At 65.6% G+C, this 113,209-nt stretch carries 107 protein-coding genes (2 of these 107 running past the window's edge); 57 read left to right on the forward strand and 50 right to left on the reverse strand.

Annotated features, from left to right (window positions below; all coding sequences use genetic code 11):
• From ACP150_RS00590 to ACP150_RS00600, 3 genes are all read left to right on the forward strand, one after another.
• Positions 1-169: the 3' portion of a TAXI family TRAP transporter solute-binding subunit gene (locus ACP150_RS00590; RefSeq protein WP_424964589.1), read on the forward strand. It extends 815 nt beyond the left edge of the window; the window shows 169 of its 984 coding nt (coding positions 816-984); its start codon lies off the left edge, out of view; it ends in the stop codon at positions 167-169.
• 97 nt (positions 170-266) lie between these two features.
• A complete protein-coding gene (locus ACP150_RS00595; RefSeq protein ID WP_424964590.1) occupies positions 267-2,501 on the forward strand; it encodes a TRAP transporter permease in 2,235 nt (744 codons plus the stop codon).
• 2 nt (positions 2,502-2,503) lie between these two features.
• Positions 2,504-3,664: a cytochrome P450 gene (locus tag ACP150_RS00600; protein ID WP_424964591.1), complete on the forward strand. Its 1,161-nt coding sequence runs from the start codon at positions 2,504-2,506 to the stop codon at positions 3,662-3,664.
• A gap of 4 nt (positions 3,665-3,668) precedes the next feature.
• Here ACP150_RS00600 and ACP150_RS00605 read toward each other — a convergent pair whose 3' ends face one another.
• Together ACP150_RS00605 and ACP150_RS00610 are read right to left on the reverse strand one after the other, a co-directional pair.
• A complete protein-coding gene (locus ACP150_RS00605; RefSeq protein ID WP_424964592.1) occupies positions 3,669-4,124 on the reverse strand; it encodes a DNA polymerase III subunit chi in 456 nt (151 codons plus the stop codon).
• Between the two features lie 13 nt (positions 4,125-4,137).
• A complete protein-coding gene (locus ACP150_RS00610; protein ID WP_424964593.1) occupies positions 4,138-5,607 on the reverse strand; it encodes a leucyl aminopeptidase in 1,470 nt (489 codons plus the stop codon).
• 122 nt (positions 5,608-5,729) lie between these two features.
• Here ACP150_RS00610 and ACP150_RS00615 point away from each other — a divergent pair, with 122 nt between their 5' ends.
• From ACP150_RS00615 to ACP150_RS00650, 8 genes are all read left to right on the forward strand, one after another.
• Complete coding sequence (locus tag ACP150_RS00615) at positions 5,730-6,896, forward strand: LptF/LptG family permease (protein ID WP_424964594.1); 1,167 nt, start codon at positions 5,730-5,732, stop codon at positions 6,894-6,896.
• Positions 6,893-7,990: an LPS export ABC transporter permease LptG gene (gene lptG / locus ACP150_RS00620; protein ID WP_424964595.1), complete on the forward strand. Its 1,098-nt coding sequence runs from the start codon at positions 6,893-6,895 to the stop codon at positions 7,988-7,990. Before ACP150_RS00615 ends, lptG begins: the two co-directional genes overlap by 4 nt.
• Complete coding sequence (locus ACP150_RS00625) at positions 7,990-10,137, forward strand: LPS-assembly protein LptD (protein WP_424964597.1); 2,148 nt, start codon at positions 7,990-7,992, stop codon at positions 10,135-10,137. Before lptG ends, ACP150_RS00625 begins: the two co-directional genes overlap by 1 nt.
• A gap of 14 nt (positions 10,138-10,151) precedes the next feature.
• The gene (locus ACP150_RS00630) at positions 10,152-11,354 is read left to right on the forward strand and encodes a peptidylprolyl isomerase (RefSeq protein ID WP_424964598.1); all 1,203 of its coding nucleotides are present in this window, start codon (positions 10,152-10,154) and stop codon (positions 11,352-11,354) included.
• Positions 11,351-12,331 (forward strand): 4-hydroxythreonine-4-phosphate dehydrogenase PdxA, encoded by a 981-nt coding sequence (pdxA, locus tag ACP150_RS00635; protein WP_424964599.1) that lies wholly within the window; start codon positions 11,351-11,353, stop codon positions 12,329-12,331. Before ACP150_RS00630 ends, pdxA begins: the two co-directional genes overlap by 4 nt.
• A gap of 3 nt (positions 12,332-12,334) precedes the next feature.
• On the forward strand, positions 12,335-13,171 hold the full coding sequence (gene rsmA, locus ACP150_RS00640; RefSeq protein ID WP_424964600.1) for a 16S rRNA (adenine(1518)-N(6)/adenine(1519)-N(6))-dimethyltransferase RsmA: 837 nt from the start codon (positions 12,335-12,337) through the stop codon (positions 13,169-13,171).
• Between the two features lie 92 nt (positions 13,172-13,263).
• Positions 13,264-14,025 carry a hypothetical protein gene (locus ACP150_RS00645; RefSeq protein WP_424964601.1) on the forward strand — a complete coding sequence of 254 codons (762 nt, stop codon included), beginning with the start codon at positions 13,264-13,266 and terminating at the stop codon, positions 14,023-14,025.
• 8 nt (positions 14,026-14,033) lie between these two features.
• Positions 14,034-15,149 (forward strand): BamA/TamA family outer membrane protein, encoded by a 1,116-nt coding sequence (locus ACP150_RS00650; RefSeq protein WP_424964602.1) that lies wholly within the window; start codon positions 14,034-14,036, stop codon positions 15,147-15,149.
• Positions 15,150-15,152: 3 nt separating this feature from the next.
• Here ACP150_RS00650 and ispG read toward each other — a convergent pair whose 3' ends face one another.
• The 3 genes from ispG to hemA all read right to left on the reverse strand — a co-directional run bounded on the left by ispG (position 15,153) and on the right by hemA (position 19,047).
• A complete protein-coding gene (gene ispG, locus ACP150_RS00655; protein ID WP_424964603.1) occupies positions 15,153-16,295 on the reverse strand; it encodes a flavodoxin-dependent (E)-4-hydroxy-3-methylbut-2-enyl-diphosphate synthase in 1,143 nt (380 codons plus the stop codon).
• A gap of 73 nt (positions 16,296-16,368) precedes the next feature.
• Positions 16,369-17,607, reverse strand: a complete 1,239-nt coding sequence (locus tag ACP150_RS00660) for a helix-turn-helix domain-containing protein (protein ID WP_424964604.1) — start codon at positions 17,605-17,607, stop codon at positions 16,369-16,371.
• Positions 17,608-17,823: 216 nt separating this feature from the next.
• Positions 17,824-19,047: a 5-aminolevulinate synthase gene (gene hemA / locus ACP150_RS00665; protein WP_424964605.1), complete on the reverse strand. Its 1,224-nt coding sequence runs from the start codon at positions 19,045-19,047 to the stop codon at positions 17,824-17,826.
• A gap of 187 nt (positions 19,048-19,234) precedes the next feature.
• On the opposite strand from hemA, the gene ACP150_RS00670 reads away from it, so the two are divergent.
• Positions 19,235-20,620 (forward strand): dipeptidase, encoded by a 1,386-nt coding sequence (locus ACP150_RS00670; RefSeq protein WP_424964606.1) that lies wholly within the window; start codon positions 19,235-19,237, stop codon positions 20,618-20,620.
• Positions 20,621-20,751: 131 nt separating this feature from the next.
• On the forward strand, positions 20,752-21,432 hold the full coding sequence (locus tag ACP150_RS00675) for a VPLPA-CTERM sorting domain-containing protein (RefSeq protein ID WP_424964607.1): 681 nt from the start codon (positions 20,752-20,754) through the stop codon (positions 21,430-21,432).
• 66 nt (positions 21,433-21,498) lie between these two features.
• Here ACP150_RS00675 and queA read toward each other — a convergent pair whose 3' ends face one another.
• Complete coding sequence (gene queA / locus ACP150_RS00680) at positions 21,499-22,554, reverse strand: tRNA preQ1(34) S-adenosylmethionine ribosyltransferase-isomerase QueA (protein WP_424964608.1); 1,056 nt, start codon at positions 22,552-22,554, stop codon at positions 21,499-21,501.
• 29 nt (positions 22,555-22,583) lie between these two features.
• On the reverse strand, positions 22,584-25,907 hold the full coding sequence (locus tag ACP150_RS00685; RefSeq protein ID WP_424964609.1) for an AsmA-like C-terminal region-containing protein: 3,324 nt from the start codon (positions 25,905-25,907) through the stop codon (positions 22,584-22,586).
• A 92-nt stretch (positions 25,908-25,999) separates the two neighbouring features.
• Between ACP150_RS00685 and bcp the strand changes: the two genes are divergently transcribed.
• The 4 genes from bcp (at position 26,000) to ACP150_RS00705 (ending at position 29,354) form a co-directional block, all read left to right on the forward strand.
• On the forward strand, positions 26,000-26,461 hold the full coding sequence (gene bcp / locus ACP150_RS00690; protein ID WP_424964610.1) for a thioredoxin-dependent thiol peroxidase: 462 nt from the start codon (positions 26,000-26,002) through the stop codon (positions 26,459-26,461).
• 38 nt (positions 26,462-26,499) lie between these two features.
• Positions 26,500-27,357, forward strand: coding sequence for a ferritin-like domain-containing protein (locus ACP150_RS00695; protein ID WP_424964611.1), 858 nt, complete (start codon positions 26,500-26,502; stop codon positions 27,355-27,357).
• A 166-nt stretch (positions 27,358-27,523) separates the two neighbouring features.
• The gene (locus ACP150_RS00700) at positions 27,524-28,858 is read left to right on the forward strand and encodes a DUF5930 domain-containing protein (RefSeq protein WP_424964612.1); all 1,335 of its coding nucleotides are present in this window, start codon (positions 27,524-27,526) and stop codon (positions 28,856-28,858) included.
• Complete coding sequence (locus tag ACP150_RS00705) at positions 28,848-29,354, forward strand: bactofilin family protein (RefSeq protein ID WP_424964613.1); 507 nt, start codon at positions 28,848-28,850, stop codon at positions 29,352-29,354. Before ACP150_RS00700 ends, ACP150_RS00705 begins: the two co-directional genes overlap by 11 nt.
• Before the next feature lie 121 nt (positions 29,355-29,475).
• Here ACP150_RS00705 and ACP150_RS00710 read toward each other — a convergent pair whose 3' ends face one another.
• The 7 genes from ACP150_RS00710 to ACP150_RS00740 form a co-directional block, all read right to left on the reverse strand.
• Complete coding sequence (locus ACP150_RS00710; RefSeq protein ID WP_424964614.1) at positions 29,476-29,598, reverse strand: SEC-C metal-binding domain-containing protein; 123 nt, start codon at positions 29,596-29,598, stop codon at positions 29,476-29,478.
• Between the two features lie 198 nt (positions 29,599-29,796).
• Positions 29,797-30,402: a TetR/AcrR family transcriptional regulator gene (locus ACP150_RS00715; protein ID WP_424964615.1), complete on the reverse strand. Its 606-nt coding sequence runs from the start codon at positions 30,400-30,402 to the stop codon at positions 29,797-29,799.
• A gap of 39 nt (positions 30,403-30,441) precedes the next feature.
• A complete protein-coding gene (locus tag ACP150_RS00720) occupies positions 30,442-31,242 on the reverse strand; it encodes a DUF2145 domain-containing protein (protein WP_424964616.1) in 801 nt (266 codons plus the stop codon).
• Positions 31,243-31,265: 23 nt separating this feature from the next.
• Positions 31,266-31,592 (reverse strand): hypothetical protein, encoded by a 327-nt coding sequence (locus ACP150_RS00725; protein ID WP_424964617.1) that lies wholly within the window; start codon positions 31,590-31,592, stop codon positions 31,266-31,268.
• A gap of 191 nt (positions 31,593-31,783) precedes the next feature.
• Positions 31,784-32,569: a DUF2189 domain-containing protein gene (locus tag ACP150_RS00730; RefSeq protein WP_424964618.1), complete on the reverse strand. Its 786-nt coding sequence runs from the start codon at positions 32,567-32,569 to the stop codon at positions 31,784-31,786.
• 101 nt (positions 32,570-32,670) lie between these two features.
• A complete protein-coding gene (gene prfB, locus ACP150_RS00735; RefSeq protein WP_424964619.1) occupies positions 32,671-33,795 on the reverse strand; it encodes a peptide chain release factor 2 in 1,125 nt (374 codons plus the stop codon).
• Positions 33,796-33,912: 117 nt separating this feature from the next.
• Complete coding sequence (locus tag ACP150_RS00740) at positions 33,913-36,438, reverse strand: penicillin-binding protein 1A (protein ID WP_424964620.1); 2,526 nt, start codon at positions 36,436-36,438, stop codon at positions 33,913-33,915.
• A gap of 176 nt (positions 36,439-36,614) precedes the next feature.
• Between ACP150_RS00740 and ACP150_RS00745 the strand changes: the two genes are divergently transcribed.
• Positions 36,615-37,229, forward strand: coding sequence for a class I SAM-dependent methyltransferase (locus ACP150_RS00745; protein ID WP_424964621.1), 615 nt, complete (start codon positions 36,615-36,617; stop codon positions 37,227-37,229).
• A 2-nt stretch (positions 37,230-37,231) separates the two neighbouring features.
• Here ACP150_RS00745 and ACP150_RS00750 read toward each other — a convergent pair whose 3' ends face one another.
• Together ACP150_RS00750 and ACP150_RS00755 are read right to left on the reverse strand one after the other, a co-directional pair.
• The gene (locus tag ACP150_RS00750) at positions 37,232-38,374 is read right to left on the reverse strand and encodes an N-acetylmuramoyl-L-alanine amidase (protein ID WP_424965408.1); all 1,143 of its coding nucleotides are present in this window, start codon (positions 38,372-38,374) and stop codon (positions 37,232-37,234) included.
• A 181-nt stretch (positions 38,375-38,555) separates the two neighbouring features.
• Positions 38,556-39,731: a pyridoxal phosphate-dependent aminotransferase gene (locus ACP150_RS00755; protein ID WP_424964622.1), complete on the reverse strand. Its 1,176-nt coding sequence runs from the start codon at positions 39,729-39,731 to the stop codon at positions 38,556-38,558.
• 52 nt (positions 39,732-39,783) lie between these two features.
• Here ACP150_RS00755 and ACP150_RS00760 point away from each other — a divergent pair, with 52 nt between their 5' ends.
• On the forward strand, positions 39,784-41,127 hold the full coding sequence (locus ACP150_RS00760) for a M48 family metalloprotease (RefSeq protein WP_424964623.1): 1,344 nt from the start codon (positions 39,784-39,786) through the stop codon (positions 41,125-41,127).
• Between the two features lie 3 nt (positions 41,128-41,130).
• On the opposite strand, the gene der is transcribed toward ACP150_RS00760, so the two are convergent.
• From der to ACP150_RS00775, 3 genes are all read right to left on the reverse strand, one after another.
• Entirely contained in the window at positions 41,131-42,609 is a 1,479-nt protein-coding gene (gene der / locus ACP150_RS00765) for a ribosome biogenesis GTPase Der (protein WP_424964624.1), read from the reverse strand.
• Positions 42,610-42,733: 124 nt separating this feature from the next.
• A complete protein-coding gene (locus ACP150_RS00770; protein ID WP_424964625.1) occupies positions 42,734-44,056 on the reverse strand; it encodes a PQQ-binding-like beta-propeller repeat protein in 1,323 nt (440 codons plus the stop codon).
• A 4-nt stretch (positions 44,057-44,060) separates the two neighbouring features.
• Positions 44,061-44,723, reverse strand: coding sequence for a tetratricopeptide repeat protein (locus tag ACP150_RS00775; RefSeq protein WP_424964627.1), 663 nt, complete (start codon positions 44,721-44,723; stop codon positions 44,061-44,063).
• A 228-nt stretch (positions 44,724-44,951) separates the two neighbouring features.
• Between ACP150_RS00775 and ACP150_RS00780 the strand changes: the two genes are divergently transcribed.
• Together ACP150_RS00780 and ACP150_RS00785 are read left to right on the forward strand one after the other, a co-directional pair.
• Positions 44,952-46,103, forward strand: a complete 1,152-nt coding sequence (locus ACP150_RS00780) for an efflux RND transporter periplasmic adaptor subunit (RefSeq protein WP_424964628.1) — start codon at positions 44,952-44,954, stop codon at positions 46,101-46,103.
• Positions 46,100-49,759, forward strand: coding sequence for an efflux RND transporter permease subunit (locus tag ACP150_RS00785; protein ID WP_424964629.1), 3,660 nt, complete (start codon positions 46,100-46,102; stop codon positions 49,757-49,759). The genes ACP150_RS00780 and ACP150_RS00785 overlap by 4 nt, the downstream gene beginning before the upstream one ends.
• An 11-nt stretch (positions 49,760-49,770) precedes the next feature.
• Here ACP150_RS00785 and ACP150_RS00790 read toward each other — a convergent pair whose 3' ends face one another.
• Positions 49,771-50,931, reverse strand: coding sequence for a M20 aminoacylase family protein (locus ACP150_RS00790; protein ID WP_424964630.1), 1,161 nt, complete (start codon positions 50,929-50,931; stop codon positions 49,771-49,773).
• 64 nt (positions 50,932-50,995) lie between these two features.
• On the opposite strand from ACP150_RS00790, the gene mazG reads away from it, so the two are divergent.
• Positions 50,996-51,847 (forward strand): nucleoside triphosphate pyrophosphohydrolase, encoded by an 852-nt coding sequence (gene mazG / locus ACP150_RS00795; protein ID WP_424964631.1) that lies wholly within the window; start codon positions 50,996-50,998, stop codon positions 51,845-51,847.
• A gap of 1 nt (position 51,848) precedes the next feature.
• Here mazG and ACP150_RS00800 read toward each other — a convergent pair whose 3' ends face one another.
• Positions 51,849-52,343, reverse strand: coding sequence for a Hint domain-containing protein (locus ACP150_RS00800; RefSeq protein ID WP_424964632.1), 495 nt, complete (start codon positions 52,341-52,343; stop codon positions 51,849-51,851).
• Between the two features lie 502 nt (positions 52,344-52,845).
• Here ACP150_RS00800 and ACP150_RS00805 point away from each other — a divergent pair.
• Both ACP150_RS00805 and ACP150_RS00810 read left to right on the forward strand, forming a co-directional pair.
• On the forward strand, positions 52,846-53,802 hold the full coding sequence (locus tag ACP150_RS00805) for a nucleoside hydrolase (protein ID WP_424964633.1): 957 nt from the start codon (positions 52,846-52,848) through the stop codon (positions 53,800-53,802).
• Positions 53,803-53,834: 32 nt separating this feature from the next.
• On the forward strand, positions 53,835-55,280 hold the full coding sequence (locus ACP150_RS00810; protein ID WP_424964634.1) for a protein adenylyltransferase SelO: 1,446 nt from the start codon (positions 53,835-53,837) through the stop codon (positions 55,278-55,280).
• A 6-nt stretch (positions 55,281-55,286) separates the two neighbouring features.
• On the opposite strand, the gene ACP150_RS00815 is transcribed toward ACP150_RS00810, so the two are convergent.
• Complete coding sequence (locus ACP150_RS00815; protein WP_424964635.1) at positions 55,287-55,754, reverse strand: Lrp/AsnC family transcriptional regulator; 468 nt, start codon at positions 55,752-55,754, stop codon at positions 55,287-55,289.
• Between the two features lie 137 nt (positions 55,755-55,891).
• Between ACP150_RS00815 and cysG the strand changes: the two genes are divergently transcribed.
• From cysG to infC, 8 genes are all read left to right on the forward strand, one after another.
• On the forward strand, positions 55,892-57,277 hold the full coding sequence (gene cysG / locus ACP150_RS00820) for a siroheme synthase CysG (RefSeq protein ID WP_424964636.1): 1,386 nt from the start codon (positions 55,892-55,894) through the stop codon (positions 57,275-57,277).
• A complete protein-coding gene (locus tag ACP150_RS00825) occupies positions 57,277-57,582 on the forward strand; it encodes a DUF2849 domain-containing protein (RefSeq protein WP_424964637.1) in 306 nt (101 codons plus the stop codon). Before cysG ends, ACP150_RS00825 begins: the two co-directional genes overlap by 1 nt.
• A 55-nt stretch (positions 57,583-57,637) precedes the next feature.
• Complete coding sequence (locus ACP150_RS00830) at positions 57,638-59,305, forward strand: nitrite/sulfite reductase (protein WP_424964638.1); 1,668 nt, start codon at positions 57,638-57,640, stop codon at positions 59,303-59,305.
• Complete coding sequence (locus tag ACP150_RS00835; protein WP_424964639.1) at positions 59,295-60,050, forward strand: phosphoadenylyl-sulfate reductase; 756 nt, start codon at positions 59,295-59,297, stop codon at positions 60,048-60,050. The genes ACP150_RS00830 and ACP150_RS00835 overlap by 11 nt, the downstream gene beginning before the upstream one ends.
• Positions 60,047-60,469, forward strand: a complete 423-nt coding sequence (locus ACP150_RS00840) for a DUF934 domain-containing protein (protein ID WP_424964640.1) — start codon at positions 60,047-60,049, stop codon at positions 60,467-60,469. Before ACP150_RS00835 ends, ACP150_RS00840 begins: the two co-directional genes overlap by 4 nt.
• Before the next feature lie 68 nt (positions 60,470-60,537).
• Positions 60,538-61,398 carry a ferredoxin--NADP reductase gene (locus tag ACP150_RS00845; RefSeq protein ID WP_424964641.1) on the forward strand — a complete coding sequence of 287 codons (861 nt, stop codon included), beginning with the start codon at positions 60,538-60,540 and terminating at the stop codon, positions 61,396-61,398.
• A 287-nt stretch (positions 61,399-61,685) separates the two neighbouring features.
• Entirely contained in the window at positions 61,686-62,279 is a 594-nt protein-coding gene (locus ACP150_RS00850) for a class IV adenylate cyclase (RefSeq protein WP_424964642.1), read from the forward strand.
• A gap of 167 nt (positions 62,280-62,446) precedes the next feature.
• On the forward strand, positions 62,447-62,992 hold the full coding sequence (gene infC / locus ACP150_RS00855; RefSeq protein ID WP_424965409.1) for a translation initiation factor IF-3: 546 nt from the start codon (positions 62,447-62,449) through the stop codon (positions 62,990-62,992).
• A gap of 70 nt (positions 62,993-63,062) precedes the next feature.
• On the opposite strand, the gene ACP150_RS00860 is transcribed toward infC, so the two are convergent.
• From ACP150_RS00860 to coxB, 9 genes are all read right to left on the reverse strand, one after another.
• Positions 63,063-63,647, reverse strand: coding sequence for a GNAT family N-acetyltransferase (locus tag ACP150_RS00860; protein WP_424964643.1), 585 nt, complete (start codon positions 63,645-63,647; stop codon positions 63,063-63,065).
• Complete coding sequence (locus ACP150_RS00865) at positions 63,647-64,927, reverse strand: M16 family metallopeptidase (protein ID WP_424964644.1); 1,281 nt, start codon at positions 64,925-64,927, stop codon at positions 63,647-63,649. Before ACP150_RS00865 ends, ACP150_RS00860 begins: the two co-directional genes overlap by 1 nt.
• The gene (gene thrC / locus ACP150_RS00870) at positions 64,924-66,315 is read right to left on the reverse strand and encodes a threonine synthase (protein ID WP_424964645.1); all 1,392 of its coding nucleotides are present in this window, start codon (positions 66,313-66,315) and stop codon (positions 64,924-64,926) included. The genes ACP150_RS00865 and thrC overlap by 4 nt, the downstream gene beginning before the upstream one ends.
• 9 nt (positions 66,316-66,324) lie before the next feature.
• Positions 66,325-67,023 (reverse strand): SURF1 family protein, encoded by a 699-nt coding sequence (locus tag ACP150_RS00875; protein ID WP_424964646.1) that lies wholly within the window; start codon positions 67,021-67,023, stop codon positions 66,325-66,327.
• Between the two features lie 100 nt (positions 67,024-67,123).
• A complete protein-coding gene (locus ACP150_RS00880; protein WP_424964647.1) occupies positions 67,124-67,930 on the reverse strand; it encodes a cytochrome c oxidase subunit 3 in 807 nt (268 codons plus the stop codon).
• Positions 67,931-67,951: 21 nt separating this feature from the next.
• A complete protein-coding gene (locus ACP150_RS00885) occupies positions 67,952-68,566 on the reverse strand; it encodes a cytochrome c oxidase assembly protein (RefSeq protein WP_424964648.1) in 615 nt (204 codons plus the stop codon).
• Positions 68,563-68,748 carry a hypothetical protein gene (locus ACP150_RS00890; protein WP_424964649.1) on the reverse strand — a complete coding sequence of 62 codons (186 nt, stop codon included), beginning with the start codon at positions 68,746-68,748 and terminating at the stop codon, positions 68,563-68,565. The genes ACP150_RS00885 and ACP150_RS00890 overlap by 4 nt, the downstream gene beginning before the upstream one ends.
• Before the next feature lie 3 nt (positions 68,749-68,751).
• Positions 68,752-69,699 carry a heme o synthase gene (cyoE, locus tag ACP150_RS00895; RefSeq protein ID WP_424964650.1) on the reverse strand — a complete coding sequence of 316 codons (948 nt, stop codon included), beginning with the start codon at positions 69,697-69,699 and terminating at the stop codon, positions 68,752-68,754.
• Positions 69,700-69,780: 81 nt separating this feature from the next.
• Positions 69,781-70,635, reverse strand: coding sequence for a cytochrome c oxidase subunit II (coxB, locus tag ACP150_RS00900; protein WP_424964651.1), 855 nt, complete (start codon positions 70,633-70,635; stop codon positions 69,781-69,783).
• A 198-nt stretch (positions 70,636-70,833) separates the two neighbouring features.
• Here coxB and tldD point away from each other — a divergent pair, with 198 nt between their 5' ends.
• From tldD to ACP150_RS00935, 7 genes are all read left to right on the forward strand, one after another.
• Complete coding sequence (gene tldD, locus ACP150_RS00905) at positions 70,834-72,255, forward strand: metalloprotease TldD (protein WP_424964652.1); 1,422 nt, start codon at positions 70,834-70,836, stop codon at positions 72,253-72,255.
• A gap of 266 nt (positions 72,256-72,521) precedes the next feature.
• Positions 72,522-73,670 (forward strand): DNA-processing protein DprA, encoded by a 1,149-nt coding sequence (dprA, locus tag ACP150_RS00910; protein WP_424964653.1) that lies wholly within the window; start codon positions 72,522-72,524, stop codon positions 73,668-73,670.
• A gap of 132 nt (positions 73,671-73,802) precedes the next feature.
• Complete coding sequence (gene topA / locus ACP150_RS00915; protein ID WP_424964654.1) at positions 73,803-76,520, forward strand: type I DNA topoisomerase; 2,718 nt, start codon at positions 73,803-73,805, stop codon at positions 76,518-76,520.
• Between the two features lie 124 nt (positions 76,521-76,644).
• Positions 76,645-77,340, forward strand: a complete 696-nt coding sequence (locus tag ACP150_RS00920) for a CoA transferase subunit A (protein WP_424965410.1) — start codon at positions 76,645-76,647, stop codon at positions 77,338-77,340.
• An 11-nt stretch (positions 77,341-77,351) separates the two neighbouring features.
• The gene (locus ACP150_RS00925; RefSeq protein ID WP_424964655.1) at positions 77,352-78,368 is read left to right on the forward strand and encodes a PAS domain-containing protein; all 1,017 of its coding nucleotides are present in this window, start codon (positions 77,352-77,354) and stop codon (positions 78,366-78,368) included.
• 24 nt (positions 78,369-78,392) lie between these two features.
• Positions 78,393-79,019 carry a 3-oxoacid CoA-transferase subunit B gene (locus ACP150_RS00930; RefSeq protein ID WP_424964656.1) on the forward strand — a complete coding sequence of 209 codons (627 nt, stop codon included), beginning with the start codon at positions 78,393-78,395 and terminating at the stop codon, positions 79,017-79,019.
• A gap of 6 nt (positions 79,020-79,025) precedes the next feature.
• Positions 79,026-79,316 carry a GNAT family N-acetyltransferase gene (locus ACP150_RS00935; RefSeq protein WP_424964658.1) on the forward strand — a complete coding sequence of 97 codons (291 nt, stop codon included), beginning with the start codon at positions 79,026-79,028 and terminating at the stop codon, positions 79,314-79,316.
• Between the two features lie 6 nt (positions 79,317-79,322).
• Here the strand turns inward: ACP150_RS00935 and ACP150_RS00940 are convergent, their stop codons facing one another.
• Positions 79,323-80,165, reverse strand: coding sequence for a transglycosylase SLT domain-containing protein (locus ACP150_RS00940; RefSeq protein WP_424964659.1), 843 nt, complete (start codon positions 80,163-80,165; stop codon positions 79,323-79,325).
• Positions 80,166-80,499: 334 nt separating this feature from the next.
• Here ACP150_RS00940 and ACP150_RS00945 point away from each other — a divergent pair, with 334 nt between their 5' ends.
• From ACP150_RS00945 to ACP150_RS01020, 16 genes are all read left to right on the forward strand, one after another.
• Positions 80,500-80,715, forward strand: coding sequence for a Flp family type IVb pilin (locus ACP150_RS00945; RefSeq protein WP_424964660.1), 216 nt, complete (start codon positions 80,500-80,502; stop codon positions 80,713-80,715).
• Between the two features lie 247 nt (positions 80,716-80,962).
• Positions 80,963-81,178, forward strand: coding sequence for a pilus assembly protein (locus ACP150_RS00950; protein WP_424964662.1), 216 nt, complete (start codon positions 80,963-80,965; stop codon positions 81,176-81,178).
• 194 nt (positions 81,179-81,372) lie between these two features.
• Positions 81,373-82,215, forward strand: coding sequence for a Flp pilus assembly protein CpaB (gene cpaB, locus ACP150_RS00955; protein WP_424964663.1), 843 nt, complete (start codon positions 81,373-81,375; stop codon positions 82,213-82,215).
• A 180-nt stretch (positions 82,216-82,395) separates the two neighbouring features.
• On the forward strand, positions 82,396-83,820 hold the full coding sequence (locus tag ACP150_RS00960) for a type II and III secretion system protein family protein (RefSeq protein ID WP_424964664.1): 1,425 nt from the start codon (positions 82,396-82,398) through the stop codon (positions 83,818-83,820).
• Between the two features lie 4 nt (positions 83,821-83,824).
• Positions 83,825-84,469, forward strand: coding sequence for an OmpA family protein (locus ACP150_RS00965; RefSeq protein WP_424964665.1), 645 nt, complete (start codon positions 83,825-83,827; stop codon positions 84,467-84,469).
• A gap of 258 nt (positions 84,470-84,727) precedes the next feature.
• Positions 84,728-85,972: an AAA family ATPase gene (locus ACP150_RS00970; protein ID WP_424965411.1), complete on the forward strand. Its 1,245-nt coding sequence runs from the start codon at positions 84,728-84,730 to the stop codon at positions 85,970-85,972.
• Positions 85,973-85,991: 19 nt separating this feature from the next.
• Positions 85,992-87,440 carry a CpaF family protein gene (locus ACP150_RS00975; protein WP_424964666.1) on the forward strand — a complete coding sequence of 483 codons (1,449 nt, stop codon included), beginning with the start codon at positions 85,992-85,994 and terminating at the stop codon, positions 87,438-87,440.
• Between the two features lie 2 nt (positions 87,441-87,442).
• Entirely contained in the window at positions 87,443-88,411 is a 969-nt protein-coding gene (locus ACP150_RS00980; RefSeq protein WP_424964667.1) for a type II secretion system F family protein, read from the forward strand.
• A 10-nt stretch (positions 88,412-88,421) separates the two neighbouring features.
• On the forward strand, positions 88,422-89,411 hold the full coding sequence (locus ACP150_RS00985; protein ID WP_424964669.1) for a type II secretion system F family protein: 990 nt from the start codon (positions 88,422-88,424) through the stop codon (positions 89,409-89,411).
• Positions 89,380-89,982 (forward strand): tetratricopeptide repeat protein, encoded by a 603-nt coding sequence (locus tag ACP150_RS00990; protein WP_424964670.1) that lies wholly within the window; start codon positions 89,380-89,382, stop codon positions 89,980-89,982. Before ACP150_RS00985 ends, ACP150_RS00990 begins: the two co-directional genes overlap by 32 nt.
• Positions 89,983-90,027: 45 nt before the next feature.
• A complete protein-coding gene (locus tag ACP150_RS00995) occupies positions 90,028-90,879 on the forward strand; it encodes a tetratricopeptide repeat protein (protein WP_424964671.1) in 852 nt (283 codons plus the stop codon).
• 7 nt (positions 90,880-90,886) lie between these two features.
• Positions 90,887-91,396 carry an A24 family peptidase gene (locus ACP150_RS01000; RefSeq protein WP_424964672.1) on the forward strand — a complete coding sequence of 170 codons (510 nt, stop codon included), beginning with the start codon at positions 90,887-90,889 and terminating at the stop codon, positions 91,394-91,396.
• A 36-nt stretch (positions 91,397-91,432) separates the two neighbouring features.
• Positions 91,433-92,740 (forward strand): ATPase, encoded by a 1,308-nt coding sequence (locus ACP150_RS01005; protein ID WP_424964673.1) that lies wholly within the window; start codon positions 91,433-91,435, stop codon positions 92,738-92,740.
• 45 nt (positions 92,741-92,785) lie between these two features.
• Complete coding sequence (locus ACP150_RS01010; RefSeq protein WP_424964674.1) at positions 92,786-95,194, forward strand: ligase-associated DNA damage response DEXH box helicase; 2,409 nt, start codon at positions 92,786-92,788, stop codon at positions 95,192-95,194.
• Positions 95,195-95,237: 43 nt separating this feature from the next.
• Positions 95,238-95,912, forward strand: coding sequence for a ligase-associated DNA damage response endonuclease PdeM (gene pdeM, locus ACP150_RS01015; protein ID WP_424964675.1), 675 nt, complete (start codon positions 95,238-95,240; stop codon positions 95,910-95,912).
• 60 nt (positions 95,913-95,972) lie between these two features.
• Positions 95,973-96,392 (forward strand): PaaI family thioesterase, encoded by a 420-nt coding sequence (locus ACP150_RS01020; protein ID WP_424964676.1) that lies wholly within the window; start codon positions 95,973-95,975, stop codon positions 96,390-96,392.
• A 10-nt stretch (positions 96,393-96,402) separates the two neighbouring features.
• Here ACP150_RS01020 and ACP150_RS01025 read toward each other — a convergent pair whose 3' ends face one another.
• From ACP150_RS01025 to ruvC, 14 genes are all read right to left on the reverse strand, one after another.
• Positions 96,403-97,065 (reverse strand): hypothetical protein, encoded by a 663-nt coding sequence (locus ACP150_RS01025; protein WP_424964677.1) that lies wholly within the window; start codon positions 97,063-97,065, stop codon positions 96,403-96,405.
• Positions 97,066-97,186: 121 nt separating this feature from the next.
• Complete coding sequence (ftsH, locus tag ACP150_RS01030) at positions 97,187-99,103, reverse strand: ATP-dependent zinc metalloprotease FtsH (protein WP_424964678.1); 1,917 nt, start codon at positions 99,101-99,103, stop codon at positions 97,187-97,189.
• Positions 99,104-99,183: 80 nt separating this feature from the next.
• The gene (gene tilS, locus ACP150_RS01035) at positions 99,184-100,440 is read right to left on the reverse strand and encodes a tRNA lysidine(34) synthetase TilS (protein ID WP_424964679.1); all 1,257 of its coding nucleotides are present in this window, start codon (positions 100,438-100,440) and stop codon (positions 99,184-99,186) included.
• Positions 100,437-101,264, reverse strand: a complete 828-nt coding sequence (gene ybgF / locus ACP150_RS01040; protein WP_424964680.1) for a tol-pal system protein YbgF — start codon at positions 101,262-101,264, stop codon at positions 100,437-100,439. Before ybgF ends, tilS begins: the two co-directional genes overlap by 4 nt.
• Before the next feature lie 15 nt (positions 101,265-101,279).
• Positions 101,280-101,807 (reverse strand): peptidoglycan-associated lipoprotein Pal, encoded by a 528-nt coding sequence (pal, locus tag ACP150_RS01045; RefSeq protein ID WP_424964681.1) that lies wholly within the window; start codon positions 101,805-101,807, stop codon positions 101,280-101,282.
• Positions 101,808-101,881: 74 nt separating this feature from the next.
• Entirely contained in the window at positions 101,882-103,222 is a 1,341-nt protein-coding gene (gene tolB / locus ACP150_RS01050; RefSeq protein ID WP_424964682.1) for a Tol-Pal system beta propeller repeat protein TolB, read from the reverse strand.
• Positions 103,219-104,295: a hypothetical protein gene (locus ACP150_RS01055; protein WP_424964683.1), complete on the reverse strand. Its 1,077-nt coding sequence runs from the start codon at positions 104,293-104,295 to the stop codon at positions 103,219-103,221. Before ACP150_RS01055 ends, tolB begins: the two co-directional genes overlap by 4 nt.
• Before the next feature lie 6 nt (positions 104,296-104,301).
• Positions 104,302-104,715: a protein TolR gene (tolR, locus tag ACP150_RS01060; RefSeq protein WP_424964684.1), complete on the reverse strand. Its 414-nt coding sequence runs from the start codon at positions 104,713-104,715 to the stop codon at positions 104,302-104,304.
• Between the two features lie 84 nt (positions 104,716-104,799).
• A complete protein-coding gene (gene tolQ, locus ACP150_RS01065) occupies positions 104,800-105,474 on the reverse strand; it encodes a protein TolQ (protein WP_424964685.1) in 675 nt (224 codons plus the stop codon).
• A gap of 95 nt (positions 105,475-105,569) precedes the next feature.
• Positions 105,570-105,980 (reverse strand): tol-pal system-associated acyl-CoA thioesterase, encoded by a 411-nt coding sequence (gene ybgC, locus ACP150_RS01070; protein WP_424964686.1) that lies wholly within the window; start codon positions 105,978-105,980, stop codon positions 105,570-105,572.
• Entirely contained in the window at positions 105,977-106,603 is a 627-nt protein-coding gene (locus tag ACP150_RS01075; protein ID WP_424964687.1) for a hypothetical protein, read from the reverse strand. Before ACP150_RS01075 ends, ybgC begins: the two co-directional genes overlap by 4 nt.
• 57 nt (positions 106,604-106,660) lie before the next feature.
• Positions 106,661-107,728: a Holliday junction branch migration DNA helicase RuvB gene (ruvB, locus tag ACP150_RS01080; protein WP_424964688.1), complete on the reverse strand. Its 1,068-nt coding sequence runs from the start codon at positions 107,726-107,728 to the stop codon at positions 106,661-106,663.
• A gap of 3 nt (positions 107,729-107,731) precedes the next feature.
• The gene (gene ruvA / locus ACP150_RS01085; RefSeq protein ID WP_424964689.1) at positions 107,732-108,397 is read right to left on the reverse strand and encodes a Holliday junction branch migration protein RuvA; all 666 of its coding nucleotides are present in this window, start codon (positions 108,395-108,397) and stop codon (positions 107,732-107,734) included.
• Entirely contained in the window at positions 108,394-108,900 is a 507-nt protein-coding gene (gene ruvC / locus ACP150_RS01090; RefSeq protein ID WP_424965412.1) for a crossover junction endodeoxyribonuclease RuvC, read from the reverse strand. Before ruvC ends, ruvA begins: the two co-directional genes overlap by 4 nt.
• A gap of 267 nt (positions 108,901-109,167) precedes the next feature.
• Between ruvC and ACP150_RS01095 the strand changes: the two genes are divergently transcribed.
• The gene (locus ACP150_RS01095) at positions 109,168-109,434 is read left to right on the forward strand and encodes a DUF1127 domain-containing protein (RefSeq protein ID WP_424964690.1); all 267 of its coding nucleotides are present in this window, start codon (positions 109,168-109,170) and stop codon (positions 109,432-109,434) included.
• Between the two features lie 170 nt (positions 109,435-109,604).
• Here ACP150_RS01095 and ACP150_RS01100 read toward each other — a convergent pair whose 3' ends face one another.
• The 3 genes from ACP150_RS01100 to msrA form a co-directional block, all read right to left on the reverse strand.
• Positions 109,605-109,928, reverse strand: a complete 324-nt coding sequence (locus ACP150_RS01100; protein WP_424964691.1) for a hypothetical protein — start codon at positions 109,926-109,928, stop codon at positions 109,605-109,607.
• A 168-nt stretch (positions 109,929-110,096) separates the two neighbouring features.
• Positions 110,097-110,969: a 50S ribosomal protein L11 methyltransferase gene (locus ACP150_RS01105; RefSeq protein ID WP_424964692.1), complete on the reverse strand. Its 873-nt coding sequence runs from the start codon at positions 110,967-110,969 to the stop codon at positions 110,097-110,099.
• Positions 110,970-111,136: 167 nt separating this feature from the next.
• Positions 111,137-111,799: a peptide-methionine (S)-S-oxide reductase MsrA gene (gene msrA, locus ACP150_RS01110; protein WP_424964693.1), complete on the reverse strand. Its 663-nt coding sequence runs from the start codon at positions 111,797-111,799 to the stop codon at positions 111,137-111,139.
• Positions 111,800-111,977: 178 nt separating this feature from the next.
• Here msrA and ACP150_RS01115 point away from each other — a divergent pair, with 178 nt between their 5' ends.
• Positions 111,978-112,415, forward strand: coding sequence for an ABZJ_00895 family protein (locus ACP150_RS01115; RefSeq protein WP_424964694.1), 438 nt, complete (start codon positions 111,978-111,980; stop codon positions 112,413-112,415).
• Between the two features lie 5 nt (positions 112,416-112,420).
• Here the strand turns inward: ACP150_RS01115 and ACP150_RS01120 are convergent, their stop codons facing one another.
• Positions 112,421-113,209, reverse strand: partial view of an MFS transporter gene (locus ACP150_RS01120; protein WP_424964695.1) — the 3' portion only. Its footprint extends 441 nt past the window's final position; the window shows 789 of its 1,230 coding nt (coding positions 442-1,230); the start codon falls outside the window, past its right edge; its stop codon occupies positions 112,421-112,423.

Raw genomic sequence — 113,209 nt, forward strand, 5'->3', positions numbered from 1 at the left:
GGTCATGTCCGACAATGCCCGCATGGTCGGCATCCACAAGGCGGCTCGCTCCACCCTGCCCGAGAACTGGGACAAGAACGGCGTGCTGCAATGGCACCCGGGTGCTGCGGCCTGGTTCAAGGAAAATGCCGGGGCCGATATCCCCGACAGCATGATCCACGGCATGTAAGCCGACAGAGTTGGAAGGGCCGCGCCACAGCGGCCCTTCTTTTACGCGCGGAGGGAGCCGTGCTTGGGCGCAACGACGTCCAAACCGGAGTGAGGGAATGACAGATCAAACCAAGACCGAAGACGACCATCTGATTGCTGATGGCGTCGACGAGGAACCCACGGAGGCGAACCGTCGCCTGTTCGAGGGGCGCAATTTTATCCTGATCAGCGCGTTTGCAGCGCTGTATGCGGCTTTTCACATGGCTGCCCTGAACGGGTTGTCGATCTCGGAATGGACCGGGGTGACGATCCCCTTCCTGCCGACCTTCCCGCTGGAGACCTGGAATTTCCGGATCGTCCATATCGCGGGCGCGCTGGCGCTTGGCTTCCTGCTGTTTTCGGCGCGCACGGATTTCCCCGGCCCGGGCAAGGAAACCCCGATGCTGGGCTATGTGGCCTATGCGCTGATGATCCCGGCGCTGTTTTCGCTCGGCATGGCGGCGAGCTTCGCGATGGAGATCGCGAATGGCACCATGTGGAACGGCATCGATGAGGGCATCAAGTTCAACGAGACCTACCTCTTTGGTCTGCCCCTGATCATCGCAACCGCGGGCGCGATCGTGCTGAGCTGGTTTCACCGGCGCACGCGCGGCGGCTTTGCAGCCCCGGATCTGGTGCTGGCGGTCTGCGGCCTGGCCGTGGCGACCTATCTGATCACCATCTATGGCACGCTCATGCGGAACTCGACGGGCACGCCCTTTGCCCCGATCGGGATCTCGATTGCCGCCGTGGCGGGCACGGCCCTGATCATGGAGCTGACCCGCCGGGTGGCGGGCATGGCGCTGATCGTGATCGCGGCGATCTTCCTGACCTATGTCTTTATCGGTCAGTACATGCCGGGCTTCCTGAATGCCCCGGCCATCAGCTGGCAACGCTTCTTCAGCCAGGTCTACACGGATGCAGGCATCCTCGGGCCGACCACGGCTGTGAGCTCCACCTATATCATTCTCTTCATCATCTTCGCGGCCTTCCTGCAGGCCTCCAAGGTGGGCGATTACTTCGTGAACTTCGCCTTCGCCGCAGCTGGCCAGTCGCGCGGGGGTCCGGCCAAGGTGGCGATCTTTGCCTCCGGCCTGATGGGGATGATCAACGGCACCTCGGCGGGCAATGTGGTCGCCACGGGGTCGCTGACGATCCCGCTGATGAAGAAGGTGGGCTATCACAAGAAAACCGCCGGCGCGGTCGAGGCTGCTGCCTCCACCGGGGGCCAGATCATGCCGCCGATCATGGGGGCCGGTGCCTTCATCATGGCCGAGATCACGGGCATTCCCTATACCGACATCGCCCTCGCAGCGGTGATCCCGGCGATCCTCTACTTCGTGTCGGTCTATTTCATGGTGGACATGGAAGCGGCCAAGCTCGGCATGCGCGGCATGTCCAAGGACGAGCTGCCGAAGTTCAACAAGATGGTGCGCCAGATCTATCTGTTCCTGCCGATCATCATCCTGATCTACGCGCTCTTCATGGGATACTCGGTGATCCGGGCAGGCACGCTCGCGACCATCGCGGCCGCCGTGGTGTCGTGGTTCACCCCGTTCCGCATGGGGCCCCGCTCCATCGTGAAGGCCTTTGAGATTGCGGGCACCATGTCCGTGCAGATCATCGCGGTCTGCGCCTGTGCGGGCATCATCGTGGGCGTGATCAGCCTGACCGGTGTCGGCGCACGCTTCTCGGCGGTCCTGCTGGGCATTGCGGATACGAGCCAGCTTCTGGCGCTGTTCTTTGCCATGTGCATCGCGATCCTGCTGGGGATGGGGATGCCGACCACGGCCGCCTATGCGGTGGCCGCCAGTGTGGTTGCCCCGGGCCTTGTGCAACTGGGCATCCCGCAGCTGACGGCGCATTTCTTCGTCTTCTACTTCGCGGTGCTCTCGGCCATCACGCCCCCTGTGGCGCTGGCGAGTTACGCGGCGGCGGGGATATCCGGGGCCAACCCGATGGAGACCTCCGTGGCCTCCTTCAAGATCGGGATCGCCGCCTTCGTGGTGCCCTTCATGTTCTTCTACAATGGCGCGCTCCTGATGGATGGCACCTGGCTGGAAGTGCTGCGGGCCGGTGGCACCGCCGTGGTCGGGGTCTTCCTGCTCAGCTCTGGCGTGCAGGGTTGGTTCATGGGCGGTCGCGCGGTCTGGTTCCTGCGGATCGGTCTGGTGGTCGCAGCGCTCCTGCTGATCGAAGGCGGGATCGTCACCGACCTTGCCGGGATCGGCCTGATCGCCGCGGTCTATTTCGTCCAGAAAGTGATCCGCCCGGCCCCGGGCGCAACCATCCCCGTACGCGGCGCGGACTGACCATGGAGAAGGTCACGCAGGACCCCGGTGATCCGACCTTCGTCCAGAACCCGTATCCGGTCTATGATCGGATGCGGGACCTCGGAGACCTGATCTGGTGGGAAGCCTACGGCATGGTCGTCTCTCCCAGCTACAAGGCCACGGCGGCGATCCTCAAGGATCGCCGTTTTGGTCGTGAACCGGTGGATCCGATCCCGGTACCCCCGCATCTGACCGATTTCTACGGGGTCGAGGCCCATTCCATGCTCGAGCTTGAGCCGCCGCGCCACACGCGGCTGCGCGGGCTGGTGACGCGCGCATTTACCTCGCGCCGCGTGGCGGCCCTTGCCCCCGAAATCGAGGCGCTCTGTCATGAGCTCATCGATGCCTTTCCCGAAGGGCCCTTCGACCTGTTGCCGCGCTATTGCACGCCCGTTCCGGTGCGGATCATCGCCCGGATGCTGGGCGTCCCCGAGGCCGAGGCGCCGCAGCTTCTGGCCTGGTCCCACGCCATGGTGGGCATGTATCAGGCCAGCCGCACCCACGCGATGGAGGTTGCCGCCAATGACGCCGCGCGGGCCTTCACGGATTGGGTCAGTGACCTGATCACCGCCCGCCGCCGAAGCCCGGGCGAGGACCTTATGAGCGCGCTGATCGCCGCTGAGGAGGATGGCGCCCGGCTCAACCGCGAGGAGCTGATCACGACCGTGATCCTGCTGCTCAATGCCGGGCATGAGGCGACGGTCCACACGCTGGGCAACGGGGTGAAGACCTTGCTGGAAACCGGGCATCGCGACATCACCCCGGGGCTCGTCGAGGAGGTGTTGCGCTTTGACCCGCCGCTCCATGTTTTCACCCGGATCGCACGCGAGGAGGTCGAGGTCTTCGGCCACCGGTTCGCCCCCGGCGAGACCATCGGCTGCCTGCTGGCAGCGGCGAACCGGGATCCGGCCTTTGCCACCGATCCCCACCGGTTCGACCCGGCGCGTCAGATCAAGGGACAGAACATGGCCTTTGGCGCGGGGCTGCATTTCTGCGTGGGCGCGCCGCTGGCCCGGCTGGAGGTCGAGATTGCGCTCAGGGCCTTGTTTAACCGATGCCCGGCGCTGCGGCTGACGACCCCGCCGCGCTACGCGCCGATCTATCATTTCCACGGGCTCGAGACCTTGGAGGTCGCGCGCTAGGGGGTCAGGCTTCGGCCTTCTTCTCCCAGCGGCCGCTTTCCTGGCTCCAGTATTGCGCCGAGAGCCCGGCCCCGGTGACCTCGCGCCATTGGTCGCGGGCGGCCTGTACCGCGTCAGGATCGCCCCCGTCAAAGAGGATCGAGGCCCGTTCGAGCCCGCCAACCTCGCCCGGGTCAAGTTTTGCGCCCTCGACGCAGATCAGGGCGGTCCGATCCGCCACCGGCAGATCGACCCCCATCAATACGGGCTGATCCGCATCATGGGGTCCCCCGGCGAGGCCATGGGGCAGGAACCCCTCCTCGGGCTTGAGCCAGAGCAGCTCGTCGAGCCGCTCCAGCCCCGCCTGATTGCTGCCGCGCAGGGCGACGCGCCAACCGGCGGCCAGGGATTTCTCCAACAGCACCGGCAGGGTCGCGTCGAGCGGCGTCCGGGTCATGTGGTAGAAATAGACCGCGCCCATGGTGCCGGACCGATCAGGACTGCTCGTAGTCGTCGCGGATCAACCGGTCGAGCGCGCGCACGCCCCAGCCGGTCGCCCCCGCGGGCGCGTAGTCGGTCGCCGATTTGACCGAGGCCGTGCCCGCGATATCCAGATGGCACCAAGGGGTCTCGTCCTTGACGAACCGGCCCAGGAACTGCGCCGCCGTGATCGAGCCTGCCGGACGCCCGCCGGTATTCTTGATATCCGCGACGCGGGACTTGATCAGCTTGGCATAAGCCGGGCCCATGGGCATCCGCCACGCGCCCTCCCCCTCGGCGCCGGCGGCCTTGATGAAGGCCCCGCTCAGCGCGTCGGAATTCGAGAAGACCCCGGCGTTTTCATGGCCGAGCCCGATGATGATCGCCCCTGTCAGGGTCGCGAGGTTGATCATGCCCGTGGGGTTGAAGGTCTCTTGCGTGTACCAGAGCACATCGGCCAGAACGAGCCGCCCCTCGGCATCGGTGTTGATCACCTCGATCGTGTCGCCCTTCATCGAGGTCACCACATCGCCGGGCCGCTGGGCCTTGCCGTCGGGCATGTTCTCGACGAGGCCCACCAGCCCCACGACATTGGCCTTGGCCTTGCGCAGGGCCAGCGTGCGCATGACGCCCGCCACGACTCCCGCGCCGCCCATATCCATGGTCATGTCTTCCATGCCGCCCGCCGGTTTCAGCGAGATGCCCCCGGTGTCAAAGACCACGCCCTTGCCGACCAGTGCAAACGGGGCCTCGTCCCCACCGCCCATCCATTTCATGATGACGATCTTCGAGGGGCTTTCCGAGCCCTGCCCGACCCCGAGCAGCGCGTCCATGCCGAGCTCGGCCATCTCGGCCTCTTCGAGCACGGAAACCTCGAGCCCGAGGTCTTGCATCGCAATGAGCCGGTCGGCGAACTCGGTGGTGGTCAGCACATTGGCGGGCTCGTTCACCAGATCGCGGGTGAAGAATACGCCTTCGGCCACGGCCCGGTGATCCGCATAGGCGGCCTCGACCTCGGCCGGTTTCGCGGCCATGACCGTTATGCCACCTGTCTCGCCCTCTTGCTTGGATTTGCGCGCATCGAAGGTATAGACCCGCAAAGTGGCCCCGAAGGCGATTTCCTCCGCCGCCACTTGCGTGCCCGCCCAGATCGCCAGACCGCCCTTGCCGACCTTCGGGCCCAGCGCCGCGCCCGCCTTGCGCGCCTCCAGCCCCTTGGCCGTGCGCGCGAGCTTCACGATGATGACCTGATCCGTCGCCATGCCGGCAGGATACCCGAGCGTCAGGCTGTCACCGGATTTCAGCTTCTCGAAAGCCTCGCTCTCGACCGCGCGAGCCAAGGCGCCCTTGGTAAGCTTGTTGATCCGTTTGGCGCCCGGGTTGAGCGTGCCTTCGGCGGGCACAAACACCGCGATGCGGGCCGTTTCGGCGGCCAGGGCATCGAGATCGGTTTCGACGAAGGAGACGGGGACAAGCTCGGTCATGGGCTCTCTCTTGATATGATGTCCCGCCATACGTAGACCGGGTGCGGCGCGATGACCAGCCGATGGGCGCGTCAGAGCGGCTTGTGCGCTTTTCCCGGCGGTCCGAATGATCTAGGCTGCCGGTGAACCTGTTGGAAGGCCTCGCGCGACCGCCGATCATGCTCGCCCGCTATGACCGATATATCCTCGGCCGCCTGATGGTCACCTTCGGGTTTTTCACCCTGATCATCGTATTGATCTATTGGATCAACCGGTCGATCCGGCTGTTCGACCGGCTGATCGGCGATGGCCAGAGCCTTGCGCTCTTTGCGCAGCTGTCGCTGCTGAGCCTGCCTTACCTGATCTACCTGATGCTGCCGCTTTCGGCCTTTGCGGCCTCCGTGAGCACGGGCAACCGCATGGGATCGGACAGCGAGACCGTCGCGCTGCAGGCCGCGGGGATCAGTGCCTTCCGGATCGTGCGCCCGGCCTTCTACCTCGGCCTGATGGCCGCCGCGCTGATGCTGGTGCTGGCGCATTTGCTGGTCCCGCTCGCCCGGGTGACCATTGTCGATCTCGAGGACCGGCTGGCCGATGCGGTGGGCGCGCGCCTGCTGGAGCCGGGCAAGTTCCAGTCGCCGGTGGACGGCGTGACCGTGTTTGTTGGCGAGATCACCGATGAGGGCGTGCTGTCCAAGGTTCTGTTGTCGGATCAACGCGATGAGGCGACCGAGGTTCTCTATACCGCGAACCAGGCGCTGCTGCTGCAGGCCGAGACGGGTCCGCAGCTCGTGATGATTTCGGGGCTCGCGCAATCCCTGCGCGCAGATGGAACGCTGAGCATTCTGCATTTTGAGGATTTCGCACTCAGCCTCGGCACGGCCAGAATGCCCGAAGAGCGCGTGCTGCGCGACCTGCGGGGCTGGGACACGCTCAGCCTGCTGCGCGCCGAGCCCGAAACGCTGGAGTTGGTGCGCAAATCCAAGGCCGAGTTCCTGCACGAGGCCCATCGCCGCTTTGCCACCCCGGCCCTGGCGGTCTGCACCGCCGTGCTGGGCTTTGCCGCATTGCTGGTCGGCGGGTTCAGCCGCTTTGGCTTCTGGCAACAGGTGGCAGGGGCGATCGTACTGATCGTCGCGATCCAGCTCTTTGCCAATTTCGCCGAGGATCTCGCCCTGCAAAGCGACGAGGCCTGGCCGATCCTCTATGCGCCGGTGGTCTTTGCGGCCACGGCGGTGGGGATGTTGCTTTACCTCGCGGATCACCCGCTCAAGCGACGACGGCGCGATCCGGCGGAGGGGGCCACATGACCCTGCAATGGTATTTCGCCCGCCGCTTCGCCGTGAGTTTTCTGTCCATGCTGTCGATCTTTGCCGGTCTGATCTGGATGACCGACATGGTGGAAACCCTGCGCAGCCTTGCAAGCGATGAGTTCGGCATTCAGGAGGCCGCCGGGCTCGCCCTGTTGCAGCTGCCCGGCACGATCTATGAGGTCATCCCCCTGATCATGGTGCTGGCCACGATCACGCTGTTTCTCAAGATGGCGCGGACCTCGGAGCTGATCGTGACCCGCGCCGCCGGACGCTCAGCGATCCGCAGCCTGATCGCGCCCGTGCTGGTGGCGGCCCTGATCGGGGGGATCGGGATCAGCGCAATCAACCCCATAGTTGCCGCCACCTCGCGCATTGCCGACGAGACCCGGGACACGGTGCGCGGGCGGGTGACCAGCGTCCTCTCCCTGAGCCGTAACGGGCTCTGGCTGCGTCAGGCCGCACCGGACGGGCAGATCGTGATCCATGCCGCCGGGGTCAGCCCGGGGGGCACGGCGCTCTATGATGTGACCTTCCTGCGGTTTGACCGCGATGCCCTGCCCAAACAGCGGATCGCGGCCGCCCGGGCCGAGCTGGTCCCCGGGGCCTGGGACATGACCGGCGTCAAGACCTGGGATCTTTCGGGGCGGACCAATCCCGAGGCCTCTGCCGTGGAGCAGGCCTGGATGCGGCTGCCCTCGGACCTGACCCTGAACCAGATCCGCGACAGCTTTGGCGAGCCCTCGGCCATCCCGATCTGGCAATTGCCCGCCTTCATCACCCAGCTTGAGGCGGCGGGCTTCGCCGCGCTCAGCCACCGGGTCTGGCTCCATTCCGAGCTGGCCTCGCCGGTGTTCCTGATCTCGATGGTGCTGATCGGCGCGGCCTTCACCATGCGGCATACCCGGTTCGGACGGACCGGGCTGATGGTGCTCTTTGCCGTGCTTCTGGGCTTTTCCATGTATTTCCTCAAAAGCTTCGCATTGGTGCTCGGTGAAACTGGCAAGATCCCGGTGCTGATCGCTGCGTGGTTTCCGCCCCTGGCCGGGATCTGCCTCGCGCTGGCGCTTCTGTTGCATCAGGAGGACGGTTGATGCCCGGAGGCCTGCCCCGCGCCGGGACATTTGCGCGGCTGTGTCTGGGGGTGGCCGGTCTCGCGTTGCTGAGCACGGGCGCGCCCGCGCAAGAGACGCCTGCCCCCGCGACCCTGCTGGCCGATCAGATCACCGCGGATCCGAACGGGGTGCTCACCGCCAGCGGCTCGGTCGAGGTGATTTATGATGGGCGGCGGCTGCGCGCCGATACGATCATCTATGACACGCGCGACGAAAGCCTCCGGGTGGTTGGCCCGATCCAGCTCAGCTCCGGTCCGGGCTTCGTACTGCTTGCCTCGGAGGCCGAAATCGACGGTGCCTTGCGCGACGGCATCCTGCGCAGCGCGCGCCTTGTGCTGGACCAGAAGGTGCAGATCGCCGCCTCCGAGATCCAGCGGGTGAACGGGCGCTACACGCAGCTCTATCGCTCGGTCGCCTCCAGCTGCGAGGTCTGCGCCGACCGCCCCGTCCCCCTGTGGCAGATCCGGGCCAAGCGCATCGTCCATGACGAACTCGAGCGTCAGCTCTATTTCGAGAACGCCGTCTTCGAGGTCGCCGGTGTGCCGATCTTTTACCTGCCGCAGATGCGCGTGCCGGATCCGACGCTGGAACGGGCCACGGGCTTTCTCTTTCCCTCGGCGCGCACCACGAGCGCGCTCGGTGTCGGGATCGAGGTGCCGTACTTCATCGAGCTCGGGCCGGACAAGGATCTCACCCTCAGCCCGCAGCTCACCACGCGGAACTCGCGCACCCTCGGGGTGCGTTACCGTCAGGCCTTCGCGCGGGGCGAGCTGACCTTTGCAGGGGCGCTGACCCGCGACGAGCTGGAAGAGGGCGATCGCGGCTATGCCACGCTGGTCGGCACCTTTGATCTGGGGCGGGACTTTGTGCTGGATTTCGATCTCGAGACCGTGTCGGACGACCAGTATTACCGCGATTACGGCTTTGATGATGAAGACCGGATCGACAGCACGATCGAGGTCTCGCGCGTGCGCCGCGACAGCCTGCAACGGGGGACGGCGTCCTATTTCACCACGTTCCGCGCGGATGAGGATAACGAGACCATCCCCCGCTTCGTTCTCGATGGCGAATACACGCGGCGCTATGATGTGCCCGTGATCGGCGGCTATTCCGAAACCACGCTCAGCTTTCTCGGGCTGCAACGGGAATCCGACGAGGACGAAATCGGGCGCGATACGCGGCGGTTGAGCCTTGTGACCGACTGGCGGCGGAGCTGGACCAACGACCTCGGCATGGTGGGCACGGCGATAGGCGAGCTTGCCTTTGACGTGTTCGACACCCGGCATGACGAGGCCTTCCCCGACACGGTGACCCGTGTGACCCCGACCGTGGCGGCCGAGCTGCGCTGGCCCTTCTCGCGCACGGATGCGACCTCGCATAGCGTGCTCGAACCTGTGGTGCAGCTGGTCTGGTCCGAAGTGAACGGCGATGACGTGCCCAACGAGGACAGCACCGTGGCCGAGTTCGACGAGGCGAGCCTGTTCGACCTGAACCGCTTTGCCGGGCGCGACCAGCTCGAAAGCGGCTGGCGCGCCAATGTCGGTGTCACCTGGACCCGGTTCGACAATAGCGGCTGGATCAGCGGCGTGACCGTGGGGCGCGTGTTCCGCGAGAATCAGAACACGGCGCTCGCGCCGGGGGCCTCGGATACCGAGCGCGCCTCCGACTGGCTCGCCACCGTGCAGCTCGACAGTCCCGGTGGGCTGCAACTGATCAACCGGGCGCAATTCGCCTCGGATTTCTCGATCAACAAGAACGCCCTGCGCCTGGCATGGAGCGACCCGCGCAGCCGGCTCGGGCTGACCTATACGTGGCTGCGCGCATCGGAGGCGGAATCCCGCCCGTCGGACACCAATGAGGTCGTCCTCACCGCGGGACGGCAATTCAACGACACCTGGGCAGGAGGGCTCGAATACAGCTATGACTTCGATGCCTCCAGCTCGCGCGAAGCCGAATTGACCCTGCAATACCAGAACGAGTGTATTCGCGTGGATTTGTCCCTGTCGCAGGATTTCGACACGGTTGAGGATTTGCGCTCCACCACGGATTTTGGCATCAAGGTCTCGCTGATCGGCTTCGGCGCCGGACAGTCCGGCGCACAACGCAGCCGGGGATGCCGGGGATAGGATACCTTCCAGATATGCGACTTCCACACCTGCGACCGCTTCTCGCCTGTGCCGTGCTCTGCACCTTCCTGACCGGAGGGGGCATGGCCCAGACCTTTGGGCCCGTGATCACCGTCAATGGTACCGCGATCACCGGGTTCGAGCTTGACCAACGCGAGAAATTCATCCGGGCGCTGCGTCTGCCCGGGGACCCGGCGAGCCTTGCCCGCAATGCCCTGATCGAGGATCGCCTCAAGAACCAGGCGGCCGCCGCGGCGGGCCTGACCGCAGGCCCCGACGAGATCGAGCAAGGCCTGGCCGAGTTCGCCGGGCGCGCGAACCTGACCACCGAAGAGTTCATCCGCGCACTGGACGACGAAGGGGTGGCGCCCGAAACCTTCCGCGACTTCGTGCGCAGCGGCCTGCTCTGGCGGGCCCTCGTGCAGCAACGCTTCGGCCCCCGGGCGCGGGTCTCGCCCGCCGAGGTCGAACGCGCCCTTGCCCTGGCCGGAACGCAATCCGGCGCCCGGGTGCGTCTGGCCGAGATCATCATCCCTGCCCCGCCCGAGCAGCGCATCGAGGCCGAGGGCTTCATCGAGGACCTGCGGGAGCGCATTCGCACGGAGGCCGATTTCACCTCTGCGGTCCAAAGGTTCTCGGCAGCCCCGTCGCGCAACACCAACGGTTTGCGCGATTGGATCGCCCTCGCAGAGCTGCCCGGGCCGCTGGCACAGACGATCCTGACCCTGGCCCCGGGCGAAGTCTCGCCCGTCATTCCGCTGGGCGGTCAGGCGCTGGCCCTGTTTCAGGTTCGCGGATTTCAGGAAACCGCCCTGCAGACCCAGCCCACGATTGCAGCGGATATCGCGACCTTGCCGCTTTCGACGGATCCCGAAGCCGCCGCCCGGTTGCGCGCGCAGCTGGCGCGCGAGATCGACGTCTGTGACGACCTCTATGGTCTGGCGCGCAACCTGCCCGAAGGCGTTCTGCAGCGCGAGGTCTATGCCGCAGAGGATATTCCCCGCGACCTGGCCGTGGCCATCGCCGATCTGGACAATCAGGAAACGACCGAGATCCTCGGGGCGACCGGACCGATCCATGTCATGCTCTGCGCGCGCACCACGGCGCTGACCGAGGATGCCGAAGGCACCATCGAGCGGCAGCTCGTGAACCGCCGCCTTGCGTCCTACGCGGAGAACTACCTCGAAGAACTGCGCGCCGACGCCACCATCAAATGAGCCTTGCCCCCATCGCGCTGAGCTGTGGCGAACCCGCAGGCGTAGGCCCCGAAATTGCTGCCAAGGCCTGGGCTGAGCTGGGCGCGGAGCTGCCCTTTTGCCTACTGGGCGCGCCAGAGCATGTCGCAGCCCACGCCCCGGACACCCCCTTGGTCGCGATCACCGACCCTGCGGAAACGGTCTCGGCCGCGCGGCGCGGCCTCCCGGTTCTGGCGCAGCCCTTCGAGGGTCCGCTGACCCTCGGCAAACCGAACCCCGCCCATGCCAAGGGTGTGATCGACGCGATCGCCACGGGCGTTGCCCTGACCCGTAGCGGCACGGCCCGGGCGCTATGCACGGCGCCGATCCACAAGAAAGCCCTGCAGGACGGGGCCGGGTTCGCCTTTCCCGGCCATACGGAATTTCTCGCCCATCTCGGCGGTGACGTGCCCGTGGTCATGATGCTCGCCTGTCCCGAACTGCGCGTCGTGCCCGCGACGATCCATATCGCGATCGCTCAGGTGCCCGAGGCCCTGACACCCGCGCTGCTGGAGGAGGTCATCCGCGTCACCCGCGACGGGTTGCGCCGGGATTTCGGCATCGCCGCCCCCAGGATTGCCATTGCCGGGCTCAACCCCCATGCGGGCGAAGGCGGCGCGATGGGCTCCGAAGAGCTCGACTGGATCATTCCCCTGCTCGCGCGGATGCGCGAGGCGGGCTACGATCTGCGCGGACCGCTCTCGGCGGACACGATGTTCCATGCGGGCGCGCGGGCGGGCTATGATGCGGCCATCGCCATGTATCACGATCAGGCCCTGATCCCGATCAAGACCATCGATTTTGCGGGCGGGGTCAATGTCACCCTCGGCCTGCCTTTCATCCGCACCTCACCCGACCATGGCACGGCGCTCGACATCGCGGGACAGGGGCGCGCCGATGCAACCAGCCTGATCGCAGCCCTGCGCATGGCCGATGACATGGCCCGGCGGCGAGGCTGAGCCATGGCCCGGATCGACGACCTGCCCCCCCTGCGCGAGGTGATCGCGGCGCATCAGCTCTCGGCAAAGAAATCCCTCGGCCAGAACTTCCTGCTAGATCTCAACCTCACGGCGCGGATCGCCCGGGTGCCGGGTGATCTGAGCGGCGCAGACGTGCTCGAGGTCGGGCCCGGACCGGGCGGTCTGACCCGCGGGCTTCTGGCCGAGGGCGCGCGCAAGGTGCTGGCCATCGAAAAGGATGCCCGGTGCCTTCCGGCGCTGGCCGAGATCGCCGACGCCTATCCCGGACGGCTCGAGGTGGTGAATGGCGATGCGCTGGAGGTGGATCCGACCAGCCATCTGCGCCCGCCGATCCATATCGCGGCGAACCTGCCCTATAATGTCGGGACCGAATTGCTGGTGCGCTGGCTCACGCCCCCGGACTGGCCGCCCTTCTGGGACAGCCTGACCCTGATGTTCCAGCGCGAGGTGGCCGAACGGATCGTCGCGCAGCCGGGCAGCAAGGCCTATGGCCGCCTCGCGATCCTGGCCCAGTGGCGGACCGAGGCGCGCATTGCGCTGACCCTGCCGCCGCAGGCCTTCATCCCCGCGCCCAAGGTGCATTCCGCCGTCGTCCACCTCAAGGCCTTGCCCGCACCGCGCTTTCCGGCGGATCCGGCTGTCCTGAGCCGGGTCGTCGCCGCGGCGTTCAACCAACGGCGCAAGATGCTGCGCGCCAGCCTCAAGGGTCTCGCTCCGGATATCGAGGCCCGGTTGACACAGATTGGCATCGACCCCACGCGGCGGGCCGAAACCCTCAGCCTCGAGGAATTCTGCGCGCTTGCCCGACACCTGGCCTGAGCGGTCAAAACCGGCCAGGGCCTTTTTGCGTGCGTCCTTGGCACGGACATCTTACGGTTGAACGGCAATCCCGTAATACCCGGAGCCCCAAGATGCCCTTCCCAGCCCCGATCCTGACCCGCGCGACCCTCGTTGCATTGCTGCCGCTGAGCGCTGCGGCGCAAGACGCCGAGCCGGATACGTGGCGCTATCAGATCTCCCCCTATCTCTGGGGCGCGAGCCTTGAGGGGGATGCGGGCGTGATCCCGGGCCTGCCCCCGGCCGAGGTGGACCTGTCCTTCAGCGATATCCTCGACGATCTTGAAGTCGCGGCCATGGTGGTTGGTCAGGCCCGCAGGGGCGATTGGGCCCTGCAACTGGATCTGCAACATGTGCGCACGCGGTCCGAAGGGGCGGTCGGCGGGGCGGGCGTCGTGGCCGCCAAGGTCGACGCCACGATCCAGAGCGCAACCGCGCAGCTCGACTATCTCGCCTATGAGGGCCATGGCGCCGAGCTCTGGGTGACCGGGGGCCTGCGCTACTGGAATGTCGAGACGACACTGACCCTGGGCGCAGGCGATCCCGGGCAGGTCCGCGCGCGCGGCAGTGACAGCTGGTGGGACCCGGTGGTCGGACTGCGCGGGCGGATGCCGCTGGGCGCCTCGAGCTACGTGACGGGCTGGGCCTATCTCGGCGGCTTTGGCACGGGCTCGGATTTCATGACCGACCTCTTTCTCGGCGCCGGATACGACATCACCGAGACGGTCGCGCTGGTGGGGGGGATCCGCTATCAATCCGTGGACCGGACCAACCGGGACTTCATCTGGGATGTGGAACAAGCAGGCCCCGTGGTCGGGCTGACCGCCCGGTTCTGAGACCCGACATGACGACGCGAGCTATGGCACTGCGCGCGGGTCTTTGCGCCCTGTTTCTGGCCCTGAGCCCCTGCCTGGGGGCGGCGCAGCCTGTGGCGCTCGAAGAGCCAGCCGAGGCTGCCAATGCCACCCCGACCGAGAAGATCGGGTTCTCGCGCGGGTCCTTCATCGTCGCGCCGGTGCCGTTTCGGAACCCTGTCCTCGGATCCGGCGTGGCGGTCGGCGGCGCCTACCTGTTCAAGGATACGCTCGGGGCGGATACCTCGACCCTTGGTCTTGCCTATTTCCGCACCGAAGAGGGCAGCGAAGGCTATGGGCTGGGCGTGGATCTGAACTTCGGGCTGACCGGATGGAAGAGCACATTGCTGCTCGGGGATCTGAGCCTGAACTACGATCTTTTCGTCAATGGCACCCCCCTGCCTGTGCGCCAGACCGGCACGGGCGCGAAACTGAAATTCGCGCGCAGCCTGAGCGATACCGTGTCGCTCGGGGCCGGGCTGAGCTATCTGCGCTCGGATCTGGCCGCGGGGAACGGCGCGATCCTGCCACCCAGCCTGCAGCCGGATGCCAAGCTTGAATTGGCCAAGATCAGCTTCTCGACCGACTGGGACACGCGCGACAATACCGATTACCCGACCGCGGGCCGGTTGGCCCGTGCCGAGCTGAGCTACGGGCATCTGCTCAACGCGCGGGGGCGCGACTATTGGAAGGGCGTGGGCAGCCTGTCGGGCTACCACCCGGTCTTTGACCGGGGCGTTCTGGCCTGGACCGTGACCGGCTGCAGCGCCACGGAGGACGCGCCGTTCTTCGATGCCTGCTCGCTCGGGGGGACCGACGCGTTCCGGGGCTATGGCGCGACGGAATTCATCGACAGCGCCCTGATGTCGGGACAGATCGAGTATCGGGGCCGGCTTGTCGGGCGCTTGGGCTATGTGGCCTTCGCCGGGCTCGGCGGCAGCGGATCAAGGCTGGGCTCCGTCTTCGACGCGGGGCTGCGCGGTGCAGCCGGGTTGGGCGCACGCATCCGCCTGTCGAAATCCTTCCCTGTCGACTATGCCATCGACCTGTCGCGCAACAGCGACGGGGAGGGGCTGCTCTATGTCTATGTCGGGCAGCGCTTCTGAGCGTTATTCGGCAGGCTCCGTCGCCGGCGCCTCCTCGGCGGCCTGTGCCTCTAGCTCGGCGGCCTTCTTTTCGACCTGCTCCACGATGTGGTCGATCATATGCTCGTTCGACATCTTGTGGCTGGTCTTGCCCGCGAGATAGACCATGCCCGAGCCCGCACCGCCGCCGGTAAAGCCCACATCCGTCATCAACGCCTCACCCGGGCCGTTCACGACGCAGCCGATGATCGAGAGGCTCATGGGCGTCTTGATATGCTCCAGCCGATGCTCCAGCGCCTCGACGGTCTTGATGACGTCAAAGCCCTGCCGTGCACAGGACGGGCAAGAGATGATGTTCACGCCGCGGTGGCGCAAACCGAGGGATTTCAGGATCTCGTAGCCGACCTTGACCTCTTCGACCGGATCTGCCGAGAGGCTGACGCGGATCGTATCGCCAATCCCCATCCAAAGGAGGTTGCCGAGCCCGATGGCCGATTTGATCGTGCCCGAAACCAGCCCGCCGGCCTCGGTGATGCCGAGATGGATGGGCGCGTCCGTCACATCCGCCAGCGCCTGATAGGCGGCGGCCGAAAGGAAGACGTCCGACGCCTTGCAGGAGATCTTGAACTCGTGAAAATCGTTGTCCTGCAGGATCTTGATGTGATCGAGACCGCTTTCGACCATCGCTTCCGGACAGGGCTCGGCGTATTTGTCCAGCAGGTGCTTTTCCAGGCTGCCCGCATTCACCCCGATCCGGATCGAACAATTATGGTCGCGCGCGGCCTTGATGACTTCCTTGACCCGGCTTTCGTCGCCGATATTGCCCGGGTTGATCCGTAGGCAGGCCGCGCCTGCCTCGGCTGCCTCGATGCCGCGCTTATAATGGAAATGGATATCCGCGACGATGGGCACCGGGCTTTCGCGCACGATCTCTTTGAGCGCGCGGGAGCTGTCCTGGTCGGGCACCGAGATGCGCACGATATCCGCACCTGCCTCGGCAGCGGCCTGCACCTGAGCGATCGTGCCGGGAATATCCGTGGTCAGCGTGTTCGTCATGGTCTGCACCGCGATCGGTGCATCCCCGCCCACCGGCACATTGCCCACATGGATCTGACGGGACTTGCGCCGATAGATGTTGCGCCAGGGACGAACGGCATTGAGCGACATGGGAGTGCTTCCGGTAGACAGTGTTCAGTGTCAACTTAAGGACGCAGTCGCCCGCTGGCAACGGGCGCGCGTCCTATTCGGCCCCTTCGGGATCCGGGGGCAGGTCGAGGATGCGGGCTTCGGCCGTGGCGATCACCTCGCGCAGGGCGGCATCACCGTCGAGATCGGCGAGGGCGAAATCCGTGCTCAGGGTCTCGCGGGACAGGACCACGTTGGAGGCCACGGCCCCCGGTGCCCCGGCGGGACCGAACGTGTCGCCGTCCACGAGGAAATAGACGTCGCCGGAATTGCCCGCGCGCAAGGTCGCGGGTTCCTCGGAATTCGGGAGCACGAAGCTCTCCCCGGCATCGAGGATCTTTTCCAGCAGGATCGTGTTGTCGGCTGCGCGCACGCGTACCCAGGCCGGACGCTGGGCAACGATGGCAACGACGGGCGGCGGCGGGGCGACGACCTGCACCGGTGGCACGGGGTCTGTAGTTTTGGCGGTCGCCTCGGCAATGGCGATATCCATGGAGCTCGGCGCCGCTGGCGCGCGCCAGACCCCCACGGTCTCGGGATCGATGATCCCGATCGGCCCGTCGCGAGCCACGAGGATCGGCGCATCCAGCGCCTTGGGACGATAGAGCCGGCCCAGTGCCTCTTGCGAGGGGGTCACCACATCGGTGGTCACGGTCGCTTGCTGGGCGATGTTGCGGGTGGACAGGGGATCCAGCTCCGGCTCCAGTACGGGGGCCGTATCCACCGGGGCGACGGTCACGCGCTGCACCTCCTGCAGGATCGAGTAGCCGCCATAGCCGAGCATCCCGATCAGCCCGGCGAGCACCACGAAAGAGCCAAGCGCGCCTGCATTCATCCCCTCAAAGGGCGAGGGCCGCTGGGGCATCAGGGCGGTGGCCGAGGCCAGAAGCGGGTCCTCTTCGACCTTCGCGCGGCGACGTCCACGCTTGGCAGGCTCCGCGCTCGCCCCCGGTCGCGGGCTGCTCGCCTCCGGCTGCATGCCGTGGACGCCGGAAAACCCGCTCTCTTCGCAGAATTTCTGGAAGGCCCAGTCTGGGTCGAGCCCGAGATAGCGGGAATAGGAGCGGACATAGCCCGCGATGAAACCCGGCGTGTCGAACACCGCCGGATCCGCGTTCTCGATCGCGACAATATACGGGGCCTTGATGCGCAATTCGCGCTGCACATCGAGCAGAGATTTGTTGAGGGTCGCGCGTTCGCCGCGCATCACATCGCCAAGCGACAGGGCGTAGTCGTCGAACCCCTTCAGGTTAGACGTCTCTTCTTCCGTGCGCGGTGTCTTGCGCCCGATCATGCCACCTGCCCTTGATGTCGCACCTGTTCACCGGGTTTGACCGATTCGAGTGCTGTCTGCCTGATTGAGACGGTACCATATCCCCTTTCAAGGGGCAGTTAAAATTGGGACCGGGGCGATTCCTGCCGAAACCGCACGTCACATAAGCAAAAAGCCGCGGGATTTCCGCGGCTTGATCCTGTTTTTTAGGCGACCCGCTGCGGGGCCAGAACGCTGTCAGGCGCTCATCTCCTGCCGCGACAGGGCACAATGGCTCCACAGCTCGTCCATCGCATGCACCAGTTTCGAGATCATCTCGGGCGTATGGACGGGCGACGGGGTGAAGCGCAGTCGCTCGGTCCCTCGCGGTACGGTGGGGAAGTTGATCGGCTGTACATAGATGCCGTGATCCGCCAGCAGACGGTCCGAGATCATCTTGCATTTCACCGGATCGCCCACATGCACGGGCACGATATGGCTGCCATGATCGATGATCGGCAGGCCCAGCGCTTTGAGCCGCATCTTGAGGATCTTGGCGCCCATCTGATGGGCCTCGCGACGGGCCGTGTCGCCCTTGAGATGTCGCACGGAGGCCGCAGCGCCGGCGGCAATGGTCGGCGGGATCGACGTTGTGAAGATGAAGCCCGGCGCATAGGAGCGCACCGCGTCCACCATCTTGGCCGAGGCGGCGATATAGCCCCCCATCACGCCAAAGGCCTTGCCCAGCGTGCCGTTGATGATGTCGATCCGGTCCATCAGGCCCAGCTCTTCGCAGACCCCTGCTCCACGCGCACCATACATGCCGACCGCGTGAACCTCGTCGATATAGGTTAGCGCGCCGAACTCGTCCGCGAGATCGCAGATCGCCGCGATCGGGCCGAAATCGCCATCCATGGAATAGACCGATTCAAAGGCGATCACCTTGGGCGCGTCCTTGGGCAGCCCCTCAAGGATCTCGCGCAGATGCGCCAGATCGTTGTGGCGGAAGATATGCTTGGGGCAGTTGCCGTGGCGAATGCCCTGGATCATCGAGGCATGGTTCAGCTCATCCGAGATGATGTGCAGCCCCTGAAACAGGATCGGCAGGGTCGAAAGCGTCGCGTCATTGGCGATATAGGCCGAGGTAAAGAGCAGCGCCGCTTCTTTCTGGTGCAGGTCGGCGAGCTCGTCCTCCAGCGCATTGTGGAAGACCGTGGTGCCGGAAATGTTGCGCGTCCCGCCCGAGCCCGCGCCGGTGGCGTCAAGGGCTTCGTGCATGGCGTCGAGCACGACCGGGTGCTGACCCATGCCCAGATAGTCGTTCCCGCACCACACGGTGATGTCCTGCTCGGTCCCGTCGGGCCGGGTCCAGACCGCATGGGGGAAGGCGTCTTTCTTGCGGGCGATATCGATGAAGGTGCGATAACGGCCTTCGTCATGCAGGCGTTGCAGGGCGGTGTCGAGATGGCCGGTATAGTCCAAGGGGCTCTCCTAGGGCTTTGAGTATCGCTGACACCGCATAGCTAGGCGGCGTTGACGATGTTTAACAAGGCGCAAAATGACGCTGCATTGACCAAGATCAACCTCTGGGCGTGGCAGATCGACTGGACACCCGGTTCGGTTGGGATACCCTGCGCCGCGAATACACCTTTGAATATGCTGAGGCCAGATGTCCCCGACCCCCGATTTGAGCGCCGTTCTCCACCATATCGATGCCGAATTGCCGCAGGAACTGGATCGGTTGATGGCCCTGCTGCGCATCCCCTCGATCTCCACCGATCCGGCCCATGCCCGGGATTGCGACACTGCGGCCGACTGGCTGGTGGCGGAGCTTACCTCGCTGGGGGCCACGGCCGCCAAGCACCCGACCCCGGGCCATCCGATGGTGGTCGGGCACCTGCCGGGCGACGGGCCCCGCATGCTGTTTTACGGCCATTACGACGTGCAGCCGGTCGACCCGCTCGACCTGTGGGACAGACCGCCCTTCGAGCCCGAGCTGCAGGAGACGCCCAAGGGGCAGGTCATCCGCGGTCGCGGCGCTTGCGACGACAAGGGGCAGCTGATGACCTTCATCGCCGCCTGCCGCGCCTGGTTGGCCCATCACGAGACCCTGCCCATGGAGGTGGTCTTTTTCTTCGAGGGCGAGGAAGAGAGCGGCTCGCCCTCCCTCATCCCCTTCCTCGAAAGCAACAAGGACCTGCTCAAGGCCGATCTCGCCCTGATCTGCGACACCGGGCTCTTTGACGACCGGGCGCCGTCGATCATCACCTCCCTGCGCGGGTTGGCGGGGATCGAGATCACCCTGACCGGCGCGGATCGCGACCTGCATTCCGGTGGCTTCGGCGGCCCGGCGGCCAACCCGATCCGCATCCTGAGCCGGATCCTCGCCGGGCTCCATGACGAGACCGGGCGCGTGACCCTGCCCGGTTTCTACGAAGGCGTGCCCGAGGTTCCGGCAGAGCAGCTCGCCTCCTGGGAGGCGCTCGGGTTCGATGCGGCGGGCTTTCTCGGCGAGGTCGACCTGTCGGAGCTGGCGGGCGAGGACGGGTTTTCGGCGCTCGAGATGCTGTGGTCCCGCCCGACCTGCGAGATCAACGGGATCACCGGCGGCTACACCGGCGCGGGGTTCAAGACCGTGCTGCCGAGCCAGGCCAGCGCCAAGATCAGCTTCCGCCTCGTGGGGCAGCAGGACCCGCAGGCGATCCTCGACGCGCTGCGCGCCTACGTAGAAGCCGCCCTGCCCGCCGATGTCAGCGTGGCATTCACCCATCACGGCGCGGGCCCGGCCTCTCACATGAACACGACGCATCCGGCCTTTGAGCTGGCCCGCGAAGCCCTGACCGAGGAATGGGAAACCCCCGCTGCCTTTACCGGGGCTGGCGGGTCGATCCCCGTGGCGGGTTATTTCCAGACGATCCTCGGGATCGATTCGCTGCTGGCCGGGTTCGGGAAATCCGATGACGGTCTGCACTCGCCCAATGAGAAATACGACGTGGAAAGCTTCCGCAAAGGGACGCGGAGTTGGGCACGTTTCCTTGGGAAAGTCGCGGGATGAACGGCCTATACATCCAGAAAGGGTTGATTGTGCTCCATTTCAAAACGATTGCCTTTTAGGCGCTTTTGAGATTAAAATACACGCAGTTTAACATTTTGCATTTGCATGTATGTGTGAAGAGGGAACGAGTAATGGACTACAAGACAACTCTGGTGGCCATCGCCACCGCGCTTGGATTAAGCGCAGGGATTGCACAGGCCACGACGGTCGAGTTTGCATCCCCGGGATGGACCTACAACAACCCAGGCGCGAATGAACAAGTCGATTGGCGCGTCTCGGTCAATGATGACACCGCCGGCATCCTGTCCTTCGATGTGAGCATCGATGCAGGGTCGTCGGCAACCGGTGACATTCTGGGCTTTGCCTTCGATCTCGCCGATGCCGGCCTGACCCAGTCCGATATCAGCAACTTCACCTCGTCCACGGGTGAGGGCATTACCGGGTTCTTTACCGACAGCACCAGCTGCGGCAATGGCGGGTGCAACTGGAATGGCGCGACCAGCGACGATTTCGACTACATCCTGCGCGTCGGTGCCCAGGGCAGCGCGAATGGCTCGATCACGAGCCTGAGCTTCGACCTCGATGTGTCGGACACCTTCATGCTGTCCACGTCGACCCTGACGCGAGTGGGCATCCGGTCCCAAAGCCTCGGCGCCGCGCCCAATGGCGGTGGCGGCAGCTCCAAGGACATCAACACGGTTCCGAATGAACTCGTTGCAACGACGCCCATTCCGTTGCCCGCAGGGGCGTGGCTGCTGCTGACGGCGATGGGCGGATTGGGTGTCGCACGCTTGCGCAAGCGCAGCGCCTGACCCGAACAGATATCTGGCCTCGGCCTGCAGAGCCGTCCGGTGACCCGGGCGGCTTTTTTGCGCGCCTCAGCGGGCGGGCAAGAGCAGCGAACTGTCACCGTAGGAAAAGAACCTGTAGCGCTCGGCAATGGCGTGGGCATAGATCTCGCGGATCCGCTCGGCCCCCATCAGGGCGCTGACCAGCATCATCAGGGTCGATTTCGGCAGGTGGAAATTGGTCATCAGCCCATCGGTGATTTTGAACCGGTAGCCGGGATAGATGAAGATATCCGTGTCCCCTTCCCAAGCGCTTAGGCTGCCATCCTCCGCCGCGGCGGTCTCGATCAGGCGCAGGGCCGTGGTGCCCACGGGGATCACCCGCCCGCCAGCGGCGCGTGTGGCCGAAATCTCGGCAGCGGCCTCGGCGCTGATCTCGCCCCATTCCGCGTGCATCTTGTGGGTGGTCACGTCCTCGACCTTCACCGGCAGAAAAGTCCCGGCCCCCACATGCAGCGTAACATGGGAGAATTGCACCCCGCGCGCGCGCAGGGCTTCCAGGAGCGGCGCGTCGAAATGGAGCGAGGCCGTGGGCGCGGCCACCGCCCCCGAGCGCTCGGCAAAGACCGTCTGGTAATCCTCGTGATCGCGGGCATCCGCCGGGCGCTTGGCGGCGATATAGGGCGGCAGAGGCATCGCCCCGGCCTCGGCCAGAGCGGCGTCGAAATCCTCCCCTGTCAGGCCAAAGATCAGGCGGACATGGCCGTCGATCTTTTCGGCGACCGTGGCGCGCAGGGCGTCGGAGAACACGACCTCTTCCCCCTCGGCCAGCTTGCGCAGGGGTTTGGCGAGCGCCATCCAGCCCTCGGCGGCCGGCTCCAGCAGGGTGATCTCGACCTTCGCGGTCACCCTCCCCTGGGCCGAGTTGCGGGTCCGGGTCCCGAAAAGCCGTGCCGGGATCACCTTGGTGTTGTTCAGCACCAGCCGGTCCCCCGGCCCCAGCTCAGAGACCAGGTCGGTCACGTGGCGATCGCGCAGGGCTGCCGCCCCCTCGGCCACCAGAAGCCGCGCAGAAGAGCGCGGGCGCACCGGGCGGGTGGCGATCAGCGTGTCAGGCAGATCGAAATCGAAATCACTCAGATGCACGGGCAGATCCGGTCCGTTTGGAAGAGACGCTATTGCGTCAGGTCAGGGGGCGCGCGGCGGAAAAGGTCGCGAAACACGCCCGGTGTCAAGAGCGACAGCGGATTGACCTGCAGCTCGGGCTGCTGGGGCGAGCCGCTCACACGGTAGCTCACGCCCAAGAGCCCCTCGCCGCGCCGCGCCATGAGCGCGCCTCCCAGCCCGTTGAGCATGTAGATCGGCGAGACCACCCCCTGCAAGTCCAGCGCGTTCTGGGCGGGCATCACCGCCCCCTCGAAGGTGATCCCGATGGCCGGGCCATTGGCCCGCCCCTCGCGCAGGGTGATCCCCTCCGGCGAGAAGCTCAGCCCGGTCGCGATGGTGCTGAAGGCGATCCCGCCATTGGCCATCTGGTCCAGCAGGCCGACGACGCTGATCGCCGAGAGGAATTGCATCGCGCCGGGGGTTTCGATCAATCGGCCATCTGCAATCTCAAGCGTGCCGTCATAGATCGGCGTGCCGGGACGGGCCTCGAGCCGCAGGTCGAGCGCGCCGCCCTGCAGGGTGCGCAGCACGCCCGCATCGCGCAGCACCGCGCCCGCATCGGCGCTGGTCACCCGCACCAGCTGGGTGTTGCGCGCGCCACGGGTCAGGGTGATCTCCAACGGTGCGCCCCCGTTGGCCCTTGCGGTCAGCCGCCCGCCGATCACATCCTCGGTCAGGATCGCGCCCTGCACCGATTGCAGGCTGAGCGTGTCCGAGACGATGACCCGATCAAGCCGGAGCGGGATCTCGCTCGGCCGCCCCGCAGCGGCGCTGCCCGGTCGGGTACTCCCCTTGGGCAGCGCGCGCAGGTCGAGCACCCCGCCCGTCAGGGCCACAGCGGGCGGCACATTCGCCCCACGCCCGTTCAGCACGCCCTGCGCATCCAGCCACCCCCCGATCCGCACCCGGTCCAGGGTCATCCGGTCCACCCCTGCCCCTTCGGGTCGCAGGCTGATCGCGCCTTCGGCAAGAAAACCGGGGGCCGCGAGGCGAAACGCCTCGACCGCCCGGTCGGGCCCAAGCTCCAGCGTCATGGAGAGCGCGCCCTCGATGCCCTCGGCCTTTTGCCAGCCAAGCGCTGGGATCCGCACCCCAAGCCCGCGCATATCGGTCTCCAGCGTCAGACGCGGGGCGCGCCCGGGCATCAGGGTCAGGCGGTAGGCCGCCTCGGTCCGCCCGCTGAGCGTGCCCGGCGGCAGACGGACGCCCAGAGCCTGCAACCCGGCATCGCTGACCATGGCAGTGCCGGTCACCTCGGTTCCCTCGGCGCCGGGGGTGGCCAGCTGCCGGACCAGGCCGATATCGAGCGGTACGTCCTCAAGCGCACCGGCCCCGTTCAGGGTCACCGCCCCGTCGGAGATGCGGATCGTCACTTCGCCCTCGGCAAGGTCGCGATCCGGCGCAACCTCGTCGAAAACCACATCCGATAGCTGCGCCGTCAGCGCCAGCGTGTTGAGGTCCATCTTCGCCCCCTTGCGCAGAGGCACGCGCAGATCCCCCTCGGCCCGGGCTGTCCCGCTGAGCCGATCCGCCGGCAGACGCAGTTTCTCGGACAGCAGAACCGGGTGCCGGTCGAGCACATCGAAGGCCGCGGGAATGCTGCCAGAGGCTCGCAGATGCAGGTCCGCCGGGCCGCCGCGGACCCGCGTATCGGGGATCTGGAAGGTCGTGCCCGTCAGGTCCACCGGCCCGTTCGCGTCGCTGTCCATCTGTCCGGCGCTGGCGGTGATCGTGAGCGTATGGTCGAAAATCACCCCATGCCCGCGCCCACCGCGCACGGGCGGAAAGGCAGGCAGCACCCGCACCTCCGCCTGATCGAAATCAAAGCTCGCGGCGAGCTTGGGCCGCTCCCCCTGGGTCAGGCGCAGATGGGCGGTGATATTCTCGAGCTGCCCGGCCGAGAGGTTCTGGCGCAGCCATGTGCCCGGGCGCACGGCCCGTCCCGTCGCGGGCCAGAATTCCAGGATACGCTCCGCCGGGAGCGCGGCACTGGCAAAGGCGAACTCTGCGGTGAAGGGCGCCTCCGCCGGGATCCGCGCCGCGCCATGGCCGGTGATGCTGGCCGCGCCATCGACATCCGACACAAGGATCTGACCGAAATCCACCTCGCGCGTCGCGCCTTGCCACCAGCCGGAGGTCAGCACCCGCGCAACCGCGACCGGGCCTGCGAGAAACGGATCCGCATCGGCCCAGATCTCGGTCAGATCCAGCTGAAAGACCGCATTGGCCGGGGACGGCCCCGGGTTTGGGCGCGCCTCGACATAGGCCGCCCCTCTGGCGCGGAGCCGGTCCGACTTGAGGATCAGGTCATCCACATGCACCCGCCGCTGGGCCGGATCGTATATCCAGGTCGCCGCCCCATGCTCCACCACCGCGCGGCCCAGACGTGTGCCCAGATCCACCCGTCCGGGCCCAATCGAAAACTGACCCGACAGCGTGGCGAGCTGCCCTTCGGCGCTCAGTGCGCCCTCGACCCGGCCCGAGAGGCTCCCGCCATAGCGGGCCAGCGGCGCGAGGGCGGGCACTTGCTCGGCCAGAAGCGGCACGGGCAAGGTGGCAACCGCAAGCTCGAAGGCGATCCCGGGTGCGGATGCAGGGCTACGCAGGGCGAACTGCGCCGTCGCCCCGGCCTCGGGCAGCTCGAACGCGGCCGAAAGCTCGAGCCCCCCGCGCCCGACATCGAGCCGCGCCACCCCGTCGCTCAACGTCACCGGCGCGCCGACCCCCGCCGCCGTGACATCCAGCGTTAGGCCCGACAGCTCGACATCCCGCAGCGAGCTCAGGACCGGCGCCTGAAACGCATCCGTCACCTGCGCCACCAGATCCGGCAGTGCGAGCGCAGGCGTCTGGGCCCCCTGCGACGGCAGGGCAAGGCTCAGAAGGCCAGTCTCGTCCCGGCTCAGCCAAAGGCGCGCCCCCTCCAGCCGGATACGCTCGGGCTGGATCTCGGCCCGCATCAGCGCGCGCCGGGCGAAGGACACCTCAAGCTCGGGCAAGGTCACAGTCTCGCCGCTGCGCGTGGCGCGCAGGGTCACATCGCGCAGCTGGAGACGCGGGCGCCCGGCCGCGCTGAGCGACAGCTCCATCGCGCCGAGATCTGCGGCGGCCACCCCGTCAAGCAGGGTGTCGAGCCGGGCTTCGATCCGGTCCACAACGACGGCGGGCACCGCAACGCTGCCGCGCAGGGCCAGTGCCGCCAATCCCCCGAACGCCACCAGAAGCACCGCCGCTGCCAGCAGAACCACGAGCCCCGATCGCGCACGCCTGCGGCGCGGCCCGGACCGCTCCGCCGGGCGCGCGGGCGCGGCTCTGTCGCTGGGATCGATGCTCACCTGCGTGGGTTCCTCAACGGTGTTCTTGGATCGGGGCCTTTCTTTCCGGTCTTTGGCGGCTACCCTTGGGCGGAGTGTACAGCGAGGATACCATGATCGAAACAGGCCAAACCGCCCCTGACTTCACCCTGCCCCGAGACGGCGGCGACACGCTGACCCTGTCGGCCCAGAAACCGCAGAAGGTCGTGCTCTATTTCTACCCCAAGGATGACACGCCCGGCTGCACGAAAGAGGCGATCGGCTTTTCCGAGCATCTGGACGCCTTCACCGCGGCCGGGGCCACGGTGATCGGTGTGTCCAAAGATAGCGTGAAGAAGCACGACAAGTTCCGCGACAAGCACGGGCTGAGCGTGGCACTGGTCAGCGACGAGGAAGGCTCGGTCTGCGAGGATTGGGGCACCTGGGTCGAAAAGAAGATGTATGGCAAGACCTATATGGGCATCGAGCGGGCCACGTTTCTGGTCGATGGCGAGGGCGTCGTGCGCAATATCTGGCGCAAGGTGAAGGTCCCCGGCCATGTCGAAGAGGTGCTTGAGGCCGTCAAGGCCCTGTGATCCAAGGGGCGGGTCCCCCCGTAACGGAGCGCTGCCCGATGACCCGCCCTGACCCTTTGCCGCAAACTCTGGCTGCCTGCGCCGATGCTGTTCTGCGCACGGCCGATGGGCGGGCGAAAACGGCCCTGAGCCGGGCCTGTGCCGAGGCTTGGTTCACCGCACGCAGCAGCGACACCCCCATGGCGGTCGGCGCGGCGCAACCTCCACTTCGGCCCGCAAGACCAGAGAAACCCGAGCTTTTATCCCCTCGGGATGTGCCGCGCCGCAAGCCCGGCACCCTGGAGGGGCGGCAGGCGATCCTCCACGCGGTGGCGCATATCGAGCTGAATGCGGTGGACCTGCACTGGGATATCATCGCGCGGTTCACGGACACGCCCATGCCGATCGGGTTCTACGATGACTGGGTCAAGGCCGCGGACGAAGAATCCAAACATTTCAACCTCGTGTCCGACTGCCTTGAAGCCACCGGCAGCCATTATGGCGCGCTTGCGGCCCATGCGGGCATGTGGCGGGCGGCCGAGGATACCATCGACGACTTCATGGGACGCCTCGCGGTGGTGCCCATGGTGCTCGAGGCGCGCGGGCTCGACGTCACACCGGGGATGATCGAGATCTTTCGCCGCGCCAAGGATGACCGCGCGGTCGAGGCGCTCGAGGTGATCTATGGCGAAGAGGTCGGGCATGTGGCTTACGGCGCGAAGTGGTTCCACTTCCTCTGCGGCCGCCACGACCTTGACCCCAAGGACGCCTTCCACCGGCTGGTGCGCACCTATTTCCACGGCCCGCTCAAACCGCCGTTCAACGAGGAAAAGCGCGCCGAGGCGGGTTTGCCGCCGGATTTCTACTGGCCCCTGACCGAGCCAGCCGATCAGGTTTCACGGAAAGCTGAAAAATAGAGCAGGAAAATCGGCGGAAATTTGCCCATATCCAGCAAAACAAGGCGCTTGCGCGCCGAACTGCCCGTGTAACTTGCATCTGCGACACCAGATGGCCTACCAACACGTAAGCGCTGTTGCCCTATAGGGCGCGTACAAGGCGCACAAAGGTTGGGGAACTGGGGCATTGGCAGTACACACGCGTTTCTCGAAGCGTCTGGAGGGGATCTTCCCCGAAAAACGTCTTTTTCTGAAATCCGACGATGCGACGCGCTTCGTGCGCTTGTCGAGCGGCACGCAGGCGGCCATGGCCGTGGGCGGGGCGGCTCTGCTGACATGGACGGCCTTCGCCTCGGCGATGGTGCTGATCACCAGTCTGGGTGCGGGTGAGGCCCGGGATCAGGCCGCGCGCGACCAGCAGATGTATGCCGAGCGGCTCAATGCCCTGTCCGTAGAGCGGGACGCCCGCGCCGAGGAGGCCCGCGCCGCGCAGGAGCGGTTCACGCTGGCGCTGGAGCAGGTCAGCCGCATGCAGTCGCAGCTGCTGGCCTCGGAAGAACAGCGCAGCGAGCTTGAGACCGGCGTGGCCGTGGTTCAGTCGACCCTGCGCACGGCCATGGCCGAACGGGATGCCGCCCGCGCCGCACAGGAAGAGGCCGCCCGCGAGCTGGCCGCCCTGACCGGCACAGGCACGACCGAGGCCGCGCAGATGCGCGATCTCGAAATGACCCTCGCCTTCCTCACAGATGCCCTGACCGGCACCGCCGCCGAGCGGGACGGTCTGGAAGGCGCCCATAGCGCCGCGACCGCCGAGATCGAAGAACTGCTGCTGACCCAGCAATTGACGGCCGAGCGCAACAACCGCGTCTTCGAGATCCTCGAGGATGCCGTGACCGTTTCGGTCGCTCCGCTGGAGCGGATGTTCGAAGAGGCCGGTGTCCCCGCCGACCGGATCCTCGAAGAGATCCGCCGCTCCACCTCCGGTCAGGGCGGCCCGCTCGTGCCCATGAGCTTCTCGACCCGCAGCCTGCCCCAGGATGAGCTGAGCTACCGCACCGAACAGATCCTTGCCGGGCTCGACCGGCTGAACCTGCACCGCATGGCCGTGGACCAGCTGCCCTTCGCGATGCCGGTCAAATCCTCGTTCCGCTTCACCAGCCCGTTCGGCTATCGCCGGGATCCCAAGGGCGGTGGCACGCGGATGCACAAGGGTACGGATTTCGCCGCCTCTCTGGGCACGCCGATCTATTCGACCGCCGAGGGCGTCGTGGTCAAGGCGGGCTGGAATCGCGGCTTCGGGCGGATGGTCAAGATCCGCCACGCCTTCGGGTATGAAACAGTCTACGCGCACATGTCGAAACTGCGTGTAAAAGAAGGTCAACGGGTCTCGCGTGGTGAGCGGATCGGTGATATGGGAAGCACGGGCCGGTCTACCGGTGTGCACCTCCACTACGAGGTGCATCAGTCTGGCAAACCCGTTAATCCGATGAGCTTTATCAAGGCAGGCAAGAATGTTCTCTAAATCCCGAATCAACGAGCCCGGACCAAAGGCTGGCGACGCCGAAGGCGCAGACGGCGCCCCCGCTCCGGCCGTGCCGCGCGCCTCCATGTCCGACAGCAAGCCCGTTGCTTCGGCAAAGCCGAAGCCGGCCCCGTCGATCCTGTCTTCGGACCTCAAAGTCGTGGGCAATCTGCGCACCTCCGGTGACATTCAGATCGAAGGTCAGGTCGAGGGGGATATCCATGCCCATCTGCTGACCGTGGGCGAAGGCGCCACCGTGAATGGCGAGGTTGTGGCGGACGACGTGATCGTGAATGGCCGCGTCATCGGTCGCGTGCGGGGCCTGAAGGTCCGCCTGACCTCCACTGCGCGGGTCGAGGGTGACATCATCCACAAGACCATCGCCATCGAGAGCGGCGCGCATTTCGAAGGCTCCGTGCAGCGGCAGGACGATCCGCTCGGCGGTGGCGGCGGCAAGCAGAAAGCGCCCAAGCAGCCCCCCGCACAGAACGGCTGAGCGCCAAGCCTGGGCCGCAGGGCCGTCAGTTCAGAATTCGGAGCCGCCGAGAGCATCGCTTTCGGCGGTTTCCTTTTGCCCCCTGCCCGCACGGGCCGAGGGGCGGTGTCATCCACGCTCTCTAAAAGTAGTGGTCCCGGAGACTGCCATCGAACCGGCCGCCCTTGAGGCAGCAACGCTTGAAGCGCTTGCCCGAGCCGCAGGGACAGGGATCATTGCGCCCGAGCTTCTCCAGCAGTTCCACATCGCCCGCGCACCATTTGCACGCCGGTTTTGACGCGCGTTTCGGACGGGAATGATTTACGCCGCTTGGACATGACCTCGAAAGGAGGGGCGATCGTCGGGGGTCATGCGTTTAGCCATGGGATCCTCCATCATCTGTGGTTTGCGAGAGAGCGCGTATACGCTGTTTCCCCCAGACTGCAAGGCAACGCCGGGGGCGTCAGCTTTCCGCCACCACATGCAGGCCGGTATCTACCAGCTCGCCGATATAGGTGCGCGCCTCGACCGGATCGACGGTGACAATCGTAGGGCGGCAGGCGAGGGTCACGAGCCCATGCACGGACGCCCAAAGCTGCAGGAAAACCTGCCGGTGGCGGCCCGAACTCACGTCCCCCTCCCCCGCGCGGATCAGCATCTCAAGCAGCCGTGCCTGAAAATCCTGCATCTTCTGATCGGGGACGGCATGGGCGCGGTATTCGAACAGCAGCCACCAGCGCTGCGGCTCTGTCAGGGCGAAGTCGAAATAGGCCTCCCCCAGCGCCACAAGCCGGGCCCGCTTGTCCTGCGGTGCCGAGGCGACGGCGGTTTCGAGGGCCCGCGACAGGATCCCCGCGGATTTCGCGATCACCGTGCGCAGCAGCGTTTCCAGGTCCCCGACCGCATTATAAAGCGAGCCGACAGAGACCCCGATCTCGGCGGCCAGCCCCCGCGCGCTGAGCGCATCGCGACCCTTTTCGAGGACGATGCGCTCGGCAATCTCGGTCGCTTTCTCGCGGATCTGGGCGAGGTTCTGATCCCGTTTCGACATGGTGCGCCGCTCAGCCATGTCCGCGTAGTTGGGACAATCCCCCGCCCATGTCAAATCCTAGAACCGGGCCACATGATCGGGCGTCATGCGGTAGACGGTCATGGCGAGGTCATGCCCCTCCATGAACCGGGCCAGCGCGCCAAAGGTGGTCGTCGCCACGTGGCGGCCATGGTCCTGCGTGGTCAGCGCCCCCGAAGCCACCGGGGCCAGGGTCCGCTTGATCCCCCCCAGCGCGATCGGCTGCGGCTCAAAATAGGCCGCGATATTGGCCTTGATCTGCCCCACGTCGCTGGTGCCATAGAGGCTCGCCATCAGCACATCGAGCGTATGCTCGGTGCAGTTCTGGAACCGGGTCGTGCGCGGGTTGGCCAGCACGGCGTAGTGCGGGTTGTGCAACTGCGCATAGCTCGGGCTGTTGATCGTGCCCAGCAGTTTGCGCTGCAACTGCGGCTCGGGGATGATCACACCGGCATCGAGCCGATGCGCCCCGGCAAAGAAATCCGCCGGGCTGTCCTGAATCAGCCGGCTGCGGGTCGGGTCATCGCTCTGCTGGTAGAGGTTGTAGACCCGGTAGCCGAGGCCCGTCGTGCCATCCGACTGGGTGATCCGGGAATAGACCCAGAACCCCACATGGGTGTAGCGCACCCCGGCTGGCAAGGCGGACGGATCCCGCCCCATCCGCGCCACGATGGCCACATTGGCCCCGCGCGCCGCCAGATCCTGTTGCAGCTTGTTGGAAAACGCCGCGACCTCGGCCGCAGGGAGACGGGGCGTGCCCGCCTCACTGCTGCCCGCCGGGGCGAGGGTCGGAAAGGCAACCGCGAGGGCCAGCCAGAACATCATGAAGAAACGTCGCATCAGAACTCTCCCCTCTCTTGCGCTCAGTCCAGGCTCGGCGGGCCGTTCGGCGCCGGGATCATCACGGGCTCGGCATAGGTGTCGAGCGTGCTGAGCTCGCTGCCCAGTTCGAGCGTGCTGTCCCCCACTTCCGCGAGGGCGGAGCCGGTGACCGCGATGGCGCTGCCCACGGCGATGATCGGAACGGCGGTGACGCTGGCCGCGCCGCTTGCCACCGCGGCGGAGCCGTGGCTGGCCGCCTGCCCGCTATGGGTCGAGGCCTCGGCAGAATGGCGTTCGCTGGCACCGGCATAGGCCGGCGCAACCGCGAGGGTGGTCAGGGTGGCAAGGATCATGGCTTTGGTCAGCATGGTGTTACTCCTCTTTCGTGAACACTGTTCACAACAGATGGAAACGCGCCATGCCGTCTTCAAGGCTTTTCATGAACGTCGTTCACGTTTTTCTGCACAAATAGGCGAGCAGCGACCTAAGCCGCTGTTCTTGCGAGAAAGATGGTCTTGATTGACCTAACGGCAGCGCAACCCGGGCCGGTCTGCGCCGCTCAGGCCTCGGTGATCAGGCGTTGATAGAGATGCCACGTCGCATGGCCCAGCAGAGGCAGAACGACAAGCAGCCCGAAGAAGGCCGGGATCATCCCGATCACCAGAAGGGCGGCCACGAGCACGCCCCAGACCAGCATCACCTGCAGGTTTTCGGTCACCGCCGAAAAGGAGGTGATCATCGCGGTCACGAAATCCACCTCCTTGTCCAGAAGCAGCGGCAGGCTCACCACCGTGATCGCGTAGAGGATGAAGGCCAGCACGCCCCCCACCGCTGAGCCCACCAGCAGCATCAAGAGGCCATTGGGCGTCAGGAACACCGCGAAGGAGGAGGTGATGTTGGTCATCACCGCCAGGCCGAGAAACAGCGCAAAGATCATATGGGCAAGGAAGTTCCAGAACAAAAAGAAGATCAGGATGACCGCCGCGATCGAGGGCATCTGCCGGTTCTTTTCGGCCACCACCACGCCCAGAACCGCGCCCCAGTCCAGCGGCTCGCCGGTCTGCAAGCGTCGGCTCACCTCATAGAGCCCCACCGCCGCGAAAGGCCCGATCAGTGGAAAGCCCACGATAATCGGCAGGGTCGCCCAGCTCTTGCCAGTGGCGAGCAGGATATACACCATCGCCAGACCGCCCAGCACGTAGACCGCGCTGAAGAACAGACCAAAGGCCGGCGCTTTCCTGAAATCCGCCCAGCCGAGCGACAGGCTCGCGCGCAGGTCTTCGCGCGTGATCGAACGCACTTGGGGACGAAAGGCCGCCGGGGCCTCGGCGCTTGTGTCTGACATCTCGGGTCCTCCTTGCCGAAAACCTAGCAAGGGCCTCCCCATGGGAAAAGGTGGGTTCGGCGGACCGCTCAGTTATGCCGCGCATGGGCGGCATAAGGGTGTCAGCCCTCCTGCGCCTCGGCGCGGCTCTTACCGGACACCTGCAGCGCCAAGGTCGCCGCCATGAGCCCGTCGAGATCCCCGTCGAGCACGCCTTGGGTGTCCGAAGTCTCGAACCCGGTGCGCAGGTCCTTCACCATCTGGTAGGGCTGCAACACGTAGGAGCGGATCTGGTTGCCCCAGCCCGCGTCGCCCTTGCTCTCATGGGCTTCGTTGATCGCGGCGTTCCGACGGTCCAGCTCAAGCTGGTAGAGCCGGGATTTCAGGGCCTTCATGGCGATATCGCGGTTCTGGTGCTGCGACTTCTCGGAGCTGGTCACGACGATGCCCGTGGGGTTGTGGGTGATCCGCACCGCGGAATCGGTCGTGTTCACATGCTGCCCCCCGGCCCCGGAGGAACGATAGGTGTCGATCCGGATATCCGCCGGGTTCACCTCGATCTCGATATTGTCGTCCACCACCGGATAGACCCAGACCGAGCTGAAGGAGGTATGCCGCCGCGCCGCACTGTCATAGGGGCTGATCCGGACGAGCCGATGAACCCCGGATTCCGATTTCAGCCAGCCATAGGCGTTATGGCCGCTGATCTTGTAAGCCGCGGACTTGATGCCCGCCTCTTCGCCCGCGCTCTCGGATTGCAGCTCGACCGAATAGCCCTTGGCCTCGGCCCAGCGCACATACATCCGCGCCAGCATCGAGGCCCAGTCACAGCTCTCGGTGCCGCCCGCACCGGAATTGATCTCGAGGAAGGTGTCATTGCTGTCGGCCTCGCCGTCGAGCAGGGCTTCGATCTCTTTCTTGGCGGCGGTCTCGGTCAGCGCCTTGAGCGCCTCCTCGGCCTCTGCCACGACCTCGGCATCGTCCTCCATCTCGCCGAGCTCGATGAGTTCGATATTGTCGTCGAGCTCCTGCCGGATCCCCTCATAGGTGCCGATGGCATCGACCAGCATCTGGCGGTCGCGCATGAGCTTCTGCGCGCGGGCCTGGTCGTTCCACAGGTCCGGATCCTCGATCATCGCGTTGAATTCCTCGAGCCGATGGGGCGCAGTCTCGTAATCGAGCCGCTGCGCCAGAAGCTCCAGCGATTTGCGGATGGCCTCGACGGTGTTCTGTATCTCTGCGCGCATCGGTTCGGTCTTTCCCTTGGCGAGGGATGCCCCCTCGGATCCCGGGTGTAGAATAAGGGCCGCGGGCGGGCAAGGGCTGCACCGCCCTGCCCGGTCGCGCCCGGCTTGCAGGGGGTGTCAGTAAAGCCCGCCTGCGGTCACGGTGCTGACATTGGCGGTATTGGGCACGACCGCCGTGCGCCCGGTGGAGGTGACCACCTCGCGCGCATTGTCGTCCTCGCCCGGGGCATACATCGGCAGGTTGGTGCCCATGGCAAAGCCGCCATCGAGGATCGCGCCCACGCCGTAGAACGGCTCTTCGCCCTCGCGGAAATACTCGGCCACCACATTGGCGCCGCTCGCGCTGTCTTCGAGCCGCCCGCCGGAGAACCGGTCGATTTTCACGAAGCGGCCGCCCTCGGGCACCGTGAAACGCCCGCCGCCATAGGAGGCGATGGCCGTCTCCATGAACTGATTGAAGACCGGGCCGCACATGCCGCCCCCGGAGGCGCCGCGTCCCAGCGTGCGGGGACGGTCATAGCCGATATAGCACCCTGCCACGATGTTCGACGAAAAGCCCACGAACCAGACATCCTTGGCGTCATTGGTGGTGCCCGTCTTGCCCGCGATCGGCACCGGCAGGTTGACCGTGCGCGCCGCCGTGCCCCGGTCCACCACGCCGCGCATCATCGAGGTCAGCTGATAGGCCGTGATCGGGTCGATCACCCGAGTCCGGTTCGCCATGATCCGCGGGGCTGCACCCTCGGCAAGGCTGTCGGCATCGCAATCGAGGCAGGACCGCTGGTCGTGGCGATACACGGTCTTACCCCACCGATCCTGCACCCGGTCTACGAGGGTCGGCTCGACCCGCTCGCCGCCATTGGCAAACATCGCGTAGGCCGCAACCATGTTGAACAGGGTCGTCTCCTGGCTGCCGAGCGCGTTGGCGAGATAAGGCTCCAGCGTGTCATAGACCCCGAAGCTCTCGGCATACTGGGCCACCGTGTCCATGCCCACTTCCTGGGCGAGACGCACGGTCATGAGGTTCCGCGACCGTTCGATCCCCGTCCGCAGAGGGGTAGGCCCGTAGAACTTGTTGGAGGCATTCTTCGGACGCCAGATCGAGCCGCCCGTGTCGATCTCGATCGGCGCGTCAATCACGATGGTGGCCGGCGAATAGCCGGTGTCCAGCGCGGCGGCATAGACCAGCGGCTTGAAGCTGGAGCCCGGCTGGCGCGTGGCCTGCGTGGCGCGGTTGAACACCGAGGACTGGTAAGAGAACCCGCCCTGCATGGCCAGCACCCGGCCCGTGTTCACATCCATGGCCATGAAGCCGCCCTGCACCTCGGGGATCTGGCGCAGGGACCATGTGTTTGCCGCATCGCCCGCGCGCACATGGATCACATCGCCGATTTCCAGCAGATCGCTGGCGCGGCTGGCAGTGCCGCCGACGCTGCCATCGGCGCGGCGCGGACGGGCCCAGCGCACATCCGTGTTGGGCAGGATCTGGTCGCGCTCACCCGAGACATCCTCGACGCCCAGCAACGCCCCGCTGTCGCGGAAGCCGCGCACCACGGCCGGGCGCCAACCCTCGATATCGCGCGGCACGCGCAGATCGCCCAGAGCCGCCGCCCAGTCGCCCTCGGCGGCCACCGCCGGATCGATCTGATCGGTCGCGCCGCGATAGACACCTCGGCTGCGGTCGTATTTCTCAAGACCTGCCTGCAGCGCGCTGGCCGCTTCCGATTGCAGGGTGGGATCCACGGTTGCGCGGATCGACAAGCCGCCGGTGAAGAACTCTTCCTCGCCGAACCGACCCGAGAGCTGTCGGCGGATCTCATCCGTGAAATAGTCCCGCTTCGGCAGGGCCCGGCGGAACGACGCGATATCGCCGGTCTGCACGGTTTCAAGCGGGGCATTGCGCGCGGTCTCGTAGGCCGCGTCGTCGAGATAGCCGTTCTCGTTCATCTCGCGCAGCACGAAGTTGCGCCGCTGGACCGCGCGGTCATAGGCCCGGACCGGATGGTAGGTCGAGGGGGCCTTGGGCAGGGCCGCAAGATACGCCGCCTCATGGGCCTCCAGCTCGGCCAGGGGCTTGTTGAAATAGGTCTGGGCCGCAGCCGCCACGCCAAAGCTGTTCTGTCCGAGAAAGATCTCGTTCATGTAAAGCTCGAGAATGTCTTCCTTGGTCAGGGTCTCCTCGATGCGGGAGGACAGGATCAGCTCCTTGATCTTGCGCTCCGCCGAGCGTTCGCCGCCCAGAAGGAAGTTCTTCATCACCTGCTGGGTGATGGTCGAGGCCCCGCGCAGGGGTCCGCCCGTGGCCGCATCCACCGCCGCCGCGGCCATGCCGCGCGGGTCATAACCCCGGTGGGAGTAGAAATTCTTGTCCTCTGCCGAGATGAATGCCTGTTTCACCAGATCGGGGATCTCGTCGGCGGGCGCGAAGATCCGGCGCTCGCGCGCGAACTCGTCCATCAGTGCCCCTTCGCCGGAATAGATTCGGCTGATCGTCGGCGGGGCATATTGGGCCAGCGCCTCGGTATCCGGCAGATCCCGCCCATACATCCACAAAACCGCACCAATGCTGAGCGCCACGGCAAACAGCCCAAGGGTGAAGGTCGAGAACAGGGCCCCAAAGAAGCCAGCAACAAAACGGATCACACGCGATCTCCTGCGGAGGGTTACGCGCCCGGTATACGCGCCAAGCCGGCCCCGGTCAAAAGCCCTCGGCGCGCGTTCGTGGCGCAGCACACAAAACGTCGTGACGTCAGGGGGCGATTTAAACCCCGGACCATGCCAATCTGCGCGGATCAGCGAGACTTTGCCCGAGAAGAGCCATGCTGTCCAAGCCGCCCCGTCCCCTGCCCGGCGACATCCTGCCGACCTATCGCCTGAAGGCCGCGCGCTATGCGGTCATTCGCAACACGTCGCTGTTCGAACGCCCGATGCTCGACGCGCTCGACCGCGCGGCTCCCGGGCGGGACCTGCTGGATCTGGGATGCGGCACCGGGCGCCCCCTGGCGCAGGACCTGCGGCGACGCGGGTTCCGGATCACCGGCGTGGATGGCGCCGCCGAGATGCTCGCCCATTACCGGCGCAACGTGCCCGGCGCGGTCCGGGTCCACCGGGACATGCGCGGGCTGGCCCTCGGGCGGTGCTTTGACGCGGTGCTGGCCTGGGACAGCTTCTTTCACCTCGACCCCGTGGCGCAGAGCCGGATGTTCGCGGTCTTTGCCGCCCATACGCGCCCCGGTGGCGTGCTGGTCTTTTCCAGCGGGCCTGCGCGGGACGAAGCCTATGGCGCCGTGGATGGCGCGCCGGTCTATCATGCGAGCCATGACCCGCTCTGCTACCGGACCATGCTGACACGGGCCGGGTTCCGGGTGCTGCGCTTTCGGCCCAATGATCCGGCGCTGACCCGCCATAGCTGGTGGCTCTGCCGCCGGGTCTGATCCTATTGCCGGACCAGATTGGCCTCTGCCGCGTCGGACACGGCCCAGGCATCGATGCCGAGGCGGATCCCCTCGGCGGCCTGCGTCCGCCAGTCCGAGGACAGAAGGCGCGCAAGATCATTGTCATTGCTCAGAAAGCCCAGCTCGACCAGAACCGAAGGGATATCCGGCGCCCGCAGCACCGAGAAATCCGCCGATTGCCGGGGGCGTTTGTGCAGATCGCCGACGGTCTCGGTCAGGGTCGCGACCAGGTTATCCGCAAGGCTGTTGGCCCGCGGCATCACTTCGAGCCGGGCGATATCCATCAGCGCGCCCGCCAGCGTGTCATCCTGCGCGGTCAGGTCCATCCCCGCCAGCAGCGACGCCCGGTCCATCCGTTCGGCGAGCTTGGCCGAGGCTTCGGTCGAGGCGACCTCGGAGAGGGTGTAGACCGTCGCGCCCGAGGCGCGCCCGGAGATCAGCGCATCCGCATGGAGCGAAATGAACAGATCCGCCGATGCCTCGCGGGCGATACGCACTCGGTCGGGCAGCGGGATGAACTCATCCTCGGTCCGGGTGAGCAGCACCGTATGCCCGCTCTCGCGGATGATCGCCTCCTGCAGCTCGCGGGCAAAGATCAGCATCAGCTCCGCTTCCGAGACCCCGTCCCGCTCGGCCCCGGGGTCAAAGCCGCCATGGCCGGGATCGAGCACGATCACCAGCGGGCGGTCGCCGCGCTGTCGCTGCGGGGTCTGCGCCTCATCGGGCAGGTCCCTCGGCTCGGGCCGCACGACGCCCAGATCGCCCTTGACCGCTGTCGCGGCGAAGGCCTCGGGCGAGACCGCGCCGAGGGTGATGTCCAGCAGGGCGGTCCCGATCGCGTCATCGACGGTCATCGCCGCGGTCTCGAGCCCCATGGGCGCGCTCAGCAGAAACTCCAGCCGCGACCAGCCCGGCTGGGCCGGTCCCGCGATCACCCCGCGCAACGCGTCCGATGTCAGGTAGCTGCCCGGTTCTGCGCCACTGAAATCCACCTCGCGAAACTCCACCACGATGCGATCCGGCTCGGCCCGCGCCTCGATCCGATAGGGCACAGCCTGAGACAGGCCCAGCGTGATCTCAAGTTGCTCAGACCCGCCGGAGATCGCCGAGGTCGCGGGATCCACCCGCGCCAAAGCCCGAAGCTCTTGCGCGATCAGAGGAGATGCAAAGAGAAGGCAGATCAGCCCGACGAGAAGACACTCTGTCCACGTCGCAAGGATCGATCTGCCGCCGTGATGGGGGCTCTGCCCACGCATATTGTGCCTGCCAGTCTTTTTCGGCGCAGTATAGGCAAGTCTGCCGGTGTCAGGAACCATTCATCGGGGCCGAGACCGCCCGTGAAGCAAAAAACCGGGCCAAACGGGCCATTCCCTCGGCAATATCCCCGGTCGCCCGGGCATAGGACAGACGAATCGTGCGATGCCCGCGATGGGGATCGAAATCGAGCCCCGGGGTCAGGGCCACCCCTGCCTCTGCAAGGATTTCCGCGGCCAGCGCACGGCTGTCGGTACTCAGATGCGCCACATCCGCATAGACATAGAAGGCTCCGTCGGGCGGCGCGAAGGCGGTCAGCCCCGCCGCCGTGAGCCCGTCGATCACAAGCTTGCGATTGGCGGCATAGACCGCGCGATTGGCCTCCAGCTCGGCCTCGGCCTCGGGCTGGAGCGCGCCGAGGGCCGCGACCTGCGCTGCATGGGGCGCGCAGATGAACATGTTCTGGGCCAGCCGCTCGATCACGCGGACCTGCGGTTCGGGCATGACCATCCAGCCGATCCGCCAGCCGGTCATGGAGAAGTATTTCGAAAAGGAGTTGATGACACAGACATCCTCCGAAATCTCCAGCGCCGAGACCGCCCGCGCCCCGTAATGGAGCCCGTGATAGATCTCGTCCGAGATGAAGGAGCGGCCCCGGGACTGGCAGGCCTCGATCAGCCCGCCGAGCTCCGCATGATCCAGCATGGTGCCCGTGGGGTTGTTCGGTGAGGCCACGATGGCGCCCCGGATATCCGCCTCGGCCAGGGCTGCGGACGGCAGGCGGTGTCCCTGCTCCGCATGGGTCGGCAGGCCCACCGGCGTCAGCGACAGCGCCTTGAGGCTCTGGCGATAGGACGGATAGCCCGGCTCGGCCACGCCCACCCGGTCGCCCGCATCAAAGAGCGCGGTGAAGGCCAGCAGAAACGCCGCCGAGGATCCCGCCGTGACGATGACCCGGTCCGGAGCAAGATCCACATCGTACCAGCGCCCGTAAAGCTGTGCGATCGCCGCGCGCAATTCCGGCAGGCCCAGCGCCACCGTATAGCCCAGCGCATCCTGTTCGAGCGCGGCGGCCACGGCCTGCCTTGCGGGGGCGGGTGCGGCGGTGCCGGGCTGACCCACCTCCATATGGATGATGTCCCGGCCCGCCGCCTCGGCGCGGCGCGCGGCCTCCATGACATCCATCACGATAAACGGATCCACGTCGGCACGGGTTGAGTTTTGCATCATAGCCTCCCTAGGGTGCAGGCGTATGTCGCAACCCGGTGGAGTAAGGTCAATGACAAGCCTCTGGCACAGCCGTCTCGCAGGTCTCCTTCTCGCCCTGACCCTGGCGATCACCGCCCTGCCCGCCAGCGCGGTGACGATCATTCGCGATGCAGAGATCGAACGCTCCCTGCGCGAACTGGCCCGGCCATTGATGGCGGCGGCGGGGATCAACCCGTCTCAGGTGGATATCTGGGTGATCGATGACAGCAAACTGAATGCTTTTGCTGCCGATAACCGAACAATGGTCCTTCATTCTGGGTTATTGATGACATTGGAGACCCCGGAGCAGGTTCAGGCGGTCATCGCCCATGAAATCGCGCATATCTCGAACGGGCATATCGCGCGGCGCATGGCGAATTTCAAAGCGTCGAACCGGCTGGCACAGCTTGGCCTCGTTCTGGCCGCAGCGGCCGGCGCGGCAGCGGGGGATCCGGGCGTCGGTGCGGTGGTCGGCTTTGGCGCGGCGGAATTCGCCCGCCGGGGCTTTTTCAGCCATACCCGCGCCGAAGAGGCCGCCGCAGACCAGTCCTCTGCGCGGTTTCTCGCCAATGCCGGGATCTCCCCCGTGGCGATGGTCGAAGTGCTCGAGATCTTTCGCGGGCAGGAAGCGCTGACCACCAACCGGCAGGATCCCTATGTCCGCACCCACCCCCTCACGCGGGACCGGCTGCGCGCGGCCCAGGGCTATGCGGCGGCCTACAAGGTCAACGAGCTCTCGCGGCAATCGGAGGCCTATTGGTTCGCCCGGATGCAGGGCAAGCTGACGGCCTTTCTGCGCAACCCGAACTGGACCCTGCGCCGGGTCAAGGCGTCCGATGGGTCCGAGATCGCGACCATGCGCCGGGCGATTGCATATCACGAGAAACCGGACCCGGCCCGGGCCGCGCGCGAAGTGGCCAAACTGGTGCAGATGCGCCCGAACGACCCCTATTACCAAGAGTTACAGGGGCAGATCGCCTTCGAGACCCGGCGCTACGCGGACGCCGTGCGCGCCTATGAACGGGCCGTGGCGCTGGCCCCGCGCGAACCATTGATCCAGGCCCATCTCGGGCGCGCCCTGCTGGCTCAGAAATCCAGCGCGAGTGACCGCAAGGCGCTGCAGATCCTGCAATCGGCCTATAGCAAGGATCCGGGCAACCCGTCGATGCTGCGGGATCTGGCCCAGGCCTATGCCCGCGCGGGGCAGAACGGGATGGCCTCGGTCACCACCGCCGAGCGCTACGCGCTGTCGGGGCGGCTGCGGGATGCAGGGCTGCATGCGCGCCGGGCGCTGGGGCTGCTGCCTCAGGGCTCGCCAGGCTTTGCGCGGGCACAGGACATCGCCCGCACCGCCGAGCGCGCCGCCAAACGCTGAGCCTCAGCCCTTGAGCGACGGCTTACCCAGATGCTTGCGCAGGCGCGAGGGCGTGGACTTCTTCTTGTCCTTGTAAGGGTTCGCGTCGGACTGGCTGCGCAGGGTCAGCCGGATCGGCGTGCCCGGCATGTCAAAATCCTCGCGCAAGCCATTGACGAGATAGCGGGTATAGCTCTCGGGCATCTTGTCGGGATAGGAGCACATGACTACGAAGCCCGGGGGCCGGGTCTTCACCTGGGTCATGTAGCGCATGCGGATCCGACGCCCGCCCGGCGCGGGGGGCGGATGGGCCTCGACCATGGCCGAGAGCCAGCGGTTAAGTGCGGCCGTGGGCACCCGCCGGTTCCAGACCGCATGGGCCCGCAGGATCGCCTCGCGCAGCCTGTCCATACCCCGCCCGGTCTTGGCCGAGACGGTGATCAGCGGCGCGCCCTTGAGCTGCGGCAAAAGGCGGTTGAACGCCTCCTTCAGGTCGCGCAGCTTGGCCTGCTTGTCATCCTCGAGATCCCATTTGTTCACCGCGATGACCACGGCGCGGCCTTCGCGCTCGGCCAGATCGGCGATGCGCAGATCCTGTTGCTCGAACGGGATCCCCGCATCGAGCAGGACCACGACCACCTCGGCGAATTTCACCGCGCGCAACCCGTCCGAGACGCTGAGCTTCTCGAGCTTCTCCTGCACCTTGGCCTTCTTGCGCATTCCGGCGGTGTCAAAGATCCGCACCGGGAGGCCGTCCCAGTCCAGCGCCAGCGAGATCGCGTCGCGGGTGATCCCGGCCTCTGGCCCGGTGAGCAGGCGTTCCTCGCCCAGAAGCTGGTTGATCAGCGTCGATTTCCCGGCATTCGGACGACCCACCACGGCCACCTGCAGCGGTTTCGACGTGGTGGGGACGCGCGGCGCATCTGCGCCCAGCTCGGCCTCTTCGGTGCTCAGGCTCACATCGGTTTCCGGATCCTCGTCCCGGGCCGCCTCGGCCTCTTCCTCATAGGCGTCGATCAGGGGCATCAGGGCCGCGGTCAGGTCGGCCATGCCCTCGCCATGCTCGGCACTGATCGCCAGAGGCTCGCCCAGACCCAGCGCATAGGCCTCGATCAGACCGGCCTCGGCGGCGCGGCCCTCGGCCTTGTTCGCGCCGAGCAGGACATGGGCGTTGGCCTTGCGCAGGATATCGGCAAAGACCTCATCCGTGGGCGTCACCCCCACCCGCGCATCGATCAGGAACAGGCAGGCATCGGCCATGCTCACGGCGCGTTCGGTCAGCCGGCGCATCCGCCCCTGCAGGCTGTCATCCGTGGCCTCTTCGAGCCCTGCCGTATCGATCACTGTGAAGCGCAGATCGCCGAGCCGGGCCGCGCCCTCGCGCAGGTCGCGCGTCACGCCGGGCTGGTCATCGACCAGAGCCAGACGCTTGCCCACCAGCCGGTTGAACAGCGTGGACTTGCCCACATTGGGGCGACCAACAATGGCCAGAGTGAAAGACATGGGCGCTCTCCACGAGACAGGGCGGGCGATGAGAAGCCCGGGCTTTATCGCGCGACCGCCGCCTCGGCAATGGAGATTTTGCGGAAACTCCGCATCCCGGGCCCGGCGCGGGCCCCGGATCCGCTCAGCGATAGGCGCGCAGCTCGCCCGCCTCGGTCACGATATACATGGTCCGGTTCGCCACGACAGGTGCCGCAGCCGCGCCGTCGGGCATTGTGATCTGGCTGATCTGCTGACCTGATGCCGGATCGAACGCCCGCAACTGGCCATCGCCCGACGCGATATAGAGCCGCCCACCGGCCAGCACCGGGCCGTAATGGGCGAAGATCGCCTTGCGCCGCCGCTCCCGGTCGTCGGTGTAGTAAGGCAGTTGCACGGCCCAGGTCACGGCCCCCGTGGCCGCATCCAGCCGGATGAGCTCATTGCGGTCAGACACAAAGAAGAGCGCATTGCCCACGGGCCAGATCACATCGAACGCGCCCTCGCGGGCGGTCCAGTTCCGCTCGCCCGTGATCGCGTCCAGTGCTGCCACACGGCCCGCGGCGTTGCCCGCAAAGATCGTGCGGCCCACCACGACCGGGTCGCTGTTGATGTCGGAAAAGCCAGTATAGGCGCTGCCAATGCGGGAGCCGGAGACCGCGCCGCCCCAGACCCGCACCCCGGATTGGCGCAGTGCGCCGCTGATTTCGGAGGACGGGAAGGGCAGGATCACGAGCCGGTCGCTGATCGCGGGGGCCCCGCCGCCGACGATGCCGGTCCCGGACGGTGCGCCCGGCAGGGTCCAGAGCACGCGGCCATTCCGCGTATCGATGGCCCAGGCAACGCTGTCACGGGTGACGATATAGGCAATATTTCCATCGACCGTGGCACTGCCGCTGACCGGCGCATCGAGGCGCTGCACCCAGCGCGTCTCGCCCGTGGCGACATCCATGGCCGTGAGCGTGCCAAAGCCCGAGGATGCATAGAGCGTGTCCCCCGCAACCGAGACACCCCCGCCCGCACCCTCGTCCGGGCGGTCCGTGGGCGGGGTCAGGTCACGCTGCCACAAGAGCGCGCCCCCAATGGAAAACGCCGAGACGGTCGCCAGGCTGTCGATGGTGAAGATCCGGCCATCGGCCACGACCGGCGGGTTGGCGATGCGGTTGCCGCGGCTGTTGCCTTCGCCGATTTCGGCGGACCAGGCCAGCTGCAGCCCATCGCCCAGCGCCGGATGGGTGATCGTATGGCGCACCGAGCCGTTGCGATGGGTCCAATCCGTATTGGCCACCTGCCCCGGCAAGGACACAGCAACCTCGCGCGGCGTGCGATCCACCGCCTCGGGCGCTTCGACCTCCGGATCGACAGAGGCGCGAATATCCAGCCGCTCACCGGGCAGGATCAGTTCCTCTTGCGCGCAAGAGGCCAGGACCAGGGTGGCCGCGAAACACAGCGCCGCGTTGCGGATCATGGGCTTACCCCTGTTCCGGCAGAAGCGACGCCACATCCCCGCCCAGCGCCACGATCAGCTGAGCCGCGCGCTGTTGCTGCGCGGCGCTGGCCCCGGCGGAGCGGATCACATCCTGCAAGGTGCTGATGGCCGCGTCGGACGCGCCCTCTTCGATCTCGAGCAGCGCGCGCTGTTCCAGCGCCAGCAGGCGGAACGGCCCGGCGCCAAGGGTCAGCATGTCGATCATGGCGCGGCGTTCACTGCGCGCGGGGCCGGAATCGCCCATAAGTACCAGCCGCAGACGGGCGAGATCCTTGTAGAGATCCGGCGTCTCGGCTCCTGCGATCACCGCCTCGAGGGCCGCGATGGCCGTCTCGGTTCCGGTCACCGATTCCGCCGCCGTAAGCAGGCCGAGCACCGCGGCACTGGCCGGATCCGGCGTGATTTCCTCGAGCGCGAGCACACGGGTCTGTTCGCTCGTCCCCTCCAGCGCCTGATAGATCGCATCCCCCAGCGCCTGCGCCTCGGCAGCGGCCTGGGCCTTGCGATACTCGTTGAAGGCCGCGCCCCCGACGATCACGATCACGGCCACGACACCGATCCAGCCATACTTGCGCAGCAGGCGGTTCATCCGGTCGCGCCGGACCTCTTCGGAGACTTCTTCGATAAAACTGTCGGGATTGCTCACGCGCTTGCCTCTTCCACCACGTCGCGTCCTCATACACCGTCCGACCGCGCAAAGCCAAGCCCTGCAAGCCCTTGCCGATGGCCAATTCTGCGACCGTTTGGGTCTTGAGCAAAAACCAGCGAAGGCCTATTTCTGAACTGGATGGTTTAGTTCGACCAGATCGAGCCTTTTGGACAGCGCGCCCAAGCCCGGGAGCGCGGCTCCGCGTCGAACATTCCGGAGGCTAGAATGAAACTGTTTTCGATCCTCACGGCACTTGTGGTCGTGGGTGCACTTTACGCATTGGTGTTTGAACGGGACCGTGTTCTGACCTTTGCAGGGGTCGGCAGCGCGCCCGAAATGGAGGATGTGGCCCCTGACACATCGACGGCGGCCCCGCCACCCGAGACCGACGCTCCGGCGGACGGGCTGCGCCGCGTCTCCGTGGTGGCCCTGCCCTCTTCGGCGCAAACCATTGACAGCGCGGTGATCCTGCGCGGCCGGACCGAGGCGTCCCGGCAGGTCGCGGTCTCGGCCGAAGTGTCGGGCAAGGTGATCTCGACCCCGCTGCGTCGCGGCGCGCAGGTGACAGAGGGCATGGCCCTGTGCGAGCTGGATCGCGGCACGATGGAGATTTCGCTGGTCGAGGCCCGGGCCCGGCTGGTGGAGGCCGAGATCAATGCCCGCGCTGCGTCGGAACTGGCCGATGGCGGATTTGGCTCCGTGACCCGGCGGGTGGCCGCCGAGGCCGCTCTGGAGGCAGCGCGCGCCGGGGTGGAACGGGCCGAGGAATCGCTGGCTGATACGATGATTAGCGCCCCGTTCAACGGCGTGCTGGAAGAAGACACCGCCGAGCTTGGCGCCTATCTCGGGCCGAACAGCGCGTCAGGATCCCATTGCGCGACCATCCTCCAACTCGATCCGATCAAGATCGTGGGCTTTGTGCCCGAGTTGCAGGTCTCCAAGATTACCACCGGCGCGCTGGCCCGGGCCGAGCTGTCGGATGGGCGGGAATTTACCGGGACGGTGACTTTCCTGTCGCGCTCCGCCGAGGAGACCACCCGCACCTTCCGCGTCGAGATCGAGATCGCCAATCCGGACCTGAGCATCCGCGCGGGCCAGACCGCCGGTGTCGGCGTGGCCGCCGAGGGCGCGGTCGCCCATCTCTTGCCGGCATCCGCCCTGACCCTCGATGACGAGGGCCGCCTGGGCGTGCGCCACGTGGTCGAGACCGATCAGGGCGCAGAGGCCGCCTTTGCCGAAGTCAGCGTCGTGCGCGACACCATCGACGGTGTCTGGCTGAGCGGGCTGCCCAGCGAGGTCAAGGTGATCGTCGTGGGACAGGATTTCGTGACCGCGGGCACCCCGCTTGAGGTCACCCTGCGGGAGCCCGAAGCGTGACAGGTCTCGTCGATTGGGCCGCCTCCCGCGCGCGGATGGTGATTGCCTTTGTGGCCTTGTCCCTGCTGGCGGGGACCATGGCCTATATCGGTCTGCCCAAGGAGGGTGAGCCGGATATCGAAATCCCCGCGCTCTTTGTGTCGGTGCCCTTCCCGGGCATCTCGGCAGAGGATTCCGAGAAGCTCGTCGTGCAGGTCATGGAGACCGAGCTCAGCGATCTCGACGGGCTCGACCGGATGTCCTCGACCGCCTCGGACAATTACGCGGGCGTGGTGCTGGAGTTCGAGTTCGGCTGGGACAAGACCAAGATCATCGCCGATGTGCGCGACCGGATGAACACGGCGGAGGCCAAGTTCCCCTCCGGCTATGAGAAATACTCGATCAACGAGATCAATTTCAGCCAGTTCCCGATCATCGTCGTGAACCTGTCGGGCGCATTGCCCGAGCGCACATTGTTGCGTGTGGCCAATGACTTGCAGGACACGCTTGAAGGGCTTGAACCCGTTCTGGAGGCCGGTCTTGCAGGGCACCGAGACGAGATGCTCGAGGTGGTGATCGATCCCCTGCGTCTCGAAAGCTACAACGTCACCGCGGGTGAGTTGCTCTCTGTGGTGCAGAACAACAACCAGCTGATCGCCGCGGGCGAGGTGGAAACCGCCCAGGGCGCCTTTGCGGTCAAGATCCCCTCGGCCTTTGACGAGCAGACGGATGTTCTGTCCCTGCCCGTGAAGGTCAGCGGCGACCGGGTCGTGACCCTGGGCGATATCGCCGATATCCGCCTGACCTTCGAGGATCGCACGGGCACCGCGCGCTATAACGGCGACGACACGGTCGCCCTGCAGGTGGTCAAGCGTAAGGGTTTCAACCTGATCGACACCGCAACCCTTGTGCGCGAAACCGTCGAGGCCGAGCGGCAAAGCTGGCCCCGAGAGTTGCGGGAATCTATCGAGATCAACGTGTCTATGGACCAGTCTCGGATCGTGGATTCCATGGTGCGGCAGCTCGAAGGCTCGGTCCTGACGGCGATCGCGCTGGTGATGATCGTCGTGCTGGCCGCGCTCGGCACGCGCTCGGCGCTGCTGGTGGGATTTGCGATCCCGACCTCCTTCCTCTTGTGTTTCGCCCTGCTCGCCGTGATGGGGATCACCGTGTCGAATATCGTGATGTTCGGCCTGATCCTCGCCGTGGGAATGCTGGTGGATGGGGCCATCGTGGTCGTGGAATACGCCGACCGGCGTATCAGCGAGGGCTCGGGCCCCATGGCCGCCTATACGGAAGCTGCCAAGCGGATGTTTTGGCCCATCGTCAGTTCCACCGCGACGACGCTCTGCGCGTTTCTGCCCATGCTCTTCTGGCCCGGGGTGGCCGGGCAGTTCATGGGGATGCTGCCGGTCACGCTGATCTTCGTGCTAACCGCGAGCCTTGTGGTGGCGCTGATCTACCTGCCCGTGGTGGGCGGGGTGGCCGGACGCATCAGCCGCACCCTGGACAACATGGCCAAGGGGCTGATGGGGCTGCCCTGGCTCGTGCGCGCGGTGCTCGCGCTGGCCTCGGCCGGGTTCATGTACACGGCCGTGCTGCAATTCCTGAACCCGACCTATCTGCTGGGACCGGCCTCGGCGGATCAGGGCTGGCAAGCCTATCTGCCCGGGGCGGGGATGATGCTGCTGGCGGCGCTGTCGCTGTCGGTGACGCTGACCTCGATCCGGTTCCGCCGCAGCCGCCGCAGGGTGCGCGCCGGCTTCCGCCGCTCACCCTTTGGCTGGTTTATCCGCTTCCTGACCGGCAATCCGATCATGCCGCTGGTGGCTATCGGCACGGTCATCTTTCTGGTGATCACCACCTTCGGGGTGTTCCAGGAGAACAATCGCGGGGTCGAGTTCTTTGTCGCCTCCGAACCCGAGCAGGCCATCGTCTATGTCCGGGCGCGGGGCAACCACTCGCTCGAAGAGAAGGACGCCCTGCTGCGTCAAGCCGAAGAGATCACCATGGCCAGGCCGGGGATCGAATCGGTCTTTGCCTTCGCCGGTGAAGGCGGGCTGAACCAGAACACGGGCGGGGCCGCAGCGCCGCTCGACACTGTGGGCACGATCCAGATCGAGCTCGCCCCGTGGGAGGACCGGCAGGGCAGCGACTGGGCCGATGGCAACGACATTCTCGACGCGCTGGAGGCGGAGCTTAAGACGATCCCCGGGGTGCAGACCGAGATCCTGGAGATGAGCCAGGGTCCGGCCGGGGCCAAACCCGTGCATATGCGCCTGACTGGCGATGATTTCGACGCGCTGGCCGAGGCCGCCGCCACCGTGCGCGCCGGGTTCGAGGCCACCGAAGGGTTGCGCGATGTGGAAGACACACGCCCCCTGCCCGGCATCGATTGGCAGATCGACGTGGATGTGGCCGCCGCCGGACGCTATGGCGCGGATGTGGCCACTGTGGGCGCGATGGTGCAGCTGGTGACGCGGGGCATCCTGCTCGACACGATGCGCGTGCCCAGCTCGGACGAAGAGATCGAGATCCGCGTGCGCCTGCCCGAAGAGGACCGGGTCCTGTCGACGCTGGACACCTTGCGGGTGCGCACGGCCCAGGGCCTCGTGCCCCTGTCGAACTTCATCACCCGCGCGCCGGTGCCCAAGCTGGGCCAGATCGACCGGGTGGACGGCCATCGCTACTACGATGTGAAGGCAGGTGTGCGGGCCGGGCTCCTGAACGAGGATGGCGCGGTGATCAATGCCGCCGAGCGGATCGCATTGCTGACCACATGGATGGAGACCGAGGTCGAGCTGCCCGAGGGCGTGAGCTGGGAATGGACCGGCGAGCAGGAGGACGAGGCCGAGAGCCAGGCCTTCCTCATGAACGCCTTTGCCGGCGCGCTGGGGCTGATGTTCATCATCCTGCTGGCCCAGTTCAACAGCTTCTATAACGCGTTCCTCGTGCTGCTTGCGGTGGTTCTGTCCACCACGGGTGTCCTGATCGGGATGATCGTGATGGAGCAGCCCTTCTCGGTGATCATGACCGGAACGGGGATCGTGGCGCTGGCCGGGATCGTGGTGAACAACAACATTGTGCTCATCGACACCTATCAGGAGTATGCGCGCTACATGCCGCGGCTCGAGGCGATTGCCCGCACCGCGCAGGTCCGCATCCGTCCGGTTCTGCTGACGACGATCACGACCATGGCCGGTCTGGCGCCGATGATGTTTGGGCTCAGCCTCGACTTCTTCGGCGGGGGCTACACCGTGGACAGCCCCACGGCCCTGTGGTGGAAGCAGCTGGCGACGGCGGTGGTCTTCGGCCTCGGCGTGGCGACGGTGCTGACGCTGGTGCTGACCCCGTCGCTTCTGGCGCTGCGGGTCTGGCTGACGGTCGGGGCCTATAGCTCGGTCCGGCAGTTGCGTGCCATGTCGCTCGGCAAATCGAGCCGCGTGGCCCGTGACCTCGCGCTCAAGCGTGCCGCCCGCGCGGTGAAATCACCCGAGATCCTCTGGATCGAGGATGATCAGTCCGAACCCGAAACGGAGACCGGTACCCCTGCCGAGGCCCGCGAGGCGCGCACCCTCGCAGAGCGGATCGTGGACAGCACCGCGCGTGGTGACGAGGGGGATGACCCGACGAACCCCGATGGGACGATCAAGCCGCCCCTGCGCGCCGCCGAGTGATCATCGCGTGATCAGAGCGGCTGCGCCTGCTCCACGAGGCGGGCGAAGAAGCTCGCCCCGATCGGCGCAATCCTGTCGTTGAAATCATAGGCCGGGTGGTGCAGCGTCGCGCTGCTCCCCTGGCCGATGAACAGATACGCGCCCGGCCGGGCCTGCAGCATATAGGCGAAATCCTCGGCCCCCATCTGCCGCGCGGACCGGGTGTCCACCAGTTGCGCGCCCGAGACGTCTTCGGCGGCCTGCGCGGCCTGCGCGACCTCTTCGGCGGAGTTCACGGTCTGGGGATAGCCGCGCTCATAATCGAGAGCCGCCTCCACGTCGTAGCTCGCTGCCTGCCCCTCGACGATCTTGCGCATCCGGTCGATCACCATGCCCTGGACCACCGGGTCAAAGCTGCGCACGGTGCCGCAGATATAAGCGGTGTCGGGGATGACGTTATCGGCCGTGCCCGCGTGGATCTGGGTGATCGAGACCACCAGCTCCTCGGTGGCCACGTGGTTGCGGCTGACAATGGTCTGGATCGCCTGGGCAATGCCCAGCGCGGCGATGATCGGATCGGCGGTCTCATGGGGCATGGCCGCATGCCCGCCCCGTCCCTTCACATGGATGTGGAAGGTATCGACCGCCGCCATGATCGGGCCGTCCTTGGTCAGGAAGAACCCCTCGGGCAGGCCCGGCGCATTGTGCAGCGCGTAGACCTGGGCGATGTCGAACTGCTCCATCAGCCCTTCCTCGCACATCACCTGCGCGCCACCGCCATTCTCTTCGGCGGGCTGAAAGATCACCGCGACGGTGCCCGCGAAATTGCGCGTCTCGGCGAGATAGCGCGCGGCCCCCAGAAGCATGGTCATATGCCCGTCATGGCCGCAGGCATGCATCACGCCCGGCACCTCGGAGGCATAGTCCAGCCCGGTTTCCTCGGCGATGGGCAGCGCATCCATATCCGCCCGCAGGCCGATCACCGGCCCCGGCGCGCGCCCCTTGATCAGGGCCACGACCCCGCTCGTGGCAATCTTGTCATGGACGGCATCCACGCCAAAGCTCCGCAGCCGGGCGATGACGTAGCGCGCAGTGCGGTGACACTCGAACCCCAACTCCGGGTGACGGTGAAGATTGCGCCGCCAGGCCGTCATATCCGGCCCGTATTCCGCGATGCGATTGACAACCGCCATGTGCTGCTCTCCTTGTTACCTCGAGTATGTAACCTTCTTTGCCGACTGTAAAAGGGAGGGCGCGATGGCACATCCCAAGCCCAAGGCACAGGCCCTGCCCCGAGACCAGAGCGACGCGCTCTGTTTTGATCCGGAGGGCGGGCTGCCGCGACTGCTCGAAATCATGCGCCGGTTGCGGGATCCCGAGACCGGCTGCCCCTGGGATGTGGAACAGAGCTTCGAGACCATTGCCCCCTACACGATCGAGGAAGCCTATGAAGTCTCGGATGCCATCGACCGGCAGGACTGGACCGAGCTGAAGGCCGAGCTGGGCGATCTGCTGTTGCAGACGGTGTACCAGACCCAGATCGGCGCCGAGCGCGATCTGTTCGATTTCCACGAGGTTGCCAACGGGATCGCGCAGAAGATGCTCGACCGGCATCCCCATGTCTTTGGGACCGAGAGCAACGCGAAATCCGCCGCGCAGCAGACCCGGGACTGGGAGGTGCAAAAAGCCAAGGAACGCGCCGCCAAGGCCGAGACCGGTGTGCTCGACGGCGTCGCCCTGGGCCTGCCCGCTCTGATGCGCGCGCTGAAACTGCAGAAGCGCGCAGGCCGGGTCGGGTTCGACTGGGACGATGTGGATCAGGTTCTGGCCAAGTTCGAGGAAGAGGCACAGGAGCTTGCCGCCGCCCGCGACAGCGGCAGCCCGGCAGAGCTGCACGAGGAATTCGGCGATCTGCTTTTCGTGGCGGTCAATCTCGGGCGGCATCTGGATCTCGACCCCGAACACGCCCTGCGCGATGCCAATGCCAAGTTCACCCGCCGCTTCGCCCATATCGAGGCCCGCCTGTCCGAGCAGGGGCGCAGTCCGGATGTGGCCAGTCTCGACGAGATGGAAGCGCTCTGGCAGGAGGCGAAGGCCAAGGGGCTCTAGCTCAGCCCGCCGCGCGGCCTTCGGTACTGGTGGCCGGGTCCACGAGGCACCACATGCCTTCGGCACAGACGAGCACAGGCCCGTCGCAATGAAAAACGGTGTATTGGATCGCCTCGAGCGGATGCTGCGCACCGATGCTCAGCGCGGCGCAGGACACCATCTGCCCCGCTTCCCAGCGCAAGGTCTGCGCTCCGGAAAGCAAGAGATCCGCATGGGGCACGCCATCAGGCCCACTGCCCTTGGGCAGCACCCGGGGCCGCGCCGCCGGGCGGGCCTGCAGAAAGGGGACATCCAAACCGATCCGGTCGATCCACTCGATCGGCACATATTGCCCGGACGGGGCCACCACCAGATCCCCCCGCCGCAACAGCGCAGCCGGCACGGGACCGAGATTGGTTTCGATCCGCACATCCGGGCCAAAGCCCGGCACGCTCCAGGGTTCGGCATGCACCGGGGCCCCGGCGCCCCCTGCCTCCGCAGGTCCTTTGAATTCCAAGATTTTTCCGGCGTCCCGCACGCGGTATCTCCCGTCTGGGGCAAGTGACGCCCTCCGAAGAGGGCGCCACAGGCTACTCAGATACTCGTTACTGCGCCCAAGGTCGGCCCCTGAGGCGTTACAGTTTCGTTAGACAGGGGAACTGCGGCACCAGCCGGGCGGTAACAGGCCGAACTGTGACGATTTCATGGGGCTGGGTCCGGCGGGATCTCGCCGGTTTGACGGGCAGGATACCCGGAATTGCCCCGCAAACGGGCAGTCTGGCGGACCGCTGTCGCGCAACTCGGAACACCGGCGGCCTTTGGCTCGGGATTACCGCTGACCCCAGGTCAATCCGCGCGCAGCGCCTGACAGCTCGCTGCCTTATTTACGTTTCCGCCTTGAGGATAGAGTGTTTCCGGCGCTCCTGCGCCGCGCGCGGCCGGCCTCTGAGCCGGGCCAGAATCGTCTGGACAGCGCGGGGGCGAGTTGCGACCCTCTCCCATCCCTTCAGGAGGCTCCCATGCAAGACGGCTCCGCCACGCCCCGCAATATCATCATCGACACCGACCCCGGACAGGACGATGCGGTCGCCATCCTGTTGGCGCTGGCCTCCCCGGACGAGGTCAACGTGCTGGGGATCACGGCGGTGGCGGGCAATGTGCCGCTGGAGTTGACGGCGAAAAACGCGCGCATCGTCTGCGAGCTGGCCGGGCACCCGGAGATCCCGGTCCATGCGGGCTGTGACCGCCCCATCGCCCGCACCTTGGTCACGGCCGAGCATGTCCATGGCAAGACCGGGCTCGACGGGCCGGTCCTGCCGGATCCGACCATGCCGCTGGCCGATCAGCATGCCGTTGCCTTCATCATCGAGACCCTGCGCCGCGCGCCCGAAGGCACGGTGACCCTCTGCCCGCTGGGACCGCTGACCAATATCGCCACGGCCTTTGCCGAGGCCCCCGACATCATCCCGCGCGTGGCCGAGATCGTCTTGATGGGCGGGGCCTATTTCGAGGTGGGCAACATCACCCCGGCGGCAGAGTTCAATATCTATGTGGACCCGGAGGCCGCCAAGGCCGTCTTTGCCGCAGGGGTGCCGCTGGTGGTCATGCCGCTTGATGTGACCCACAAGGCGCTGACCACCGCGCCCCATATCGCGGGGTTTCGCGCGCTTGGCACCCGTGTGGGCGATATGGTTGCCGCCTGGACCGATTTCTTCGAGCGGTTCGACAAGGAAAAATACGGCTCCGAGGGTGCACCGCTCCATGATCCTTGCGTGATTGCCTATCTGCTGCAGCCCGAGCTCTTTTCCGGGCGGCTCATCAATGTGGAGATCGAGGTCGACAGCCCCCTGACCCGTGGCATGACCGTGGCGGACTGGTGGGGCGTGACAGACCGCGCCCCCAACGCGCTCTTGATCGGCGATGTGGATGCAGAGGGGTTCTTCGCCCTCCTGACCGAGCGGATCGGTCGCCTCTAGCTTTCCGGCCCCCGCCCGCCTACATGCGAGCCATGAGCATGCACATCCCCTTCGAGGCGCATTACGCCGCCCTGCCCGACCGTTTCCATGCGCGTATGGCGCCGACCCCCGTGGCCGCCCCGGCGCTGATCGCCGTGAACCACCGGCTGGCACGGGAGCTGGGTCTGGACCCGGAGGTGCTGGAAAGCGCCGAGGGCATCGCCATGCTCGCCGGGAATGCGGTGGCCGAGGGCTCGTCGCCCTTGGCGCAGGCCTATGCCGGGCATCAGTTCGGCGGGTTCAACCCGCAGCTGGGCGATGGTCGGGCGATCCTGCTGGGGGAGCTGCGCCATGCGGATGGCCATCTGCGCGATATCCAGCTCAAGGGTTCCGGGCCCACGCCCTTCTCGCGGCGGGGCGACGGGCGCGCCGCACTGGGTCCGGTCCTGCGCGAATACATCCTGTCGGAGGCGATGCATGCGCTCGGCGTGCCCACCACGCGCGCTCTGGCCGCTGTCACCACGGGCGAGCGGGTGCTGCGCGAGCAGCCCATGCCCGGTGCCGTCTTCACCCGTGTCGCGTCCAGCCATCTGCGCGTGGGCACCTTCCAGTTCTTCGCCGCGCGCGGCGATCTGGAGGCGGTGGAGCAGCTTGTCGCCTTCGCCCGCGCCCGGCACGATCCCGGGGCCGAGACCGCGCTTGACCTGCTCAAGGGCGTGATCGCACGGCAGGCCCGGCTGATCGCTCAATGGATGGGGTTGGGGTTCATCCATGGGGTGATGAACACTGACAACATGACCATCTCCGGCGAGACCATCGATTACGGCCCCTGCGCCTTCATGGAGGCCTACCATCCCGAGACGGTTTATTCCTCGATCGACCAATTCGGGCGCTATGCTTATGGCAAACAACCGGAAATCGCGGTCTGGAACCTCGCGCAGCTGGCCACGGCGATGCTGCCGCTGATCGATCCGGACAAGGACCGCGCCATAGACGTGGCGACCGAGGCGGTGCAGGGCTTTGCCGATCTCTATCAGGCCGCCTGGGCGGAGGTGTTCCGTGCCAAGCTGGGGCTCGTTTCGGACAAGCCCGGGGATGCCGCGCTGGCCCATGACCTGCTTGGACATATGGCCGGGGCCGGCGTCGATTTCACACTGGCCTTCCGGGGGCTCGCCGAAGGGGTGGACGTGGTCCGCGCCCTCTACCCCGAGCCGGAGCGGTTCGATGGCTGGGCCGAAGGCTGGCGCGCGCGGCTGGCGGAGGATGACGGCCCTGCGGAAACCCTGTCGGCACGGCTCAAGGCGGCAAACCCGGCCTATATCCCGCGCAATCACCGGGTGGAGGAGGCCATTCAGGCCGGGCTCACCGGGGATTTCGCGCCCTTCCACGCGCTCAACACCGTGCTGCAGCAGCCCTTTGCTGATCAGCCCGAGCACGCCGCCTATCAGGCCCCAGCCCGGCCTGAAGAAGCCGTGCGCGAAACCTTTTGCGGGACCTGAGCCGGGTCAGTCCCGGATCGGCAGGGCGAAGGTCGACTTGATCTCTTCCATGGAAAGGAGCGCGGTCACGTTGTAGATCCGCACCTCCTGGATCAGCGCCTGGTAGAACTGATCATAGGCCCGGGCATTCTCGACCCGGACCTTGAGGATATAGTCGATATCCCCCGCCAGCCGGTGCGCCTCCAGCACCTCATCCCGGTCCAGAAGCGCCTTGAGGAACCGCTGCTGCCAGTCGGCTTCATGCTCGGACGTACGGATCAGCACGAAGAAGCACGCCTCCAGCCCCAGCGCCTCCGGATCCAGAACGGCGGTCTGCTGTCGGATGACCCCGGCCTCGCGCAATTTGCGGATCCGGTTCCAGACCGGGGTCTTTGACGCGCCCACCTGACGGGCAATTTCCTCGAGCGATTGGCTCGCATCGCGCTGCAACGCCTTGAGAATTTTCCGATCCGTCGCATCCAGTGAAACCGACATCCTATGCGCCCTCGCATTTTAGAACTTTCTGACGCCCTTGGGCGTGATGTAGACTATTTATTCCTTATATTTTCCCTCGTCTAGCAATTTTACGGGAAAAATTTCTATATACAGCAGAGACAAACCCAGGATGCCTTATGCAGCATTTTCCCATTTTCCTCGCGGTGGCCGGTCGCCGCATCGTCCTCGCCGGTGGCGGTGACGCCGCGCTGGCCAAGCTGCGCCTGCTTCTGAAGACCGAAGCGCGCCTGACCGTGGTGGCCCCCGAGGCAGCCCCGGAAATCCACGATTGGGCGGCCGAGGGGCGTCTGACCCTGACCCTGCGGGCGTTCGAGCCCGGGGACGGGATGTGCGCCAGCCTCGTCTATGCGGCCAGCGAGGATCCCGAGGAAGATGCGCGCGTGCGCAAGCTGGCGCAGGCCGATGGCGCGCTGGTCAATATCGTCGACAATCTGGGCGACAGCCAGTTCATCACCCCGGCCATTGTCGATCGCGACCCGGTGACCATCGCCATTGGCACCGAAGGCGCGGCCCCGGTGCTTGCCCGCTCGATCAAGGCGGATCTGGAGGCGAAGCTCTCGCCCCTGCTCGGGATGCTGGCGCGGGTCGGCAAATCTTTCCGTCCCAAGGCCGAGGCCCTGCCCATGGGCCGCGCGCGCCGGGACTTCTGGCGCGACTACTATTTCGGCGCGGGGCCCGCAGCGGCCGAGGCGGAGGGCCCGCAAGGGGCCAAGGCCGCGCTCGATCGCCTGCTCGAGCGGCATCTGAACACCGAGGCCCGCGCGGGCAGCGTGGCGCTGGTCGGCGCTGGTCCGGGCGACCCGGAACTGCTGACCCTCAAGGCGCGCAAGGCGCTCGATGAGGCCGATGTCGTGATCTATGACCGGCTGGTCACGCCCGAAATCCTCGAGCTCGCGCGCCGCGAGGCCGTGCTGGTCTATGCGGGCAAGGAGGGCTTCGGCGCCTCCACCGCACAGGCGGACATCAACGCGCTGATCGTGACCCATGCCAAGGCGGGCGCGCAGGTCGTGCGTCTGAAATCCGGCGACCCGGCGGTCTATGGCCGCCTCGACGAAGAGATTGACGCGCTGGAGGCCGCGCAGATCCCCTGGCGGATCGTACCGGGGATCACCACCGCCTCGGCGGCGGCTGCAGGGCTGGGACAGAGCCTGACCAAGCGGGGGCGCAACTCGTCGCTGCGCTTCCTGACCGGGCATGACACACAAGGCTTTGCCGACCATGACTGGCGCGCGCTGGCCGAGCCGGGACAGGTGGCCGCGATCTACATGGCCAAGAAGGCCGCGCGGTTTTTGCAGGGGCGTCTCCTGATGCATGGCGCGGCCCCGGCTACGCCCGTCACCCTGATCGAGAATGTCAGCCGCGCCGACCAGCGCATCCATGCCACCGACCTCAACGCCCTCGGAGAGGTCGCCCAGCGACTCTCCGGTCCGGCCATCCTGATGTACGGCCTCGCCCCGCGCGAGGCCCGTGCCGCCCTCACCGACCTGAAGGAATTCGCCTGATGCCTCGCAACTTCACCCCGAAAGTCATCACCGCCAACGACCTGCTCGAAGGCGATGTGATCTATCTGGCCCCGAATGATAGCTGGACCCGGCATCTGGACGAGGCCGAAGTGCTCGATGACGAGGCCCATGCCCAGATCCGCCTGCTGGATGCCGAGGCACAGGTCGACCGCGTGGTCGGCGTCTATCTCGCCGATGTAAGCGCGACGCCCAAAGGCGCGGCCCCCGTGCATTTCCGCGAAGCCTTCCGCGCCAAGGGTCCGTCGAACTACGCCCATGGCAAGCAGGAACTGCAGCGCCCCTGACCCCAGAGACAGCGCGCCCGCCCCTCCCCCATGGGCGCAACCGGAGACAGCCAACATGTACAGCTATACCGATTTCGACGAAGCCTTCGTGCGCGAACGCGCCGCCCAGTTCCGCGCCCAGGTCGAGCGCCGCATCGACGGCTCGTTGACCGAGGACGAGTTCAAGCCCCTGCGCCTGATGAACGGGCTCTACCTGCAACTGCATGCCTATATGCTGCGGGTGGCCATCCCCTACGGCACCCTGAACAGCCGCCAGATGCGCCAGCTCGCGATGATCGCGGATCGCTGGGATCGTGGCTACGGCCATTTCACCACGCGCCAGAACATCCAGTACAACTGGCCGAAGCTTCGCGACGTGCCGGACATGATCGACGCGCTGGCCGATGTGGGGATGCACGCGATCCAGACCTCGGGCAACACGATCCGCAACGTGACCGCGGACCATTTCGCCGGGGCCGCCGCCGATGAGATCGCCGATCCGCGACCCATCGCCGAGCTTCTGCGCCAGTGGTCCACGGATCACCCGGAATTTCAGTTCCTGCCACGCAAGTTCAAGATCGCCGTGACCGGGGCCGAAGCCGACCGGGCGGTGATCAAGGCCCATGATATCGGCCTGCAGATCGTTCGGCAGGATGGCGAGATTGGCGTCAAGGTCATCATCGGCGGCGGTCTTGGCCGGACCCCGATGATCGGCAAGGTGGTGCGGGAGTTCCTGCCCATAGCGGATCTGCTGCCCTATGCCGAGGCCATCGTGCGGGTCTACAACCAGCTTGGCCGCCGGGACAACAAGTACAAGGCACGGATCAAGATTACCGTCCACGAGAACGGCATCGACACGATCCGCGATCTGGTCGAGGCGGAATTCGCGATCACCCGCGCGGCCTTCGGTGGCGCGGATCAGGAGTTGTTGCGCGCCATCGCCCCGCAATTCGCAGCCCCCGCATTCGAGACCGGCTCCGTTGCCGCCTATGAAGCCGCCTATGAGGCCGATCCGGTCTTCCGCTCCTGGGTGGATACGAATATCGCGGCGCACCGGGCCGAGGGCTATGCCATCGTGACGATCTCGCTCAAATCCCATGGCGCGACGCCGGGGGATGCCAGCTCGGACCAGATGCGCCTGATGGCGGATCTCGCCGAGGCCTACGGCCATGACGAGCTGCGCATCAGCCATGAGCAGAACGTGATCCTGCCCCATGTGCACCGCGCCGATCTGCCCAAGATCCATGCGGAACTCAAATCCGCAGGGCTGGCCACAGCCAATGTCGGCCTGATCTCGGACATCATCGCCTGCCCCGGCATGGATTACTGCGCGCTGGCGACGGCCCGCTCGATCCCCGTGGCGCAGCAGATCGCCACGCGGTTCGACGAGTTGAAGCTCGAGCATGATATCGGCGCGCTGAAGATCAAGATCTCGGGCTGCATCAATGCCTGCGGGCACCACCATGTGGGCCATATCGGGATCCTCGGTCTGGATCGAGCAGGCGTCGAGAACTACCAGATCACCCTGGGCGGGGACGGCACCGAAACCGCCGCCATCGGCGAGCGGGCCGGTCCCGGCTTTGCCTATGACGAGATCGTGCCCGCCATCGAGCGTCTGATCTACGCCTATATGGATGTGCGCGACAGCGCGGACGAGACCTTCCTCGAAACCTATCGCCGTCTCGGCGCCGCCCCGTTCAAGGCCGCCCTCTACCCGGAGGCCGCGCGGAAAGATGCCGCTTGAGGCGCCTCTCCCTCCGGTGGGCGAGCGGGTCGCCCATCTGAACCAGCGCTACCGGCACCATTCGGCCACCTCGGTGGTCGAACGGGCGCTCGGGGATCCGACCGTGGGGCGGATCGCGCTGGTCAGCTCTTTCGGGGCGGAATCCGTGGTGCTGTTGCATATGATCGCGAAGAAGGCGCCGAAGACGCCGGTGCTCTTCATCGATACGCAGATGCTCTTTCCCGAGACGCTCGCCTATCAGGAAGAAGTCGCGCGCAAGCTTGGCCTGCGCCGGATCGAGGTGATCCGCGCCGCCCCGGCAGCACTGGCGGCCGAAGATCCGGACGGGCTTCTGCACACGCGCGACACGGATGCCTGCTGCGATCTGCGCAAGACGCGACCGCTGGAGACCGCGCTGGAGGGGTATGACGCCTGGATCACCGGGCGCAAACGCTTTCAGGCGGGGACCCGTGCCGCGCTCGAGTTCTTTGAGGCCGATGGTCCCGCCCGCATCAAGGTCAACCCGCTGGCCCATTGGGACCCGGCGGATGTTCAGGACTACATGATCAACAACCGCCTGCCGCGCCACCCGCTGGTGGCCAAGGGCTATCCCTCCATCGGGTGCGCGCCCTGCACCTCGCCGGTGAAGCCCGGCGAAGACCCGCGCGCGGGCCGCTGGCGGGACGCCGACAAGGAAGAATGCGGCATTCATTTCATCAATGGCAAGGTCGTGCGCGGCCCCCTGCCCAAAGGAGACGCGGCATGACCCAGACCGCAGCAACGATTGTCACCGATGCAGGCTTCGGCCCCGAGACCTGGAATGGCGGCTTTACCCCGCTCGACGAGGCCCCCGCCAATGACGTGATCAGCCTCGACCTGCCCAGCGACGCGGATGTCGCCCCCCTGCTGACACGGCTTGACGGGATCGCCATGATCCGCATCGACTTCCCGAGCTTTGCCGATGGGCGCGGCTTCTCGCTGGCCCGGCGTCTGCGCAATGCGGGCTATACCGGGCGTCTGCGCGCGCGCGGCCATGTGCTGGCCGATCAATACGCGATGGCGCGTCGCTCGGGCTTTGACGAGGTCGAGATCGACGCCGCCCTCGCCACGCGCCAGCCCGAAGAGCAATGGCGCGCCCGCGCCGCTTGGCAGGAGCACAACTATCAGGCTCGCCTGCGCGCCTGATTGTCCTCTTTGCAGAGTGTCCAATTCCGTTTAACAGTGGGACCGAGGTGTCAACCTCAGTAGACAGCATGAACAAACCAACCGATGTGGCCCGTACCGTGACCGACGCAACTCCGATCAAAGTTCCCACGCTGCCCGATGCGCAGACCGTCACCGCCGTTCAGCACTATACCGACCGTCTGTTTTCCTTCCGTGTGACCCGGCCGCAGACCCTGCGCTTTCGGTCGGGCGAGTTCGTGATGATCGGCCTGATGGGCGATCCGGACCCGAAAACCGGCAAGCAGAAACCGCTCCTGCGGGCCTATTCCATCGCCTCCCCCTCCTGGGATGAGGAGCTGGAGTTCTACTCGATCAAGGTGCCCGACGGCCCGCTGACCTCGCGGCTGCAACATATCCAGCCCGGCGAAGAGATCATCCTGCGGCCCAAGCCCGTGGGCACGCTCGTCCATGACGCGCTGATCCCGGGCAAGCGGATCTGGTTCTTTGCCACGGGCACCGGCTTTGCGCCTTTTGCGAGCCTGCTGCGCGAGCCGCAGACCTATGAGGATTATGACGAGGTCATCATCACCCATACCTGCCGTGAGGCGGGCGAGCTGACCTATGGGCGCGAGCTGATCGAGGCCCTCAAGGAGGACGAGCTGCTGAACGAGGTGATCGGCGAGGGCTTCTGGAAGAAGATCAAATACTACCCGACCACCACCCGCGAAGAGAGCCCCAAGATGGGCCGGATCACCGACCTGATGAACTCGGGCGAGTGCTTCGAGGATCTGGATGTGCCGGTGCTCAGCCCCGAAACGGACCGGGCGATGATCTGCGGCAACCTCGCCTTCAACCTGGAGCTCAAGGCGATGCTGGAAAGCTACGGGCTCGAGGAAGGGGCAAACTCCAAGCCTGCCCATTACGTGGTCGAGAAGGCCTTCCTCGACTGAGCCCCTCCTCCATTCGAAACGCAATAGCGCCCACCGACATGTTCGGTGGGCGTTCTTGTTTGCCTTGCTCGCACCCTATGTGGACCCCGGCCTGCGGGGGTGCGTGGACGTCACGGCGATAGCGCGTCCGAGCGAAATCCACCGGACGCTGCGCATCTAGGCGCTTTGCTCTGGATGCACGGCATCGCGCGACATCCGGCCTGCGGCGCGCGGCAATGCCTGCTCAGCGCTTGTGTTTGCCCTGCGCATTGCTAGACGGATCTCAACGAAGCAGGGACACCACCGCGATGACCAATCACAGCGCAGACCTCGCCAGAAAGGGCATGCTCGCCGACCCGGGCGATCACTTCAAAGGGCGGCACGAGGTGGAATTGAAGTTCGCTGTGCCGGATCTGGCCCCGCTGCGCCGCCGGTTGGCGCAACTGGATGCAGTGCCCTTCGTGCTGGGAAATGAAGAGACTGATGTCTTTTTCGATCTCGGTGATGGACGGCTTGCCGCCAATGCCCAGACCCAGGTGCTGCGCGAGATGCGGCCCTCCGGGCGGGTGCTCTGGATCTCCAAGGGTCCAGCACCGGATGCCTGCCTGGCCATGGACCTTCCGGCCTTTGCGCCCGCGCTGGCGATGCTGCAGTCGCTTGGCTTCGAGCAGACGCTTTCGATCACGAAACAGCGCGACATCTACTTTCTGGGCGCGCAGCATGTGACGCTGGACCGTGTTGAGGGGCTCGGCACCTTTGTCGAAGTCGCCGCGATGACCGATGACACCGAAGCACTGGAGACGATGCGCCGGGACGTGCGCGCCGCCGCCCGGTCCCTCGGTCTGGACGACGAGGCGCCGGTCACGCAGTCCTATCGCGCGCTCCTGCAGCATCCCGACTGAGGCGCGGCACCGGTATCCGGACCCTCCGGACGCGGGCATTCCGGCCCATATCGGGCGCAGGACCCCGCCCCAGCTGCGAAACGCGCCCTGCATTACCCGCTTGATCGCGCGCCGCTTAGCGCTTACCTTCGCCCACTCAAACGGTGAACGATACAAGGACCAAACCGATAGCCCGCAGACCCCATAACGCTCCGCCGCAACGTGACACTGGCCCCCGCGTAAACGGGCGCATCCGCGCCCCTGAAATTCGACTGATTGATGCTGACGGTGAGAATGTCGGCGTGGTCAGCCCCCGCGAAGCCATGCGGATGGCCGAAGAGGCCGGTCTCGATCTGGTGGAGATCTCGCCAAACGCAAATCCGCCGGTCTGCAAGATCATGGATTTCGGCAAGTTCAAATACGAACAGCAGAAACGCGAGAGCGAAGCCCGCAAGAAGCAGAAGACCATCGAGGTCAAGGAAGTCAAATTCCGCCCGAACACCGACACGCATGACTACGAGGTCAAGATGCGCAACGTGTTCAAATTCCTCGAGAATGGCGACAAGGTGAAAGTCACCCTGCGTTTCCGCGGCCGCGAGATGGCGCACCAGAACCTGGGCCGGGAACTGCTGGAACGGGTGGCCGAGGACACCAAGGAGACCGGCAAGGTCGAGAACATGCCCAAGATGGAAGGCCGTCAGATGGTCATGATGATCGGGCCGCTGACCAAGTAAGCCGCCCCTGATCGAGACGCAAAGCGCCGCCCTCCGAGGCGGCGTTTTTTATGGGCGCAAGGCGCACGCGCTAGCCCACATCCGTGCGGCCCCGGCGGTCGAGCCGCAGGTTCGCATAGAGCACATGGTTCCGCCAGCGGCCCGCGATTTGCAGATAGCTCTGGGCGACACCCTCATACTTGAACCCGCATTTCTCGAGCGCCCCGCGCGACGCGGTGTTTTCCGGCAGGCAGGCCGCCTCGATCCGGCTGAGATCCATTTCCTTCTGGGCGTAATGGGTCAGGGCCGTGATCGCCTCGCGCATGAACCCCTGCCGGGCATGGGGCGCGCCGATCCAGTAGCCCAGGGTCGCGGATTGGGCAGGCCCCCGTTTCACATTGTCCAGCGTGATCGCCCCCAGCAGGCGTTGCGTGCTCCGGTCAATGAGGAAAAGCGGATAGGCCGTCCCCCCCTTGATCGAGCGGTTGGCCCAATAGACCCGATTGGTGAAGGACTTGCGGCTCAGATGGTCCGGCGACCATGTGGGCTCCCACGGGGTCAGGAACGCCCGGCTCGTATCGCGCAGGGCCGTCCAGTCCCGGAAATCGGCATGGACCGGCGGGCGGAGCGTCATGCGCTCCGTCTCGATCTTGACTGCCGGTCGTCGCAGGAGCATCAGGCGGCCAGCCGCTCCCGAATTGCATCGAGATCAGGCGCGGCATCGGCCGGACCATAGAGCGCCATGGCCACCTCCCCCTTCTCGCACAGGGCGGCGGCGTAATCCTTGACGTCGCCGGTGGTGACCGCGTCGATCCGCGCGATGGTCTCGTCGATGGGCGGAACCCGGTCCCAGATCCCGACCAGCCGGGCCAGACGTTCTGCCCGCGAGGACGGGCTTTCGAGCCCCATGAGCAGGCCCGCCTTCATCTGTGCCCGGGCGCGCGCGACCTCATGGGTCGACATGTCCTCGGCGGCGCGCTGGATCTCGCGCAGGGTGATGTCCGACAATTCTGCGATCTGGCCTGCGGAGGTGCCCGCATAGATCGTGGTCATGCCCGTATCCGCATAGGCGCCGGGCTGGGCGAAGATGGAATAGCACAGGCCCCGCTTCTCGCGGATCTCCTGAAAGAGGCGCGAGGACATGCCCCCGCCGAGCGCCGTCGCATGGAGCTGCGCAGTGTAGATCGCCGGATCGCGATAGCCCGGTCCCGGCAGGGCCATGGCGAAATGCACCTGTTCCAGCGGCTTGATCACGCGCGCCTCGCCGCAGGTAAAGGTCGCCGGCTGGGCCTCGGCCCGCTGCCCCTGCCCCATATCGCCAAAGAGCACCTCGGCCTGCGCCACGAGGGCCGCATGGTCCACCGCGCCCGCTGCCGAGAGGATCATCGTCTCGGGCCGGTAATGCTCGCCCACGAAATCGTAGAAGTCCTGCCGCGCAAAGCCTTGCACCCGGTCCGCCGGGCCGAGGATGGTGCGCCCCATGGGCTGGTCGGCAAAGGCCCGTTCCTGCAGCCAGTCGAAGACCACGTCATCGGGCGTGTCGAGGGCCTGACCGATCTCCTGCAGGATCACGCCCCGCTCCACCTCGATCTCGTTCGGATCGAAAATCGGGTTGCGCAGGATATCGGCGATCACATCCACCGCCAGCGCCACGTCCGGCTCAAGGATCCGGGCGTAATAGGCGGTCACTTCGCGCGAGGTATAGGCGTTGATATAGCCGCCCACATCCTCGATGGCCTCGGCGATGGCCAGGGTCGAGCGTTTCTCTGTGCCCTTGAAGGCCATGTGTTCGAGGAAATGGGCAATGCCATTCTGCTCGATCCGTTCATGGCGCCCTCCGGCGAGCACCCAGATCCCGACCGCTGCGGATTTCAACCCGGGCATATGCTCGGAGACGATGCGAAATCCGTTGGACAGCGTGGTCAGCTGGGTGTCCGTGTCAGGCGTCTGGGTCATGTCGTTATCCGCTCCCGGATCAGGGTCTGCAGCGCGGTCAGGTCGTTGGGAACCTCGGTGACCCGCTCGGATCGCTCATAGAGGGTTTCCATGCGCGGCGGAAGGGGGGGATGCACACCGGTGGCCGCCTCGACCGCTGCGGGGAACTTTGCGGGATGCGCGGTGGCCAGCGTCACCATGGGGGTTGCGGGCGCGGCAAGCTGCTCGGCCACATGGACTCCCACGGCGGAATGAGGGCAGAGCAGCTCGTTCATGGTGGCGCGCGCCCGGGTGATCGTCGCGGAGGTCTCCTCCTCCGAGGCGCGGCCCGAGGCGAACTCCTCGCGCAGACGCGACAGCGCCCCCTGGGAGAGGGTGAAGCCGCCTGCGGTCTTGAGCTCGTCCATCAGTTGGGCAATCGCCGCCCCGTCCCGGTCATAGATATCGAACAGAAGTCGTTCGAAATTCGAGCTGACCTGAATGTCCATGGACGGGCTGATCGAGGGGATCACCTCGTCGGTCTGGTAGGCCCCGGTGGTCAGGCAGCGGTGCAGGATGTCGTTCTGGTTGGTCGCAATCACCAGCTGTCCGATGGGCAGGCCCATCCGCTTGGCGATATAGCCCGCGAAGATGTCCCCGAAATTGCCCGTGGGCACGGTGAAGCTGATCTCGCGATCCGGCGCGCCCAGGCTGGTGGCCGCAGAGAAGTAGTAGACGACCTGCGCCAGGACCCGCGCCCAGTTGATCGAGTTCACCCCTGCCAGCCGCACGCCATCGCGGAAGTCATGGTCGTTGAACATGTCCTTCAGCCGCGCCTGGCAATCGTCGAAATGCCCGTGCAGGGCCAGCGCGTGGACATTGTCCTCACTGGGGGTCGTCATCTGGCGGCGCTGCACCTCCGAGACCCGGCCATTGGGATAGAGGATGAACACATCCACCGCCGGAATGCCGCGGAACGCCTCGATCGCCGCCGAGCCGGTATCGCCCGAGGTGGCGCCCACGATGGTCACCCGGCTGCCCCGGCGCGCCAGCTCGCGCTGGAAGAGCTGCCCGATGAGCTGCATCGCGAAGTCCTTGAAGGCCAGCGTCGGACCGTGGAACAGCTCCAGCAGGAAGTGGTTCGGCCCGAGCTGCTTGAGCGGCGCGCGCGCATCATGGCCGAAGCCCGCATAGGCGGTGGCGATATCCGTGCGGAACTCTTCATCGGTGAAGCTGTCGCCGATGAAGGGGCGCATCACGCGAAAGGCGATCTCTTCATAGGACAGACCGGCCATGGCGCGGATCTCATCCGGGCTCAGCGTCGGGACGGTCTCGGGCACGTAAAGCCCCCCGTCACTGGCGAGCCCCGCCAGCATCGCCTCGTGAAAAGCCATCGCCGGGGCCTGCCCCCGGGTAGAGATATACCGCATCACCGTGCCTTACTCAGCCTCAGGGCTGTCGTTACGTCGTTCCGAGCGCCTCATACGCCACAGGAAATAGAGAGTCATCCCGAACCAGACCGCTGCGAGGGAAAACCATGTCACGGCGTATTCGAGATGGTCATTGGGGATCCCGCTGCTGTCCAGCGGATAGGGCGTCGCGAAAGGCGCAGGCTCGGAGGTGGCGCGCAGGATCAGCAGGACCGGCTCGGTGTTCAGGGTGGCGGCCAGGGCCGGCACCTCACGGGCGAACCAGGTGTTGCTGGCGGCATCGGGCTCGGGTGTGAACCCGTCCACCTCATCGGGCCAGTGCAGGTTGCCCTGCAGTCGGGCCTCGGGAAAGTCGCGGAGAGTATCCCGCCGGGCCACGGGAAGGAAGCCGCGGTCGACCAGCACCCGGCGCCCCTCCTCCGTCTCGAAGACCGAGATCACCCGGTAGGCCGCGCCGATGCCCTTGGCGCTGGCCAGCACGTCGATCTCTTCACCCGTATAAGTGCCGCGCAGTTCCACCGCGAGAAAGCGGTCCGCCTCTGGGTCCGGCGACGCCGGAAGCTCCACCGGCAGGTCGGCAATCCGGGCGTCGATCTCGGCGAGAAAGGCCTCTTTCTCGGCCAGCCGGTTCACCTGCCAATTGCCTAGCGCCAACAGGATCAGTGTGCCGATCACCCCAAACGCCAACGGAATGGCCATACGCCGCATCGGATTTCCTCACCCCCGGCCCGGATTACACGGGGCCGGTCGCCAAAAAGAGAAACGGCCGGGACAGGTCCCGGCCGCACAAACAACTCAGAGCCGGGCGTCAGCCGCCCCAGACATAGACGGCTGCAAAGAGGAACAGCCAGACCACGTCCACGAAGTGCCAGTACCAGGCCGCCGCCTCGAAGCCGATATGCTTGTCAGCGGTGAAGTGGTCGCGCCGCACCCGCAGGTAGCAGACGAACAGGAAGATGGTCCCGATGATCACATGCGCGCCGTGGAAGCCTGTCGCCATGAAGAAGTTCGCGCCATAGATGTTGCCAGAGAAGCTGAAGGCTGCATGGCCGTACTCATAGGCCTGGAAGGCGGTGAAGATCACGCCGAGGCCGATGGCCAGCAACAGGCCCGTCTTCATGTCCTGCTTGTTGTCCTCATGGACCAGCGCGTGGTGCGCCCAGGTGGCGGCCGCGCCAGAGCAGAGCAGGATCAGCGTGTTGATCAGCGGCAGGTGCCAGGGGTCAAAGGTCTCGATCCCGGCCGGCGGCCAGACACCATCGATGGCCGGGCTCATGCCACCGGGATCCATCGGGTAGAGCGCGTGCTTGAAGAAGCTCCAGAACCACGCCGCGAAGAACATGACCTCGGACATGATGAAGAAGATGAAGCCATAGCGCAGGCCGATGCGCACCACCGGGGTGTGGTCGCCCGCATGGCTCTCGCGGACCACCTCGGTCCACCAGCCGAACATGGTCACCAGCACGGTCAGAAGGCCCGCAATGAACATGAACGGAGGCATGCCCTTCATCCAGAGCGTGGCCCCGAACAGCATGATGAAGCCGCCAACCGCGCCGACAAAGGGCCAGACCGAAGGTGGCAGAATGTGATAATCGTGATTTTTTTCATGTGCCATAGGGGGCTCTCCTCAGGCAGGTCAGTTATAGCTCGTACGCGTCGGTGCCGGGGCGGCGTCGGGCGTCATGGCGGCGGTGTCCTCCACCCGCTCGGGCAGATCGATCTGGTAGAACGTGTAGGACAGGGTGATGTGGCTGTTTGCGGCGGCCTCGTCATCCTCGATGATCTCGGGATCCACGAAGAAGGTGACGGGCATGAGCACGGTCTCGCCGGGCTGCAGCACCTGCTCTTCGAAGCAGAAGCAGTCGATCTTGGTGAAATACCCGCCCGCATTGAAGGGCGCCACGTTGTAGCTGGCCGAACCAGCCACGGGCTCATCTGTCGGGTTGTGGGCCTCGTAGAAAGCCAGCCCGGTCTCACCGATGCGGATCTCGACCTCGTGCACCGTGGGCTTGAAGCTCCATGGCATGTCACGCTCGAGCGACGCATCGAACTTGATCTTGATGGTCCGGTCCAGGATCACGTCGGACCCGGTCTCGGCGGTGTTCGTCGTGCCGCCGAACCCTGTGACGCGGCAGAACCAGTCGTAGAACGGCACCGCGGCCCAGGCCAGCGCGCCCATGGTGACAACGACACCGACCAGCTTGAGCGCGGTCTTGCCGTGGTTCGGCTGGGGGATCTGTGCGTCACTCATTCGACGCGCTCCACCAGAGCCGGGCGGGCGACGTGATCGAACCCTTCGACCGGGCCGTCCTCGGTCACCTTGGCAACCGTCAGACCAAACACGATGGCCGCAAACCCCACGAGAAGGCCCGCCACCCCGAAATTCCGTCCCGCGCGCCGCGTGTGCAGCTCGTGGTCTTTCCCGAATGACATGCCTTACCCTCCCATGGTCCAGAGCCCGCTGCGGGTGAGGATGCCCTCGACCAGCAGGGCCCCGAAATGCAGTGCCAGATACAGAAGCGAGAACTTGAAGAACTTTTTCTCGGTCGCGTAGTTATCCGCCTCGGCGGCGATCTCGTCGCGGCGCCAGATGTCCAGCGCGCCCTTGAGGAAGATCGCGTTCAGGACCACGGCCGTCGCCAGATACAGCGGCCCGGCCACGGGGGTGAGCGCGAGGCCCAGCGCCACGGGGGCCAGCAGGATCGTATAGACGAGGATATGGGTCCGGGTGACCTTGCGGCCATGGGTGACCGTCAGCATCGGCACCCCCGCATTGTGGTAATCGGCCTTCATGAACAGCGCCAGCGCCCAGAAGTGGGGCGGCGTCCACATGAAGATCAGCGCGAACATCAGCACGGCCTCGACACTGATCGAGCCTGTGGCTGCGACCCAGCCGATCATCGGAGGGAAGGCACCCGCAGCGCCCCCGATCACGATGTTCTGCGGCGTCGAGCGTTTGAGCCACATGGAATAGACCACGGCGTAAAAGAAGATCGTGAAGGCCAGCAGCGCCGCCGCCAGCAGGTTCGTGGCCAGCGCCAGCATCACCACCGACAGACCCGACAGGCCAAGGCCAAGGGCCAGCGCCTCACCGGCCTGCACCTTGCCCGCCGGGACGGGACGGCGCGCGGTCCGCTTCATGATGACGTCGATATCCGCGTCCCACCACATGTTCAGGGCCCCGGAGGCCCCTGCCCCGATGGCGATAAAAAGGATCGCGCAGAAGCCGACGATCGGGTTCACCGAAACCGGCGCGACCAGCAGGCCGACCAGCGCGGTGAACACCACGAGCGACATCACCCGCGGTTTCAGCAACGCGAAATAGTCTCCGAAACTGCCTTCGCCGCTCAGGGGGGCGGATCTGTCAAAGCTGGCGTCACTCATGGGTTCGAGTCATCCACTGGCATGTCATGAACCGGCCTGGGGGCCGGAGGACCGGGGCGCAGACCGCCCCGGCAGGAAGGATCAGCGCGCTGCGTACTCTACGCTGCGCGGCGTGCCGTTATACTCGGCGACAGCGGTCTCGAGCCACTCGGCATAGGCCTCTTTGCTGACGACTTTCACGGTGATCGGCATATAGGCATGGTCCTTGCCGCACAGCTCGGAACACTGACCGAAATAGATGCCTTCCTTCTCGGCAGAGAACCACAGCTCCGCGAGGCGGCCCGGAACACCGTCCTGCTTCACGCCGAAGGCCGGAATGGTCCAGGAGTGGATCACGTCCGCAGCGGTCACCTGGATCACGACAGTCGTGTCCACAGGGACGACGACGGCGGTGTCGGTGGCCAGCAGGTACTGCTCGTCCGAATAGCCGTATTCCTCAAGTGCGGCGCGATCCAGCATGAAGCTTTCGAAGCCGAAATCATGCTCGGGATACTCGTAGCCCCAGTACCACTGGTAGCCGGTCGCCTTGATGGTGACCTCCGCTTCCGGGATCTCCTGCTGCTTGAACAGCACCGGCAGAGAGAACGCGCCGATGAAGACGAGGATCAGAATCGGCACCACGGTCCAGGTCACCTCGATCGGGGTGTTGTGGCTGAAGCGCGCCGGCGTCGGATTCGCCTTGGCGTTGTGGCGGATGATCGTCCAGGCGATCAGCGCCGTCACGAAGAGCACGATCACGGTGATCAGCACCAGCAGCATGCCGTCGAGCCATTGCAGCTCGCGCGCCAGCTCGGTTGCGGCGGGCTGAAAGCCGACCCCACCGGGCAGCGGCTGGCCGATAATCTCCATGCCTTCGCGGTTATCTGCCAGGGCGGGCGCGCCAATTGCGGCCATCGCAGCCGCCAGAACGCCGGTGATCCGGGTCATGTTTGCCATTGGTCGTTTCCTGTCTTGTCGCGGCCGCTGCCGCTCCTATTGGTCTGGTCGATGCGCCTCAGCGCGCCAGCATCAAGAGCAGCTGCTCTGGTATGCCGTTGTGTCCTGCATCCGTGTGAACCATATATGAATGGCCCAGACAAGAACCTGCCCTGCGTTCTCCTGTCGCGATTTGACATGGATCAAGGAAATCCTGCGATGCCTGACACTGCATTCCGACCTTTCGATACGGCACTGGATCGCGAGATCGCGCTGTCGATCCTGCGTGAAGCGGTGGCTGGCGCCGATGATGGCGAGCTTTTCCTCGAACGCCGACGCTCCGAATCCCTGCTCTTAGACGATGGTCGTATCAAGACCGCGAATTACGACGCATCCGAGGGATTCGGCCTGCGCGCGGTGCGGGGCGAGACGGCGGGTTACGCCCATTCCACCGAGCTTTCGGAACAGGCCCTGCGCCGGGCCTCGACCACCGCGCGGCTGGCCGTGGGCGATGGCGGCGGCGTGATGGCCGCCCCGCCCCAGGCCACCAATCAGAAGCTCTATACCGACGAAAACCCGATGGACGGCGCCGCCTTCGGGGTCAAGATCGACACCCTGCGCGAGATCGATGCCTTTGCCCGCGCGCTCGATCCGCGCGTGGTGCAGGTTTCAGCCTCCCTCGCGGCCTCGATCCAGGAGGTCGAGATCCTGCGCCCCGAGGGGCATTGGGTCCGCGATGTCCGCCCCATGACCCGGCTCAACATCTCGGTCATCGTGGAGCAGGATGGCCGCCGCGAGAGCGGCTCGGCCGGGGGTGGCGGGCGCTATGGCCTGACAAGCCTGATGAGCGCCGATCATTGGCAGGACACCGCGCGCGAGGCGCTGCGGGTTGCCGTGGTGAACCTCTCGGCCGAGCCTGCGCCGGCGGGCGTGATGGATGTGGTGCTGGGCCCGGGCTGGCCGGGGATCCTGCTGCACGAGGCCGTGGGCCATGGGCTTGAAGGGGATTTCAACCGCAAGGAATCCTCGGCCTTTGCTGGGCTCATGGGGCAGCGCGTGGCCGCGCCCGGGGTCACCGTGCTCGATGACGGCACCATCCCGGACCGGCGCGGCTCGCTTACAGTGGATGACGAGGGCACGCCTTCGGGCAAGACCGTTCTGATCGAGGATGGCATCCTCGTGGGCTACATGCAGGATCGCCAGAACGCCCGGCTCATGGGGGTGTCGCCCACCGGCAATGGTCGGCGCGAAAGCTACGCCCATATCCCGATGCCGCGGATGACCAACACCTATATGCTGGGCGGTGATGCGGCCCCGGCGGATATCGTGGCGGACCTCAAGGACGGGATCTATGCTGTCGGCTTCGGCGGCGGTCAGGTGGATATCACCAGCGGCAAATTCGTCTTCTCCTGCACCGAGGCCTACCGGGTCCGCAACGGCAAGGTCGGTGCGCCGGTCAAAGGCGCGACCCTGATCGGCGACGGTCCCACGGCCATGCAACAGGTGCGCGGTATCGGCAATGACATGGCCCTCGATCCGGGCATGGGCAATTGCGGCAAGGCGGGCCAATGGGTGCCTGTCGGGGTCGGCCAGCCGACCCTGATGATCGGCGGATTGACCGTCGGCGGCTCCGCCACCTGAGCCGCCGCCAGGTCCTGAATTCAATCGGGGCGAAAAAGTGACTTTCAAAGCGGATTTTTGGAAAGTTTTTACTCAACGTTAAGATTCTTAAGGGCAATCTGTCTCCAGATCAGGCGGATGTCGGGTGCCTTGTGTCTCTGTCGACCCACCCACCCTCGCACCACCTCAGACTTGGGGCGCAGGCAACCCCTCCCGGCATTCGTCTGATCCAGTCTTCCCGTGAAACAGGCGTCGGGCAGACCATCTGCCAAGAGGACGCTTGAGCCATGGCCAAGGATATCGCACCGGATCAGCCGGTTCGCACGGATTACGCCGCCCCCACCTCTGTCGATGAAGCGCTGGACTGGCTGCAATTGCTGCGCAGCCCGCGGATCGGCCCGGTGACCTTCCACAAACTGCTGAGCGAACATGGCACGGCCCGCGCCGCGATGGAGGCATTGCCCCAGGTGACCGCGTCGGCGGGCCTGAAGGATTATCAGCTCATTCCCCGCGACCGGGTGGAACGGGAATATGCCGCCGGGCGCAAGAAAGGCGCGCGGCTCGCGGCCTTTGGCGGGGCGCTCTATTCACCGGTGCTGGCGGAGATCGAGGATGCGCCGCCGCTCCTGTGGTGTCTCGGGGATCTCGACTTTCTCAAACGGCCCTGCCTCGCGCTCGTGGGCGCGCGCAATGCCTCTGCCCTGGGACAGCGGCTCGCCCGCGCCTTTGCCAAGGGGGTCGGGACGGAGGGGTTGTTGACCGTGTCCGGGCTCGCACGTGGCATCGACACCGCGGTCCATGACGCCTCGCTCGAGACTGGGACGATTGCCGTCGTGGCCGGCGGGGTCGATGTCATCTATCCGCAGGAAAACCTGAAACTTTACAAGCAGATCGCCCAGAAGGGCCTGATCGTGTCGGAACAGCCCATGGGGATGCAGCCCCAGGCGCGGCACTTCCCCCGGCGCAACCGGCTGATCTCGGGCCTGTCCCGGGCCGTGGTCGTGGTCGAGGCGGCGATAAAGTCGGGCAGCCTGCTGACTGCGCGGGACGCGGCCGACCAGGGGCGCGAGGTGATGGCCGCGCCGGGCCACCCGTTCGACGGGCGCGCGGCGGGTTGCAACCAGCTGTTGCGCGATGGCGCGACGCTCGTACGCAATGCCGAGGACATCCTGCAGGCCCTGCCGCCCAGCCTGCCCCAGGGCCTTCTGCCGCTGGAGCCCCCCGAGACCGCGCCCCCCATGCCGCAAAAGACCCCGCCCGTGGACGAGCTGCGGGGCCGGATCCTGGCCCATCTCGGCGCGGCCCCCCTGCCCGAGGATCAGGTCATCCGCGCCCTCGGCCTGCCCGCGGCACCGGTCAATGCTGCCCTGGTCGAACTGGAGATGTCGGGCACGATCACCCGGGCGCCGGGCGGCTTTCTGAGCCTGCGGGGCTGAGCCTGACGGGCTGTGCTTTCGCGGCAGCGGACCGCCCATGCGACCCTTGCGCAGCCCGCCCGGCATTGACATTCAATCGCAAGCCTCCACATCTTGCGCGCAATCGCCCAGACCGAATTTTCAGGAAATCGCATGCCCGTTGTCGTCGTCGAGTCGCCCGCCAAGGCCAAGACAATCAACAAATATCTCGGGAACGACTACACCGTTCTGGCCTCTTACGGCCATGTGCGTGACCTGCCGCCCAAGGACGGATCCGTGGATACCGAGCACGGGTTCGAGATGCTCTGGGAGATCGCCAGCGACAGCAAGAAACACGTCAAGGCGATCGCCGATGCGCTCAAGGATGACGACACGCTGATCCTCGCGACCGACCCTGATCGCGAGGGCGAGGCGATCAGCTGGCATCTTCAGGAGGCGCTCACCAAGCGCAAGGCGATCAAGAAGACCACCGATGTCAGCCGCGTGGTGTTCAACGCCATCACCAAGACCGCCGTCACCGAGGCGATGAAAGCCCCGCGCGACGTGGATATGGAGCTGGTCGAGGCCTATCTCGCCCGCCGCGCGCTCGATTATCTGGTGGGCTTCAACCTCTCTCCCGTGCTCTGGCGGAAGCTGCCGGGCGCGAAATCGGCAGGCCGGGTGCAATCGGTCTGCCTGCGCCTGATCGTCGAGCGCGAGATGGAGATCGAGGTCTTCGATCCCAGAGAATACTGGTCCGTGCGGGCCGTGTTCGAAACGCCCCGCGGCCAGACCTACGAGGCGCGGCTCACATCGCTTGGCGGCAAGAAGCTCGACCGGTTCGATCTGGCCACGGCCGAGGCGGCCGAGCTCGCGGTGCAGGCCGTGACCTCTCGCAGTCTCAGCGTGACCTCGGTCGAAGCCAAGCCGGGGACACGCAACCCCTCTGCCCCCTTCATGACCTCGACCCTGCAGCAGGAGGCGAGCCGCAAGTTCGGCTTCGGCGCGCGGCAGACCATGTCCACGGCGCAGCGGCTCTACGAGGCGGGCTACATTACCTATATGCGGACCGACGGGATCGACATGGCCCCGGAGGCGGTCACCGATGCCCGCGACACGATCAAGACACGCTACGGCGCGGAATACCTGCCCGGCAGCCCGCGGATCTACAAGAACAAGGCCAAGAACGCCCAGGAAGCCCATGAATGCATCCGGCCCACCGAGATGGGCCGCGCACCCGACGACCTGAAGGTCACCGAGCCGGATCAGCGCAAGCTCTATGACCTGATCTGGAAGCGGACCCTGGCGAGCCAGATGGCCGCCGCCAAGCTGGAGCGGACCACGGTCGAGATCGGCGCGCCCGATGGCCAGGTCGAGCTGCGGGCCAGCGGTCAGGTCATCGTGTTCGACGGCTTCATGAAGATCTATACCGAAGGCCAGGACGAGGACAGCACCAGCGATGACGACAAGCGCCTGCCCCAGATCACCCAGGGGGATGCGGCCCCGCTCCATACGGGCGGGCTGAACGGGGTTTTTGCCAAGGCGGGCGAAACCGGCACCGAGGTGATCGAGGCCACCGCGCCCGGCGCCGGGATGCAGCGCAACGCGGGCGGTATCCTGTCGGAAAACGGCGCGGTCTTCGGACAGCAGCATTTCACCCAGCCCCCGCCCCGCTATACCGAGGCGACGCTGGTCAAGAAGATGGAAGAGCTCGGGATCGGGCGGCCTTCGACCTATGCCTCCATCGTCACCACGATTCAGGATCGCGGCTATGTCATCAAGGACAAGAACCGGCTGAAGCCCGAGGACAAGGGCCGTCTGGTGACCGTGTTCCTGAGCAATTATTTCCGCAAATATGTCGGCTATGATTTCACCGCCGATCTGGAAAACCAGCTCGACGAGGTGTCCGCCGGGGATCGTAACTACAAGGACGTGCTCGACCGGTTCTGGCGCGACTTTTCGGCGGCCATTGCCGAAACTGCCGAGCTGCGGATCACCGATGTGCTCGAGAAGATCAACGAGGTTCTCGCCCCCCATCTCTTCCCGCCGCGCGAGGATGGCAGCCCGCCCCGGCAATGCCCGAATTGCGGCATGGGGCAGCTGTCGATGCGCACGGCGCGATCGGGCGGCGCCTTTATCGGCTGCTCGAACTATCCCGAATGCCGCTACACGCGCCCCTTCGGCCCGCCGGGCATGGAGGAGGCAAGCTCGATCCCGCCCGAGGGCAAATTGCTGGGCGAGGATAGTGGCGACGAGATCCGCGTCTTCAAGGGCCGGTTCGGACCTTACGTCCAGCGCGGTGCCGTGACCGAAGAGAACAAGAAGCCTCCGCGCCAGTCGATCCCCAAGGATTGGGTGCCCGAGGATCTGGAGCTGGAGCGCGCGGTCATGCTGCTCTCCCTGCCCCGACAGATCGGCCTGCACCCGGAAGACGGTGTTCCGGTCTGGGCCAATATCGGGCGGTACGGGCCCTATCTCAAACACGCGGACAGCACCTCGAACCGGGGGGGCACCAACGCCAATCTCGACGGGATTGACGAGGTCTGGACCGTGGGCATGAACCGCGCCGTGCAGCTTCTGGCCGAGAAGGTCGCCTCGCGCGGCGGGCGCGGGGCTGCGGCCAAGCCCCTGCGCGAGCTGGGCGAGCATCCCGAGGCGGGCGGTCCGGTGAATATCATGAAGGGCAAATACGGGCCTTATGTGAAATGGGAGAAGGTCAACGCGACCATCCCCGACACGATCGAGCCCGATGACGTCACCATGGAAAAGGCGGTCGAGTTGATCGCGGAGCGTCTGGCCAAATCCGGCAAGAAGGCTCCGGCGAAGAAGAAGACCGCCAAGAAGCCCGCAGCCAAGAAGAAAACGACCACCAAGAAGGCATCTGCCAAGTAGCGCAGGGGCCTGTGGCCCACGCGTCAGCCCGAACGGACAGAATCCCCGATTCTGCCGGTCCGTCTGATTGACACTGCTGCCCTGCAGCGGCAGAACATGGGCAAGTTTTTCGAAGGATGCACCAATGCAGAAAATTTACGGGTCGGCCGCGGAAGCGCTCGATGGGCTCCTGTCTGACAACATGCTGATTGCTGCGGGGGGCTTTGGCCTCTGCGGGATCCCCGAACTTCTCATTGCGGCGGTCCGTGACAGCGGCATCAAGGGTCTGACCATTGCCAGCAACAATGCCGGCGTGGATGAGTTCGGGCTGGGACTGTTGTTGCAAACCAAGCAGGTGGCAAAGATGATGTCCTCCTATGTGGGGGAAAACGACCTCTTCATGCAGCAATACCTGTCCGGCGAGCTGGAGATCGAGTTCAACCCGCAGGGCACCCTGGCCGAGCGGATGCGGGCCGGTGGCTGCGGCATCCCGGGCTTTTACACCAAGACCGGCGTGGGCACCGTGATTGCCGAGGGCAAGGAGCACAAGGACTTCAACGGAGAGACCTACATCATGGAGGAAGGCATCTTTGCCGACCTGTCCATCGTGAAGGCGTGGAAGGCCGACGAGACCGGGAATCTGGTCTTCCGCAAGACGGCGCGCAATTTCAACCCACCCGCCGCAATGTGTGGTAAGGTCTGCGTTGTCGAGGTTGAGGAAATTGTGCCGACCGGTACGCTCGATCCGGATTCGATCCATCTTCCGGGCATTTACGTGCACCGCCTGATCCAGGGCGAGCACGAAAAGCGGATCGAACAACGGACAACGCGCGCCGCCTGAGGGGGGTAAACATGAAGCCACGCACACTGGGAACTGTTCTGGATGACCGCGAGGCCCTCGCGGGCTTTTCGCGGGCCCGTGTGGCCATGGTGCTGACGAATCCCAACATCCATGACAACCCGATCGTTTACGTGAACGACGCGTTTGAACGGGTGACGGGGTATTCCCGCACCGCGGCCATCGGACGGAACTGCCGGTTCCTGCAAGGCAGCATGACCGATGAGGCCGATGTGGCCAAGCTGCGCCGCGCCATCGAACGCGAGGAGGATGTCACGGTTGATATCCTCAACTACCGCGCCAGTGGCGAGCCGTTTCTGAACCGGCTGATCATCGCGCCGGTGAAGTCCGAGGACGGGCATTGCCACTATTTCATCGGCATCCAGAAGGCGATGTCGGACCGGGATATCGACAGCTCGACCCTGAGTATCGAAAAGCAGCTCAACGCGGTGCAGCGCCGGGTGCGTCAGGATCTGTCGATGCTGATCGACATCATCCGCGACCAGTCCAACAAGATGGGCTCCGAGGAAGGCTTTGCTGCCCTCGCCCGCCGGATCGAGTGTTTGCAGCTTCTTTATGAAGAGATGCGGCTGGCCGATCGCGACGCCTATAAGGAAGGCATCAGCATGGGCAGCTTCCTGACCCGTGTGGCCAATGCCATCGCCCATTCGGACGGACGTCCGGGGGTGGCCTTCTCGATCGATGTGGGCCGGTTCGAGGCCTCGCTCGAAACCGCGACGCGCACCGGGCTGATTGTCTCCGAGGTGCTGACCAACGCGTTCCAGCATGCCTTTATCGGGCTGGATGCGGGCACGGTTCGGATGGAGGTGATCGCGCTGACCGAGGGCGGCTTCCGCGTGGTGGTCTCGGATGATGGCGTGGGCATTCCCAGCGACCTGCCGATCCCGAGCACGCAGACCTTGGGCGGGCGCATCGCCACCGAACTGATTGACAGTCTCGAAGGCACGCTGACCTATGTCCGCGGCGCGGCAGGGACAGTGGTAATTATTGACGTGCCTGCGGGTGCGTGACGACTAGAAAAGGATAGGCCGACGATGGCATGGGACCGCAACCAAATGGCGGCGCGCGCTGCGCAGGAGCTTCAGGACGGAATGTATGTGAACCTCGGGATCGGCATTCCGACCCTGGTGTCCAACTACATTCCCGAGGGCGTCACCGTCACCCTGCAGTCGGAAAACGGGATGCTCGGCATGGGCCCCTTCCCGGTTGAGGGCGATGAGGATGCCGACCTGATCAATGCGGGCAAGCAGACCATCACCGAACTGCCCCAGACCGCCTATTTCGACAGCGCCCAGAGCTTTGGCATGATCCGCGGCGGCAAGATCGCCATGGCGATCCTTGGCGCGATGGAGGTTGCCGAGAATGGCGATCTGGCGAACTGGATGATCCCGGGCAAGCTGATCAAGGGCATGGGCGGCGCGATGGATCTCGTGGCCGGCGTGGGCCGCGTAGTCGTCGTGATGGATCACACCAACAAGCGTGGCGAGACCAAGCTTCTCAAGGAATGCACCTTGCCGCTGACCGGCAAGGGCGTGGTCGACCGGATCATCACCAATCTCGGTGTTCTCGACGTGGTCGATGGCGGGCTCAAGATCGTGGAATGCGCCGAGGGTGTGTCCGAGGACGAACTGCGCGCGGCCACCGAGGCCACGCTGGTCTGAGCCCCCTTGTCCGGCGCGGTGATCTCCAAGGAACTGAACGGCTCCAAGGGGCGCTATGTGTTGCGTCGCGACGGGGAAGAGGCCGAGGTCACGTTTTCCGTGGCCTCGCCGCAGACCATCATCGCGGACCATACCGGCGTGCCCGAGGCCCTGCGCGGCACCGGCGCGGGCCATGCCCTTGTGGCCTTCATGGTAGAGGATGTCCGCGCGCAAGGCATCAAGATCGTGCCGCTTTGCCCCTTCGTGAATGCCGAGCGGCGCAAGCACCCGGACTGGGCCGACGCGTTTCAGGTCTAGTCGGGGCTAGTTCGCGGCCATTGTCGTGAACACGCACCCATCCGACGCCAGATCCGGCGGCGTGGCGCAGAGGCTCCGCGCCACCTGCCAGGCCGCGAGCACCTTGGGCACATAGGCGCGCGTCTCGGGATAGGCTGGCACGCCCCCGGCCCGTTTGACCGCGTTCTCCCCCGCGTTGTACCCCGCCAGCGCGAGGATCGCGTCGCCGTCGAAAGTGCCAATCAGCCAGTCGAGATAGCGCACGCCCCCGGCGATGTTCTGGGCCGGATCGAACGGATCCGCCACATCAAAGCGCGCCGCCGTGGCGGGGATGAGCTGCATCAGGCCTTGGGCACCTGCAGAACTGACGACTTCGCTCCGACCGGAGGATTCCGTCACCATCACCGAGAGGACCAGCGCCGGAGAGACCCGGGTGCCGATGGTTTCAGCCAGGATGGTCCGGCCATGCTGTGCCGCCAGAGCCTGCAGCGCCCCAAGGCTGGGGGCCGCGGGACCGATATTGTCCGGTCGCGCCACGAACTCGGCGGCATCAAGGAACCGCGCAGGCCCCGCCCCGGCCAGATCCGTGCCCGTCGCCTCCCAAAAGGCGCGCTGATAGGGCAGTTCCTCGGGCAGAGCATCTTGCGCGACGCTGGCGGGCGGCACCGGGAGTGCCGGATCCGGGCGCGGCGCGATCTGGATGTTGATGCGGCGGGTCGTGCCCGGCGGTGGTGGCGCGATCTTCTTGAAGGTGAAGCCGCCCGGCGGTGTCACAGCCGCAGCATCCTGCGCCGATGCGGGCACAGTCGCGAGGCTCAGCGCGACACAAAGCGCCGGAATCCACCGTCGGGTTTCGTCAAATCCTCGCATTTTCACCGCTCGTGTTTTTCCAAAGTGTTAACCCGTCCGCGCGATCCTTGGCCTCGGAAAATGGCACTCCGGCGGCATGTGAGGCGAGGCTTGTGGCGGCAAACACACAAAACACAGGGGATTTGGGGCACCCATTGCCCGAGATACTCGCAGAGGTCTGCCGCGCCGAGCGCGCAAAACAGTCCCGCTTGGGTCGAAGCTCGGACCAAATTTGGCCCGAATTTGAGAACAAAGTGTTTCCATACCGAGACGGAGCCCCGGTCGGCCCCATGGGCAATCCCGCCCCAAAAGGTTCGGTACTGAAGACACATGGATCCTTTGGAGGACTGAAAAGATGAAACTCTTCAAGCTCGCACATCGCTTTCGCACCGAAGAAGATGGTGCTGTCACCGTGGACTGGGTCGTGCTGACCGCGGCCATCGTGGGTCTGGGCATCGCCGTCTATGGCGTGGTGTCCGGCGGCATCTCCAACCTGTCTGGCGACATCGACACACAGCTCGAAACCGACCAGATCAACACCTCCTTCCCGGCGGCGGCCCCAGCCGACTGATCCGGCCACGATCTTCCAGGCGACCGCGCAGGGACGCGCGGTCGTTTGCGCTTTGCGGGCCCCGGAGTCCGGCCCGCGTCCCCGTCAAACTCTGCGTATTTCATTTGCAATTGCTCGAAAACGTACCGGCAATCACCCGAAACCCACCACATTGCCGCCCTGTTTGAAACGGACACTGATCCCATCGAAACGAACACCATACGGGCGTCGTGACGGTTTGACACCGAAGAACCTAAGGAACAAAACCATGAAACTGTTCAAGCTTGCCAAGACTTTCCGCACCGAAGAAGACGGTGCCGTGACCGTGGACTGGGTCGTGCTGACCGCAGCCATCGTGGGCCTCGGAATCGCCGTCTACGGCGTTGTTTCCGGCGGTATTGCCAACCTGTCCGGCGATATCGACACCCAGCTTGAGACCGACCAGATCAACACCTCCTTCCCGGCGGCGGCTCCGGCCGACTAAGTCCTGTCGGACGCCTGTAGCGGGCCGCGCCAGTGGCGCGGCCTTTGCCACTCACTCCGGCCCTGCCCTCTCCGCGCGGGCGGCCCCGTGGCCACAAATTGGCCGCATTCCGGCCTCGCTGCGGTCCAAGGCACCGCCTGAGGCACAAGAAAACCCGGTCTGCCCATACGGCCTGACCACAGCGGAGGCGTATCATGCGATTGATTTTCGGACTCGTCCTGATCCTGGGGGTCGGTCTCGCCGGCTTTGCCGTGATGATGGCCAAAGACCGGTTCGACCAGTACCAGACCGTGGTCGCCAAACAGCAACAAAAGCTCGCCAAGGCCGTCGACGTGGTCGAGGTCTATGTGATGGGCAAGCCCATCCGCTATGGCGAGAAGATCACCAAGGATGATGTGCGCAAGGTCAGCTGGCCCAAGGACGCCGTGCCCGAGGGCGCCTATCTGACCGAAGCCGACCTGTTTCCCGACGAAAAGGGGCGCCTGCGCACCGCCACCCGCGCGATGGAGGCCAATGAGCCCGTGCTCGCGGTCAAGGTCACGGAACCCGGCGAGGATGCCGGCGTGTCGTCGCGGCTCAGCAAGGGCATGCGCGCCTTCGCCATCAGCGTGAATGTCACCTCCGGCGTCTCAGGCTTCCTGCGCCCCGGAGACCGGATCGACGTCTATTGGAGCGGGGCCTCCAAGGGGCAGGATGTGACCAAGCTGATCCAGTCCAGCATGCAGATCATCGGCATCGACCAGAATGCCGACATGGACCGCAATGCTCCGACCATCGCACGCACCGTGACCGTCGAGGCGGATCCGAAACAGGTGGCTGGCCTCGCCCAGGCACAGCGCACCGGCAGCCTGTCTCTGTCCCTCGTCGGCGCCGCTGATGAGGCCTATACCGGCTCGATCGAGATCGACCAGAACGAGCTTCTGGGCATCATCGAGGAAGAAAAGGTCGTCGAACGCGCCGAGATCGAGAAGGTGTGTACGATCCGTACCCGCCGCGGCTCCGAGGTCGTGGAAATCCCGATCCCCTGCACCAACTGACGCCTTTAGAAAGGTTAACAGTTGCAAAATAGTCACCACCGGGGCGCCTTGCTCCGGTGTTTGTGTCAGCAGCGACCTCTAACCACATGATTCTTGCCAAAAAGCGCAGGATCCGTCATGGTGTCGGGATAAGGGGCGTTAGACCCCGTATATATAGAGTGGTCATAGAGGCAGGATCACATGACGTTGAGAAACTGGGTCAGCGCGGGGCTTCTGGGCCTCTCTCTTGGCATTTCATTCGGCAGCGCCCCGGCGATGTCACAGGTCCTCCGCGTTCAGGAGGGTCAGGCCACCTCGACGTTGCAGGTGCCTCTCAATCGCGCCGTCGTGGTCGAGAGCGAGATCCCCTTCGCGGAACTCTCCATCGCCAATCCCGGCATTGCCGATATCGCCACCCTCTCCGATCGCAGCATCTATGTCCTCGGCAAATCCGCCGGGCGCACCACCATGACCCTGCTCGGGGCCGATGGCCGCCTGATCACCAATGTGGATGTGCAGGTCACCCCGGACATCGCCGAGTTCAAGGAACGCCTGCAGCAAATCCTACCCAACGAGGCGATCGAGGTGCGCACCGCCAATGACGGGATCGTCCTGAGCGGCACCGCCTCCAGCCTGACTGCCCTCGACCGGGCGCTTGATCTCGCTCAACGCTATGCCCCGGACCGGGTTTCGAACCTTATGACCGTGGGCGGCACCCAGCAGGTGATGCTCAAGGTCCGGTTTGCCGAGATGCAACGCTCGGTCAGTAAGCAGCTGTCCAACGGCATGACCGCGGTGTTCAATGGGAGCGATGGCGCGTTCTCCATCGGGCTCGGGTCCGGGGCCATCGCCTCGGGGGAGCCGATTGGCGGCGCCAACAGCACCATCCTGAACCTCAACCCCGAGGCCGCCGGCAGCATTGGCCTGGGCTTCAACCTGGGCAATGTCAGCCTGGGCATTCTGCTCGAAGCGCTTGAAAACAAGGGCGTTGTCCGCACGCTGGCCGAACCGAACCTTACCGCACTTTCGGGTCAGAGCGCAAGCTTCCTGGCCGGTGGCGAGTATCCGATTCCCGTGGCCGATGGCGATGGCGGGATCTCGGTCGACTACAAGCCCTTCGGTGTGGAGCTCGATTTCATTCCGACAGTGCTTGAAGACAAGGTGATCAACCTGGAGCTGGCCGCAGCGGTCTCAGCGCTCGACTCGTCGGCCTCGATCATCACCGACTCTCTGACGGTTCAGGGCTTCAGCCGCCGCGAGACCAACACCACCGTGCAGCTGCGTGACGGGGACAGTTTCGCGATTGCCGGTCTGCTCGAAGATGACTTCCGGGACTTTGCCGGACAGGTGCCTTGGCTCGGCGACATCCCCGTGCTCGGCGCCCTCTTCCGCAGTGCGGATTATGCGCGCAGCCAGTCCGAACTGGTGATCATCGTGACCGCCCATCTCGTCAGCCCGACCCGGGGCGAGGCGCTGGTCCTGCCCACGGACCGGATCCGCATCCCCTCGGAACGGGAGTTCTTCCTCAACGGCAAGCTCGTGAGCGACCGCACCCCGCGGCGCGGGGCGGCTGGGGAGGTCGCGCAACAGGACTTCTCGGGGTCCTATGGCTACGTGATGGAGTGATCCGATGACCCTGCGCCAGACCCAGATTCTCGGGGCCGCCGCCCTGCTCGCCCTCGCCGCCTGCGCCAACCCCGATGCCGAGGTCGGCAGCCAGATCGATGAAGGGGGCTTCGGCACCCCGACCCTGAACAACACGCTTGTCCAGACCGGAGAGATCTCGGCCACGGTCAGCCTCGCCCAGCGCTTCGCACGCGAGGTGCCCAGCACGATCAATTTCGCCTTCAACCAATCCACGCTCAGCCCCGAGGCCCGCGCTGCACTGGATGTGCAGGCGCGCTTCATCCGGCAGTTCCCCGAGCTGCGCTTCTCGGTCTTTGGCCACACGGATCTCGTGGGCTCGGCGGCCTATAACCAGCGGCTCGGTCGCGCACGCGCGAATCGAGCGGTGAACTATCTGGTGTCCCAAGGCGTGGACCGGCGTCAGCTGCAGGCGCTTGTCTCACTGGGTGAGACGCAGCCGCTGATCGTGACCCAGGGGCGCGAGCTGCGCAACCGTCGCACGGTCACCGAGGTCAGCGGCTTTCTCGAAACCGACCCGATCAAGCTCAATGGCAAGTATGCCGCGGTCATCAACCGAGAGTTCGTTGAGGGCGCAACCTACGAAACGCGCTTCGAAAAAACCGAAGCCGCTGGCGGAGACGGCGGCTAGACCGGCACATACACGTCACATCCATCACAGGCTCGCCCCGCACCTCACGTGCGGGGCTTTTTCTTAGAATTGTCTGTTCTTCTCCGGCTCAAATGCCTGCAAGCGCGGCGCCATTACTGCCCTGTTTACCTTCGATAACGATACTCGCTGTGACGAACTGTAGAGGTCGGTGTTGGAACGGACCCGACCGAGGTGGCAGGAATGACAGCGGCAGCGCAGCTGAATGGGAGCAATCCGAAGGGCGATGCGGGCGATCCGATGCACGGGGCGCCCATTCTCGCCTGTACCGTGTCGCGCGACGTTCAGAATTTCGAAATCCTGATCGACGAGATGGAAGCCGAGTTCAAGGATGGCTGGGGCGATCTGCGGATCTCTGACACGATGTCCTTTCTCGACCAGCCGGACGCCGCCCTGCTCAAGGTGATCGCGCTGGCCCTCGATATCGAGGATGAGGCGGATATCGAAACCATCTTGTCCATCGTGCATAAGGCAACGGATCTGTCGATCGCGGTTCTGCTGATCGCCGATGAACTGGATCCGATCATCCTGCATCAAGTATTGCAGGCCGGCGCCCGGGAATTTCTGCCCTATCCGATGCCCGAGGCGGGCCTGTCCGAAGCGGTGGAGCGGCTCTCGAAGGCAGATCGCCCGCCCCTTGCCGCGCCGAACGCCGTACATACCGAACAGACGCCTGCAACCGAGGCGATCCTGCCCTCGCGCACCACGACCGGCTGCACGATCTTTGCGATCCAGGGCCTGGCGGGAGGCGTCGGGGCGACCAGTCTTGCGGTCAACCTCGCCTGGGAACTCGCCACCCTGAAAGGAGAGACGCCGCGGGTTGGATTGCTGGACATGGATCAGCAGTTTGGCTCAGTCGCGACCTATCTCGATCTGCCCCGCAAGGACATGATCTTTGAGCTGATGTCGGATATCGAAAACCTCGATGAGGATGTGTTCCGGCAGGCGCTGCAAACGGTGGATGGCAAGCTCAGCGTCTTCACCTCCCCGACCGAGATCCTGCCACTGGATCTTCTGCCGCCAGAGGATATGGAAAAGCTGATCTCGACCGCCGCCGGCATGTTCGACTATCTCGTGATCGACATGCCCAGCGCCCTGGTGAATTGGACCGAGACCGCCCTGCGGATGTCGGATGTCTTCTTCCCGGTGATCGAACTGGACCTTCGTTCGGCCCAAAACGCGCTGCGCTTTGTCCGAACCCTGCGGTTCGAGGATCTGCCCGTGGAAAAGCTGCGCTTCGTGCTCAACCGTGCGCCCAAGATGACCGATCTGTCGGGCAAGGCGCGGGTGAAACGCATGGCCGAAAGCCTCGACATCTCCTTTGGCGAGAAGCTCCCCGATGGGGGCAAGGCCGTGGCGGAATCCAATGATCACGGCTCCCCGCTGGCCCAGCGCGCCGCCAAGAACCCCTTGCGCAAAGAGATCGCGAAGCTTGCCAAGTCCCTGCACGAGATCAGCGCAGGGTCGGCGGCCGCAGGCGGCTGAGGTCGGGAAAGGGCGAGACATGTTTGCAAAGTATAGAAAAGACGCCCCAGCCAAACCCGGCGCGCGCCCTCCGGTCCCGGCGGCTGCACAAGCGCCCGCCGCGCCGGTCAAGTCGGCGCCCAAGCCTGCCCCGGCCAAAGCCGCGCAACCATCGACCAAGCCCGCAACCGGGGAGGTGTCGGAAAAGGAAGCCCGGCGCGAGCAGAAGCTCAACGAGCTCAAGGTTTCGCTGCACAAGCAACTCCTTGAGGAGCTGAACCTTGCCGCCCTCGAAAGCGCCAGCGAAAAGGAGCTGCGCGCCGAAATCGCCCAGATCGCCAACGAGTCGCTCGCCAGTATGAGCGTGGCCCTGAACAAGGATGAACGGCGCGCCCTCTACGAGGAGCTTTATGACGAGGTGCGCGGCCTCGGCCCTCTGGAACCGCTGCTCAAGGATGACGATGTCAACGATATCCTCGTCAACGGCCCGCAAAGGGTGTTTGTCGAGCGGGCCGGCAAATTGCAGCTCTCGGATGTGAAATTCCGGGATGAGAAACACCTGCTGCGGATCATCGACAAGATCGTCTCTGCGGTGGGCCGCCGCGTCGACGAGCAGAACCCCTATGTGGATGCGCGGCTCGCCGATGGCTCGCGTTTCAATGCCATGGTTGGGCCGATTGCCTGCGATGGCAGCCTCGTATCCATTCGGAAGTTCAAGAAAGACAAGCTGGGCATCGACGATCTGGTCAATTTTGGTGCGTTCTCAGAAGAGATGGCGGTCTATCTGCAGGCCGCCGTGGCCTGCCGTCTGAATGTCATCGTCTCCGGCGGTACGGGCTCGGGCAAGACGACGACGCTGAATGCGCTCAGTTCTTTCATCGACAATTCCGAGCGGATCCTGACCATCGAGGATACCGCCGAGCTGCAATTGCAGCAGGTCCATGTGGGCCGCATGGAAAGCCGCCCCGCCAATGTGGAGGGCAAGGGCGCGGTGACCCAGCGCGATTGCCTGCGCAACGCCCTGCGGATGCGCCCGGATCGGATCATCGTCGGCGAGACCCGCGGCGAAGAGGTGATCGACATGCTTCAGGCCATGAACACCGGCCATGACGGCTCTATGACCACGATCCATGCCAACTCCGCCCGCGACGGGGTGAGCCGTTTAGAGAACATGGTCGCCATGGCCGGGATCGAGATGCCGATCCGTGCCTTGCGGGCCCAGATCTCCTCGGCCGTGAACCTGATCGTGCAGGCATCGCGGCTCCAGGACGGCTCCCGCCGGATGGTGTCGATCACCGAGATCACCGGGATGGAGGGCGATATCATCTCCATGCAGGAAGTCTTCCGCTACCAGCGGACAGGCCTGCTGCCCGATGGCAAGATCAAGGGTCACTTCACCGCCACCGGCGTGCGCTCCCACTACTCGGACCGCTTCAAGCAATGGGGCTACGACATTCCCGCCTCCATCTATGAACCAACGAAGGGCTGACCATGCAACTGAGCATCGAACCCCTTATCTATATTGGAATTTTTGTTGGCGTCCTGTTCCTGGTCGAGGGGATCTATCTCGTCGCCTTCGGCAAGTCGATCAGCCTGAACAGCAAGGTCAATCGCCGTCTCGACATGCTCGACAAGGGCGCCACGCGGGACGCAGTGCTCGACCAGCTCCGCAAGGAGATGTCACAGCACAAGACCACGTCGATCCTGCCGCTCTATGCCATGCTCGCGGACAAGGCGAAGAAGGGCAATGTCGCCTTCTCACCCGCGGCCCTCATGATGATCATGCTCCTGCTGACGGTGGTTTCCTTTGTCGGGCTGTCCATCGGCACCCAGGCCTCTATGCCGGTGCGCTGCGTGGCGGCGGTCGCGATCGGCGTGGGTGCCGTCTACATGTGGGTGAACAAGAAGGCCAAACAGCGCCTCGCGATGATCGAGGAGCAATTGCCCGACGCTGTCGAGCTAATGGTGCGATCCCTGCGCGTAGGGCACCCGTTTTCCTCGGCGATCAACATCGTCGCCAAGGAGGTTGCCGACCCCCTGGGAACAGAGTTTGGCATGATCGCAGATGAAGCCGCCTATGGCCGGGATGTCACCGAAGCGCTCAAGGAACTGGCCGAGCGGATGGATATGCAGGATTTGCGCTTTCTGGCGGTTGCGGTCTCGATCCAGTCCCAATCCGGGGGCAATCTGGCCGAGATCCTTGACGGGCTCGCGAAGGTGATCCGGGCGCGGTTCAAACTGTTTCGCCGGGTCAAGGCGATCACCGCCGAGGCGAAATGGTCCGGCATGTTCCTGTCCGGCTTCCCCTTTCTCGCGCTTGTCGGCATCAACCTGATGGAACCGGACTATTATGCGGATGTGAAGGACACCCCCGCCTTCATTCCAGCCTGTGTGATCGTCGCGGTGTTTCTGACCATCAACATCATCTTCATGAAGATGATGGTGAATATCAAAGTCTAGGAGCGCGCCCGTGTTCGAAGCCGTCAACGCGTTGCTGGTGCAGCATCTCGGCCCGCTGGGTCCGGTCCTCTCGGTCGGGTTCCTGGGGGCGATCCTCATCCTCGTCACGCTGCCGATCCTGCTCCGAAAGGAACAGGATCCGCTGCTCAAGCTCAAGGAAGAGCGACTGGGCAAAAGCTCGGTGGATCGCGGAGATGAGCGCGCCACCGCCTTGCGGCAGGATGATCCGGGCAAGAAGCTGGAACGGTTCTCGCAATATCTCGAACCGCAGGATAACGCGGAATTGTCCGCCATTCGCCTCAAGCTGATCCAGGCGGGCTATCGCCAGAAATCCTCGGTCAAGATCTTCCATTTCGCGCAATTCGCCCTGGGTCTCGGCCTGCTCTTTGTCGGGGTGGTCTATACCTTTCTGTTCGGCGGCGGCGAGGAACCGGATGTCACCAAAGCGGCCCTGACCACGCTGGTGCCAGGCCTGTGCGGCTACTACCTGCCGAAATACTGGGTCGATAAGCGGATCGAAAAACGCCAGGAGGAGATTACCAACGGCTTCCCCGACAGCCTCGATCTGATGCTGGTCTGCGTCGAGGCGGGTCAGGGGCTCGACCAGGCCATCATCCGTGTGGCCCATGAAATCCGGGCAGGCTTCCCCGCGCTCGCCGATGAGTTCGAGATGGTCGCGTTCGAAATCAAGGCCGGCAAGGATAAGATCACGGTGCTGAAGGACATGTCCGAACGCTGCGGTGTGGGCGATGTCACCTCCTTCGTCACGGTACTGATCCAATCGCAATCCTTCGGTACCTCCATCGCCGATGCGTTGCGGGTCTATGCCAGCGAGATGCGTGACAAACGGGTCATGCGCGCCGAAGAAAAGGCCAATGTCCTTCCGACAAAGCTGACACTCGGGACAATGATGTTTACGGTGCCGCCACTCCTGATCATCCTGATCGGGCCGTCCATGTGGAGCATCTATGAAAGCTTGTCCCAGCGCGGTGGCCCCTAACGCTTCAACCCGGATCGCACTTCTGTGTGGCGCGGCGGGCCTGTTGATCGGGTGCAGCCCCTCCACCCCCAGCCTCGACGATCTCGGCGACAACCCCTTCCCGCCCAGCGCGCTCGCGGTGGATGGCGAAGCTGTCGATGGGCTCGTGGTCGGCAATCGGCTGATGCAGGCCGGGGAATATGACCTCGCATTGCGCGCATTCTTCCGGGCCGGAGCGGAACAAGGCATGACCGCCGATGTGCTCAGCGCGATCGGGTCGGCCAATCTGAAACTCGGCCGGCTGGAGCAGTCTGAAACCCTGCTCCGGCAAGCGGTCGAAGAGGATCCTGCCTTTGTCCCGGCCTGGAACAATCTTGGCGCGGTGCTCATGGAACGGGGCGAGTATGGCGAGGCCTCGCGCGTCTTTCAAAAGGCCTTCGCCCTCGACAGTGGCAATTCGGACGACATTCGCAACAACCTCCGCCTCGCTATCGCAAAACGCGACCAGGTGAGCTACGCTGGCGCCAGCGATAACAACGAGTTCGACCTGGTTTGGCAAGGCAATGGCAGCTACCTGCTGATCGCGCCCTGACCGTATCGGGATCGCACCGACATCGAGCAAAAAAGGACGCGACACATGCGTTATTCGCAGGCTTTGGCCCCCGCGGGCCTGGCGTTGCTGGTTCTTGGAGCCTGCACGCCTTCAGAGGAGATCGATGTGACCCGCGAGTTGGACGCGGTGAATGTCATCGATGAGAACAATCTTAACAACCTGATGTTGAATTCAGCCGACCCGGAAGAGGCGGTCGCCTATTTCCAGCGCGCGACCCAGGACATGCCGGAGCGTATCGATCTTCAGCGTGGTCTGGCCAAGTCCATGACCCGCAGCGGGAATGCGACCTCCGCGGTCTCCGCCTGGCAGACCGTGATCAACAGCGACGAGGTCACCGACGAGGATCGCGTCGATTTCGCGGATGCCCTGATCCGGGCCGGAGAGTGGGACCGGGCGCAGGCACAACTGGATTCCGTCCCCCCCACTTTCGAGACCTTCAAAAGATATCGGCTGGAGGCCATGGTCGCCGATAGCGAGAAAGACTGGCGCGCCGCCGACAGCTTTTACGAGATCGCCGTAGGTCTGACCACGCGGCCCTCCGGCGTGCTCAACAACTGGGGCTATTCCAAGCTCTCGCGCGGGGATTTCCGCGGGGCGGAGAAGCTTTTCAACGAGGCGATCGGCTATGACCCGGATCTGTTCATCGCCAAGAACAACCTCGTTCTCGCCCGCGGGGCGCAGCGCAACTATGCCCTGCCCCCCGTCCCCGTGACGCAGATCGAACGGGCACAGTTGTTGCACACTCTTGCCCTATCGGCGATCAAACAGGGGGATATTGCAACCGGGCGCGGCCTGCTGCGCGAAGCGATCGACACCCATCCCCAGCATTTTGAAGCCGCCGTGCGCGCGCTGAGGACGCTGGACAGCGAAGCCTGAGGCCCCGATGACAGACCCGGCGACCGGCACATTCCTGTTCCTGCTGTTCGTGTCGCCGATCTGCCTCTTTGTCGCCTGGAGCGACATGAAATTCATGCGCATCCCGAATTGGAGCGTGCTGGCCCTTCTCGCGGTATTTGCCTGTTCCGGTCCCTTCCTGATGCCGCTGGCCGAGTATGGTTGGCGCTGGGTCCATGGGCTGGTGATCCTCGGGATCGGCTTTGTGGTCTCATCGCTGCGGATGGTCGGAGCGGGGGATGCCAAGTTCGCCGCCGCCATGGCGCCCTTCGTCGCGTTGCAGGATGCTGCGCTGGTCCTGGTGCTGTTCTCTGCGGTATTGCTGGCGGCCTTTGCCACGCATCGCGCCGCGCGCCGGGTCCCGGCCCTGCGCAGCCTGACCCCGGATTGGGAAAGCTGGACGCGGGATCGCGATTTTCCCATGGGCCTCGCGCTGAGCGGAACGCTCATGCTCTACCTGGCGCTGCTGCTGATCCTGCCGGCGGTAACACTCCGTTAGGGGGCCGGGATCTAGACTGCCCGTGGGAGACCCGGGATGACTCATCACAGCACGCCGTCCATTGCCCCGACCAGTCCGCGCAGCGTCGCGGATCTGGGGCTGCCTGCCACCATGTTGCAGGATCTGTTGCTCAAGACGATGTTTCGTCGGTCCCTGACCCGCGCGACCGAACTGTCTGAGGCGATGGCCATCCCCGTGACTGTGGTGCAGGACCTGATCGACACCGCGCGGCAGCTCAAGATGGTCGAGGCGCTTGGCTCACTGACCTCCGAAGGGGCCGAGGAGATGCGCTTTGCCCTCGCGGATCAGGGCAAGGCCCGTGCCCTCGATGCGCTGACCCAATCGGAATATTACGGCGCTGTCCCCGTCCCGATGGAGCATTTCGCCGAACAGGCCGAGCGCCAATCGATCAAGAATGTGGTGCTCACGCCCGAGAAGCTGGCGCAATCCATGGGGCATCTGGTGCTTCCCAAGGGCCTGCTGCAGCAGCTTGGTCCCGCGGTCACATCGGGGCGCTCGGTACTGCTCTACGGGCCGCCCGGGAACGGGAAATCCTCGATCTCCAACGGGATCCGCGACGCCATGGGGGACCATGTCTATGTCCCGCGCGCCATCAGCTATGGTGGCCAGATAATCACCGTTTTCGATCCGGTCGTCCACACGCCCGTGGCCTCCCCGACCCAGTCGCGCTCGAGCCTGCGGCGCAGCATCGGCCATGACCAGCGCTATGTCTGCTGCAAACGCCCTGCGGTGATCACCGGGGGTGAGCTTGAGCTGGCGATGCTGGATCTCAACTACAACCCGGTCGCGCGGACCTATACCGCGCCGTTGCAGATGAAGGCGACCGGTGGGATCTTCATCGTCGACGATCTCGGCCGTCAGGCGGAGCCGCCCCAAGCCCTGATCAACCGATGGATCGTCCCGATGGAGGCGGGCTATGACATCCTCGCGCTGCAATCGGGTGAAAAATTCATCGTGCCCTTCGACACGCTGGTGGTGTTCTCGACCAACTTCCACCCGAACGAGATTTTCGACAATGCCGCCCTGCGCCGCGTGTTCTTCAAGCTCAAGATCGACGGGCCGACCAAGGAGGAGTTTCTCAAGATCTTCGGCCTTGTCGCCAAGGCGAAGAACGTGCCGCTGGACGAGGCGAGCCTTGTGCATCTCATGACCCGGAAATACCCGGAGGTGGATCATGTCTATGCCAATTTCCACGCGAATTTCCTTCTGGATCAGATGATTGCGGTCTGCCGCTATGAAGGCGTGCCAAACCACATGTCGCCCGATCTGATCGACCGGGCTTGGTCGAACCTCTATGTGGATGAGGGCGAAATCGCCCATTGATCAATCCGGCTTGGCCCGCCGCCCGCGCTGGCCTATCTCCGGAGGATGGACCTGCAATTGCCCCCGGAGCTTGCCCGCTGGATCACCGATCAGGGCTGGTCGCTCCACCCCCATCAGCGTGACATGCTGGACCGTGCGGCGGACCCCGCACTGCTGTTGATCGCGCCCACGGGCGGCGGCAAGACGCTGGCCGGGTTTCTGCCGACGCTGGCCGAGCTGGGCCCGACGCCCGAGGCCGGTTTGCATACGCTCTATATCTCGCCGCTCAAGGCGCTGGCGGCGGATATCAAGCGCAACCTGCGCCGCCCGGTCGAGGAGGCAGGCCTGGCGATCCGGATCGAGGACCGGACCGGAGATACCTCCCAAAGCCAGCGCAAGCGTCAGCGCGCGGACCCGCCCCATATCCTGCTGACCACACCGGAAAGCCTTGCCCTGATGCTCAGCTACGAGGACGCCGCCCGGACCTTTGCCGGGGTCAAACGGGTGATCGTGGACGAGATCCACGCGCTGGCGGAATCCAAGCGGGGGGATCAGCTCATGCTCGGGCTCGCCCGTTTGCAAAGCCTTGTGCCCGACCTCCGCCGCGTTGGGCTCTCGGCCACGGTCGAAGATCCGGAGGCCATCGCCCAGTTTCTCGCCCGTCACCCGGATCCTTGCGCCATCCTCCATGCGGATCCCGGCCCGGCGCCGGATATCACCATGCTGCAGACCGACGCCCCCCCGCCCTGGACCGGCGGCGGCGGGCGTTACGCGATCCCTGCGATCCTCGACGCTGTCAGCAGCCACAAGACCACCTTGATCTTCCACAACACCCGCGCCCAGGCCGAGCTGTTCTTCCATGCGCTCTGGCTCGCCAATGAGGACGCCCTGCCCATTGGGATCCACCACGGCTCCCTCGCGCGGGAGCAGCGCCAGAAGGTCGAGGCCGCCATGGCGGAGGGCAGCCTGCGCGCGATTGTCTGCACCGGTTCGCTCGATCTCGGCATCGACTGGGGCGATGTGGATCTGGTCATCCAGGTCGGCGCACCCAAGAACGTCAAGCGACTGGTCCAGCGGATCGGACGCGCCAACCACCGCTACAACGCGCCGTCCAAGGCCCTGCTTGTGCCTGCGAACCGCTTCGAGGTGGTGGAATGCCATGCGGCGCTCAAGACCATGGCCGAGGGCAAGCTCGATGGCGAGGCGCGCGACGAGGGGCCCCGCGATGTGCTGTGTCAGCATATCCTGAACGTGGCGGCGGCGGGCCCGTTCGACGCCGATCACCTCTTTGACGAGGTGACCAGCGCGGGCGCCTACCAGAACCTGACGCGCGCGGCCTTCGACGATTGCCTGAACTTCTGCGCCACGGGCGGGTATGCCCTGCGCGCCTATGACCGCTGGCAACGGCTGTTGCAGCGCCCGGATGGGCAATGGCAGCTCCGCGATCCCCGCAGCGCCCGGGCGATCCGGATGAATATCGGCACGATCATCGACACCGAGACCCTCAAGGTCCGGCTCAAGAACCGGCGCGGCGGCACCCCGCTCGGCGAGGTCGAGGAGGGTTTCGCCGCCACGCTGACCCAGGGCGACACCTTTCTGATCGGCGGGCAAATCGTGCGCTATGAGGGGCTCAACGAGCTCACGGTCGAGGTTACGCGCCGCGCCGACAAGCAGCCCAAGATCGCGACCTTCATGGGGACGAAATTCGCCACCTCCACCCAGCTCAGCCAGACCATCCTCGAGATGTTCCGGCAGGACGACTGGCCCGAGCTGCCCGAGGCCACGCGCGACTGGCTGCACCTGCAACGGCGGGTCTCGAAACTGCCCGAGGCCGAGCGGATGCTGATCGAGACCTTCCCCTTCGAAGATCGCAACTACCTCGTCTGCTACGGCTTCGCTGGCCGTAACGCGCAGCAGACGCTCGGCCTGTTGCTTAGCCAGCGGATGGAGGCCGCAGGGCTCGACCCGGTGGGCTTCGTCGCGACCGATTACGCCACCATGCTCTGGGGGCTGAACGAGGTCACGGATCCCGCCGGCCTCGTGCGCCCTGACGGGATCCGCGACGGGTTCGACCATTGGCTGTCGGGCAATGCGGTGATGAAGCGGACCTTCCGCGCCTCGGCCATCATCGCCGGGCTGATCGAGCGGAACACGCCGGGACGGCGCAAGACCGGGCGGCAGGCGACCTTCTCGTCGGATATCCTCTATGACACGCTGCTGAAATACGACCCGGACCATGTGCTGATGCAGATCACCCGCGAGGAGGCACGCCGGGGGCTCGTGGATTTCGCGCGCATCGAGGAACTGCTGGAACGGACCACCGGGCGGATCGATCACTACCGGCTCGACCGGCTGAGCCCGCTTGCCGCGCCGATGATGCTCGAACGCGGACGGGTGCCGATCGCCGGGGCGGCGGAGGACCGGATGGTCGCCGAAGCGGCGGCTGCCCTGATGACCGAGGCGGGTCTGACCTGAGATCGCGCTTGCACCGCCCGTTGAAATGGTGTTGGACCAAAGCATGAACACGCAGGATTTCAGCTTTGCCGGTGCCGCGCTGCGCGCGCTGCCCAGCGGTGCGCTCTGGTGGCCGGAGCGGCAGGTGCTCGTGGTCTCGGACCTGCATCTGGGCAAGTCCGAGCGGATCGCGCGGCGAAACGGGGCGCTTCTGCCGCCCTATGAGACCACCGAAACCCTGTCCCGACTGGAGGCCGATCTGGCCGCGACCAAGCCCGATGAGGTGATCTGCCTCGGGGACAGTTTCGACGATCCGGCGGCGAGCCGCGCCCTGCCCGCCCCCCTACGGGACCGGATCGCGCTCGCGCAATCCGGGCGGCGCTGGATCTGGGTCGAGGGGAACCACGATCCCGGCCCGCTCGACCTGGTGGGCCAGCAGGCGACCGAGTGGCACAACGGCCCCCTGCGGTTTCGCCATATCGCCGAAGACGGCACGCCCAGCCCCGGCGAGGTCTCGGGCCATTACCACCCGAAATGCAGCCTGCAATTGCGCGGGGGGCGGCGGGTCTCCCGGGCCTGCTTCCTGCTGGATGCGACCCGGCTGATCCTGCCGGCCTATGGCGCGTATACGGGGGGCCTGCACTGTCATAGCGCACCGCTCTCGACGCTCATGGGTGCCGATGCGCGCGCGATCCTGATCGGACCGCAGCCCTGCATGGTGCCCATGCCGCGCGGCTAGGGTGGTTTACCCGCCCGCCCATCCACCGCACACTGCGCGCAAACAAGGATCGGGGGGCAGATGAGCGATCTTCAGGACAAGGTGGCGCGCAGTTTCGCGCGTCAGGGATTGATGGGCACGCTCGGCGCAGAGCTGGTCTCGGTCAAGCCGGGCAAGGTGGTGATCCGCGCCCCCGTGACCCCCGAGACCGGGCAGCAGCATGGGGTCGCCCATGCAGGGCTGACCTTCGCCATCGGGGACTCGGCGGCGGGCTACGCCGCGCTGACCCTGATGCCCGAGGAGTCGGAGGTTGTAACGGCCGAGATCAAGATCAACCTGCTCGCCCCGGGCAGCGGTCAGGCCCTGATTGCCACCGGGCGGGTGGTCAAACCCGGCAAGCGGCTGGTCGTGGTCACCGCCGAGGTCGCGCGCGAGGACGGCACCTGCGTCGCGCTTTTGCAAGGGACCATGGTGCCTGTGCCGAGAACGCCCATGGGCTAGCCCCGGTCGCTTAGCGGCGCGCGCGGTCCTGCTGCACCCAGCTGGTGATCGCGAGGATGATCATCATCGGAAAGATCCATTCGAGCCCTTCCTCGATGAAGCTGGCCCACCAATCGGTTTCAGCGGAGACGGCGATGCCGAGGGGCTCCAGCTTGCGGGCGAGACCGTCGAGGCTCTTGGCGATCACCACCAGCACAATCGCCCCGGCCAACCACCACGCCCAGGCCGCACGGTCCCGCAGACCGCGCAGAAACGGGCCCGCCCCGTATCGGATAAGGCGGTAGAGCGTCACGACGATCAGGATCAGAACGCAGATGCCGATCAGCTTGTGGAGGAGCGAATAATCCCCGGAATAGAGCCGCAGCTGCAGCACGCCCTTCTCGGTGAACCGCTTGTCGAAATCGAGCTCGCGCATCATCAAAAGCGCCATCAGCACTGCGACATGCCAGCCGGGCCCGAACACGACCCGCGGGGCCAGCGCGACAAACCCGATCAGCGCGCAGCCCATGGCCACGAAAGCGCCGATCTCGAACGGGCCGGCCTCGGTCTTGTAATAGTCCAGCCCGTGCCCCTGGATCGTGGCCTGCACGACCAGCGCCACGAAGATCGCCAGAGCCAGGTAGAACGGCCAAAGCATCCGCTTTGCCCCGGGGCCATCGTCGATTTGTGCCACAGCTGCCTCCTGAAGATCCCGCAAAAGAGCGCATTGCGTAGCGGAGGCTTCCTGAGTCCTGCAACCGAAATGTAAAACGCCGCCCCGGGGGGCGGCGCTGTGTCACTGGTTTGATACAGGATCAGGCTGTCGGCTCTGGCTCCATCCCGCCATCCCGCGGCTTGGAGCGGGACTTGGACTTGGGTACGGCGGTCAGGGACGGCGTGCCCGAGGTCGGCGTGTCGTCCTCGTCATCGCCGCGGTTGAGCGGCTCGCCATTGATCACCTTCTGGATCTCGGCCCCGGTCAGGGTTTCGTATTCCAGCAGACCCTGGGCCAGACGCTCCCAGCCTTCGTTCTGCTCGGTGAGGATCCGCTTGGCGGTCTCGTACCCTTCGTCGATGATCTCCTTGACCTTCTGGTCGATGATCTTCTGGGTCTCCTGGCTGTGATTGGTGCCACCGCCATAGCTGCCGAGATAGGATTGCTGCTCATTGGCGTAATCCACATGGCCCAACTCTTCGGCGAAGCCGAATTGCGTCACCATGGCCCGCGCGATCTTGGAGACCTGCTGGATGTCCGAAGTTGCCCCCGAGGTCACGTTCTCGGGCCCGAATTTGAGCTCTTCGGCGACCTTGCCCCCCATCGCCATGGCGATCTTGGAGGTATACTTGGTGCGCGTCACGCTCAGCTGATCGCGTTCCGGCAGGGACATGACCAGACCCAGTGCGCGGCCGCGCGGGATGATTGTCGCCTTGTGGATCGGGTCATGCTGCGGCACGTTGAGCCCCACGATCGCATGGCCCGCCTCGTGATAGGCCGTCAGCATCTTCTCTTCCTCGGACATCACCATGGAGCGCCGCTCGGCCCCCATCATGACCTTGTCCTTGGCGCTCTCGAAATCTTCCATGGTCACGAAGCGCCGCCCCACGCGGGCCGCCATCAGCGCGCTCTCGTTCACGAGGTTCGCCAGATCCGCACCCGAGAAGCCCGGCGTGCCGCGCGCGATGATGCGCAGATCCACATCGGGGCCCAGCGGCACCTTGCGGGCATGGACGCCCAGGATGCGCTCGCGGCCCTTGATGTCCGGGTTGGGCACCTGCACCTGACGGTCAAACCGGCCCGGACGCAGCAACGCGGGGTCGAGCACGTCGGGACGGTTGGTCGCCGCCACGATGATGATGCCTTCATTGGCCTCGAACCCGTCCATTTCCACCAGAAGCTGGTTCAGGGTCTGCTCGCGCTCGTCATTGCCCCCGCCATAGCCGACACCACGGGACCGGCCCACGGCGTCAATCTCGTCGATGAACACGATGCAAGGCGCGTTTTTCTTGGCCTGCTCGAACATGTCGCGAACCCGGCTCGCGCCGACACCCACGAACATTTCAACGAAGTCCGAACCCGAGATGGTGAAGAAGGGCACGCCCGCCTCCCCCGCAATCGCGCGGGCCAGCAGGGTCTTACCGGTACCCGGAGGGCCCACCAGCAGCGCGCCTTTGGGGATCTTGCCGCCGAGCCGCGAAAATTTCTGCGGATTGCGCAGGAATTCGACGATCTCTTCAAGCTCTTCCTTGGCCTCATCGATCCCCGCCACATCGTCAAAGGTGACGCGGCCATGCTTCTCGGTCAGCAGTTTCGCCTTGGACTTGCCAAAGCCCATGGCCCCGCCGCGTCCACCGCCCTGCATCCGGTTCATGAAGAAAATCCAGATCCCGATCAGGATCAGGAAGGGCAGCAGCGTCCCGATATAGGACAGGATCCCGCTCTGCTCTTGCGCGCGGGCTTCGATCTGGACGTTCTCGTCAAGCAGGAGCTGCGTGACATCCACGCCCTCGGGCTTGACGGTGGTGTATTGCTGGCCGTCGCCGGTGCGGATCATGACCTGCTCGCCATCCAGGATGACACTGGCCACATCGCCCTGCTCCACGCGCTCGACAAAGTCGGAATAGGTGATCGAGCGTGCGTTGACCGTCGATTGCCCCCCGCTGAACAGGTTGAACAGGGCCAGGATGAGCAAAAACAGCACAACCCAGAACGCGACATTACGCAAATTGCCCACGGATAATTCTCCTCAAGGTGGCAAAGCGCTCGGGCGCGCTCTGCGGACTTGTGCTTAAAATAGCTACGGAACGGCGCAGTTCAATGTGGAATCAGGCTTGATATGAACGAAGACGGGTCAGGTTGAGTGTCAATTCGCGTTGACAGCCCCCAATTCAGGCGCGGAACGGCCAAAACCCGGTCCCGATCCCAGACCGCGACACTGGCGCAGAGGCTGGCGAAAGGCGGGCCTGTCTCGGGGCGGCGGACCTGCGCCACGCCCTCCGCGCCGAGGACGCGCAGCTCAGGCGTGGTCGCGTCGGGTGCAGGATCGCGCAGCGAGATCCGCCAACGCCCATCCCACAGCGCGCCCAGCGGGGCGACCTCTGCGGCCACGGCAGCAAGTTCGCGTGAGACGCGAATGCGACCGCGCTCGGGGGTGAAAAGGCAGCCCTGCAAGGGTGCGGCCCCCGTGGCCAAGCGCCCCCAAGTGGTTTCGAGCGAGCTGAGCCGGGGCCTGTAGGGTGCGCCGGACACCCAGCGCACCGCCTCGGCCAGCAGCCGCAATCGCGTTTCCGCATCGAGCGCGTCGAGGCGCGCACGGTCCAGCAGGACATCGCCCCACTCAAAATCCACATGGCCCGCGCTGACCTCGTCTGCGGCGCGCAGGCCCAGCGCCTCCTGCGCCCGGGCCATGGCACGTGCTGTCTGGGCCAGACGCCCGGTGTCCAGATCCAGCGTGTCAATCGCGCGGCGCATCCGAACCCTGTCAAACCGCGGATCCGCGTTGCTCGAGTCCTCGCACCAGGCAATTCCCTTTTCCCGCAGATGGGCCCGCAGGGTCTCGCGGCGCTGCTCCAGCAGCGGGCGCAGCCAGAGGGTCCCCTGCCCCGTGCGGCGCGCGGACATGGCCGCAAGCCCGTCCACCCCCGAGCCGCGCATCAAGCGCAGCAGAACCGTTTCGGCCTGATCGTCCTCCGTATGTCCAAGACAGACCGCGTCGAGCGCCTCGGCCCGCGCCCAGCTTGCGAGCAAGCCAAGCCGCGCCTCCCGCGCGGCGGCCTGCAGGTTGCCTTGTCCGTCCCAGCCGGTCCAGCGCAACACCTGATGCGCAACGCCCAGCCGCGCACAGAGCGCGGCCACCACCGCCTGTTCCTCTGCCGCTTCGGGCCGCAGACCGTGATCCACGGTGGCCGCCAAGATGGTGACATCCCGCGCCGCGCCCCAAACATGGGCAAGCTGCAAAAGAGCCATGGAATCCCCGCCGCCGGACACGGCCACGCCGATCCGCTGCGCCCCGGGGGCGAGTTGCGCCATCTGATCCGCAAAGGCGCGGGCCAGAGCGGCGGGCGCGGTCACGGGCAGGTCAGTTCCGAGCGCGCCGTGTTGGCATCCACCGCCGCCGTCCCACCGGGATAGCGCAGGCTCACCTCGCGCAGGGTCAGGCAGGCTTCCTCGCGTTGTCCCAGCTCCGCGAGGCTGATCCCCAGACGATAGAGCGCCAGCGGCGCGAGCGTGCCGTCCGGAGCGCCGGAAAACGCATCGAGATAGGCGCGGGCCGCCAGGGTCCAGGACCCGTCCGAGGCGCGCGCCTCTCCGCGCAGGTAATGGGCTTCCTGCACCAGCGGGCTGCCGGGATAGGTCGTGGCATAGGCCGAGAAGGCCTCAGCCGCCGCTGTCGCCTGACCGCCTTCGAGCAGCGCCTTGGCCGCGTCGAAATCTTCCTGCTCGGCCACGGCGAGCTCGGGTCCACCAGCCGCCGGCGGCACCACCGGCGCGACGGGCGTGTTGGGTTCCGCAGCCGTGCCGCCGAGGGTCGTCGTCTCGCCCAGGGTCGAGAGATCGCCGCCCTCCAGCTCGACCAGCCGGAATTCCAGATCCCCGATCCGGTTCGTGCCGTCCTTGACGATGCTGTCGATGCGGAATTCGAGCTCCTCGGTCTTCGCCGTCAGCCGCGACAGCTCGCTCTCCAGCGTGTTGAGCCGGTCGAGCGCACTCGACGGCAAGGCGATCTGCGGCGCGCCCGTGGTCGATTGCTCACGCTTGAGGGTCTGCAACTCGACATAGAGCATCGACAGCTCCTGTCGGATATCCGCCAGGGTCTGTGCTTGATCCTGCGCCGCCAGCGGGGCGGCCAGCGCGAACAGGCCCGTGGCCGCGAGAACGAGGAGAGATCGTGTCATGGCTGGCTCCGGCGCTTAGGAACTCGGCCCCGCCGACAGAACCGTGACAGAGCGGCGGTTCTGGGCGTAGCAGGATTCGTCCGAACAGATCTCGATCGGGCGCTCCTTGCCGAAGGTCACGGTGGTCAGGCGGCTATCGGCAACCCCTTGGGCGACCATGAAATCCCGCACGGCACTGGCCCGGCGCGCACCGAGAGCGAGGTTGTACTCCCGCGTGCCCTGCTCATCCGCATGGCCCTCGATCACCGCCGAATAGGCGCCGTTGCTCATGAGCCATTCGGCTTGTTGTGAGACGAGCTGCTGCGCCTCGGGCGAGAGCGTGCTCTGGTCCACGGCAAAGAGCACCCGGTCACCGATGGCCTGCTGGAAATACTGCGGCGAGCTCGGATCGCCAAAGGCCCCGGCGGAGGTCGGTCCGCTGCCCCCACCTGCGGCGCCACCGCTGCCGAAAAGCCCGCCCGATCCGGCACAGCCCGATACGGCGAGGGCCGCGACCAGCACGAGGCTCAGCCTCGCGCGCGAAGACGTCTTTGCAAATTCCATGGCCCGTTCCTCATCTGCTCAGTGTTCTTGAAGGGATTGTTAACATGGTTCGTCAGCGCCCGCACCGGCCGATCTCAGGGCAGGAGCGGCGACCAGGCCGGGTCCGAGGCCGCCCCCGGCGTGGGCACGCGGCGCAGGTTGCGCCCGGAGATATCCACCGAATAGAGCGCTGGCGCCCCACGCGCGCCCGCGGTTTCACGGGTGAACATGATCACGCGGCCATTCGGCGACCAGGTCGGGCTTTCATCCAGGAAAGACGAGGTCAGCAGACGCTCCTCCGAGCCATCGACCCGCATCACGCCGATATGGAACCGGCCCTGGTTTTGCTTGGTGAAGGCAATGAGGTCTCCGCGCGGCGACCAGACCGGCGTGCCGTAGCGCCCCGCGCCAAAGCTGATCCGGCGCGCCTCGCCGCCCGTGGCCGACATGACATAAAGCTGCTGCGAGCCGCTGCGGTCGCTTTCGAACACGATCTGGCGGCCATCGGGCGAAAAGCTGGGCGCGGTCTCGATCGCCGGTGTCGCCGTCAGCCGGGTTTGCGAGCCGCTGGACAGGTCCCGGCGATAGATGTCGCTATTGCCGCCATTGGTCAGAGAGAACACCACCGACCGGCCATCCGGGGCAAAGCGTGGTGCAAAGCTCATCTGCCCGCCCGTGGCCGACCCGATGGACTGGCTGCGCACCTGCGCCACATCGAGCAGCGTGATCTGCGGCCGCCCCGTCGCATAGGAGGTATAGAGCACCCGGTCCCCGGTGGGCGAGAAGCGCGGTGCGAGCACGATCGCGCTGCTATCGGTCAGGTACTGCACATTCGCGCCATCATAATCCATGATCGCGAGGCGTTTCTGACGGGCATTCTTCGGACCCTGTTCCGACACAAAGACCACGCGGCTGTCGAAATACCCGCCCTCGCCGGTGATCCGGCTATAGACCGCATCCGCCACCTTGTGGCCCATGCGCCGCCAGCTGGACTGGCTGGCCACGAATTGCAGCCCCTTGCCGAGGGGCGCGTCAGAGAACACGTCGAACAGGCGGAATTTCACCACAAGCCGCCCATCCCCGGCCACGGAGACAGAGCCCGTGACCAGCGCCTGGGCATTGATCGCCTTCCAGTCCGCATATTGCACCGGGGAGGCGAAGCTGGTGATCGGGCTGATATAGGCGCTCTCGGGGATCACCCGGAAGAGGCCCGACCCCTCGAGATCGGCAGCCACAACCTCGGCGATCTGGCGGGCCAGTTCGGTCGCTTGCGGGGTTTCGGCCACGAAGGGCGGCACCGCCACGGGCAAGGGTTCGATCACCCCTTCGGTGATCTCGATGCGGAGGGGCCCCGGACTGGATTGGGCGGACACAGCGGCGGCGAGACCAATACTCGCCAAACCAGCAATCAGGGCACTTAAAAAGGCTCGTCTCATCGGATCCGCATCCTTTCGGGATTAAATGTCATTTCGATATCGCGCCACTGGCCGTATTTCTCAACCGGCAGATCAAATCCGGCGCTGCCGCAGCGGATGATTGCCCGCCTTGCGGCCTCGAACGCCTGACGCGCGGCGGCCTCGGAGCCCCCTTCGGAGCTCAGCATCCGGATCGACCCGGCAATGGGCCGCCCCGATTGTTCCATCTCGACCCCGACCACCACGGTGGTGCGCAGGGCCTCGGAGGACAGCGAGCCCACATTCCAGCATTGCTGCACCGCAACCCGCAGCCCTTCGCGCTCGCCCGAGGTCATGGGCGGACCCACGGGGATCTCGGGGCGCGCGGGCGTGCTGGGCGCAGGGTCCGGCGCGCTCTCGGTGGCCTCGGCCACGGCGGCGGCGACCGCATCGGCCACCGGGTCCGAGGCCGGTTCAGGCGGCGTTTCTGCCACCGGAGGCGTCGGGCGCGGGCGTGCGGGACGCAAAGGCGGGCGTGGGCTCGCCGTCAGCTCGGGCGTGGGATCGGCGGCCTGACTGTCCGGATCGGTCTCGGTGGCTTCGGTGATGATGCGGGTCGTGGCCGCCTCGGGCGCAGTTTCGCGCTCGGCCTCTGCCGTGGTCTCCCCCTCGGCCTCGGAGGTCACGGGCTCGGACCGCTCGGGCGCGATCTCTGCCTCGGGCGCGGGGGTCGGCACGGGTTCGGGGGCCACGCGCGGCGCCGGAGGCGGCGGGGCGGGTGCCGCCGGGGCCGGGGGCGGTGCGGGCACAGGGACCGGTTCTGGCTCAGGCGGTGGCGCCGACACAACCGGGGCCGGCGCAGGTTGCACCGATGCGGGTGCGGGTGGCGTCTCGGGCGCCGGGGGCTGCGGCAGCTCGACGATCTCGGGCACCTCCGGCGCGCGGGTCAGCGCCGCGAACTCGGCTTCGGACAGAAGCGTCACATCCGTCGCCGACGGCAGCGGCAATTCGGGCGCAGAGTAAAACAGCCCCCCCAGCGCGAGCCAGGCCAGCAGGCCCAGATGGCCCGCCCCGGAGATCGCGGTCCCGGTGTCGATATGGGGCAGACGCAGCACGCGCCCTCAGCCCTCGGACCCGGCATCCGCTCCGCCCAGCGTCGGCCCACCGGTCTCGGTGACAAGGCCGATATTGTTGAAGCCCGCCGCGTTGAGCGCGCCCATCACCTGCATCACCTCGGCATAGCTGATGCCGCCATCGGCCCGCAGGAAGATCTTGTCGCCATCGCGCTCGGCGGCCACGGCGCGCAGGCGCGGGATCAGCGTGTCGCGCGGCACCTCGGTGGTCTGGATCAGCACCCGGCCATCGGCCGCCACCGTGACGGTCAGAGGCTCTTCCTCACTGCCCGGCAAGGCATTGGCCGAGGTTTCCGGCAGTTCCACCGGCACGCCCACGGTCAAAAGCGGCGCGGCCACCATGAAGATGATAAGAAGCACGAGCATCACATCCACAAAGGGCGTGACGTTGATCTCGGACATGGGCTTGGCACCGCCGCGCCCGCTGCGCCGACCGCGCCGGCGCCCGCCGCCGCCCGCCCCGGATGAGACCCCGGCCTTCACGGCTCAGGCGTCCAACTGCCGCGACAGAAGCGTGGCGAACTCATCGGCAAAGGCCTCGTAGCCGCCAACGATACGATCCGCATCCGCCGAGAGCTTGTTATAGGCCACCACCGCCGGGATCGCCGCCAAGAGGCCGAGCCCCGTCGCCAAAAGCGCCTCGGCAATGCCCGGGGCCACCACCGCAAGGTTGGTGTTCTGCTGGATCGCGATCTGCTCGAAACTGTGCTTGATGCCCCAGACCGTGCCGAAAAGCCCGATGAAGGGCGCAGTGGCCCCTGTCGTGGCCAGAAAGCTCAGCCCGTTCTGCAACCGCTCGCTCGCCTTGGCGATGGCCACATCCATGGACCGGTCGATCCGCTGCTGCGCACCGGGGATCAGATCCCCCGTCTCGCGGTGTGACCGCCGCCATTCGGTCATCCCCGAGGCAAAGACCTTCTGCGCGGCCCCCTCGGGCGCTGGCCCGATCTGGTCGAACAGGTCATCGAGCGGTTCGCCGGACCAGAAGGCCGCGTCGAAGGCCTCGGCCTCGGTGCGGGCGCGCCGGAAGGTGATCCATTTCTGAATGATGATCGACCAAGACCAGAAGGACATCCCGATCAACAGGATCATCACAAGCTGCACGGTCAGGGTGGCGCGCGCGAAAAGCGCGAGAAACGAGAAGTCTATCTCGGGTGTCATGGCCTGCTCAATCCTGCTCTCCGGCCTTCATGGGCCGTGTGTTATCCCCCCAAGATACGCGCAAAGCGGCTTCTTTGGAAGGTGTCGCAGGACCTCTAGCGTGTTTTTGCCGTGGCCACGAAGGCTGCGCGTACCTCGGCCGGAACCCGGGCCGGACGCCCGGTGTCAGACAGGCAAACGATTGTGACCCTTGCAGAAAAGAGCACCTCTGCCCCCCGCAGGACCGCCTGATCGAGGGTGATCCGCGCGCCTGACACCTCGGCCACTTGCGTGGTCACGGACAGGTGATCATCGAATTTTGCAGGGATCAGGTAGTCCGCCTCGACCCGGCGCACGGCAAAGACGAGGCCGGCTTCGGCCTTGAGCCCGCCCTGATCCACGCCCAGATCCCGCAGGTATTCACTGCGCCCGCGCTCGATGAATTTCAGATAATTCGCGTAATAGACGATGCCCGCGAGATCCGTGTCCTCGTAATAGACGCGCAGATCGAAGCGATGCGCGCTCATTGCAGCGCCCCGATCCGGGCCGACAGGCGCAGGGCATGGCTCGCATCGGTGGCAGCCACGGGCAGGATCGGATCATAGGCCGCGCGGATCACCTGCGCGATCTCGGGCTTCAACAGGGTCGCGCCATCTTCGGTCCTGGCGAGGGGCGATTGGCCGAGAAACGCGGTATCGGACCAGAGCAGGATGGTCTGCACCGCCTGGCTCAGCGCGAGGGTCTCGGCCGGAACATCGCGCAGATGGGCGTCCATACGGATAAAGACGAAGGCAGCCTTGATCCCGCCATTCGGATCGAAGCGGAAAAACCGGTACTGGTTGGCCTCCTGCGCCTCGAGCCGTGCCACAAGCGGGCCGAGATCGGGCACCAGCCGGTCCATATTCGGGGTCTCCGTCAGTTCGGACCAGTCCTCGAAGAAAAAGACCATGATATTGGCGCCAAGCTCCGGATCGGTCTCGGCAATCTCGACCCCGGCAAGCTGAGCCACGGCCTCGAACGCGCCTTTCACGACGCTCAGGGTCGCGTCATCGACGCCAAAGACCACGGGGGCCTGGGGCCGCCCCCAGCGCGCGCAAAGATAGGTGGCGTCACTGCGGGTGAACAGCGCTTCGATCTCGTCTGGTTGCACCGGGTCGTCCTCGTCTGGTCTCGCTCGGGCGGGACATAACCGCTTTCACCACCAGGCTCAAACGGGCGGATCGTCCGGGGCCGCGCCGGGGAAGAGGTCGGTCTGGCTCGGCGCATCCGCCGGGCGCGGCATGGGCAGGCCCAGATGGTCCCAGGCCTTGCGCGCCAGCATCCGGCCCCGCGGGGTCCGCTGGATGAAGCCCTGCTGCAGCAGGTAGGGCTCGATCACCTCCTCCACCGCGTCGCGCGCCTCCGACAGGGCCGCCGAGATCGTCTCGATCCCCACCGGCCCGCCGCCGTAATTCTCGGCGACCAGCGACAGGTAGCGCCGGTCTCCGCCATCCAGCCCGGCGCGGTCGACGCCAAGCCGCGTCAGCGCACCATCGGCCACCGCGCGGGTGATGCGCCCGTCGCCCTCGACCAGCGCGAAATCCACCACGCGGCGCAAGAGCCGCCCGGCGATGCGCGGCGTGCCCCGCGCCCGGCGGGCGATCTCGGCGACCCCGTCGGGCTCGGCGGGCACGTCCAGCAGCCGCGCGCCCCGGGCAACGATCTGTTCCAACTCGGGCGCACTGTAGAACTGCAACCGGACCGGGATCCCGAACCGGTCGCGCAGGGGCGTCGTCAGCAACCCCAGCCGGGTGGTGGCCCCCACAAGCGTGAAGGGCTGCAGCTCGATCCGCACCGTGCGCGCCGCGGGCCCCTCGCCGATCACCAGATCCAGCTCGAAGTCTTCCAGCGCCGGGTAGAGCACCTCCTCCACCACCGGGTTCAGGCGGTGGATCTCATCGATGAACAGGACATCGCGCGCCTCGAGATTGGTCAGGAGCGCCGCGAGGTCCCCCGCCTTGGCCAGCACAGGCCCCGAGGTCATGCGAAAGTTCACCCCCAGCTCGCGCGCCATGATCTGCGCCAGCGTGGTCTTGCCCAGCCCCGGTGGACCGTGGAACAGCACATGGTCCATGGCCTCGCCCCGCCGCCGGGCGCTCTCGACGAAAACCCGCAGATTGGCCCGCGCCTCCGCCTGGCCGATGAACGCCTCGAGCGATTGCGGGCGCAGGGCACGATCCGCCCCATCCCGCTCATCTGGCATGGGTTCGGGGCGCAGATTGGGATCCGTGGCCATCGCTTACCCTTTCGGCGCCAGAAGGCGCAGGGCGGCGCGGATCAGCGCCGCCTCGCCCGTGGCCCCCTCGCCTGAGGCCGTGGCCACGGCGCTGGCCGCATCCCCCTGCCCGTAGCCCAGATTGACCAGGGCCGATAGGGCGGCGGCCTGATCCGAGGCGGCGGATGGCGCAGCCTTCCGCGCCGGCGCCGGGGGCTCGATGCCCCCGGGGTCGGCCATTCCGACCGGGGCCTCCACGGTTTCGAGCACCGCACCCATGGCCATCACATCCGGCCCCTTGTCTTTGAGCTCATTGACCACGCGCTGCGCAATCTTGGGGCCAACCCCCTGCGCCTTTTGCACCGCGGACCAGTCCCCCAGCGCAATCGCCCGGCCCACCCCCTCGGCCCCGAGCGCCGACAGGATCGACATCGACGCCTTCGCCCCGATCCCCTGCACCGACATCAACAGCCGGTGCCATTCCTTGTCCAGAAGCGACGGAAACCCAAAGAGCTGCAACAGATCCTCGCGCACCAGCAGCTCGGTAAAGAGCGTCACAGCCTCCCCCGGCCCAGGCAAGGCGGCCAGGGTGCGCTCCGAGCAATAGATCACGTAACCGACCCCGCGCACATCCAGCAGGATGTGATCCTTCGCCCGGTAGACCAGCACGCCCGACAACCGCCCGATCATGAGGCGGACATCGCCGTGACCCGGGCCAGGCTGCCCTGGGATTGCAGGTGATGCGCATGACAGATCGCGACCGCCAGCGCATCCGCCGCGTCCGGCCCCGCGAGGGTAACCCCCGGCAGCTGCAAACGCACCATATGCTGGATCTGCTCCTTACCCGCATGGCCCACGCCCACCACGGATTTCTTCACATGGTTCGGCGCGTATTCCGCAACCTTCAAACCCGCCGCCGCCGGCACCACGAGGGCGATCCCGCGCGCCTGACCCAGCTTCAGGGTCCCGGTCGCGTCCTTGTTGACAAAGGTATGCTCCACCGCCGCCGCATCGGGCGCGAGCCGGGCCACCACCTCTGTCAGTTGCTGGTGCAGGCTGAGCAGGCGATCCGCAAGATCCGTGCCCTCCGAGCGAATCTGCCCATTCTCGATATGGCGCAAGCGGCTCCCTTCGGAGGAGATCACCCCCCAACCAAGGTTTCGCAGGCCGGGATCAATCCCCAGAACGCGCATCATTGTCTCTTTTTCTGCTCGTTTTTCTTCAACTAGCACGAAACGCGAACATCTGCCAACACTCTTGATCCAGGCAGACCGGGTTCAAACCCGACACGGATCTGTCGAAAATGGTCCCCTGCGACCGAAAAGCTATCTGAATGCGACATGAGACAGGTCGAATTTCCACCCTTTTATCAGACGCCTATCGCCAGATCCGAGGCATTCCGAAAACGCATGTGCGCCATGCATTTTTTGCCCATTGTATAGGCAAAGTGCCGGGTCTAGATGCAGTTCACAACGAAACGCAATGCAACTCAAACCGGCCGTGCGCCGCAGATAAGGTTTCGCCCGATGGCAGCTTTTGACACCTCCCGCCCCCATGTCGTCCTTCCCCGTTTCGAGGCAGGTCTGGCCCGCTTTTTCGGTACGCTGATCGCGTGGAATGACGCGCGCGTCACCCGCAACGAGCTGAGCCGTCTGTCGGAACGCGAGTTGAGTGATGTCGGCCTGATCCGTGGTGATATCGACGCGGTTTCGCGGCGCGGTCACTGATCCGGGCATCCTCCCTGTCCGGCCAAGTCATGACGCCGGGCAATCCACCAGATTGTCCGGCACCATGATACTCAAAAAGCGCGCCCCGAGAGGCGCGCTTTTTGCTGTCGTCCTGGATGGGTGCCACGCAGGGCCCGCAGGGCGCTATGCCTGCAAGTCCCGGTCACCGATCACAGCGACAGGCGTCGGGCCAGCTCAAGCGAGAGGCGGTCAGGCGCGAGCGCGGCCCCGACGAAACGTTCGGTCATGGTCCCGGTCTCGAGATACATGACATGGGTGCGGTAGGTTCCCTCGGACATCACGGCAATCGCGAGGCTCTTGAACACCACATAGAGAACACAGGCCAGAAGGATCTTGCCCAGCGGCAGCATCGAGCCTTCGCCACGATACCCGCGATTGACCTGAGCGGTCTTGCGGCTCCGCCCGGCCTCGTGGGCTGCGGTGATCTTTTCCACCCGGTCTCCGAACAGAGCCAGATTGTCATCCTGTGACATCGGGTATCTCCACGATTCAATTCGAATTTGAAGATACTTTTCGAAGACGCCCTCAGGATAGAGTAACCTTTCGTTAAGGTTAAACCCCGCCCGACGCCCTCATCCCCGGCGCGAGGCGGGCTTTCGCCCGCATTGGCCGCAGTTCGGCGTCAGGTTCGGTTTCCGGGCTCAGGGGCGCGACAGGGTCAGGGTTGTCCATTCCCCGATGGCCCATTGCGCCTGCAGGTCCAGCCCCGCCGCGCCATAGGCGTCGATCACATCCTGCGCCTGCTCGTTCAGCAGCCCCGACAGGATCACATGCCCGCCTGAGGCCATGGCCCCGGCAATGGACGGGGCCAGATCGATCAGCGGCCCTTTGAGGATATTGGCAAAAACCAGCATAAAGGGCCCGTGGCCAACAATCTCGGGGTGATCGAGCCCGGTCGCCTCAAGGCAATGGACCCGCCCCGCCAACCCGTTGGCCGCTAGATTGGCCTCGGCCACCTCGACCGCCACCGGGTCGATATCGCTGGCCACGATCGGCGCGTCCTCCAGCACCCGCGCCGCCGCCATGGCCAACACCGCCGTCCCGCAGCCCACATCAAGCACCGGCCCCATGGGCGCGCCCTGGGTCAGTAGGTCGTCAAAGGCCCGCAGGCATCCCTGGGTTGTGCCGTGATGGCCCGTGCCAAAGGCCATCGCCGCCTCGATCAGAAGCGGGACAGCCTCGACCGGCACGGCATCGGCATCATGGCTGCCATAGAGAAAGAAGCGCCCCGCCGTGACCGGCGAGAGCTCGCGTTTGACCTTGGCCACCCAATCGGTTTCCGGCAGTTCCGAGACCGAGAAGGGCTTGGCCTCGAAGGCCGCCGCCAGGAGCGCAAGCCCGGCCACATCAGGCGCTTCGATGAAATAGGCCCCCACCTCCCACAGGCCCGAGCCATCCTCGATCTCGAACACGCCGACCCCGGTGGGCTCCGGCGTCATGGTCTCGAGGGCGTCGCCAAGGCGTTCGGCAGCCGCCTTGCCGGGCAAGGTGGTGAGGGCGGTGAAGGTGGGCATGATGAGGGCTCCGGGACGTGGGCCCGGTGAGGGTCGGGCGCGGGGTTGAGCCGTTGGTATTCCACGCGCCGCGATGGGGGGCAAGGGTTGCCCCCTGCCCCGCGATGTCTCGTGCAGTGCCCGTCGCACTGCTCAGGCAGGTCGGATTGCCCCCGGGGGCGGGCGGGTCAGCCCGCCTGCGCGACCCCGGTGCCGATCGGACAGGTCACGCCCGTTCCGCCGATGCCGCAATAGCCATTGGGGTTCTTCGACAGGTATTGCTGGTGATAGTCCTCGGCAAAGAAGAACTCCGGCGCGGGCAGGATCTCGGTCGTGACCGCCCCGTAGCCCGCCGAGATCAGGCGCGGCGCGAAGGCGGCCTTGCTGGTCCGGGCAGTCTCGGCCTGTGCCTCGGTGGTCGTGTAAATGCCCGAGCGATACTGGGTGCCCACATCATTGCCCTGACGCATCCCTTGGGTCGGGTCATGCCCTTCCCAGAAGACCTGCAACAGCGTCTCGAAAGAGATCACCTCCGGGTCATAGACCACACGGACCACCTCGTTATGGCCGGTCTGTCCCGTACAGACCTCCTGATAGGTGGGGTTCTGTGTAAAGCCCCCGGCATAGCCGACCATGGTCAGGTAGACCCCGTCAAGCTTCCAGAACATCCGCTCCACCCCCCAGAAGCAGCCCATGCCGAACATCGCCACCTCGAGCCCGTCCGGCACCTCAAGCGTCAGCGGACGCCCCGAGATGTGGTGGGTCTCAGCCGTCGGGATCGCAACGCTGCGCCCGGGGAGGGCGTCGGCGGCGCTGACCATTTCGGCTTTCTTGCGGCTCATGAAGAACATTGGCGGTCTCCTGTGTCTGGGGGGTCCCCACAATATAGGAAGCCGGGGGCCAGATTCCACCAGGCAGGGGGTCACGGAACGGTCACCACCCTGCCCTGCCGCTGCCCTGACCCCGCCCCGCTTCGGCGCGAGGGTCGGACGAAGCCATGACGGCACCGCCCCGACCAAGGAGGACCCGATGACGCAAACCGGGCTGCTACAGATCATCTTCTTCGTATTGAGCGCGCTTCTGAGCTACGGGCTGTCCGTCGCCGCGACCTTGCTGGGCATCGCGCCAAATGCGGCCCTACCGTTCCTTGGTGCAATGCTTGCGGCCATGGTGGTGTCCAGCCTCTTCACCCGCCTCAACGGGCGCAGTCTGGTCCCGCGCGAGCGTCGGCACTTTGCCATGGTCGCCACCGTGATCATGGGGATCGCCAGTCTCACCTTCCTGTGGCTCTACATGTATGCGGGCGGGCGCAACGAGTTCAGCATGGTCGCCGCCGAAACAAGCCTGGGCACGGTGACATGGCTCACGACGCTGGTCTTCATGGTCGCGCTGGTGCTGCAATACGCAGTGGTGGTGCTGGGCCTGTGGTTCGGAGCCAAGCCGGACGCCCCGCCGCAAACCCTCTGAGCCGCTTACTCGGCGGGCGCGGCCAGACGCGACTGAAAGATCGTCTCATGCCCCGGCGCCGGATGGCGCGGGATCAGCAAGGCAAGACAGAGCGACGTGGCCGCCATGCCCGCCGCCAACCAGAACACGCCGCCCGGCGACACCACCCAGAGATAGCCGAGCGAGGCCGGCAGAAACACCGCCGCGATATGATTGATCGTGAAGGCCACCGCCGCCGTGGGGGCGATATCTGCGGGATCCGCGATCTTCTGGAAATAGGTCTTGAGCGCGAAGGCCAGTGCGAAGAACAGATGGTCCAGCACATAAAGCCCGGCCGCCACCAGCATGCCCCAGCCCAGCCAGTAAATCCCGCCATAGGCGAGAAAGACGCAGATCAGCCCGACATATTCGAAGGCCAGCGCATTGCGCTCGCCGAACCGCGCCACGGCTTTGCCCATGAGCGGCGCGCAGAGCATATTGGCCACGAAGTTGATCAGGAAGAGCGCCGTGACCTCATGCACCTCGAAGCCGAACCGCTCGACCATCATGAAGGCCGCGAAGACCACGAAGATCTGCCGCCGCGCGCCGGACATAAATTGCAGCGCATAGTAGAGCCAGTAGCGCCGCCGCAGGACCATGCGCTTGTTCTGGGGATTGGGGGATTCGAATTGCGGGTAGGCGATCATGCAGAAGATCGCGATGGCCGCTGTGATCCCGCCGGAGGTCATGTAGACAAAGCTGTAGCTCAGATCGAAAGCCTTCCAGCTCACCACCAGAGTGCCATAGCTGACCAGTGACGCCGCCGAACCCGCCGC

The organism is Dinoroseobacter sp. S375 (assembly GCF_049800775.1).
Taxonomy (GTDB): Bacteria; Pseudomonadota; Alphaproteobacteria; order Rhodobacterales; family Rhodobacteraceae; genus Dinoroseobacter.

Excerpts from the sequence above, each read along its gene's own strand:
- ACP150_RS00595 (WP_424964590.1), top strand. The coding sequence starts at position 267 with ATGACAGATCAAACCAAGACCGAAGACGACCATCTGATTGCTGATGGC.
- ACP150_RS00600 (WP_424964591.1), top strand. The coding sequence starts at position 2,504 with ATGGAGAAGGTCACGCAGGACCCCGGTGATCCGACCTTCGTCCAGAAC.
- ACP150_RS00605 (WP_424964592.1), bottom strand. The coding sequence starts at position 4,124 with ATGGGCGCGGTCTATTTCTACCACATGACCCGGACGCCGCTCGACGCG.
- ACP150_RS00610 (WP_424964593.1), bottom strand. The coding sequence starts at position 5,607 with ATGACCGAGCTTGTCCCCGTCTCCTTCGTCGAAACCGATCTCGATGCC.
- lptG (WP_424964595.1), top strand. The coding sequence starts at position 6,893 with ATGACCCTGCAATGGTATTTCGCCCGCCGCTTCGCCGTGAGTTTTCTG.
- ACP150_RS00625 (WP_424964597.1), top strand. The coding sequence starts at position 7,990 with ATGCCCGGAGGCCTGCCCCGCGCCGGGACATTTGCGCGGCTGTGTCTG.
- ACP150_RS00630 (WP_424964598.1), top strand. The coding sequence starts at position 10,152 with ATGCGACTTCCACACCTGCGACCGCTTCTCGCCTGTGCCGTGCTCTGC.
- pdxA (WP_424964599.1), top strand. The coding sequence starts at position 11,351 with ATGAGCCTTGCCCCCATCGCGCTGAGCTGTGGCGAACCCGCAGGCGTA.
- rsmA (WP_424964600.1), top strand. The coding sequence starts at position 12,335 with ATGGCCCGGATCGACGACCTGCCCCCCCTGCGCGAGGTGATCGCGGCG.
- ACP150_RS00645 (WP_424964601.1), top strand. The coding sequence starts at position 13,264 with ATGCCCTTCCCAGCCCCGATCCTGACCCGCGCGACCCTCGTTGCATTG.
- ACP150_RS00650 (WP_424964602.1), top strand. The coding sequence starts at position 14,034 with ATGACGACGCGAGCTATGGCACTGCGCGCGGGTCTTTGCGCCCTGTTT.
- ispG (WP_424964603.1), bottom strand. The coding sequence starts at position 16,295 with ATGTCGCTCAATGCCGTTCGTCCCTGGCGCAACATCTATCGGCGCAAG.
- ACP150_RS00660 (WP_424964604.1), bottom strand. The coding sequence starts at position 17,607 with ATGATCGGGCGCAAGACACCGCGCACGGAAGAAGAGACGTCTAACCTG.
- ACP150_RS00670 (WP_424964606.1), top strand. The coding sequence starts at position 19,235 with ATGTCCCCGACCCCCGATTTGAGCGCCGTTCTCCACCATATCGATGCC.
- ACP150_RS00675 (WP_424964607.1), top strand. The coding sequence starts at position 20,752 with ATGGACTACAAGACAACTCTGGTGGCCATCGCCACCGCGCTTGGATTA.
- bcp (WP_424964610.1), top strand. The coding sequence starts at position 26,000 with ATGATCGAAACAGGCCAAACCGCCCCTGACTTCACCCTGCCCCGAGAC.
- ACP150_RS00695 (WP_424964611.1), top strand. The coding sequence starts at position 26,500 with ATGACCCGCCCTGACCCTTTGCCGCAAACTCTGGCTGCCTGCGCCGAT.
- ACP150_RS00705 (WP_424964613.1), top strand. The coding sequence starts at position 28,848 with ATGTTCTCTAAATCCCGAATCAACGAGCCCGGACCAAAGGCTGGCGAC.
- ACP150_RS00715 (WP_424964615.1), bottom strand. The coding sequence starts at position 30,402 with ATGGCTGAGCGGCGCACCATGTCGAAACGGGATCAGAACCTCGCCCAG.
- ACP150_RS00720 (WP_424964616.1), bottom strand. The coding sequence starts at position 31,242 with ATGCGACGTTTCTTCATGATGTTCTGGCTGGCCCTCGCGGTTGCCTTT.
- ACP150_RS00725 (WP_424964617.1), bottom strand. The coding sequence starts at position 31,592 with ATGCTGACCAAAGCCATGATCCTTGCCACCCTGACCACCCTCGCGGTT.
- ACP150_RS00730 (WP_424964618.1), bottom strand. The coding sequence starts at position 32,569 with ATGTCAGACACAAGCGCCGAGGCCCCGGCGGCCTTTCGTCCCCAAGTG.
- prfB (WP_424964619.1), bottom strand. The coding sequence starts at position 33,795 with ATGCGCGCAGAGATACAGAACACCGTCGAGGCCATCCGCAAATCGCTG.
- ACP150_RS00745 (WP_424964621.1), top strand. The coding sequence starts at position 36,615 with ATGCTGTCCAAGCCGCCCCGTCCCCTGCCCGGCGACATCCTGCCGACC.
- ACP150_RS00755 (WP_424964622.1), bottom strand. The coding sequence starts at position 39,731 with ATGCAAAACTCAACCCGTGCCGACGTGGATCCGTTTATCGTGATGGAT.
- ACP150_RS00760 (WP_424964623.1), top strand. The coding sequence starts at position 39,784 with ATGACAAGCCTCTGGCACAGCCGTCTCGCAGGTCTCCTTCTCGCCCTG.
- der (WP_424964624.1), bottom strand. The coding sequence starts at position 42,609 with ATGTCTTTCACTCTGGCCATTGTTGGTCGCCCCAATGTGGGCAAGTCC.
- ACP150_RS00770 (WP_424964625.1), bottom strand. The coding sequence starts at position 44,056 with ATGATCCGCAACGCGGCGCTGTGTTTCGCGGCCACCCTGGTCCTGGCC.
- ACP150_RS00780 (WP_424964628.1), top strand. The coding sequence starts at position 44,952 with ATGAAACTGTTTTCGATCCTCACGGCACTTGTGGTCGTGGGTGCACTT.
- ACP150_RS00790 (WP_424964630.1), bottom strand. The coding sequence starts at position 50,931 with ATGGCGGTTGTCAATCGCATCGCGGAATACGGGCCGGATATGACGGCC.
- mazG (WP_424964631.1), top strand. The coding sequence starts at position 50,996 with ATGGCACATCCCAAGCCCAAGGCACAGGCCCTGCCCCGAGACCAGAGC.
- ACP150_RS00805 (WP_424964633.1), top strand. The coding sequence starts at position 52,846 with ATGCAAGACGGCTCCGCCACGCCCCGCAATATCATCATCGACACCGAC.
- ACP150_RS00810 (WP_424964634.1), top strand. The coding sequence starts at position 53,835 with ATGAGCATGCACATCCCCTTCGAGGCGCATTACGCCGCCCTGCCCGAC.
- ACP150_RS00815 (WP_424964635.1), bottom strand. The coding sequence starts at position 55,754 with ATGTCGGTTTCACTGGATGCGACGGATCGGAAAATTCTCAAGGCGTTG.
- cysG (WP_424964636.1), top strand. The coding sequence starts at position 55,892 with ATGCAGCATTTTCCCATTTTCCTCGCGGTGGCCGGTCGCCGCATCGTC.
- ACP150_RS00825 (WP_424964637.1), top strand. The coding sequence starts at position 57,277 with ATGCCTCGCAACTTCACCCCGAAAGTCATCACCGCCAACGACCTGCTC.
- ACP150_RS00830 (WP_424964638.1), top strand. The coding sequence starts at position 57,638 with ATGTACAGCTATACCGATTTCGACGAAGCCTTCGTGCGCGAACGCGCC.
- ACP150_RS00835 (WP_424964639.1), top strand. The coding sequence starts at position 59,295 with ATGCCGCTTGAGGCGCCTCTCCCTCCGGTGGGCGAGCGGGTCGCCCAT.
- ACP150_RS00840 (WP_424964640.1), top strand. The coding sequence starts at position 60,047 with ATGACCCAGACCGCAGCAACGATTGTCACCGATGCAGGCTTCGGCCCC.
- ACP150_RS00845 (WP_424964641.1), top strand. The coding sequence starts at position 60,538 with ATGAACAAACCAACCGATGTGGCCCGTACCGTGACCGACGCAACTCCG.
- ACP150_RS00850 (WP_424964642.1), top strand. The coding sequence starts at position 61,686 with ATGACCAATCACAGCGCAGACCTCGCCAGAAAGGGCATGCTCGCCGAC.
- ACP150_RS00860 (WP_424964643.1), bottom strand. The coding sequence starts at position 63,647 with ATGCTCCTGCGACGACCGGCAGTCAAGATCGAGACGGAGCGCATGACG.
- ACP150_RS00865 (WP_424964644.1), bottom strand. The coding sequence starts at position 64,927 with ATGACCCAGACGCCTGACACGGACACCCAGCTGACCACGCTGTCCAAC.
- thrC (WP_424964645.1), bottom strand. The coding sequence starts at position 66,315 with ATGCGGTATATCTCTACCCGGGGGCAGGCCCCGGCGATGGCTTTTCAC.
- ACP150_RS00875 (WP_424964646.1), bottom strand. The coding sequence starts at position 67,023 with ATGCGGCGTATGGCCATTCCGTTGGCGTTTGGGGTGATCGGCACACTG.
- ACP150_RS00880 (WP_424964647.1), bottom strand. The coding sequence starts at position 67,930 with ATGGCACATGAAAAAAATCACGATTATCACATTCTGCCACCTTCGGTC.
- ACP150_RS00885 (WP_424964648.1), bottom strand. The coding sequence starts at position 68,566 with ATGAGTGACGCACAGATCCCCCAGCCGAACCACGGCAAGACCGCGCTC.
- ACP150_RS00890 (WP_424964649.1), bottom strand. The coding sequence starts at position 68,748 with ATGTCATTCGGGAAAGACCACGAGCTGCACACGCGGCGCGCGGGACGG.
- cyoE (WP_424964650.1), bottom strand. The coding sequence starts at position 69,699 with ATGAGTGACGCCAGCTTTGACAGATCCGCCCCCCTGAGCGGCGAAGGC.
- coxB (WP_424964651.1), bottom strand. The coding sequence starts at position 70,635 with ATGGCAAACATGACCCGGATCACCGGCGTTCTGGCGGCTGCGATGGCC.
- tldD (WP_424964652.1), top strand. The coding sequence starts at position 70,834 with ATGCCTGACACTGCATTCCGACCTTTCGATACGGCACTGGATCGCGAG.
- dprA (WP_424964653.1), top strand. The coding sequence starts at position 72,522 with ATGGCCAAGGATATCGCACCGGATCAGCCGGTTCGCACGGATTACGCC.
- topA (WP_424964654.1), top strand. The coding sequence starts at position 73,803 with ATGCCCGTTGTCGTCGTCGAGTCGCCCGCCAAGGCCAAGACAATCAAC.
- ACP150_RS00920 (WP_424965410.1), top strand. The coding sequence starts at position 76,645 with ATGCAGAAAATTTACGGGTCGGCCGCGGAAGCGCTCGATGGGCTCCTG.
- ACP150_RS00925 (WP_424964655.1), top strand. The coding sequence starts at position 77,352 with ATGAAGCCACGCACACTGGGAACTGTTCTGGATGACCGCGAGGCCCTC.
- ACP150_RS00930 (WP_424964656.1), top strand. The coding sequence starts at position 78,393 with ATGGCATGGGACCGCAACCAAATGGCGGCGCGCGCTGCGCAGGAGCTT.
- ACP150_RS00940 (WP_424964659.1), bottom strand. The coding sequence starts at position 80,165 with ATGCGAGGATTTGACGAAACCCGACGGTGGATTCCGGCGCTTTGTGTC.
- ACP150_RS00945 (WP_424964660.1), top strand. The coding sequence starts at position 80,500 with ATGAAACTCTTCAAGCTCGCACATCGCTTTCGCACCGAAGAAGATGGT.
- ACP150_RS00950 (WP_424964662.1), top strand. The coding sequence starts at position 80,963 with ATGAAACTGTTCAAGCTTGCCAAGACTTTCCGCACCGAAGAAGACGGT.
- cpaB (WP_424964663.1), top strand. The coding sequence starts at position 81,373 with ATGCGATTGATTTTCGGACTCGTCCTGATCCTGGGGGTCGGTCTCGCC.
- ACP150_RS00960 (WP_424964664.1), top strand. The coding sequence starts at position 82,396 with ATGACGTTGAGAAACTGGGTCAGCGCGGGGCTTCTGGGCCTCTCTCTT.
- ACP150_RS00965 (WP_424964665.1), top strand. The coding sequence starts at position 83,825 with ATGACCCTGCGCCAGACCCAGATTCTCGGGGCCGCCGCCCTGCTCGCC.
- ACP150_RS00970 (WP_424965411.1), top strand. The coding sequence starts at position 84,728 with ATGCACGGGGCGCCCATTCTCGCCTGTACCGTGTCGCGCGACGTTCAG.
- ACP150_RS00975 (WP_424964666.1), top strand. The coding sequence starts at position 85,992 with ATGTTTGCAAAGTATAGAAAAGACGCCCCAGCCAAACCCGGCGCGCGC.
- ACP150_RS00980 (WP_424964667.1), top strand. The coding sequence starts at position 87,443 with ATGCAACTGAGCATCGAACCCCTTATCTATATTGGAATTTTTGTTGGC.
- ACP150_RS00990 (WP_424964670.1), top strand. The coding sequence starts at position 89,380 with ATGAAAGCTTGTCCCAGCGCGGTGGCCCCTAACGCTTCAACCCGGATC.
- ACP150_RS00995 (WP_424964671.1), top strand. The coding sequence starts at position 90,028 with ATGCGTTATTCGCAGGCTTTGGCCCCCGCGGGCCTGGCGTTGCTGGTT.
- ACP150_RS01000 (WP_424964672.1), top strand. The coding sequence starts at position 90,887 with ATGACAGACCCGGCGACCGGCACATTCCTGTTCCTGCTGTTCGTGTCG.
- ACP150_RS01005 (WP_424964673.1), top strand. The coding sequence starts at position 91,433 with ATGACTCATCACAGCACGCCGTCCATTGCCCCGACCAGTCCGCGCAGC.
- ACP150_RS01010 (WP_424964674.1), top strand. The coding sequence starts at position 92,786 with ATGGACCTGCAATTGCCCCCGGAGCTTGCCCGCTGGATCACCGATCAG.
- pdeM (WP_424964675.1), top strand. The coding sequence starts at position 95,238 with ATGAACACGCAGGATTTCAGCTTTGCCGGTGCCGCGCTGCGCGCGCTG.
- ACP150_RS01020 (WP_424964676.1), top strand. The coding sequence starts at position 95,973 with ATGAGCGATCTTCAGGACAAGGTGGCGCGCAGTTTCGCGCGTCAGGGA.
- ybgF (WP_424964680.1), bottom strand. The coding sequence starts at position 101,264 with ATGACACGATCTCTCCTCGTTCTCGCGGCCACGGGCCTGTTCGCGCTG.
- pal (WP_424964681.1), bottom strand. The coding sequence starts at position 101,807 with ATGGAATTTGCAAAGACGTCTTCGCGCGCGAGGCTGAGCCTCGTGCTG.
- tolB (WP_424964682.1), bottom strand. The coding sequence starts at position 103,222 with ATGAGACGAGCCTTTTTAAGTGCCCTGATTGCTGGTTTGGCGAGTATT.
- tolR (WP_424964684.1), bottom strand. The coding sequence starts at position 104,715 with ATGTCCGAGATCAACGTCACGCCCTTTGTGGATGTGATGCTCGTGCTT.
- tolQ (WP_424964685.1), bottom strand. The coding sequence starts at position 105,474 with ATGACACCCGAGATAGACTTCTCGTTTCTCGCGCTTTTCGCGCGCGCC.
- ybgC (WP_424964686.1), bottom strand. The coding sequence starts at position 105,980 with ATGAGCGCGCATCGCTTCGATCTGCGCGTCTATTACGAGGACACGGAT.
- ruvB (WP_424964688.1), bottom strand. The coding sequence starts at position 107,728 with ATGGCCACGGATCCCAATCTGCGCCCCGAACCCATGCCAGATGAGCGG.
- ruvA (WP_424964689.1), bottom strand. The coding sequence starts at position 108,397 with ATGATCGGGCGGTTGTCGGGCGTGCTGGTCTACCGGGCGAAGGATCAC.
- ruvC (WP_424965412.1), bottom strand. The coding sequence starts at position 108,900 with ATGCGCGTTCTGGGGATTGATCCCGGCCTGCGAAACCTTGGTTGGGGG.
- ACP150_RS01095 (WP_424964690.1), top strand. The coding sequence starts at position 109,168 with ATGCAGTTCACAACGAAACGCAATGCAACTCAAACCGGCCGTGCGCCG.
- ACP150_RS01100 (WP_424964691.1), bottom strand. The coding sequence starts at position 109,928 with ATGTCACAGGATGACAATCTGGCTCTGTTCGGAGACCGGGTGGAAAAG.
- ACP150_RS01105 (WP_424964692.1), bottom strand. The coding sequence starts at position 110,969 with ATGCCCACCTTCACCGCCCTCACCACCTTGCCCGGCAAGGCGGCTGCC.
- msrA (WP_424964693.1), bottom strand. The coding sequence starts at position 111,799 with ATGTTCTTCATGAGCCGCAAGAAAGCCGAAATGGTCAGCGCCGCCGAC.
- ACP150_RS01115 (WP_424964694.1), top strand. The coding sequence starts at position 111,978 with ATGACGCAAACCGGGCTGCTACAGATCATCTTCTTCGTATTGAGCGCG.